This is a genomic window from Novosphingobium sp. BL-S-32 (assembly GCF_056857055.1).
The window spans coordinates 1,810,057-1,925,399 of sequence record NZ_CM166476.1; the positions used below are offsets into that span (position 1 = coordinate 1,810,057).

Below are 115,343 nucleotides of genomic sequence, written 5' to 3' on the forward strand. Positions count from 1 at the left end.
GACCGCGCCGTCACCGCCACCGTGCGCGCCGCGTTCGATGACGTGGCCGTGGAGCGCAGCGTGACCGTGCCCGCGCGCCAGTCGGTGGACGTGCGCTTCTCGCCCGAGACCGATGCCGCGCTGGCCGTGAACAACCCGAAGCTGTGGTGGCCCAATGGCTATGGCGACCCGGCCCTGCACACCGCCCACATTTCGACCGCGATCGACGGCCAGCAGTCGGACAGCAAGGACGTGCGCTTCGGCATGCGTCAGGTGACCTACGAAATCTCGCTGGTCGACCAGAGCGGCCATCTCGACCGCGTTGCGCTGGACATGGAAAAGGCGCGCAGCCTTGGCCAGCGGATCGTCGACCAGCGCCATGACGCGATCCGGCAAGTGCCGGGCGGCTGGGCCTATTCCTTCGCGCCAGGTGCCGAAAAGTCGCCCGCCGTCACCCCGATTGCCGGGGATCAGGGGCTTTCGCCCTTCCTCGTGATCCGCGTCAATGGCGTGCGCATCGCCGCGCGCGGTGGCTCAGTGGGCATGGACGACTTCATGAAGCGCGTGGATCGCGCGCATCTGGAGCCGTTCTTCAAGCTGCACCAGGACGCCCACGTCAATATCATCCGCAACTGGATGGGCCAGAACACGCAGGCGAGCTTCTTCGACCTTGCCGACGAATATGGCCTGATGGTCATGAGCGATTTCTGGGAATCGACACAGGACTACAACATCGAGTCACAGGACCCGACGCTGTTCCTCGACAATGCGAAGGACGTCGTTGCCCGCTTCCGCAACCATCCCTCGATCGTGGTGTGGTTCGGCCGCAACGAAGGCGTGCCTCAGCCGATCCTCAACGAAGGGCTGGAAAACCTGCTGCGCACGCAGGACGGCACGCGGCTCTACATGCCCTCTTCCAACCGCATCAACCTGCACGATTCCGGGCCCTACAACTGGCGTGAGCCGGAGAAGTACTTCACCGAATATTCGAAGGGCTTTGCGGTAGAGGTCGGCACCCCCTCGTTCCCGACGCTGGAATCGTGGGAGCGCGTGATCCCGGCCAGCGAGCGTTGGCCGGTCAGCGACACCTGGGCCTATCACGACTGGCACCAGAGCGGGAACGGCGCGGTGAAGAGCTTCACCGATGCCATGGACCGCGAATTCGGCAAGCCCACCAGCCTGCCCGATTTCGAACGCAAGGCGCAGATGCTGGAATACGAAAGCTACCGCGCGATCTTCGAAGGCATGAACGCGGGGCTCTGGACCGAGAATTCGGGCCGCATGCTGTGGATGACGCAGCCGGCATGGCCCAGCTCGGCCTGGCAGGTGTTCTCGTCCGACTATGACACCCACGGTGCGTTCTACGGCATGAAGAAGGCCTCCGAGCCGGTCCACGTGCAGATGAACCTGCCCGATCACAAGGTCATCCTCGTCAACAACCGCATGGCGGCGCTGCCCGGCGTGACGGTGCGGGCGACAGTGCAGGCGCTCGACGGGCGCACGCTTGCCACCCGCGATGCCAAGGTGGACGCGGTGGCCGGCAAGGTGAACGATGCCTTCACGCTCGAGCTTGCGCCGCTGATGGCCTCGGGTCCGGTGCTGGTGCGTCTGGAAGCGCTGGACAGCGCGGGCGCGCGGCTTTCGGACAACTTCTACTGGCAGGCCGCCAGCGACGAGGCGCTTCAGGGGCTGAGCGCCATGGCGCAAGTGCCGCTGACCGGCGCGGCCAAGGTCAGCACCGAAGGCAGCGATACCAGGATCGAAGTCACCCTGACCAATCCCGGCAAGACCGCCGCGATCCAGACCAAGCTCACGCTGTTCGATGCCAAGGGCAAGCAAGTGCTTCCCGCCTACTTCTCGGACAACTATGTCTCGCTGCTGCCGGGTGAGACCCGCACCGTGACGGTCACCGCGCCGAGCGCGCTCGCGGGTGGTTCACCGTCGGTCAAGCTGCGCGGCTGGAACGTCGCGGCCCAGACCATTGCCGTGAGGAATTGATCTTGAAGCGTAATCTTGCCTGCCTTGCCCTTTCCGCGATCCTGCTGCCGGCTTCGGCCATGGCGCAGCCGGCCACCACGGCCCCTGCCGCCGTCAATGCCGCCGCGCAGGACGCGGAAGCGCGGCTCCATACCGACTGGGCGTGGACCGCGCGCTACCGCGACGCCAATGCCGTGGACGCCGCCAAGGCGCCGCGTCCGCGCATCGTGCTGATGGGCGATTCGATCACGCAGGGCTGGTACGATCTTGACCGCGCCTTCTTCACGCCGGGCCGGATCGGGCGCGGCATCGGCGGGCAGACGACCTCGCAGATGCTGCTGCGCTTCCGGCAGGACGTGATCGACCTCAAGCCCGATGTCGTCCAGATCATGGCGGGCACCAACGACATCGCCAGCAACACCGGCCCGATGACGGACGACCAGATCCAGGGCAATTACCGCTCGATGGTGGAACTGGCGCAGGCACACGGCATCCGCGTGATCCTCGCCTCGATCCCGCCGGCGGACCAGTTCCCGTGGCGTCCGGGTCTGGATACCGGCATGCGCATCGTCCGGCTCAACACCTGGCTCAAGAGCTATGCCGCCAAGACCGGCTCGGTCTATGCCGATTACTGGACGGCGATGAAGGGCTCCGGCCTCGGCGCGCGCGATGGGCTGACGTCTGACCATGTGCACCCCACCGTCGCCGGCTATGAGGTGATGAACAAGGTGGCCGAAGCGGCATTCAAGGCGGCGCTGGCGAAGCCCGCGGCCCGGCCGATTCCCGCCGCGCTGATCCCGTGAGCGCTGCCCTCGCGGCGCTGCTGTTGGCGTCTTCGGCGCCCGCAGCCGGTGCGCCTCCGGTCGTCACTGTCGATACCGGGACGATCCGGGGCGAGACCGGCGCGGACGGCCGCGCGGTGTTCCGAGGCATCCCTTTTGCGGCGCCGCCGGTGGGCGACTTGCGCTGGCGCGCGCCGCAGCCGGTGAAGACCTGGCCGGGCATCCGCGAGACCGTCAGATCCGCGCCCGCCTGCCTCCAGATCGACTATGGCTGGAACCGCGAGGCGGCGGCGAACCAGTCGGAAGACTGCCTCTATCTCGATGTCGCCACGCCCGCGCTGCATCCGGCCAAGCCGCTGCCGGTGATGGTGTGGATCCACGGCGGCGGCAACCGCGCCGGAGGGGGCCTCGGCCCCGGAGATTCGCCGATCGTCGCGCGCGGCGTGGTGCTGGTGAGCGCGCAATATCGCCTTTCGGCGCTGGGCTTCCTGTCGCATCCGGCACTTGGCGCGCATTCAGGCAATTACGGGCTGATGGACCAGCAGGCGGCGCTGCGCTGGGTCCAGGCCAATGTGGCGCGCTTCGGCGGCGATCCTGCCAATGTCACGATCTTCGGCGAATCCGCCGGCGCGCAGGACGTGGGCCTGCAATTGCTGTCTCCGGGCGGCAGAGGCCTGTTCCGCAAGGCGATCGAGGAGAGCGGCACGCCCGGCTTCGGCCTTCCCCCGCGCTCGCTGGCGGACAACGAGGCGCTGGGCGAGATCATCGCCACGGCCGCCGGTGCCCCGCCCCATGCCAGCGCCGCGCAGCTGCGCGCGCTGCCGGGCAAGGCGCTGGTCGAAGCCAGCGAGCATGCCGATGTCCCGAACCTCGACGATGACAGCTTCATCTGGCTTCAGGCCGTGGTCGACGGGGTGGTGCTGGCCGAAACCCCGGCCGCCTCGCTGGCACGCGGCGTCGGCAGGGACGTGCCACTGATCCTTGGCAACAACTTCCACGAACTGGGCCTCTACGGCGCGCCCGAACGCGCCATCGCGCAGGGCTTCGGCAGCAATGCCAAGGCCGCACTGACAGCTTACGGCCTTGCGCCCGGAGGCACGCCGCCTGCCGACCTTGCCCTGCAGCTTGCCAACGACCTGACATTCCGCTGCCCCGCACTCCATGTCGCGGCCGAGCGCACGCGGGCAGGCGCGGCGACCTGGCACTATCAGTTCGATATCGATGGCCCCGGCGGCAAGCCGGTGACTCACGGTTCGGAAATCCGCTTCGTGCTGGGCGAGGACGGCGCCGCATCGGACGCCGCCGCACCGCTTGCAGCCTATTGGGTGAACTTCGCGCGAACCGGTGATCCGAACGGCGCCGGGCTGCCGGACTGGCCGCGTTTCGGGCCGCGCGGGACCAGTCTTGAACTGGCCGCCAGTGGGGCACGACAAGTGGAGGGGCTGGCCGCCCGGACCTGCGCCTTGCGCGCTGCGCCCTGACAGTCTCGGCGCGCCGCCAGGCTAGGGGCGTTTGTCAATTATTGGGATTCGCGCAAAGGCGCAAAGGCGCGAAGAGGTCGTTTTAGCGGCAAAGCCGCATCCTTCCATCTGACCGGGCCCGAAACGCCACGTCAGATGGAAAGGGATGCCTGCGGCGCCTCACGATCTCTTTGCGCCTTCGCGCCTTTGCGCGAAAATCCTCAAACTTCGGCCGCAGCCGCTTCCCCGACATCCCAGAGCAGCGCTGCGCCGCGCACGCCGGAGCTGTCACCCCAGCGGGCCTGCACCACGTCTCCGGACCATGCGCCCGAGAAGCTGAGCGCCCGGATAGCCTCGCCCAGCCCTTCATAGATCGGCGCGACGTTCGACATGCCGCCGCCCAGCACGATGGCATCGGGATCGAACAGGTTCGCAACCACGGCCAGCCCGCGCGCCAGACGGTCGCGGTAGCGTTCGAGCGCGGTCACGGCCGCTTCGTCGCCCGCCAGCGCCGCCTGCACGATGGCCGGCGAATCGAGATCGCGCCCGGTCTCCGCCACGAAAGCGCGCCGGAAGCCGGTGCCCGAAACCCAAGATTCGAAGCAGCCGCGCAGGCCGCACCAGCATTGCGGCGTGGGCAATTCGTCCGGTTCCGGATTGGGCAAGGGCATGTGGCCCACTTCGCCCGCCAGCCCGTGCGCGCCATTGACGACGCGGCGGTCGATCACCAGTCCGCCGCCGCACCCGGTGCCGATAATCAGCCCGAAGACTGAAGCCTTGCCGGCGGCGGCACCGTCGATCGCCTCGGACAGGGCGAAGCAATTGGCGTCATTGGCAAGCCGCACTTCGCGGCCGAGCGCCTGCCTCAGGTCCGCGCGGAAAGGTCTGCCGTTGAGGTAGACCGAGTTGGCGTTGCGCATCAGCCCGGTCGCCTGCACTTCCGAACCCGGCGCGCCGATGCCGACGCAGGCCCGGCGGCCGAGTTGGCCTTCCACCGAAGCGACAAGGTCGCGCAGCGTGGTCAACGCCTGTTCGTAATGCGCAGGCGTTTCGGTGCGCAGGCGGTGAACCACCTGCCCCTGCTCGTCCAGAGCGGCCGCCTCGATCTTGGTGCCGCCGAAATCGATGCCAATTCGCAGCGTCACAGTGCTGCCCGCGCGATGTGCGCCATGCGTTGCATAGACCCTCTCCAGTCGCGTCCGCGCTTCCCCCAAGGGGGCGCGGCGCCTGATCTTACCAGGATCGTATAATGGCAGGTCGATTGATTAAGACAAATTCTTTTTTTTAGATTTCGAGCGTGCGCCCCGCCTGCATGAGGATCGTATCGGAAGGCAGCAGCTGGTCGAGCAGCGGCAGGATTGCCGCGCCGATGGCCGGGGCATCGCTCGCCATCTGTGCGGGCTGGACCGGTACCCGGTTGGGCATCGGCACTTGCCCCAACGCCGCCTCGATCCGCGCGGAAAGGCGCTGGATCAGAGGCAGCGGCAGGCGCCCGCCGATCAGAATGGCATCGGGATCGAGCAGGCACGAAACCGCCACCAACGGCACCGTCAGCGCGCGCGTGGCATCGGCGATCCACTGGTCGATGGTGGTCGCCATCACCGGATCGAGCGCGAGGAGGTCTTCCAGCCGCTCCAGCTTGCGCCCGGCCAGTTCCAGACGCTCCTCGATGGCGGAGAGCGAGACAGTGTCCTGCACCAGCGCGCCCGGCTCCGCGCTGCCGGGATCGGGCAAGAGGCCGATCTCACCGCTGCGCAGGCGTGCGCCGCGATAATAGCTGCCGTCGATCACCGGGCCGCCGCCAAGACCCGCGCTGATCAGCAGGTAGAAGAAGCTTGGCCGGTCCTGCCCGCCAACGCCCTGCGCCTCGCCCAGCGCGGCCGCCGCCGCGTCGTTGTCGACATGGATCGGCCAGGGCAGCACGTCCTTCAAAAGATCGCAGAAATCGACCTTGCTCCAGCTCTCGTAGCCGGCCGGTTTGTGCGGCAGGGCAATGCCGCCAAGGTCGTCGGGACGTGCCACCCCGACGCCGAGAATGCGGTCCCGGTCCACGCCGCCGTCCGCCAGCAGTCCGTCGAGTTCGGCGGCGATGATCGTCACCACGTCGGCCGGCATCGCGAAGCGCACCTCGCGCGTGATCCGGCTGCGCACTTCCCCGGCCAGGTCGAGCGTGACCAGCGTGATATGGTCGCGGTCGACATTGAGGCCGATCGCGAAGGCGCCGTCGGGATTGATCGCCAGCCGCAGCGCCGGTTGACCGCGCCCCCCGTGCTTGCGCCCCACTTGCGCGACAAGGCCCATGTCCTCCAGCCGCGTGGTGATGTTGGCGATGGTCGGCGGGGTCAGCCCGGTCTGGTTGGCGAGCGCGATACGCGTGGTCTCCCCCGCGAGGCGGACCGCCTGGAGCACGATGCGCTGGTTGTAGTCGCTCGCCCGCGCCAGATTGGTGCCGGACAGCGAGACGGCCAGCCGCCGCCCCGGTTGAGGCCTGGCACCTTCTCCGGACGCCGCGTCGGCGATGCCGCCTTCCGCAGTGGTTTCAGCAGCAACCGGAGCGGCCTGTTTTCCGGCCTGCTTCGCGGTCTTTCGGGTGCGATCCTCTTTTTTCATGGTGTGTGATTACAACCACTCTGTCACGCAAACTAACAAAAAAGAAAAAATTTAAGTTGACGCATTTGAGGGTTTGGGCTGATGTTTAAATCAACACGAGTCACAAGAACCCTCGTGGGAAAAGCGGACGCGGTACGAAACAATCGACCGGCCCTTTTCCGAAGAATGGGAACCACGCCGACTGCGCGTGTGAGGAGAGGAGTTTTGGGGGTATGATTCAGCCTGGTTTTCTGAATCGTGGCGTTCTGCTGACAGCCACGTCCATCGTTGCACTGGGTGCGGCACACACCGCATTCGCGCAGGAAGCAGCGCCCGTCATCACCGGCGCAGCCACCCGTCTTGCCGTTGCCGATACCACGTCCGGCGCCCCTCAGGCCGCCTCGGCCAGCACGCCCAACGGCGGCGGTGACGAGATCGTCATCACCGGTATCCGCGGCTCGCAGGAGCGTTCCGTCGCCCTGAAGCGCGATGCCACCTCGGTGGTCGATTCGATCTCCGCGCAGGACATCGGCAAGCTGCCCGACGTCACCATCTCCGACTCGCTCCAGCGCATCCCCGGCGTGCAGATCCTGCGCAGCGCCGGCGAAGGCTCGACGATCAACATCCGCGGCCTGCCGCAGGTGACCACGCTGCTCAACGGCGAGACTTATCTCGGCGCGCAGTCGATCACCACGACGCAGCCGAACTTCGACGATATCCCCTCGCAGCTCTTCGCCGGCGCCGACGTCATCAAGTCGACCACCGCGAGCCTGCTGAACTCGGGTATCACCGGCACCGTCAACTTGCGCACGCGCCGTCCGTTCGACCTCAAGGAAGGCTTCACGTTCGCAGCCGCCGCCGAAGGTTCGTACGGCGACAAGACCAAGCACAAGTTCGACCCGAACTTCAACGGCCTGATCTCCTGGCACAACGACCGCTTCGGCGTGATGCTGTCGGCAGCCTATTCGGACGTGCGCCTGTTCAACTCGCACAACGGCATTCAGGAAGGCTACGGCGCCGCGCTTCATAACGAAGGCACTGCCGACGTCACCTCCAACGGCGGTTTCTCGCCCCCGTTCCGCCCGCGCGGTACGCCCGTGGCCGGCGGCGTGGACGTCAATGACAACGGCACCGCCACCGATGCCTTCATCGTTCCGCAGGGCTTCACCGGCTGGAACAAGATCAACGAGCGCCAGCGCCTGGGCATCAACGGTTCGTTCCAGTGGATGGTCAACGACGCCCTGACGCTGACTGGCGACGGCTTCTTCACCAAGCAGGACGAGCACGACCGCATCGCCGGCTTCCAGATGCAGAACGTCAACTGGCAGGCGGCAGAGTTCGTCCCCGGCCAGTCGCGCGATACCGGTGCGACCGTGGTGGGCAATGACGGCCACACCTACAACATCAACACCACGCAGATTTACAACTACGATCTGGGTAACTTCGATTCCTATTCCCAGAACGATCGCTTCCAGTCGCAGTCGCAGAACTACAACCTTGAGCTGAAGTTCGACAACGGCGGCCCGTTCAAGGCCACCCTGCGCGGCGTCTATGGCAAGGCGCACCAGTACTACGACCAGAGCTACCTGCAGTTCAGCATGTCCAACGGCCTGCAGTGGCAGCCGGGCGGCATCGGCCACTACCCGGCCTCGCTGGGCGGCGACCGCGCGTTCAACCCGAACGGCTACACGGTCAACACGATCGCCGGGCTCAACTCGCTGCCCGCCACGGTGGACTACACCGGCAACAAGCCGAACATCAGCCTGCCTTCATCGCTGGTGAGCGAACTGGGCGACATCGATAACTATGCGCTCAAGACCATGTCGTCCGAGGGCAACTACCGCCGCAACGGCGACCTCAAGGTCGTCCGCGCCGATGGCTCGTACGAAGCCTCGCCCGAACTCACGCTGAGCTTCGGCGCGCGCTATTCGGAGCGTTCGGTCTCCGACTACGAATTCGACCGCGCGGCACCGCTCTACGCCGGCAATGGCGCCAGCGATCCGAACGGCTGCCTCGTCAAGTGGAAGGCGTTCGACGTGCCGATGAGCGACAAGTCGTGCAGCGCGGGCGATGCCTCCGGTTACTTCACCGCCGGCCTGACCCGCCCCGCCAGCGACCCGACGCTGGTCGGCAACGTCAAGCTGTTCAACCCCGGTGTCGCCGGCGTGCCCAGCATGTACGTCCTCGATCCCAAGGCCATGGACAACGCGCTGGCCTTCCAGAACGGCTTCTATCCGGGCAATGTCGAGGTCATGAACCCCGGCGCGTCGTACTCGGTCGGCGTCAAGCAGATCTCGGGCTACTTCCAGATGGACTTCCACGGCGATCTGTTCGGCCTGCCGTTCAGCGGCAACGGCGGCGTCAAGGTCATCAACACCAAGCTGGACATCACCCAGTACGGCAGCGCCGGTCCGCAGCCTTACGGCATGGCCAACGCAGTGGGCGCCGCGATCGAGACCAAGCGCGACTTCACCGACATCCTGCCGGCCTTCAACGTCGCCTTCGATCTCCAGCAGAACCTCAAGCTGCGCTTTGCCTTCTCGCGCACGATGACGCTGCTCGATCTCAACCAGTGGGGCGGCGGTCTGACGCCGGGCTACGCGATCGACACCAGCATCCCCGGCACTCCGGTGTTCCGCGTGACCGGCGGCAACCAGAGCGGCAACCCGCTGCTCGACCCCTGGCGCGCGACCAACGTCGAAACCTCGCTTGAATACTACATCGGGCGCGGCAGCCTGCTGAGCCTCGGCGCATTCCACATCAACGTCGAGAGCTTCATCCAGAGCGGCAACATTGTCCGCAACGACCTGCCCGACAACGACGGCGTGGTGCGCAATCGCACGGTCTCGATCACCATTCCGGTACAGGGCGAGGGCGGCACGCTTCAGGGCATCGAAGCCGGCGCCAAGCTTTCGTTCCTGGATCTCGGGTTCATGCCCAACTTCCTGCGGAACTTCGGCGTCGATACCAACTTCACCTATTCGCCTTCAGACACCGGCCAGAAGGATCTTGCCGGCAACAAGGTGCCGTTCCAGGACAACTCGGAGATCCAGACCAACGTCGCCGTGTTCTACCAGGACTCGCGCTTCCAGGCCCGTGTCGCCTGGAACTACCGCTCGAAGCGCGCGGTGCAGTCCGACTTCGGCGGTATCTCCGGCCTCGAACTCTACCAGGCGCCGACCAACTACGTCGACGCTTCGGTCAGCTACGACGTCACGCCGAACGTGACCCTCTATGCGCAGGGTTCGAACCTGACCGGCGAGTACGAGAAGTACTACCTGACCTGGACCGACGAGAAGGCCTACAACAACATCTTCGAGCGTCGTTACACGGCTGGCGTTCGCGTCAAGTTCTAACCCGCTCCTCCCCCTTCCCCCCGCCCACTCCTCCTCCGGGCGGGGGGATCCCCTTTTCAGGCCGCTTGGGTCAGAGCATGTTCCATTCATACTGAATTGGATCATGCTCCTAATTTTATTCTTTGATTGCTGCATTTTCCGAGGCGTCAGGTGATCCCACCTGACTTGAAAATGCTCTAGCAAGCGCTCGGGGAGAAAAATCAATGGCAAACGAACCGATTCGTTCCATCCTGATCGTCGGTGGCGGCACCGCTGGATGGATGGCCGCCAACCTGCTGGCGACGCGGCTGCGCCGCCTTCCCATCGAAATCACCTTGGTCGAAAGCCCCGATATCCGCACTGTCGGCGTGGGCGAGGCGACCGTTCCCGCGATCCGCGATTACTTCAGGGCCATTGGCGTGACCGAGGCCGAAGTCATGCGCGCGTCGCAAGGCACCGTGAAGCTGGGCATCGAATTCCGCGACTGGCGCGCGCCGGGCACCAGCTTCTTCCACCCCTTCGGCCGCTACGGCGTGGACGCCTTCTCGGTGCCATTCCACCAGTATTGGCTCAAGCGCCGCATGGCGGGCGACGAGACGCCGCTTTCCGCCTATTGCCTGCCGACGCAGGCGGCGATGCGCAACCTGATGCTGCTGCCGCCCGAACAGCCCGCCAACGACCTTGGCGTGTTCGACTGGGCGATCCATTTCGACGCCGGCCTCTTCGCCCGCTTCCTGTCGCAGCGCGCGCAGGACGATCTGGGCGTGCGCCATGTCGAAGGCACGATCTCCGGCGCCAAACGGGACACCGAGAACGGCCGCATTGCATCGGTTTCGCTGAGCGACGGACGCACGCTGGAAGCCGATCTTTTCATCGACTGCTCGGGCTTCCGCAGCATCTTGCTGGGCCAGACGCTCGAAGTCCCTTACGAGGACTGGACGCATCTGCTGCCCTGCGACCGCGCGGTAGCCATGCCCTGCACACATGGCGACGAACTGACGCCCTATACCCGCAGCACCGCGCTTGCGGCGGGCTGGCAGTGGCGCATTCCGCTGCAGCATCGCGTCGGCAATGGCTACGTCTATTCCAGCCGCCACATCTCCGACGACGAGGCGACCGCCACGCTGATCGCCAACCTTGAGGGCGAGGCGCTGGCCGAGCCCAACATGCTGCGCTTCCGCACCGGGCACCGCACCAAGGTGTGGGAGAAGAACTGCGTCGCGCTCGGCCTTGCGGCGGGCTTCCTGGAGCCGCTGGAATCCACCTCGATCGTGCTGATCCAGAGCGGCATCGAACGCCTGCTCGCGCATTTCCCGGACGGCGATTTCGATCCCACGCTGGCGGACGAGTTCAACCGCATCACCGCGCTCGAATACGCCCGCATCCGCGACTTCCTTTTGCTGCACTATTGGGGCGGGCAACGGAACGAGCCGATGTGGCAGGCATGCCGCGCGCTCGACCTGCCGGAAACGCTGGCGCAGCGCATCCGCACCTTCCAGGGTTCGGGCAAGCTGCCGCGTTTCGAATGGGATTCGTTCCAGGCGCCCAGTTGGCTGTCGATGTTCGCCGGTTTCGATATTTTGCCGCGACGGTACGACCCGCTGGCCGATCAGTTTTCCAACGAGGAATTGGCCGGATCCTTCGAACAGATGCGCGACGCCATCGGCCGCGCGGTGGCGCTCGCCAGCCCTCACGCAGACTTCATTGCGGACACCTGCCCCGCCACCGTTTCGCCGCAGCCTGCGGCTCTGCCCGTCTAGAGCACGATCCGTTCATACTGAATCGGACTCTGCCCCATTTAACCTTTGTTTGCCGCATTTTCGGAATCGCCCGGTGATCCCACCCGACTTCAAAATGCTCTAGGAAGACCAGATGCGACTGACGCTTTCCTCCCTTCTCGCCCTGTCCTGCGCGGCCGTACCGATGGCCGCCGCGCTTGCGGACGCGCCGCTGCCGGCTGCCGCCACCGCGCACCCCGAACTCTGGCCGCAGGGCAAGAGCGTGGGCCTCGTCGATCCGGAGACCGAGGCGAAGATCACCAAGATGATGGCCGAAATGTCGGTGCGCGAGAAAGTCGGGCAGATGATTCAGCCCAGCATCGCCTCGATGAAGCCGGAAGAACTGCGCGAATATCCGGTCGGCTCGATCCTCGGCGGTGGCAACGATCCGCCGCTCTCGGGCAATGACCGTGGCCCCGTGGGCGACTGGATCGCCACGGCCGAAGCCTTCCGTCAGGTCTCGATCGAGAAGCGCCCCGGCCACGTGCCGATTCCGGTGATCTTCGGCATGGATTCGGTCCATGGCAATTCGAACGTCTTCGGCGCCACCATCTTCCCGCACAACGTCGGCCTCGGCGCCATGCGCGATCCGGCACTGATGGAGAAGATCGGCGAAGTGACCGCCGCCGAAAGCGCCGCCTCGGGCTTCGACTGGGCCTTCGGTCCCACTGTCACCGTGCCGCAGGATGATCGCTGGGGCCGCAGCTACGAAGGCTATTCGGAGCGCCCCGAGATCACCCGCGAATATTCCGCCGCGATGGTGCGCGGGCTTCAGGGCGTGCCGGGCAAGGCCCGCATCCAGAACGGCAATGTCGCCGCTTCGATCAAGCACTTCCTGGCCGATGGCGGGACCCATGGCGGCATCGATCAGGGCGATGCGCAGATCCCCGAAAAGGACCTGATCGCCATCCATTCGCCCGGCTATGTCAGCGGCATCGATGCCGGCGCGATGACGGTCATGGCCAGCTTCTCCTCGTGGAACGGCGTCAAGAACCACGGCAACAAGTCGCTGCTGACCGACGTGCTGAAGGGCCGCCTCGGCTTCGAGGGCTTCGTGGTGGGCGACTGGAACGCGCATGGCCAGATCCCCGGCTGCACCAACGGCAATTGCCCGCAGACCTTCAATGCCGGTCTCGACATGGCGATGGTGCCGGGTGACTGGAAGGACCTGTTCAACAACACCCTGAAGCAGGTTCAGGACGGCACGATCCCGATGGCCCGCGTGGACGACGCGGTGCGCCGCATCCTGCGCGTGAAGTTCAAGCTGAACCTGTTCGATCCCGCGCGCCCCTATGAACAGAAGCAGATGCTCGGCATTCCCGAGCACCGCGCCGTCGCGCGGCAGGCGGTTTCGGAATCGCTGGTGCTGCTCAAGAACAACGGCGCGCTGCTGCCGATCAAGCCGGGCCAGAAAGTGCTCGTCACCGGCACCCATGCCGATGACGTGGGCCTGCAATCGGGCGGCTGGACGCTCTCGTGGCAGGGCACCGGCAACACCAATGCCGACTTCCCCGGCGCCACCACGATCTGGGCCGGCCTGAAGTCCGCGATCGAGGCAGCCGGCGGCAGTGCCACGCTCAGCGCGGACGGCAAGGTCACCGGCCCCAAGCCCGACGTCGCCGTCGTCGTGTTCGGCGAGACGCCCTATGCCGAAATGGTGGGCGATATCTCCACGCTCGAATTCCAGCCGGGCGACAAGCAGGCCCTGGCACAGCTCAAGGCACTGAAGGCGCAGGGCATTCCGGTGGTCACCGTGTTCCTCTCCGGCCGCGCGCTCTGGGTGAATCCCGAGATCAACCAGTCCGACGCATTCGTCGCCGCCTTCCTGCCCGGCTCCGAAGGCGCCGGCATTGCCGACGTGCTCGTCGCGAAGAAGGACGGCACGCCCAACAAGGACTTCCGCGGCAAGCTCAGCTACTCGTGGCCGAAGAACGCGGGCCAGTTCGCCAACAATGTCGGCCAACCGGGCTACGACCCGCAGTTCGCCTATGGCTACGGCCTCACTTACAAGGACCACACCACGGTCCCGCAGCTGAGCGAAGTGGCCGGGCTCGACGCCTCGCTGTCGAACGTCTCGGTCTACTTCCTGCCCGGCCGCATCCTGCCGCCGTGGAAGCTCGCGACCGGCGGCGCCGTGGCGATGAAGAACGTGGATGGCGGCGGCACCCAGGAAGGCGCGCGCCAGCTTGCCTTCTCCGGCCCCGGCGAAGTGCGCATCGAAGGCCCGCAAGTGGACCTCAGCCGCCAGAGCAACGCCATGCTCAGCCTGCGCATCGATTATCGCATCGATGCCAAGGGCCCGAGTGCGCCGAAGCTCGGCATGGGCACCACGTTCGTGGTCGGCGGCAAGGTCTTCACCGCCGCGCCCGGCCAGTGGTCCAGCGTCAAGGTTTCGCTCTCGTGCTTCGCGGCGGCGGGCGCCAACATGAACGCCATCGCCCGTCCCTTCGTGCTGCAAGGCGATGCCGGGCTCACGCTGTCGATCGCCACGGTCAAGCTCGACGCCGATCCCACCGGCGCGATCTGCCCCAAGTAAGCGCGAAGAGAGAACGCCCACCATGTCGCGTTTCGCGAAATTCGTCGCGCTCGCCCTGAGCCTTGCTCCTCTGGCGCTCACCCGTCCGGCGCTGGCGGAGGAAGTGGACCAGAACCGCCTTCCCCCCTCGCAGGACCCGGCGCGCATAGCCAACGGCCTCGCGCAGACGCCGCCGATGGGGTGGAACAGCTGGAACAAGTTCGCCTGCAACATCTCGGAAAAGACGATCCGCGAAACGGCGGACGCCATCGTCTCCACCGGCATGCGGGATGCGGGATACAACTATCTCGTCATCGACGATTGCTGGCACGGCGAGCGTGACGCCAAGGGCTTCATCACCGCCAATGCCAAGGCCTTCCCCTCGGGCATCAAAGCACTGGCAGACTATGTCCATGCCAAGGGCCTGAAGTTCGGCATCTATTCAGACGCCGGCACCAAGACCTGCGGCGGCCGCCCGGGCAGCCAGGGCCACGAGTATCAGGACGCGATCACCTACGCCTCGTGGGGCGTCGATTACCTCAAGTACGACTGGTGCAGCACCGGCAGCCGCAATGCCGAGGAAGCCTATGCGCTGATGTCGGACGCCTTGAAGGCCAGCGGCCGTGACGTGCTGCTTTCGCTCTGCGAATGGGGCACCAACAAGCCGTGGCTCTGGGCCTCGAAGATCGGCAATATCTGGCGCACCACGGGCGACATTACCGACAAGTGGTCCGGCAAGCACGGCTATGCGCTGGGCATGCTCGATATCGTCGACCTCAACGAGCCGCTCTGGCCCTTCGCCGCGCCGGGGCACTGGAACGATCCCGACATGCTGGAAGTCGGCAACGGCGGTATGACGACGGCCGAATACCGCAGCCACTTCTCGCTCTGGGCGATGATGGCCTCGCCGCTGATCGCCGGCAACGACGTCTCCAACATGAGCGCCGACACCGCCTCGATCCTGCTCAACAAGGACGTCATCGCGGTCGATCAGGACAAGCTAGGCCGTCAGGGCCGCCGCGTCGCGAAGGACGGGAACGGCGAAGTCTGGGTCCGCACCCTCGCCGATGGTCGCCGCGCCGCACTGTTGTTCAATCGCGGAGAGACGCCGGTCTCGCTGACGGTGAACTGGGCGCAACTCGACTATCCGGCCAACCAGTCGCTCAAGCTGCGGGACCTTTGGGCCCACCGCGATCTCGGCGCGTTCAAGGGCTCGTATTCGGCGCAAGTCGAACCCCACGGCGTGGTCATGGTGACCCTGACGCCCTGACTGGCCCGGGCGCTCGCCCTGACTGGCCCGGGCGCTCGCCCTCACATATCGGAATCCACCCTTGCCCGGCTCAATCCCTTGAGCCGGGCTTTTTCTTTGGCCCCGTGTCGAGCCTGAGGATCAAATTGATGCGGCACGCCATATTGACGGACCGCCCGTCGCCGTGGCAATGGCTCGCCTCTGGCCAAGCGCCGGCGTGCGGGTGTAGCTCAATGGTAGAGCAGCAGCTTCCCAAGCTGAATACGAGGGTTCGATTCCCTTCACCCGCTCCACCGCAAAAATCCGAAATTCAAGCGGCCTCCAACGTAGGTCGCGTGGCGGACTCACGCGAAGAAAATGAGCCCGCCCAGTCCCAGCACCACGGCAAGGCTGATCAGCAGGAATTTCATATCGGAACGGATTTCGCGGTCGACTTCCGATCTCGCCCGACGCTGCTCAGTTGAGCTGGGGTTGCGGATCTCGTCGAGTTCGTCGTCGATGTGCGGTCTGGCCATGTCTCGTCCTACCGGCCCGGATGGTAACACTTCGGGCACGTGATGGCGAGGCCGAGAGCGATCAGCGCCGCGCTGCGAACCACTCCGCCATGCGTTCGATGGCCTGCTCGATAAGCGGCGTCGAAACCGCGAAGCTCATACGGAAATAGCGGTGGCCGTCGACGGGGTCGAAGTCGATCCCCGGCGCCGTCGCAACGCCGGTGTCGTTCAGGAGCTGGCGGCAGAACGCCAGGCTGTCGTTGGTCAGGTGGCCGATGTCCGCATAGATGTAGAAGGCCCCGTCGGGCGGGGCGATCTCGCTGAGGCCAAGGCGCGGCAGCGCGGCCAGCAGGCGTTCGCGGTTGCGCGCGTACGTGTGCAGGTGCCCTTCCAGCTCCTCCGTCTCGTCGAAGGCGATCAGGCCGGCGTGCTGCGCGAGCACCGACGGCGTCAGGAACAGGTTGTTCATCCGCGCCCGCGCCGGGGCCACCAGATCCGGCGGCACGACCAGCCACCCGAGCCGCCAGCCCGCCATCGAATAGTATTTCGAGAAGCTGTTGACGATCACCGCCTCGGGCAGATGCTGCAGTGTCGACTGCGCAGCATCGCCGTACGTCAGGCCGTGATAGATCTCGTCCGAAACCACGCGGATGTTCTTGCGGCGGCAGGCTTCGGCGATCGCGGCGAGTTCCCCGGGTGCGATCACGGTGCCGGTGGGATTGGCGGGGCTGGCAAGGATAAGCCCGTCCGGCACCGGATCGAGCGCGTCGAGCGCGGCGGCGGTGACCTGATAGCGCTCGGCCGGGCCGCAGGGCATCTCCACCGGTTCGAGGTAGAGCGTCTTCAGCGTGTTGCGATAGGCGACGTAGCCGGGCCGGGCCAGCGCCACCCGCGCGCCGGGCACGAACAGGCTGGAGAGCGCCAGCACGAAGGCCGGCGACGCGCCGCACGTGAGGATCACTTGTTCGCGGTCGACCGCGACGCCGTAAGCCTCTTCGTAATGGCGTGCGATGCGTTCGAGCAGCGCCGTGCTTTCCCAGTAGCCGCCCGGATCGCTGTCCAGCACCGCATGCGCGGCGGCTATCGCGGCGGCCGGCGCGCCGGTCGAGGGCTGGCCATATTCCATGTGAATGACGTCGCGGCCCTCGGCGGCAAGGTCGTAGGCAAGGCGGCCAATCGCCATGGCGTGAAAAGGATCGACTTCGGCGATCTGCTGCGGAACGGTCATGGTCGCGTGCTAGAGCATTTTCACATCCGGTGGAAACATCTGATGGCTTAGGCAATCCCGCTTGCCCTTGGCCGCAGGTGCGCGTCGGTGATGTGGCCGGGAGCAGAAGCACGCGGCACAAGGCCGATAAAGGAGACAACATTTGCCCACCCAGCTCGATCACTACCGCCTGCTCGGCCGCTCGGGGCTGCGTGTCTCGCCGCTCTGTCTTGGCACGATGACTTTCGGCGTGGGGCCGGGCGCATGGGGCTCCACCGACGAGGAAGCCGCGCGGATGCTCGACATCTATGTCGAGCGCGGCGGCAACTTCGTCGATACCGCCGATTTCTACGGCCAGATGGGCGGTTCCGAGCGACTGCTAGGCCAGATCGTCGGCGACCGGCGCGAACGGCTGGTGATCTCCACCAAGTATTCGATCACCACCAGCCCCGGCGATCCCAATGCGGCGGGCAATTCGCGGCGCAACATGGTGCGCTCGGTCGAAGCCTCGCTAAAGCGGATGAAGACCGACTGGATCGACCTGCTCTACCTGCACATGTGGGACTTCCGCACGCCGGTGGACGAGATCCTGCGCGCCTTCGATGACCTCGTGAGCGCGGGTAAAGTGCTCTACACCGGACTGTCGGACACCCCGGCATGGCAGGCGAGCCGGATGCAGGCCATTGCCGAAGTGCGCGGATGGACGCAGTTCTCCGCGCTTCAGATCCAGCACAACCTGATCGAGCGCACGGTCGAGCGCGAACTGATCCCGATGGCCCGCGAGATGGGCTTCGGTGTCTGCCCGTGGTCGCCGCTGGGCGGCGGCGTGCTGACCGGCAAGTACACCAGCGCCGACCTCTCCGCTTCCGCCGGCGAGATGATGAGTTCGCGCAAGGCGATCAACGTGGCGACCGGGCGGCTCACCGAACAGAACCTCGCCATCGCGCAAGTCACCGCCGATGTGGCGAAGGAGATCGGCTGCACGCCCGCGCAAGTCGCGCTCGCATGGCTGCTGGCGCATCCCGACGTCGATTCACCGGTGCTGGGCGCACGCACGCCGGCGCAGCTGGAGGATAACCTCGGCGCGCTGGAGGTGACGCTTTCCGACGATCATCTCGCCCTGCTCGATGCAGCCAGCGCGGTGCCCAAGGTCTTCCCGATGGACATGCTGAGCGGCGCGGCCGAGACCATCATGACCGGCGGCGTAACCGTGGAGAAGCGCGCCTGACGGCAGCGGCGCAGGCCCGATCTGCGTGAAATTGGGGGCGTGATCTTGCTCACGCTTTCCGCGCGCGCAAAGTGCCATAAGCTTGGGCATCCGGAACGGGCACTGTGAACCGTTCGTTCCGGGTGCTGCCCGAAGCGCTGGAGCCGACATCCGGCACCGCGCTCGGCCAGCCACTCGCGTTTTGATGGCGACGATGCATACGCGGACCGGGGCGGTTCGCGGCGGGGGTCGTCGTCTGGCCGGGCCACCGGCCATCCGGCACTGCCGGAACGTGGCGCCGACCCGCTCCGCCTCTGCGGATCCGCGACGAATACCGGGGGGGATTCGTCGCTCCAGAGGCCCTTTTCGCTTGGGGGGAAATTTGGCCGACGGGCCGAGTGAAAAGGTGGGTCGGCGCCGCGCTTAATCGCCCGCGCAAGCGGAGGGCAAGCTCAGCGCCGAATTGACGTTCAGCCGGGATTGGCGCTGGCAATGCCGGGGCGCTCAGCGCCCATGCCGGAAAAGCCGACGCAGTAGCCGCCGTCCACCGGCAGCACCACACCCGTCACGTAAGCCGCTTCGTCGCTGGCAAGGTAAAGCGCAGCCAGCGCGATATCCTTTGCCAGACCCCAACGGCCCATCGGAACCCCCGCCAGCACCGGGAAGTCCGCAGGCGGCTCGGCATGGGTGCGGGAGGCTTCGACAAGGCCGGTCCACATCGTGCCCGGGGCAATGGCGTTCACGCGGATGCCCTGGTCCGAATAGTCCAGCGCCGCGACCTTGGTCAGCTGGTTCACGCCCGCCTTGGCCGCGCCGTAGACGCCGTGATGCTTCCAGCCGATCACTGCCGAAGCCGAGCTGGTGTTGACGATCGCCCCACCGCCCGTCTTCAGCATGGAGGTGATCCCGTACTTCATGCCCAGGAACGCGCCGCGCAAGTTGGTGGCGTGGACCCGGTCCCAGGTCTCCAGCGACTGCGTGTGCAGCGGCGCCATCGGCCCGCCGAAACCGGCATTGTTGCACAGCACGTCCAGCCGTCCGAAGCGGTCTTCCGCAGTAGCAATCATCGCCTGCACTTGCGCCTCGTCCGAGACATCGCACTGTACACCCACGGCATTGCCGCCCAGCGCGGCGGCCACTTCGTCCTGCTTGCCCGAAATGTCCGCCAGCACGAGCTTCGCGCCTTCCGCGTGGAACAGTTCGGCCATTGCCCTGCCCATGCCCGACGCGGCGCCAGTGATGACACAGACTTTATCCTGAAGCCTTCCGGCCATGTTCTCTCTCCCTCTCAGACTCTGGTTTGGTCAGGCACCGGTTGGTCAGGCACTCGTGTCGATGGTCGGACGGATCGAAATTTCCGAGATATTGGTGCGGCGCGGCATGGCCAGGATGAAGACCAGAGCCTCGCCGATATCGCGCGGCTTCACAGCGCCTTCCTTGGTGACATGCGCCTTGATCGCGGTGCGCCACTGCGGGTCCGAAATCGAATCCGCCACTTCGGTCTCGGTCGCGCCCGGCATCAGCGTGGTGACGCGGATGTTCTTTCCGCCCAGTTCCTGGCGCATGCCGTCGGTCATCATGTTGACCGCGTGCTTGCTGGCCGAATAGGCGCTCGTCATCGGGCCGCCCTTGCGCCCCGCGAGCGAGGAGATGGTGATGATGTCACCCACGCCCTGCGCCAACATATGCGGCACGGCGGCGGCGCTGGTGTATACAGTGCCCATCAGGTTGATGTCGATCACACGGCGATAGATCGCGGTGTCGCAGTTCTCGATACCGCCCGCTTCCATGATCCCGGCCGAGTTGATGAGAATGTCGATCCGGCCGAAGGCATCGACCGTCTTCTCCACCGCGCCGCGCGCATCGTCTTCCACGGTCATGTCGCCGGGGATCGCCAGCGCCTTGCCGCCGGCCGCCTCGATCTGCGCGACCAGCCCGGCGAGGCGCTCCACGCGGCGGGCGCAGACCACTACGGTCGCCCCCGCTTCGGCAAGGCAGAGCGCCGCCGCTTCACCAATTCCCGACGACGCCCCGGTAATGAGCGCGACCTTACCTGCAAGCTGGCCCGACATGCCTTCTCCACTTTTCACGCGGCATCTTTGCTGCCGCTTTCGTATTCATTGGCTGGCCGGGGCCGAAGGCAAAGTCAACGAAAAATGCTGAACATATGTTCAAATCGCTCGCGCGGAATGAGGGAAATGTATCCATCGCGTAAAATCCTCCCCTGCAAGGGGAGGTGGCAGCCCGCAGGGCTGACGGAGGGGTGTCAGGCTTTCGAAGGAGCGCCACGTCGAGAGCGTTACACCCCTCCACCACCGCTTCGCGGTGGCCCCCCTCCCCTTGCAGGGGAGGATCCGGCTCACGCAATCGCCAACACACTGCGATGGATGAACCGCACAAGATCCGCCTGCCCCCGCGCCCCGGTCTTGGCGTAGATCCGCTTCGAATAGGTCCGCGCCGATTCCACCGTCAGCCCCACTTCCGGCCCGGCCTCGGCGATGGACAGCCCCCGGCTCAGCGCCAGCGCCAGCCGCGCCTCGCTGGCGGTCAGGTCGAACAGTTGCGCCAGTTGTCCGCAGCGATCGGCCGAGGACCAGTGGTCGGCATGGAGGTAGCAAAGGATCGCCGGCGCCGCGCGGGTGGTGCCCATGCGGCGGCCTGACGGAACAAGCAGCAGGTCCAGCCACGGTTCTCGGCTAAGCACCATCGCACGCGGACGGGCCTCGGGATCGCGGGCAAGTTCACCGATAGCCTCGCGCAACTGCCGCCGCAGCCCCGGATCGGCCGCGCTCAGCCTGCCATCGCGAGAGCGGGTGAGCCCGCCCGGCCCCTGCAACATCTGCGCGCCGAGGCGGTCGGCATCGAGCACCTTGCCCTCGCCGTCCAGCGTCACCCAGCCGTAGTTCATCCGCCGCACCGCCTCGCGCTCGATTTCGGCGCCCATGCGCTCGCGCTCCAGCGCTACGAAGCTGCCGAGCGCAGCCCGCAGGCACGGCGACAGGTCTTCCAGCAAACCGTCGACATCCGCCGCGAACTCGCCCACGCGCCGGGTGATCGTGATCCATCCGCTGACCCCGCCGGGCTCGGTGAAGCGGATCATCCGCATGTGGTTCATGCCCGAAGGCGCCAGCAGCTGGTCGAGATAGGCGTCATGGCGCGGATCGCCGAGCGTCAGCAGTTCACCGAGCGCATAAGTGCGCCCCTCCTGCATGGCATGATACGGCATGGGATCGCGCAGATAGAGGCTCTCGCGATAGAGCTGCGAGATCGGCGGCGGCGAAGGCTGGCCGGAATAGAGATGGATCACCCGCGCCTCTGGCGTGCCCATCGGCAGGGGCCGGAACACCAGGCTGGCATAGTCCGCAGCGACGCGCGTGCGCAGGGCATCGAGGAAGCGCCGCCAGGGCGGATCTTCCACCAGTCCCTCCATCAACGGCACCAGCAGCGCCGCGTCTTCGCCTTGCAGCATTTTCGCGATCCCCAAATGGGAATTTTCGTGAGCCAAGGGCTAACCCACAAGCGGGGGCAGAGACAACGAGCGGCGCCGAACCATCACCCCTGCGGTGAAGGGCGAACGCCGCCTGAGAGGATACCGCAATGCCAGAGGTGACCAAAGTGCAGCCCGCCGCCTTCCTGCGCACGACCCTGCCGCTCGGCATCGACATGGCGCAGGAATACGATTCGGGGCGCTATCACTCGATCTGGCTGCCCGACCACATGGTGAGCTTTTGGCCCGATTCGATCTGGACGCCCGAATTCACCGACCTTGCGAAAGCCTCGCCCAGCCCGCACCGCCATCTCGACGGTCTGGCCGTGGCCGCCGCGACGGCCGTGCTGACGAAGAATACCCCGCTGGCGACCACGGTGGTCGACACCGTGCGCCGCCATCCCTCGCTGCTGGCGCAGACCGCGCTGACGATCAGCCACTTGTCGAAAGGCCGCTTCATCCTTGGCCTCGGTTCGGGCGAGCTGGAGAACACGGTCCCTTACGGATTCGATTTCGACAAGCCGGTCGGCCGTCTGGAAGAGGCGATCAAAGTCATCAAGCTGCTCTGGCACACGGATGGGCCGGTCGATTTCGAGGGGCAGTTCTTCCACCTCCACCACGCGCGGATGGATACCGAGTTCTACGAGGGCAAGGCGCCGCCGATCTGGCTGGGCGCGGCTGGCCCGCGCATGCTGTCCATCACCGGACGCGAGGCGGATGGCTGGTGGCCGGCGGGATCGTGGACGCCGGAGGACTATGCAGCAAAGCTCAAGGTCATCCTCGACGCGGGCGATGCCGCCGGGCGCGACATGAGCCACTTCACTCCTGCCCTCACCCAGATCTGCCTGATCGGCGAGCCCGATGAGATCGACGAAATGCTGCGCGCGCCGATGGTGAAGTCGATCATCCTGATGATGACCGCCAAGGACCTTGCCCAGTTCGGTTACGAACACCCGATGGGCCCCGACTGGCGCGGCATCATGGACTTCGATCCCGTGCGCCTCAGCCGCGAGAAGATGCTGAAATTCTGCGACGAGATGAACCCGCAGGCGATCCGCGATGTGCTGCCCGTCGGCACGCCGAAGGAAGTCGCGCTCAAGATCAAGGGCTTCGCGGATGCCGGTATGCGCGTCTACAAGCTGATGGAATATGGCGCGATGGGCGGCATGAAGTTCTCCGCCACCAGCGCCGCCAAAGTCCGCGAGACCGAAGACGAAATCGCCCGTCTGGTGGAGGGCTGACATGAGCGATCTGAACGCACAGCAATTGCTGCAGGAAGCTCACCAGCGCACCGGCCTTTCCGACTGGGCCGATGACGGCTTCCCGGACCGCTTCGCCCTCGCAGTGGAGCACATCAACGGCATCGCCATAGACGCGGCCGGCCGCGCGGCAGCGGCGGAGAACATTCTCTGGCTGCTGACCGATCGCCTGCGCTTCTTCGAGGACCGCAAGCGCTATCCGCTGGCCGAGGAAGTGATCGACCGTCCGATGTTCGTCAGTGGCGAACCCCGCTCGGGCACCACGCTGATGCACGCCCTCCTCGCCGTCGATCCCGCAGCAAGGGCGCTGCGGTTCTGGGAGGTCATGCACCCCTCGCCCCCGCCGGGCACGGTTCAGGGCACCGATCCCCGCATCGCCGCCGCCGATGCCGAATGGCGCGAGATCAACGCGAAAATGCCGCGCTGGCTGCACTGCCACCCCTACAACGACATGCTGGGCGAAGGCCTGCCCGAGGACGAGCGCACCTGGGCCTTCGACTTCCGCGTGATGACGCCCACCGCGTGGTGGCGCGTGCCGATGCAGAACCTCTCGTTCGGCCTGCCCACCGATCCGCCCGCGCAATACCGCATCCACAAGGCCATGCTGCAAGCGCTGCAATTCGGCCGCCCGAACCGACACTGGGCGCTCAAGGGCTTCCACACGACCCGGCTCGACGCCTTCTTCGATACCTATCCGGATGCCTCGCTGGTCTGGCTGCATCGCGACCCGGTGATGGTCGCGGCCAGCTCGACGATGATGATGGCGGACATCATGGACGGCATCGTCGGCAAGATCGATCTGGTGAAGGAAGCCCGCGCCCATCTGGAGCGCGTGCGCTGGTCGATCGGCAATACGATGGCCCACCCGCTGGCGAACGATCCGCGCATCCATCACGTGCGTTACCGCGACTTCGTGGCCGATCCCATCGCCACCATCCGCGATTACTATGCCTTCGCCGGACGCCCCTTCACCCCCGAAGCGGAAAGCGCGATGCGCGGCTATCTGGCGGACAACAAGGGCGATCGCCACGGCAAGTTCCACTACTCGACGCAAGTGTTGGTCGATGCCGGATACGATATCGACGCGCTGAACGAGGAGTTCGCCCCCTTCCGCGAACGCTTCGGCGTCGAGATCGAGAAGCGCCACTGATGCACCCTCGCGTCAGCCTGCACCAGGTGGCGATGGTGGACCGGGAAACCGGCCCCTTCCTCGACTTTTGCAGCGAGATCGGGGTGCAGCATGCCACGCTCGTGTCGCCGCGCCTGCTTCATGCGAGCGAGCTTCATGCTGCACGCGACGCCGTGCAGCATGGCAGGGTGCGTATCGGCTGCATCAACCACCCCTTCGCGCTCCAGCCGGACCTCGAACGCCACGCGGAAAGCGCCACCGGCGACCTGATCCGTGTGATCGACATGGCCGCCGATCTCGGCGCATCCTCGATCTACCTGATTACCGGCGGACGCGGTGCGCTATTATGGGAGCAGGCCGCCGAGCGGTTCGCCGAACTGCTCGCACCCTGCCGCGACCACGCCGCCGTCCGTAACGTCGCGCTGCTGGTGGAGAACGCCTCGCCGCTGACGGTGGACATCCACATCGCCCATACCCTGCCCGATGCGCTGCGGCTCGCCCGGCTCGCCGCGATCGGCCTCTGCGTCGACCTCCACGCTTGCTGGGTCGAGGCGGACTTGCGCGAAAAGCTGGCCGAGGCTCTTCCCCTCGCTGGCCTCGTCCAAGTAAGCGACCACGTCCCCGGAGACCGCACCACGCCCTGCCGCGCGGTCCCCGGAGACGGCGCCGTGCCGCTCGAAACAATCCTGCGCGACGTGCTGGACCTTGGCTACACCGGCCTGTTCGACCTCGAACTGGTCGGGCCGCGCATAGAAGCGGAAGGTCCCGCCGAAGCCTGCACCCGCGCGGCGCACGCGCTTTCCAACATTCTCACCCGGCTAGGAGCCTGACACGATGGCATTCGGCGATGGAACCGACGACGCAGCGCTCAAAACGGCTTGGGACAGCTTCTGCGAGCACTTGAAGCAGGCGGGCCAATACGCCTTCAAGGACGCCAATCCCACCAACCCGCTCCAGCGCGCGGACGCCTTCCGGTTCCTGACGCAAAACCTCGGCCAAGCCTTCGACCTCGCGCTGGAAACGCGCGATCCGGCTTTCCCGCAGATCCACCCCTTCACCACGCCGACGATGAAGCTGGGCGGCGATCTGGCGGACTTCACGTACCGGCAGGCATGGATTTCGGGCGATCACGTCTACCGCCTCTCGGGCCGACGCGGCACCGCGCGCTGGCTCAACGTCACGGTGCAAGGCCCGCGCCCGGACAAGATCCCCGGCACCGACTGGCCCAGCCTGCACGAACCCTTCGGCGACATTCCCGAGGCCAACCTGTTCGGCCACCAGATCGAAGCCGACGCCGAAGGCCGCTTCGAAGTGACCATCGGCGGCCCGGCTCAGGAAAAGAACTGGCTCCCCACCACGCCGGGCACGCGCAAGCTGTTCATCCGCGAAGCCTTCGACGCTTTCGGTGAAACGCCGACCACGCTCACTATCGAAAGAATCGGCATGGTCACGCCCCGCCCGCTGCCCTCGCCCGCGCAGATGACCGAAGCGATGGACTGGGCCGGCCAGTTCGTCACCGGCCTGATGCATGACTGGCCCGAGCACGCGTGGCTCACCTCGCGCGGGGTCTGCGATCCGGCCAGCCGCAACGCCTTCCCGGCGGACAAGGCCGCCAACGACGCCAGCGACGCCAAGCGCGGACGCATGGCCGCCCACATGGTCTGGCGCCTTCAGCCTGGCGAAGCGCTGATCGTCGAAATGGACTGGCACGAAGGCTTCTGGCTGTTCGGCATGGGCGGCGCCATGATGGGCTCGATGGATTTCCTCCATCGCCCGGTCAGCTACACCCCGGCGCGCGCGAAAGTGGATGGCGACGGCGTCGTGCGCCTGATTCTCGCGCATCAGGACCCGGGCCTCCACAACTGGCTCGACACGCAGGGCTTCAGCGACGGCAACCTTACCTACCGCAACCTGATGAGCCAGCAGCCCGCCACGTTCCGCACGCGCCTCGTCAAAGCAGCGGACCTGTCGCAGCATCTCCCGCCGGACACCGCGCGAACCACCGCCGAACAGCGCGCCGAAATGCTCCGCGAACGCTACCGCGCCATCAAACTGCGCTACGGAATCTAGTTTCGCGCACGGGCGCCGCGCCGTCTTGCAGCGCCCCGATCGGGAATGAAAAACGGACCACGGCCCGGGGATTTACGGCCTGCGCAAATCAGATCGCGATATGGACAAGAAAGCCCCTTGCACGAGTCCCCACTCCCCGGTAAAGGCGCCCCCTGTCCTGCAGCCCGGCTTACCGGTCCGCATCAGACATGCCGCTTTAGCTCAGTTGGTAGAGCACATCATTCGTAATGATGGGGTCACGTGTTCGAGTCACGTAAGCGGCACCATTACACCCCTTTGTCAAGCGTTTTTTCGCTCCGAAAAACCCCGGAAATCAGGTATAATACGACATCGGCTTTCCGGTGGCGTCCCCCTCTGTCCACCTCCATCCAGGTGAATTGGGGGCCCCGAATCGGGGGCCTTTTCGATCCTCTCGATTCGGGGCCCCCAGATGCTGACCACAACCCAGATCAACGCCCTCAAACCCCGCGAAAAAGCTTACAAAGTCGCGGATAGCAAAGGGCTTTACGTCCTCGTCAATCCCAACGGCTCGCTGCTCTGGCGGGTCAAATTCCGGTTCCACGGGATCGAAAAGAAGATGGCGCTTGGACGCTATCCGGATGTCGGCCTCAAGGAAGCCCGGGAAAAGCGAGATGAAGCCCGCGAGCAACTCGAAAGTGGCGTCGACCCTGTCGCGGCCCGGACGCAGGCTAGGGTGGAAGCGGAGATCGCCGCTCGCACCACATTCCGTCTGGTCGCCGACGAACTTATCGAAAAGATGGAGTTGGAGGGTAAGGCCGCCTCGACACTCAAGAAGGCCCGGTGGTTCGTGGATGTGCTGGGACCGGCCATTGGCAACCGCCCAATCGCCGACATAACTGCACATGAGCTACTCAAGGCTCTCCAGAAGCTCGAACGAAAGGGGCATCATGAATCGGCTATTCGCGCCCGATCGTTCGCTGGACGCATTTTCCGATATGCAGTCGCGACCCTACGAGCTCAGCACAATCCGGCAGACATCCTGCGCGGGGCTCTGATTAACCCCAAGGTAAAGCATCACGCCGCGATTCTGGAGCCGGCTCAGTTTGGCGAGCTCTTGCGCGCAATTGATGGGTATGGCGGAAAGATCGAGACCAAGCTGGCACTACAGTTGCTGCCACATGTCTACCTTCGGCCGGGGGAACTCAGGAAGGCTGAGTGGCCGGAGATCGATTTTGAAGCTGCGGTGTGGCGTGTGCCTGCCGAGAGGACGAAGATGCGCAAGCTGCACACCGTGCCGCTCTCAACTCAGGCTCTCGCCCTCCTGAGACAGCTTAGGGCTTTCGGGAATTCCGGCAGCTTTCTATTCCCTGCGAACAAGACCTTTTTGAAGCCTATCTGCGAAAATACCCTCAATGTTGCACTCCGTCGGTTGGGGTACACCGGCGACCAGATGACCTCACACGGTTTTCGCGCGACTGCGAGCACATTGCTCAATGAATGTGGTCTCTGGCACCCGGATGCAATCGAGCGGTCCCTTGCACACCGTGAACGCGATCAGGTGCGCGGTGCATATCACCGCGGTGCTCATTGGGAGGAGCGAGTCCGCATGGCGCAATGGTGGTCCGACCATCTCGTGGAGCTCAGGGACGGCGCCGAGGTTCTGCACCTCAAGTTCGGTACGTGATCGCAAGCTTGCTGGTCAGCGAGCGAAGATCCTTCATTGATGCCTGATGCGCTTCGGTGGGGTATTACTGCAGCGGCTTTTTCTTTGCGCATCGCTGGCTAGGATGGGCAGCGATCAGCAGCAGGAAACCCTGGATGGCCCGTACCTACTCTCGGCGTGAGTTCTACGATCTCGTCTGGTCCAAGCCCATCACCCACATCGCGAAGGATTTCGCGCTTTCGGATGTTGCGATCCACAAGATCTGTCGCAAGCACGAGATACCGACACCGCCACCCGGCTACTGGGCCAAGAGAAACGCAGGGAAGAGCGTCGTGCAAGCCAAATTGACGAAGGCGTCGCGAACTACGTCCGACAACGTCACGATCGCCGCCCCCGAGTTGCGCGGTGAAACAGCTGCGGTAGCAGCGGCCCGCGAAGCGGCTCGCGTGCGCGCCAGCGATGAGCCTGTCGGCGCAGTATCGCACCCCATTATTGAGAGAACCCTTGCGGGACTTCGTGCCGCTTCGCCCTCGTACAGGGGCCTCGTGAGCGTTGAAGGCCCTGACGTCATTCATTGCGAGATTTCTCCAGCCTCGATTGATCGCCTGGGTGAGATCCTCAAGCGGATCATCGCGGCGGTGGAGCAGCAGGACTTTCATCTCGAAGTTGGCGAGCGGCGTGCTCGCTTCCATGGAGATGGCGAGACGATCGGGCTGTCGGTCACCGAAACCTTCAAGCGCGAAAAGCATAAGTGGACGGCAGAGGAGGAGGCAGCGGAAGCGGCCTGGAGGCGAAAGACAGAGCGCCGGCAGGGAAACCCTTGGGACTGGGAGCACGTGCCATACCCCACTGTTCCCGAGTGGGATTACATCTGCACCGGGCAGCTCGGCATCGAAATGGAAGGCACCTATGTCGCCAGCGGTCAGGAGCCCCGCAAGACCTTTCGAGACGGTAAGGTCCAGAAACTGGAGACCCTTGCAAGCGACATTGCCGTCGCTCTTGCAGTCCTTGCCGTAGTAAAGCGTGAAGCACGCGAGCGCCGTGCCGAAGAGGAGCTGGCTCGGCGGGCAGCCCAGCGAGAGCGAGAGCGGCCCTTGCGCGAGGAGTTCATGAACGAGCGGCGACGCACGTGTCTCGACGGTCTGCTTGAAGATATGGCACGGCTGGAGAGGCTGCGATCGCTGGAACAGAGCCTGTCACGAATGGAGGCAAAGCCGGAACACGGTCGCGTCTCCACTTTCGTGCCGTGGGTTCGCGCCGAGTTATTGCGGCGAGAAGCCATGCTTTCGCTCGACGGCATGGAGGCACGTTTCCAAGCCGAGCGCATCTTCGGTGAGGATGACGACCACGGTTTTCAGTCCAACTCATGGCGGAGCCAATGGTCGGTTTCGGACGTCGGCTGAAGGCGCGACCGTAAACTTTTCAATGAGGTAAAGCTCCCCGCACAAAGTCCGATGGGTTCGGGATCCCCACCATTGCGGCGACTGGCACCGCGCGGCGTTTGGTCACGAGCACTTCTCCGGCTGCGGATTGTAAAGTCATGAATAGAATTTGGCGGTCATCGCACCCAGAGCACCGAGGCAAGCACCCGCACCAATCGTGTAGACCACAAGGTAGCTAAGCACCTCCCGATCAGTCCGAAAACCCGGCCCATCCCTCGGCTAAAGGCCATCAGGTTCATTGCTGTAAGTCCCAGAGTTTGCCCATGCCCAGACACCTCGCACAATCCGAGAGCTCGATAAGGCTACGCCCCTGCCGTCTCGGCCCGTTCGGTCATTTCCTTGATGGCCTTGTCTCGCCCGGCAATCACGTCATCGATTGATTCCGTGAATTCGAGTTTAACGATGTGCAGCTTCGGGAAATGCTTTTGCATGGTTTCCTGATACTTCAGACAAAGCTCAGTAGTCGCAATTGCATTATCGACCGCCATCTTACGGGCCATCTTGAGCAACCCAGCTGCGGGTAACAGCTTGGGCATCATGGCCAGTTCCTCTTCCTTGGAGAGCCTTAAACCTCCCACCCATCCAGAGACGCTCTTGGGAGGTGGCATCGTCGCCATCAATTCCTCACGCCGACGCCCGTAATCATGAAATGCCCCACGAATGCTCTCGTTAAATCCGAAGCACTCACTATACTGCATGAGGAAATCGTTTTCCTTGATCTTCATCAGAAGGTTTTGTTCGGGGTCTGATAGTTCTCTCGCTTGGCTGGAATCGTATCCGACGGCAACACCTTGTTGAGATACAAGTTGCTTTGGCTCTTGCCATTGGAGTATTTCATCCCAAGGAACGCCGTGTGGATTAAGTTCCTTTATCGCGTGCCTAGCTTCGTTGGATAGCGTCGATAGCTTATAGGCAATCTGATAGAGCAGCCCTTGTGTTACTTCGTCCTGCTCCTGCCGCCGCTGCCGCTCGACAAGGAAATAGCCCAGAAGTGCGGCGACGACCGCGAGGAACGAACCAATACCGGATACCCAATCCGCGATGGTTCCGCTCTCCCATCTGTCCGTAGAAGTTCTAGCTGAGAACCAGTCACAACGCGGCGAAACGGGCTCGCGAGAAATCTGGACATTAATTCTAACGGACGAGCCAGCAAAGTACCGACATACCCGAGCCGAACCGGCACCACCCCTTACATCACCATGCCCAGGCACATGCATATGGTAACCGGGAGGGATAAGCGTCGAAGAGATCAACAGCCGGTTGTTAGACCACATTAGCCCAATATCGAGCAGCGCGACTACCGATACGACGACAGCAGCCCAGAACGACTTACGACGATGCAGCTTAACGGACATGCGCCCCCCCCCCAAACTTCCATTTAAGGAACAGCAGATTGGCGGGCAATTGGAAACGGTGAACCGTATGGAGCCAGTCGGGGAAAATGAGAGGGGCGGCCTGAAAAATCTGAACATGAGTCTGCTGTGTGGGCTGCCATCGACCCTTGTTTGCCATTCAACTGCCGATTTCAGCTTCTGAGAAGCGGTCGGTCCGCCTTCCCTTTCTGGGCGGCCAAGGCGGGCCGGTAGGAGGCTATGAGCTTATTGACGAGTAAGCGCCCGTCGGAGCAAATGCGAGGGCACAAGATATTGGTGACCGAGACAACTCGACATTGGAGGACATTTCTGCCCGAGTGGAGGGGAATTCGATTTCGCTATAATCGTTTCATCCGATGGAGACGGCTCGGGGTGTTCAACAAGATTTTCTCCGCCCTTTCGGCGCAAGGCGGCAAGACAGACCAGTTGACGATCGACGCGACGCATCTGAAGGCACACCGGACAGCCGCAAGTCTGTAAAAAACGGGCTATTCTCAGACGTATCGGACGCACCAAAGGCGACCTGAACTCGAAGCTCCAAGCCGTGTGCGACGGCTTCGGCCGCCTACCATTAAGATGGCAGAATCTTCACGAGGCAGACCAGCCGGACCCGCGCCTGGATGCCGGTGTTTACGGCTCCAGACCCAGCCGCAGATTTGTGACCTCAGCAGGACTCTTGCCGGGGCATCGTCGCAGTCTCATACTGGATGGGATGACGCAGCAGACAGAAAATTCATTAGGAGCCATCCCGTCGCCACGCGAAATGATGCGGGAAAAGAGGCCATATCTGTTCTCTGACAGTGACGTTGATCACTCTGTCGCCCTCCCGAAAACAAACTTTGAGTATCATCTGGATACGCTCACCGCTCGAAAACAAGAGTATGAGTTCGAAGATTTCTGTCGAAAACTGGCTGAAAAGGAGCTTTGTCCCAATCTGACAATCCAAACCGGCCCTACTGGTGGCGGGGATGGCAAGACTGATGCAGAAACCTATCCTGTTGCCGCTGAAATTGCGGAACGATGGTGGATGGGGACTCCGTCCGCAGGAAGTGAGCGGTGGGCGTTCGCATTTAGTGCGAAGAAAGATTGGAAACCAAAGTTAAAGTCAGACGTGAAAAAGATATCGGAGACAGGAAGATCATACGATGTTGTTTATTTTATAACTAATCAATTCGCAGCGGATAGGGATAAGGCAAAATTACAGGATGAATTGAGTAAGCAATATTCCTTCCGTGCGCATATTTTAGACAGATCGTGGATTGTTGAAAAAGTTTATGAAAATGGCCATTTGGCTATGGCAATCGACACCCTTGCTATCGAAGGCGCGCAGTCTGAAATAATTCAGAAATTTGGACCAAATGATGCCGCCCGCGTAGCGGAGCTTGCTGAACTCGATAAACAAATCGCCGACCCAAACCGGTACATCGACACGCGATTTCAACTGGCTTCGGATTGCTACCGTTCTGCCATCCTCGCAAGGGGACTGGAAAGGCCAAGGACGGAGGTGGAGGCGCGCTTCGAGCAAGCCATGCGGATCGCTGACGAACTTGGCGAAACGCAACAGGCGATGCGCATACGATATAATTATGCCTGGACGCAATTTTGGTGGTTTGAAGATTTAAAGAAATTCGTGTCGCTTTACGATGACGTAGAGAAACGAATAACGGGAACAACCCATAGTTCCGATGTCAAGCATCTACATACCTTATGGTCGCTTGCTACTTCTTGCATTCGCAATGGTAGATTAAAAGCTGACGATATTGATATTGCGCAGAAGCGAAACACCCTTGCTGCCATCCTAGACCCGTTGGCCGCCGATACGGCTAGGCCCAACAACGCTTTAGAAGACAAGACATATCTCACGCTCATGCGACTGCACGAGACGATGAGTGATGCAACGCAAGAGGGGCTGAACGATTGCTGGAAAAGTCTGGGCGAAATTCTTGAAGCTTCAAAACCTCTCGGAAGCTACCCGGTAGAGTTGCTGGAAAGCATTCTTGGCGAATTGGGCGCTGTTGTTGATAGCCCAGAGTTCGACGAAGTTTATACCAAGCTGACCGAGGTGATCGCGCAAAGGCGGAGTGATGGTTCGGCTGGACAAGCTCATATCAAGAGAGCTTTCCAAAAGCTCGAACTTGAAAATCCGTATGAAGCGATCCGATGGCTTGGCCGAGCTGAGGAGCTTCTGCTCAAGCGTGAGTACAGGGATGAACTGACACAGGCACTCCTTGGCAGCAGCGGAGCGTACAGCGTTGTAGGTTTGCGATGGGCGGCGAGGAATAGGGCGTTGGCGGCTCTAGACCACACAATGCAGGAGTTTAGGGAAAGCGGAGAGGTTGAATGGGCTGCATGGATAGCAGCAAAGCAACTTGTCTGGTCGGAACTTCGATTGGGACGTGTCCCCCAAGCCCTTGCTGCGATGATCTTAGCCAAGATGTTGCTGGCAGCCTCCAATCCCTCCGACGAGCTAATGGAGGAGGCCAAGGAAGATTTTATATCAATTGAAGTGGCATTTGGTTTGCTACTATTGAACCTAAAACCCGATCAGCTTGATGCTGTCGCTAGATTGCATGATAGTTTTGAGGAATATGATCTTGTCATTCCCGGAATGGCGATGCTGTTCTCCTTGGGTCAGCGGCAGGCGCTTCGGGATGAAGGATATTGCCCAACCGAACAAACAGACCAAGATATTGAAGATTTTCTTGCTGGTTGGATCAGCGTACCCGGTGCGGATCAGATGCCAGATCGCGCGATCTTACTGGATCAGGCGACGGTTGAATTTCGTTCTGTCGTCCTCGGCTGCTCGATATTGCTGACCAGCAACACGGACCCAGTTTCGGTCGGAATAGCGGAGTCGCTCCTTGGCGGCCTCGAGAGCTTCATGGCGACGAGTGACGAACGTACGCATCCGTTGAGGGTCGCCTTGTTCGGATGGTGATGGATCGCTCTTAAGGACGCTCTTGAGAGCGGTCGTAGGAGCGGTTGTTGTGGGTCAAATCACGGTTTTCGGTGGGCCTGAGCGTCGGCGGCGTTGGCGTGAGGACGAGCGCGCGAAGATTTTGGCCGAGGCCTTTTCTCCGGGTGCCTGCGTGGCGCGTGTAGCTCGCCAGTATGACGTGTCGACGGGGCTGATTTACACTTGGCGCCGCAAGGCTTGCTTTGGGGCTGGCGCGGCAGGCTCTTCAGCGGCGGTGGAGGTCGGCTTCGTCGAAGCCGTCGTGCTGGATGACGGATGTAGCAAACAGTTAGCGTCGCCGCCCGCTGTTGTGGTGGATCTGCCTGGCGGGCGGCGCGTGAACATCTACGCATCGGCACCGCCGGGCGTGGCCGCGGCGGTTCTGAAGGCGCTGATCCGATGATCCCTGTCCCGAACGGAAGCAAGGTCTGGCTCGCGTTAGGTCATACTGACATGCGCCGCGGAATGCGGTCGCTCGCCTTGCAAGTTCAGGAGGCCTTGAAAAAGGACGTCCACGCCGGCGACCTGTACGTCTTCCGGGGCCGGAGCGGATCGCTGTGCAAGATATTGTGGCATGACGGCCTCGGGATGTCGTTATATGCAAAACGTTTGGAAAAGGGGCGTTTTGTGTGGCCCGCCGCAAAGGACGGGACGGTCGCGATCTCGGCTTCGGCAATGGCCTGCCTGCTCGAGGGTATAGACTGGCGCAACCCCCAGGAGACCTGGCGTCCGACGCAGGTTGGCTGATGGCCAGCGTCAATCAGGGTGAGACAAAACTCGCGCCTGGTCGAGCACCGGATCGAGGGCAAAATCTGCGGAAAAGTGGCTAAAAGTCTGGGGTTTGTGGGCTTCTGATGCTATAAGTGGGCATGGCCTCGAGCGACGCATCCGACGAGCTTCTCCAGTTACGCGCCGAGCTCGCCGTCGTTCGTGAACAGGCAGAACAAGCCCAGGTCAAAGCACTCGTGGCCGAGGCGCAGGTCGCCAAAGTTTGGGCTATCAATGCCGACCTGCTGGCTCGCAACGCGCACCTTGAGCTGATGAACGAGAAGATGCGCCGCGATAAATACGGCGCGAGCTCCGAGCGCAGCCGGCATCTGCTCAATCAGCTCGAACTGACCTTCGAGGAACTCGCGGCCAACGCGAGCGAAGCCGAACTGCTTGGGCAAATTGCGGCCGCCAAGACCACTACGGTTGCAGCGTTTACCCGCAAGCGATCCACTCGCCGCGACTTCCCGGCCGACGTGCCGCGCGAGAAGATCATTATCCCGGCGCCAGAGCTGTGTCCGTGCTGCGGCTCGGACGATCTGAGCCATCTCCCCGCGGTGATCACCGAGACGCTCGAGAGAGTGCCCGCTCGCCACAAGGTGATCCAGACGGTCCGGGAGAAAGTCTCCTGCCGTAAGTGCGAGAAGATCAGCCAGCCCCCGGCGCCCTTCCACGTCACGCCGCGCGGAATGTTCGGGCCGCACTTCCTGGCGAACCTGGCCTTCCAGAAGTACGGTCTGCACCAGCCCCTTAACAGCCAGCGCGATCGGCTCGAGGCCGAAGGCATCCCCTTGAGCCTCTCGACGCTCGCGGATCAGATCGGCGCGATCTGCGTGGTGGTGAAACCGCTGTTCTTGCTGCTGGAGGCCCATGGGCTCGCCGCTGACCGCCTGCATGCCGACGACACCACCGTTCCGCTTTTAGCAAAACGGAAGACCGAAGTGGCGCGGATCTGGGACTATGTGCGCGACGATCGCCCGTTCGGCGGGCCGGCGCCTCCAGTGGCGCTGTGCTACTACTCGAGCGATCGCAGGGGCGAGCATCCTCGCGCCCACCTGGCCGGCTATACGGGTATTCTCCAGGTCGACAGGTATGCCGGCTTCAATGCCCTGTTCGAGGAAGGCTGGGCGGATAAGCCCATGACGCGCGCTAATTGCTGGGCTCATGGGCGCCGGGAATTCTTCAAGCTCGTCGACCTCAGGCAGCAGCTCAAGCGTAAGAAGAAGGGCGCCACGCCACTCATCTCGCCGCTGGCGACCGAGGCGCTTGAGATCATCGATCGGCTCTTTGCCATCGAGCGCGACATCAACGGCAAGCCTGCTGCCGAGCGCCTCGCCGTTCGTCAGGAGCGGTCCGCTCCGATCGTGGCCGAGTTGGAAACCTGGATGCACGAGACCCGCAGCAAGCTCTCTCGTCACGATGCCGTGGCCAAGGCCATCGCCTACCTTCAGAACGACTGGGCGGGCTTCACCACCTTCCTCGCCGATGGCCGGATATGTCTCTCAAACAACGCCGCGGAGCGTCAGCTGCGCAGCGTTGCTCGAGGAAGAAAAGCCTGGTTGTTCGTGGGCTCGGACCGCGGCGGCCAGCGCGCGGCGATGATGTTCAGCCTCTTCGGCACGGCTCGGCTCAACGAAGTCGATCCGCTCGCCTGGTTCACCGACGTCCTCGACCGGATCGCTGACATTCCACAGAACCGCCTTCATGAACTCCTCCCGTGGCACTGGAAGGCCGCTCAGCAGCAGGCCGCCGAGGAACTCGTCGCCTGAACCTCCGTCAACGCGACAACCTCGCGGCGGCTATCGAATGCGTACTGACGAACGCGATGTGATGCCTCACCGGGAGACGCTTCGGATCGTCATGCGGTCAAACGAGGGTGACGAGGATGCAATTCCGCAGCATCGGATTGTTGAAGAAACCGGGGCGTCATTTTTTGAAGTGAGCTACTCCCTGAATTTTCGGCAAGTTAGTGCCGAGAAAATCCAGAGCTACCGTGACTGGCTACAGGTGGTTCTTATTGAAATCACCTGCCATTTCGCAATCGTGCGCCATGTTGAGAAATGGCTTGAGAAGATTGCCGATGGAGAGCGAGGCTTTACCCGTGCCTTGGTGTTCAGCGATATGTTGACCGCCAACTGTAACGTATTTGGAGATAAGCCGCCAATTCACATTGCAGATCATCTGAAATCTGATGCCCGCGAATTTGCCCCGCTGCGAACGACGCCGCTTATCGTAAGAGAGGCGAAGAAGCGGGAGGTCGAGAATGATCCCAAGTTTGGAAAGGGCGCTCCACCGGATCAATTCGCCAAGCCGGAGGATATGAAACATACAGACCGGACAGTTCTGTCCCCTATCCAGTTGGATTTGTGGAACAAGGCTGGCTGGCATGGAACTGCTTTCATGGTTCACCCGCAGTTACCCGGCCCGCTCCTCGCGTTGCATTTTCGGGATGCCGGTGCCGCAAGGCGAATTTTTGAAGATTGGCATGAACGCTGGGGTCGAGAAGGAAGCGACGAAAATGTGCGCATTTCTATCATCACAGGCGTCGATCAAAAGGAGCCGTTTGCATATTCTATGCAGGTCGCACCGGTCTTTCGTACTGGCCTCGTTCAAGGCGGAAAGACATTCCTATCCCTTTCTCGCCACATGCGGCTCAACGCGACCACGCCGGATAATTTGAACAATTTCTTGGTCGCCTATCATAAGGCGGGTGAGTTTGGATTGGTGCCTGCCATCACACCGCCTGGGCAAGCGTTCCCGGAACCAATGTATGATCTCATTCAGCCGAGGCGAATGCTGGAGGTTCGCCCTGCATGGACCATCGAGGAACACGACCCAGACCTGTCCGTACTGCAGGATGACGACGATCCAATTATTCCCGAAGACCAAGCTGATCCACCAGTTCGCCGTGCTATGGCGCAACTAATGGCATTTCGCGGATCAGGCCGCCCGCAAGTCGATTGAAAAACGCGTAGTTCAAAATCATTGTCGATAAATATATCCTTTGAGAGTTCAGAATGTTTGAAGAAAAATCGAATAATAATGCCCGATCTTATTCATTCAGCCTATTTTCTGCGCTGCCTGCTACTGTTCGGGCTTTCCTGAACCTCTTTCTGATCGTTCTCGTCGCGCTCATGGTCTTCGGGGTTGTAGAGCGCGTATGGGACATTCCAGCGTTCCAGAAAGTTGTCGAAGTTCTCACTGATGGTCTCAAGCTCATCATTGGAGCCATCTTGGGCGCTCTTTCGGCCGAAGGCGCGAAACACCTTAAGCGGCAGGATGCCGAGGGGGCTGATGACTAACGGACCGAGAGTGGTGAACATCAATCCACCCCATCTGAAGAAAAAGTAGTAGCCGATATCTGGGTGCGAGAATGGCTTCAGATCTGCGCCGTTTCGACGATTGAGCCAGTCTCTGAAGAGATTTACGCCAGTGAAAGCACCGATCACTGCAGCAAACGTGCTGAAAATGGGCAGCCTTGTGAAAGCGTATGTCAAAAGATCCATCAGAGTTGCAATGACCGCGAGGTCTGCCCAAAATTTTACACGAAACCTGTCCGGGTATCTGCCAATAACTATGCCAATGGCGATAAGCACAAGTTGAATCTTGGGCGACAGGGGGCCCTCGCCGGGCAGTTCCTTTTCCGAAGCGTACCTTTCGACAAACTTGTCAAAGTCTGGCTTATCGCGTGGAGGATTCTCGGGAGGTGCGAGCCGGACGGGAAGAATGCGAGTATGCTTTCCAAAGGCACTGATGGAGTGAACCTTGAAGCCCGAGAGCGTGATATGAGCGACACGACCATCGCCAGCGTACATCGCTACGTGGTCTACTGGCGAGGACGTGAAATACATCATCGCCCATGACAGCCGAGAATCTAACCGTTGGGTGAAAATCGCATCGCCGGGCCAAAGCTGCTCAACAACCTCATTTGGCACCTTCCCTAGAAAGGCCATAGCCATCCCGCCGTCTCTTTGGTCGGGACCGAACCGGCCTGTCCGCCGCCGATAATTTAGATAATCCCAAAGCGCGAAAAGCATTTGATTTGGATATCATAATGTACAGCTTTGGCGCCAGTCCACACCTAAAGCCCTCCCACAGCCACACTGAAGCAAGCTGTTAAACGCGCGTTACGGAAGGAGCAGTGAGGCGTCCCCGTAAGAGTAGAACCGGTAGTCATTTTCAATGGCATGGCGGTAAGCCGCCTTCATCCGCTCCAGCCCCATCAGCGCACGCGTGGAACGTCCGCTCTCCTTTTCCGGGCGCTCAAGACCAGACAGAGCACAATGTCCCACGACGCGGCGTTCCTCTGCTGACGGCACACGACCCTTGCCGGTCGTTCAGCAGCCAATTTCACGCTCCCAGGTGCGGACCGGCAGCTTCCCCATTCTGGATGGCCCGGACGGGCCGTATGCTGACTAAGCCCTCATGGGCGCGCGAGGCGGAAAGCAGCTGATCATCAGGCCCCACTGTAGCTCGGTTTTGCCCCTCTCACTGGTAGAAGTTGCAAGCAGCGAGCTAAGCCCCCATGCCATTTTCGGTGCGTTATATAACAAGTTAGCTCTTGAACGCGACCTTGTGTGCCGGATATGTTCCGTCAAGAACTGGGAGGGTTGAGCGGATGCCGTCACGTTTTCCTTGGAAAGGTAACTATCAGAAAGTCCCGCCGAATGTCCGAGCATTGGTCGATGCCATCGACGGTGATTTGATCGCGGTTGCAGCGACGAAGAAAATATCCCGGGATGATATCGCCGCAGGCCTGTATGCTCATGTTGGCTTGCGGATTGAGAACGGCGAAGTTGCTACATCTGGCACGGTTTCGCCTCCCGCTGACGCCGGTAAATGGTCGGAACGAAACGCCTTAGGTTGGGATCGCAAGCGCCAAGACTGGCCTATGGTTCAAAAGACATGGACTTTTGAGTCACCGAATTTTGGTGATGGCTCACGCAATGGGTGGACGATGCGTTCTTGGACAAAGGACGTTTATCAACACCAGATTTTTGAACCGCAGGGAATGACAGTGGAGTCAAGCGTTCTTGAAGATCGCGGCGGCGACGCGGTCGTGGTGAAGTTCGCTCTGTCTCCGATGCTGGAACGGGGAATGCCCGAGTTCGACCTGATGCTACTTTGGTCGATCAACGTGCTCCAAGAAAACACCGGGGTCACCGGCGCTTTCGCGAGCGACGCGAGCAGAGATGAATACGCTGCCACAGTCACACTCGACTGGCAGATATTCCCGCCGGGTACGGCTGATGAGGTTGTGGCGCGGCTAGTGGGATCGGCGCGCCCAGCGAACGTACCAGATTTCGAGAAGCACGTGCGAGAGCGGGTACGACTGTTCGAGGAGTTCCGGCCGAAGGCTTACATCCGCGGACAAGGTGGATTCGGGTCTTACTTCGGAGCTCAGTTTGCCGACGATTTAGTCGTGTTCGAGAACTTGAAGTATGGCAACGCCGTTTATCTGCTCTACCAGGATTGGAGCGAGATATCTCAACGATCGCGTCTTGACCTTCTCCGCAACCAAGACGCTCACTTCGACCGGGTCATGCATACGGAGGGATGGCAAGCACGACTGACTGCTCTGCTTCACGATAAGCTGTTCGAGCGCGGATTGCGAAGGCGACGGAACGGCTATCGGCCAAAGCGTCGCGGCCGATAATGATTAGAAGCACCGATCTGGATGCAAATCCATATCGGACGGTTACACGGATCAGCGACAACGCTATTCGTTCGATGTTTGCTAGTCTGCCCCCCCCCCCCCCCCGGGGCGCTAGACCAAGTCAGACTTGTCGCCGAGCTATCGACCGATCACGGCTGCACGGTCTGGCGCCGCCAACTCTCGACAGCCTTGGTTAAATCGCTGGCACAGGTCGCGCCTGCCCAGCAGTCCCAGAAATCGATCGTTCCGGACAGCGGTTCGTTGCGCGGCATGGCGATCCTTATCCTAGTTGGCAGTAGAATGGCGTCACCCACGACGAGGGCTTCGCCCGTATCGAGGATGGGAAGCAGATCGCTGAACCCGCCCAAGCTGTCGGGCAGGAGTCGGCGGACTACGGCCTGGTCGTCGCCGTTGGTGAGCCGCATGGCGATGAGGTTGCTGCACTGGCTGACGACGGTGCGGCTGACTTCAGAGGGGCGCTGGCTGATGACGACAAGGCCAACGCCGTATTTTCGGCCTTCCTTGGCAATCCGTTCGAAAACTGCGATGGCATTCTCCATCGCGCCGCCGTCATGATGCTCGGGAATGTAGAGGTGCGCCTCGTCGCAAAACAGGGCAATCGGGTGGCGGCTCCCGCTCGGAATCCATTGCTGCACTGAAAAAGCGAGACGGGCGACCATACCGACGATTAGGGGCAGGACATCGGACGGGACTTCGGAGAAATCGATGATCTTTACGCCGCCTTTGGCGCTTTTCGCGGACCGGCCGCCGAGCAGGACCGCGACAATGCGGTCGAGCCAGGCATAGTCCAGTGTCGCACCGGTGGCTGGGAAAAGGAAGCCCAAGCGCCGGTCGCCTCGTTTGTTATCGAGGCGCTGGATCAGCCTGGAGAGCTTGCCGTTGAACTCGCCCATCTTCTCGGTGCCGGCCTTAGCGCCCGGAACCATTTCCTGATTGAGATCACTCAGGTTGCCGAGAACTCGCTCAATGTCGAACGGCACAGGGCTGTCGATCGTGAAATTGGCGAGCACGGCGCCGTGACCGCCATCGCTCAGAAACGCCCTTTTCGCCTCGGTGATCGCGCGCGACATGATCATTGCCTGGTTCGGGGCATTGGTGTCGGACCGGTCTACGAACATCGAGACTAGGGCTTCGTATGCCATCAGCCAGTAGGGCAGATGGAGGACGCCATCTTCTAAGCCGCGCCCAGCTTCTATGTCGGCGGGCCCGGCAACTCGAAAATGCTCGAAGCCATCGCCCTCCATTGAGCGATACTCACCGTGAATGTCGAAGACGATGGCATTGCCGCTCTCGAGCTCGGCGATCTGCTCGAGCAGGCGCGCCGTGGTCCACGACTTGCCCGAGCCTGTGCTGCCGACCACGAGTGCATGCCTCTGGAAAAGCTTGTTGCCGTTGACGTAGGCTTCGGCAGCTGTGTCGAGTGTGTAGTTGCCGAGCGAGAGATGCTGGCCGTCACCCGAGACCGCGGAGATCACGCGCATAAATTTGGTCAGCCGCTCGCCTTCAAGCGTGAAGCAGTTGGCGTCGATCTCCGGGACGGTTTCGAGGGTGCGCCTAAAGACGTTGTCGCGCTGGCCAAGGCGAGCGATCATTGTGCCGATCAGTGCGATGCGCACGAGGTTGACCTCGGGGAACGCCTGCTCGGCAAGGCCTTCTCCCTCCGCATGGCTGCGGGCTTCGACCGCGGTGCGGGTGATTTTCTGGATGATGCCGATGAGGTGCTGGCCGGCCCGACTGCTTTGCAGGGCGACGAGGCGATTGACCTGCAATGCGCGCATCGATTCGATGTTGGCCACCTTCACGACAACAGTCGCGGTGTCGACCGACTGGACCTGCCCCAGTGCATCGGTGTCGTCATAGTCGAGAAAGCTCACGCAGCAGCCCCCAATGTCAAATCGAGAAAGTCAGGAAGGGTCCAGACGGGTTTGGCGGCAAGCGCCACGCCGCCGGGCGCATCGTGGGTAAAGGCCCGCGCACCGCCAGCGCCGTCATCCTCGATGGCAAGATACTTGCGGCAGCGCCCGCCGCCCAGGAACGCCTTGGCGGTATCGGACAAGGACTTAGTGATGACGACGATGGGAGTAGCATCACGATCGCAGCGCTCGACGAGCTTTTCCTGCACGTGGGGATCGTTGAACCCGTAGCCGACGCAGAAGTAGGAGCGCGCCGTCTCGAGCGCGGCGTCACTACAGCTGAAGATCGTGCGGAACGGTTCGGTATGGGTGAGACGATACTTGTCGATGCCCGGTGTGATCATAAGCGGCGAGAAGCCCGGGGGCGTGTCGCGGCCCACTCGCACGCCGACGATCTGACCCTGGCCGTTGTGGAACCAGTCGAGCGAGCCGTGCACTTTCCAGACCCGCACGACGCGTGACGGATCGCCTGGCGCCGCTGCTCCTCTCGTGCCGCTGCTCTTCGGCTTCGACTGCAGGTATCCCGGGGTGAAGCCGGTATGATGAAGGAAATCCCCGGCGTCGGCGGCATATTCGGCGAGGCGGTCGTAATTGGGCGTAACGACATCGATCGTGTGGTGGATGCTCGCGAAGAGGTGACGAAATAGCCGGGTCAGCGGTAGCGCGCGGCGGTCGTTCAGCACGTCCAGGAAGACGCGCTCGTCGTGCGGAAGAAGCAGGGCACGGGTAGCTTCGGCGACATGCGCCGTCTGTCGGTCGGTCATGCGCACCGCTTGGAGCGCGGTCTCGAGATCGGTGCCGGCAGCTAGGGCATCGACGAACCGCTGCCATTCGGCACTTTCTTCGGCTTGCCATTCGGTCGGAACGGCAAGGCCGCGCAAATGGTCGGCGAGCGGCCACATGCCCGGTAATCCTTGCGCCGCGGAAGCCCCACTTCCAAGGATGATCACTGGCGTTAAAGCGAGAGCAGCTTGCGCAAATTCAGTAATCTTATCGAAATCGGATATCGTCGGCACCAACTCTCTCTTTCGAGCCCTTAGTCTATTACAAACGTTGGCGAATTTTGAGCACCTACTCAAGAGCTAAAGGGAGATTTACACAAGAACAACGTGGCACTGAATCCAACCCAAGACCAAAGGCTTGACAAATTGTGCACCTGAACAAAGGGCAGGTTTTCGAGGTTGCGGGGTGAAATTCGGTCAGTCGCCATCCTCCAATTGGCAAGCCGCAGACCCGGGCTTGCGCAGCAGCGGAGTGAGCGTCGGCTTACCTTGGCCAGCCGCTCCAAAGGCGACTGTCGGCTAGGTCCCAATCACGGTCGCTCGATCAGCCGCCGCAGGGTTCGCATTGGCACGAGAGTGATCGCTCCGACCTTAATCCTCTCGATAGAGCCGTCGGCAATCATCTGGTAGAGCTTCGAGCGGCCGATGCCAGTCAAACGGCACGCCTCAGGAATACGAACAGCCAAGGGCTCGGTCGGCGACTGATTGATGTGTTTCTTTCCCCTCGCCGTGGTCAGATCGTCATCCATCATTTCACTCCTTTGCCTGCGTTCGAATTCCCAACTGCCCTTTCGCCACCCCCTCTTGCTGCCTGCTCCGCAACCAGGCGAATGAAGGCGTCATAGCGAGCCTGTCCGAGCTTTCGCGTCGCCGCATCGAAAGCCGGATGGTGAGCCGTCAGCGTCAGTTGATGCCGCACGAACAGCCCGACAACCTCAGTGAGGTAATCAAGCCTGCGCTCCATGCGCTCAACCGCCCTCGCCTGCCGCTCCAGCTTCTTCCCGAACTGCTGCTCAGCCTCGACATCTTCGCGGCGCTCAAACCAGGCGCCGAGCGCCTCGGTCATGATTGCGGTCTTGGAATTGTTCGGCGTGGCCGCCAACGCATCGAGCCGCGCCGACAGATGGTCTGGCAGATAGAGCTGATGGCGGGTCTTGCGCGTCTGCATGCGCGCCAGAATGCCCGCAGAAAAATACCGGTGATAGACATCGACGGATGCACCGAGGATACTTTTCAATGCACCTCGTGACCGTCATCAGAGTTCCGGGCCGCCGCGATCAATCCCGCGCCGCCATGTGATCCCCGCTCCCCGCACAAGGCCGGACACCTGCTGGTTGAGGTGCTTCTCCAGTTCGGGTCGCCAAGGCACAAGCGTGAACTCCCGGGACTTCTCGATTAGGGCGTACTTCTCGCCGCCGATCTGGACAGCCCGGAGATAGGTCCCCTCGACATGGGCATGCCTATTTTCAGCGAACGGCAGCCCCAGTTCTTCGGAGAGTTGGCCGGCCACACGGCGAAGCTCACGCTGCTGCAGGTTGGCAAGCAGGTTTGCCCTGAAACGAACTGTGCTGCCTTCCTGCTCGGCGAAGCCCTGTTCGATGAGCCATTGCCGGCGCTGCTGAAGAGCGCCGCGAACTTCGCCGCCCATTCGCCCCTGAAGCGGCTCGGGATCCTGGGCGATGCACTGCCTGTCCAGCCAGGTCGGTCCGTCATGCTGAACCAACTGCTCCAAAGGGCGCTCGGCCAGAACCTCCACCTTGACCGGACGGTTTTGCGCCAGGCGGTATTCGTACTGTTCGACCCGGTTGAGATGGTCTTCCGGGATCTTCCAGCTCCCGTCGAGTTGGCGCTCCACCCCGCCCTGAGCCCGCCGAATAGCTTCAAGGCGACGCACGTGGGTTTCGGCAAATTCCCGCCTGGCGGTGCGATCGTGGACCAAGTGCTTGTTGACGCTGTAGATCCCGCCATTGGCAGCGGCGATCTCGGCGACGTTGCGGTCCGCAATGCGGGTGCCGAACCGCGCCTGCTCGACCCTGACAAGCCGCCCCTGCATGGCGCCGTCGGCCAAGTCGTGTCCGAGGTCGACGTAATGCGTCCGGCCATCGGTCGCCTCGACGATCATGTAGTGGCGATCCTGGTGTTCGTCGGACAGGCCGCGCGCTTGCACTCGGCCGACGATTGCGCGGTCCTTGCCGGGCTCGAAGATCGTATAGTCATGCGGCACCAGTTCGGGCCGCGCTTTCAGGCGTTCATGCATGGTGGCGATAATGTCGCCGCGCTTGCGCATTGTTCGCAGAACACCCTCAAGATCAGGATCGAGGCGGTAGCGCCCCTTCTCTTCCTCGACAGCGAGCCCCATCCGCGCGAGCGTAGCAAGCCGCGCTGCACGCACGCTTTGTTCGAACGGGTCGCGATGCCAGGCCGGTGCCAGCCCCTGCTCATCGAACGAGGTCAGCAGAGTCCGGTCGATCTGAGTGAAGCGCTCGGCAGAAATTTCGGAGCGCCGCGCTTCCTGAATTTCCAACTCGGTGCGCGGTCCGAGATCGAGACTGACGATATCCGAAGCGCGGGCGGCGATGCCGCGGCTAATGTAATCGCGGGCGATGACCAGATCCTTGCCCCGGTCATCGACGCCGCGCACGATAATGTGGGTATGGGGATGGCCGGTGTTGTAGTGGTCGACCGCCACCCATTCGAGGCGGGTATCGAGGTCCTTTTCGGCGTCCTGCATCAGACGGCGCGTCAGAGATTTCAGGTCCTCGTAATGCTGGCCGTCTTCGGGCGAGACAATGAAGCGGAACTGGTGGCGATCGCCGGCTCCGCGCTCGAGGAACGCCTTGCCATCCGCAACATCGGCTTCGGGGCCGTAGAGCGTGCCCCGCTCGCCTTCGCGGGTAGTGCCGTCGCGCTGAAGATAGCGCAGATGAGCAAGGGCAGCCTTGGCGCCTTTTCCGGCCAGCTTCACGTAGCGAGCCTTGACGATCACCCGGCGCGCGCGGGACGCGCCAAAGCCGTCACGATTTGCCAGCACCCGTCCTGGAGCAGCGCCGCGGCCGATCCGGCTTCCAACGAAGCGGGCCTTTCCGCTTCCAGAAGTGCGTCGACCTCCCCCGGCCTGATTGACCGCCCGCCGCAGAGCATTTCGGAAGGAACGCTCCTTGCCGATGTGGCCAAGCCATACCAGGAAGTTGTCATCCATCGCGCTTACCTCGCTTGCAAAGCCCTCGATGAGGGATCGCGCACGCGCGGCTTCAAGGGCCTCCATCGCCAGAGAGCTCCAAAGCCGCAGGACTCTGCCATTTCTAAGGCCAAAAATCCGGCGATGGAGGCATGGCAAGGCCAGGAACCCGCCGAAGTCTCGCAAAAAATGATGTGCAGGCAAGGGGTTGTGTCGCAGCGCGAGACTACTCCTTTTAACTTGCCCTCCCCTTTCTCACCCTCCCATGCCTTCCACACTCTCTCCTCCGCCAAGTTCGCCGAAATTAGCGAGGCCGCCTCGCTCGGCACGCGCGCACCAAAATCAAGCCCCCTACTCGATGCCACTTTCATAGGCCTGCGGAGTTATTCTCCAGCGGTTTCGAAAAGGTTCTGCTGGGTGGTATCGGGTCGATGCTCCCCGATTTGGCCATGCCTGCAGGTGCCAGCGTGGCCCCAAATCCAGGCGAAAGCAGCTCGGCAATGGGATCGATCCACGTAGCAAACTGATTAGATCACGCCGGTTAGCCGTAAGGGAAACCGGACAGAAAAAGGGCGTCGCCGGTCACGGCGACGCCCGGTATTTGGCGCTCGATTTTATGGGAACAAACTTGCCTAGGTGCGGCGTCCGCTCTTCCCAAGGTGGGCCTCGCAGACCTCCTTGGTAATATCCTGGAGCATCTTCGCCCGATCACCCAACCATTCCAGTTCGACATCCCTGACGTTGTAGTGCGGTGAGTAGCGGGCCTTCACATAAGCCTGCTGAAGAAGTTCGAAGCAGCGTCGGGCAAACTTTGTATCTCGCGGCCAGACCGGTATCAGATCACGAGCGATATCCTCAGCCTTGTTCCGTAAGAACTCAAGGTTGTGCGACTTCGGACTGTAGAGGGTCAGGGTTAGCAAATTGCAGTGATACAGTTGCTCCACTGCCTGGTGCAGTTCGAACACAGCCTTATTTCGCCAGTAGACATCATCCCCCTGACTCCGTTGGAGGCGGAAAGTGGAAAGTGACCGATCCGCCATGGAGAACCAACGCGTGTAGTTTTGCTCGGCCTCAACAAAAGCCACCGCCGTATCCAGCGGCTTGGGCATCTCGAAGTGCTGCTCCTCGAGCGAATAGAGGACGACGCCCTCGCGCACGACATCCATGAAAAAGGGACGGCTGCGCGACAGCTGACCGTTCACATCGGCCATGCTGTGGACGACCATGCCGACCGGGGCCGAGATGCGCTTGGCGATGCTCCACTCGCGCATCAGGTGATCCTGAGCGCGGTGCCAGTATTCGGGATCGGCCAGCCGCTCGTCGTTCACGATGACGAGGATATCGTAATCGGAATAGTACCCGCCCCGGTGATCCTCGATCCAGTTTCCCCGGGCGTAGGAGCCGTAGAGGATGATCTGCGCAATCCGCCCCTCGCGCTTCCACTTCTGCGTGGAAAGCGCGCGTGCATCCTCGAATTCCGAAAAGATGATCTGCACCACGCGTTCGAGATCGTGGCGCTTGCGGTCGGGGAGATGGTCGAGATCGGTCTTCATGGGCTTGGCTCGACTGTGGTCATAAGGGGCGGCAGGCGCAAGGAAAAGACGGCAGGCTCATGGGCCGCCGCCTTCTTCCAATATGCGCGTGATCACGCCGATGGACCTGCTCATCCGCTTCTCGATGTCCTTCACCGAACGGCCGGTTCGGCGGGCAATTTCAACGTAGCTCATGTTATCGATGCGCGCGGCGAGGAACACTTCACGGTCCACGGCAGGTAGCGCCGCCATGGCCGCTTCCAGCCGCTCCAGCAGTCCGGGCGGTGGTTCCCCCAGTGCCTCCAAGTCGACATTCTGCGGCACCGTGGGCTGCGAAGATGGAGCTTGATGGGCAGCCCACCCCCTGCGCCACCAAAGCGAAAACCGCAGCCCCTTCATGCTGCGTCCTCCCCGAATGCGAGGAGGAATTCGGCCGCCTTGCTGGCCGCACTGGCCGCCCGAAAGATCGCCTTTTCATCGGCGCGCAGAACCTCGAGCCAGGAGCCAATGTAGTCGCTGTGCCGCACCGTCGGATGGATCCCAAGCGAGGCGCAGGCAAAAGCCGCCGTCATCTCCGCGACCAATTCTTCCTTGGCGTAGGAAGCCGAACCGAACCGTCCAGAATGATCGCGGTTCAAACGGCTGGTGTGCCCGCTCCAATGCCCAAGTTCATGCAGCGCCGTGCGAAACCAGTTCACCGGCTCATGAAAGGCAGCCTGCGGCGGAACCTGCACATAGTCGTGCTTGGGAGAGTAATAGGCCTCGTCCCCGCCAATCCGAAAGTCCGCGCCCGAAGCAGCAATCAGCCGGTCGACCTCGGCAATCGCCATGACCGGATCGGGTGCCTGCTCGACCTCTTCAAAGCGCTCCGGCAGCCCCTCGATCTGATCCAGATTGAAGACGACAAACCGCTTCAGAAAGGCGATCGTGCGCGCCTCACGGTCCTCGCCCCTCGCCTTCTCGGCCTCGTCCTTGGGCGTGAACCGATCGGCGTAACAGATGACCGTGCCCTTCTCTCCCCGCCGGACATGCCCACCTGCCGCTTCGGCCTGCCGGTAGGTCAGCCAGCGCTGCGAAGCGAACTCACGTTCCACCGCCTCGCACCACAGGATGAGCACATTTATTCCGGAATAGACCCGCCCGGAAACGGCATTGCTCGGCATCATGCAAGGACACCGCGTGCTGTCCCACGGGCGCACCCAGGGGAGCCGCCCCTCTTCAAGCTCGGCGATGATGCGGGAAGTGACCTCTTCATACAGGCCAAGACGCTGAATCTGGGTCATTACCCTACTCCTTTCCTCAACCGCCATTGACCGGCGCCGGGGTGGCGGGGGGCGGCAGGAACGGACCAGGAGCCTCGCCGAGATGGCGGGGGGCACCCGAAGGGCCGAAATGAAATGGAGGACCTGGGCCCTGCCCAGGTTGCGGCTCGCCATGGCGGGGCTATGGGTCCGTGACGCCCCCCGTCACCCTGGAGCCGAGGCACACGCCGCCGGGCCGAAGGCGCGGCGACAACATCCGGCCCGACGGGCCGCCCCTGCCAGGGATCGTTACCCATCAGGGACGAGACGCCGTAAGGCGGCTCGGTTGAGCGCAGCGAAATAGAGCCCGGCCGCGCAGCGCGCGGGACAGCCGGACTTCAATCTGCATTATCCACTCAATACAAATTCAGGCCCCTGCCTACGAAGGACGACCATGTCGCGCTACTATCCCGCATGGAACGGCATCCAGGTTCTTCCCGAAGACCTCATCAAGTTTGCCTGGTCTGAACCCATGCGCGACCTTGGCGCCAAGATCGGCATGTCCGACGTGGGTCTCAGAAAACTCTTCATCTCGATGGACATCGTTGCCCGGCCCAAGGGCTAACGGCTGTCAACACCAAGGCGGTGCTTCGAGTGCCCTGAAGCATGCAAAAACAAGGTATGAAATTCTGCTCCAGGACTCGAACTTCTGCCAATTTGTACAGAAATTTTTTTGGGGCCTATCAGGGGGCCTACTAGGCTATACTGTAATAAAAATCATTTTAATACAGAATGTTAGACATGAATTTCGAGTCACGTAAGCGCACCACCCTTCCTCAAATCGTTGAAAAACAACCGTTTAAGGGGCCGTCACGCCTCAACTGTAGCACACGACTGCCGCACAGCAGGGTTCGCGAGATGGGGCTAAGTTCCTTGAATCATACAAGAATTCTTGGTTCTCAGTGTAGCACAGCGGTGTCGCACAGGCGGCCCTTGGGGCTATGGCGGCGATTAATGTGCTGATCCTGTGGTGCGAGGCAGTTGAGCGCCGGTTCGCTTCGCAGCGCTGGCTGACTTACAAGCAGGCTCTGGCGGCGGGCGGTCACGTCCGGCGCGGCGAGAAGGGCACGGTCATCTGCTATGCGGATCGCTTCACCTCGAAGGGCGAGACCGAGCAGGCGCGGTGCGAGGATCGCGAGGCGCGGACGATTGCTTTTCTGAAGCGCTTTGTCGTCTTCAACATCGATCGGATCGAAGGGCTACCAGCGCAGTATGCGGAGGAGCCGCAGGTTCCCGATCCGGTCTTGGCGATTGCCGAGGTGGACCGGCTGATTGCCGCTACCGGCGCAGACTTCCGGATCGGCGGCGACGAGGCGTTCTATGCCCCCAAGCAGGACTATGTGCAGGTGCCTCCACAGGCAGCCTTTCATGAGCCGGTGAACTGGTTCCGGACGGCCCTGCATGAGCTCGGTCGCTGGAGTGGCGGAAAGGCGCGGCTGAATCGCGATCAGACCGGCAAGTACGGCTCGGCATCGTATGCAAAGGAAGAGCTGATCGACGAGATGACTTCGGCCTTTGCCTGCGCGTCGCTGGGTATCCAGCCCACGGTACGGCACAGCGATTACATAGGCTCATGGCTTGAAGTGCTCCGCGCCGACGAGAAGGCGATCTTCCGGGCGGCCAGCGCTGCCAGCAAGGCGGCCGATTACGCGCTTCGACCTTTCGAGGAGAATCGCGCGTGGCACTTACCCAAATCCAAATTCGCCAGCTTGAGCCTGACACCAAGCCCTACCAGTGCAGTGACGGTCGAGGTCCCTTCCTGGAGATCCACTCCAATGGGTCGAAGCTGTGGCGATTCAAATATCGTTTTCTTGGCAAACAGAAGCGCCTCGCGCTCGGCCGCTATCCCGATGTTGGCTTGGAAGGCGCCCGCAGGAAGCTCGATGAAGCGCGACAGGTCCTCGCCGGCGGCGAAGACCCGCTAGCGGCACGAAACGCAGCGGCTGAGGCGCGCTGGCGCCCCAAAGTCAGGCAGCCCGGCTGATCGCGATGACATCACGCGGGGCAGCCGGTTCACTTCCCCAGGATTAGATAATTCGCCTTATTATTCTGAGAGATAGATTCGCGGGCGGGCAACGAACAGCGCTTTTGGCTCCAGTTTGGAGGCAAGCCTGCCAATGTCGCGTAGTGCGCAGATGGCCGAAAAGGCAGCATTTCCGCCGCGCGAGGGGCATTGCGGAACCGATTTTCCCGGACCGCGCACGGCCGCGTTTTCATCGGCAGGGAAAGACTTTGCCGGTGAAGCCCGAGCCGCCCGCTTCCCACACCCCGCAACCGCGCGGTAATCCGCGGTTCGGCAAGCAATCCGGCAAAACACTCCGATTCGGACCGAACTCTCCCGCCGAGCCCAGCCCGAGCCCGTCACATCGTCAATGACGCGGACAGGAAGATCGTGGTCGGCCCTTGCGGCGTATATTGCGCCATCGTGCGATAGCGCAGGGCATTGCCGAAGGCGAAGACGTTGCCCTTGTCGCCCAGCAGGTTCTGCGCGGTAAGCGCCACTTGCCATGGCCCGTGCGCCACATGAAGCTCGAAATTGCTCTCGATATAGTCGCCCATGTCGCGGTCGAGCGCGGGGTCGAAGCTCATGCGCGCGGGCCCCACGTAGCGCCCGCCAAGCTGCGCCCAGACGGCAAGCGCGCCCAGCGTGAAGTCATGCCGCAGCGCCAGCCGCGCGGTATATTCGGGCACTACCGGCAGGCGGCTGTCCTCCAGCCGATAGCCCAGCGCATTGCGGGTGAGGCGCGCATCGGTGTAGTTCGCCCCCGCCTGCGCCCGCCATCCGCGCAGGATCGGCAGGTCCAGACTGCCCTCCACGCCCAGGATGCGGGCATCGCCGGCGGTGGTGGTGGTGATGAGGCCATTGTCCTCCAGCACGTCGGACTGGACATCGTCCCAGTGCGAATACCACCCGCCCAGATCCAGTTGCCCGCCGCCCCCCAGCGTCTCACGCCAGCCCGCCTCGACCGAGGACAGCTCGTCGCCCTTGAGCGTCTGGACCGTGCCGTCCTGCCCGATCATCGTCCCGCCCTGCCGGAATGCCGACCCGTAGCGCACATAGATCAGCCGCCCGTCATGGGGCTGCCACGCCAGCGCGAGGCTGGGCGTCACGCCCGACTTGTCCTGCTCCTCGGTGACTTTCCCGCTGTCGAGCTGGCGCGTGTCCCGGATCGAGGAGACGAACAGCCGCGCCCCGCCATCGAGCGAAAGATGCGTCAGAAGCGGCACGGTTACATCGAAATAGGCGGCGGTATCGTGGCTGTCGCGATGATCCGCGTCCACCACCAGCGACTCCCCGGCCATGCCTTGCAGCGTGGTATCGAGCGATTGCCGGGCATCGAGGTGCGAAAGCCCCGCCAGCCAGCCGATCCCGCCGAGATGGCCGCGCAGGCGCAGTTCGCTGTCCCAGGTGCGATAGTCCCGCTTGTCGATCAGCAGCTTGGGATCGGAAATGCCGAAATCGTCGGCACCGATCGTCGCGTCCAGCGTATCGCCCACGTCGTGCCAGGTCATGGCGGTGGCGAGCATTACGTCGATATCGCCTAGCTTGCCGGTCAGGCGCCCGGCCAGATGGGTAAGGTCGTTGTCGTGCGGCTCGGGAAGCTGGGCGGGGCGGGAATAGCTGTGCTCATCATAGACATAGCGGCTGTCGCGTGAGGCGATCCACTGGCCCAGCCCGGTCACGTCGATCCGCCAGCCCGAAACCGGCTCGATCCCCAGCAGCCCCCGCAAGCCGGTGACTTGCGTGGTATTGCCGTTCGTGCGCGTGCCGGTATCGACCCAGCCCGGCTCCTGCGCCATGTAGCCCACCAGCCGCAACCCGGCGGTTCCCGGCAGGAGCGGCACATTCGCCACGGCCGAGCCCGAATAGCCGTTCTCGCCATGCGCGGCCATGCTGCCGCCGCCGGTCAGCGTCAGGCTGCTCTCGTCAAGGTCCGCCTGGTGCGAGACCATGTGGTAGATCCCGCCCAGCGCGCCGGTGCCGTAGAGCGAGCCCTGCGGCCCCTTGAGCACTTCCACCCGCTGGATATCGACCAGCCGCAAGTCCGGATCGGGCGCAGCATAGGTCAGGCGCGCTTCATCCAGCACCACCGCGACGGTCGACTGGCTCTCGCCGCCGAATGCGCTGTCCGCCACGCCGCGCAGGAACATGCGGTTGCGGCCGGGCCCGAGCGCAGTAAGCGCCAGCCCGTCCACCTGCCCCGCCACTGCCGCGCTGGAGCGGCGTGGATCGTCGTGCCCGATGCCGAAGGCCGAAACCACCGAGACCGCCGCCGGCAGCACCGACAATTCGAGCGGTTGCTTGGTGGCGGTGACGATGATCGGCGGGCCGAATGCAGTCTCGGGCGGCGCCACGTGTTCCACCGGACGCAGCTCGGAGGGGACCGGCGCTTGCGGCTCAGGCACATGCTCGATCCGCCACGCCGTCTCGCCCACTTGCCGCGCCCGATAGCCGCTGCCTGCAAGCAGCCGCGCCAGCGCATCGCCAACGGTCAGGACACCGTGCAGCGGACGGGTGGGGATCGACGGCAGCGGGCCGTCCGTACCGATCGAGACATGCGCCTCACGCGAAAGTTCGGCAATGGCGTCGGGCAACCGGGTCGCGGTAACGTCTATATGTGCGCCCGCAGCCTCGCGGGCACAGGCCTCAGGGCTGCTCCAGACGCCAAGCGCCAGCGTGGCCACTGAGGCGCAGGCCCATGAGCTGGACCAGATCGCGCAACGCCGCATCGCCATTGTCGACAATCAGGGTCCCCGAAAACCGTCGGTCCCGCAAAGCGGGGGGTACGTCTACCGTAATCCCCGCATAGCGATGCAGATCGCTCGCGACCAGTGCCAGCCGCGCATTGTCGTACGTGAGCCGTCCATCTTTCCACGACCCGACATCCTGCGTATTGACCGCGGCAACCGTGGCCGTGCCCGCCCGGCTGTCGAACGCCAGCCCCTTGCCCGCCGGCACTTGCACCGGGCCGGACATCGCCTGCGCGCTGACTTGCACCTGACCTTCCACCACTGCGACGCGCACGGCATCGTCCTGCGCCTGCACATCGAAGCGCGTGCCGATATCGTTGATCGAGACATCGCCCGCGGTGATCTTCAATTGCCGGTCGGGATCGTGGCGAATGTCGAACCACGCGCCGCCGGTCAGCCCGATGTGGTCCTGCCCTCGCCCGTCCACCGTGAGCTTGCTGCGCGGCGCCAGCAGAATGGTCGAGCCATCGGCCAGCGCGATCCGCTCCGGCGCGCCTTCGGTGGCATAGACTTCGGAGGCGGTATCCATGAACTGCGGCACCGCAATCGCCGCCGCGAGCGAGGCGGCCACTGCCATGCCTGCCCACTGCCAGACGCGCCGGTGCAGAAGCGGGCGCACGGGCGCACGGCCGCCACCGGCCGCGAGGGCTTCAGTCTCAGCCTCCGCATCGTTTGCAGCGTGGTCGCTATCGCCCTGTTCGGCCAGTGCCGCGCGGATTTCGGGGCGATGCTCGGTCAGCAGGGCATCGGTCAGCGCCACTTCGTCGAACGCGCGGCGGTGGCGGGGATCGTGCTCCAGCCAGAGCGTGAAGGCGTCCCAGTCCATGGCGTCATCCTCGCTGGCAAGGTGCCAGCGCGCGGCCTCGAAAAGGATATCGTCCGGCAAGGCCCGTTCGGACAGGATAGGATCGATGTCGCGGTTCATTGTCCCTGTTCCCTTTGCGCCGATTCACTCCGCACTTCTGCCCCGTACAAGGAAGACGTCGCACCGCCGAAACATCCACAGTCCGCCAGTGCCTGACGCAGACGTTTCATCGCCAGCGCCAGATGTTTTTCCACGCCGCTCCGGCTGATTCCCATGACCCGCGCGATCTCGCTCTGGCCCAGCCCCTCGAAGCGGTAGAGCCGCAGCGCCTTGCCCGCGCCTTCCGGCAGAGCGGCAATGGCGCCGCGCAAGATCTCTGCCTCCTGCCGCCGGGCTATCGCCTCGTCGGCCGGTTCGCCGGGATCGGCGCGGTCCTCGGGCGCGGTGGCGGTGCCGCCGCTCTCGGTGTCCAGCCAGACCCGTTCGCGGCGCATCGCCCGCTGCTGGCCCCGCACCCGGTCGAGCACGAGGTTGTTGGCCATGCGGAACAGATAGGCGCGCGGGGATGCGACCGGCCCGGTCGCCTGCGCGCCCACTTTGATCCACAAGTCCTGCAACAGGTCCTGCGCCTCATCGACAGACCCGCAGCGGGCCGCCAGAAATTGCAGGAGCGCGCGGCGATTTTCCTCCAGTACGAGCGCGAGCCCTGAGGCACGCGGCGGCTGCGGCGAGGGCGTCATTTCTATCTCCGCCTGAACCATGCTCAGTACCAGCCCCGGACCGGCAGGCCTCTGGCCCAGCACATCGCCGCCACTTCATGCACTTCGACGCACTCCCTTGCAAATCCTGTCGGAGAAACGCGGCCCAGACGCCGGGGGGACGCCGGGCTTACCCCCTGCGAGCGTCGTGGATCAGGACTAGACGTCGCCGCGAGGAGGCATCCGCAGGTGCGGGGTGAAATAAATTTGGATTTCCCTTCCTCGCGCTTCGCGCTGCCACCTCCTCCTTGCAGGAGAGGTACAGACAGGAACGCGAAAAACAGTCGTCGTCGCCCCCGCGAAGGCGGGGGCCCCGCTTCCTTCTTTCTTGGGCGCAAGAGAAGCGGGATCCCCGCCTGCGCGGGGATGACGGCGGTTGGGGATTGAAGGTTGAGCCTTGAAGGCTTCAGCCTTGGCCGTCAGTCCTGACTCACCAGGCGATAGCCGATGCCCGGTTCATTGCGCAGCAGCGCCGGGTGAGCAGGATCGTCCTCCACCTTGCGGCGAATACCGCGCGCGGCGACGCGCAGGTATTCCACGTCGCTCTCATGCCCCGGCCCCCAGACCGCGCGCAGCAATTGCGCATGGGTAATCACCCTCCCCGGATTGCGCGCGAGTTCGGCAAGGAAGCCGTATTCCTTCGGCGTCAGGTGCACTTCCTGCCCGCCCTTGCGCACCAGCCGCGCGGCAAGGTCGATCTCGACATCGCCGCGCCGCACCGGGCGCTCGGCGGCTTCCGCCGGCAGGCGGTGGCGCAGCGCGGTACGGATGCGGGCGAGCACTTCCTCGCTGTCAAAGGGCTTGGCCACGTAATCGTCGGCCCCCAGATCGAGCGCGGCCACTTTCTGGTCGGTCGCCTCGCGCGCGGAGACGACGATGATCGCCGCCTGCGTGCGCATCAGCGGGATCAGTTCCAGCCCGTCACGGTCCGGCAAGCCCAGGTCAAGCAGCACGACTTCCGGCTTGTCGATATCGAGGGCGTTGAGCGCCTCGCGCGCGGTGCCGGCCTCCACCACGGCATAGCCGGCGCGGGCGAGCCCGGCGTGGAACAGGCGGCGGATGGCGGGCTCGTCGTCAACGACGAGGATGGTGATGCTTTGAGTCATGAATCGGGCCATTCCCTGAGGTGGGACGTGTCGAAATGGATCGCGAAGCGGGCGCCATGCCCGTCCTCGCGGTTGGCGGCGGTCACAGTGAGGCCCATGGCCGTGGCAAAACCCTTGACGATGGCAAGGCCAAGGCCGGTGCCGCCCTTGCGGTCAGACCCCTCGATCCGCGCGAAAGTCTCGAAAATTCGCTCTTCCTCGCCCGCCGGAATACCCGGGCCGCGATCGCTGACGGCAAGGACAAGCCCCGCCTCCCGGCGCACGGCGCTCACCACGATCGGCGCGTCGGGATCGCCGTACTTGGCGGCATTCTCGATCAGGTTGGTCAGGCAGTGGTGAAACAAGTGCGGGTCCACCAGCACCATCGGCACATCGGCATCGATCGCCGTTTCCACCGCATGGCCCGCGAGCAGCGCGCGCAATTCGTGGAGTGCCTCACCCACCGCCTCGTCAAGGTCGACAGGCTCGATCTTGCCGTGGAGCGCGCCCGCTTCGATCCGCGCCATGTCCAGCAGGTTGGTGACGAAGCGGTGCAGCCGCTCTGCCTCCCCCCGCGCGGCGGCAATGGGGGCGGCCTGCCGCGGCTCGCTCGCCTCGATCTCCGCCAGCGTGCCCATGATCGTGGTCAGCGGCGTGCGCAGATCGTGGCTGACCGAGGACAACAGCGCATGGCGCAGTCGGTCCCGCTCGCGCGCTTGCGACAGTTCCACCATCTGCCCTTCCAGCGCCATGCGCTCCAGCGCCAGCCCCGCCTGATCGAGCAGGCTGAGCAGCAGCGGCAACTGGTCCGGCCGCACCGGCGCGCGGGCATCGCTGCGCGCCAGCCCGAACACGCCCATGACCGTGCCGCGCGCCGCCAGCGGATGGAACAGCCATTCCGAGGCGGTCAGCGTGTCGGACCCGCGCCCGGCCGGGGCATTGTTCTCGAAAGCCCAGTTGGCGGCGGCAAGGTCCAGCGTTTCGAGGCGCGGCTCCTTCGGCCAGCTCCAGCGCCGCGACAGGCCCTCGTCCCCCGGCATCAGCAGCACCGTATTGCCGTCGAGCAGTCCGCCGACTTCCCCGCAGACCACCTGCGCCAGCTCGTCGATCGTGCTGATCCCGGTAAGCTGGCGCGCGAAACCGGCCAGCGCGCTGTTCTGCGTGGCGCTCGCCTGCGCCAGCAGCGCCTGTTCGCGCACCCGCGCGGCCATCTGGCTGCTGACGATGGCAACCGCCAGCAGCACCAGCACCGTGATGATGTTACGCGGGTCCTCGATGGTCAGCGTATGCGTGGGCGGCAGGAAGAAGAAATTGTACCCGAGCGAGGAGGCCAGCCCCGCCGCGATGCCCGTCCGCAAGCCGTAGCGCGTCGCCGCGAACATGACCGGCAGCAGGTAGAGCAGGCCAAGATCGGTGATATTGCCGCTGGACAGGATGCCGGTGCCGATCAGCGTAACCGCCGCCGTCAGCACCAGCGCGACAAGGTAGCCCGACAGCGAGCCCCATTGCCCCGCCGGTCGGCGCTCGCCCCGGTCGGCAATCGGCGTCGTCGGCAGGACCTGGATGGCAAGGCCCGGCATCTCGCGCACCAGCCGGTCCACCACCGAGCCGTGCCGCAGTTCGAACCAGCGCGAGCGCAGCGATTTGCCGACGATCAATTGCGTGGCGCGGGCCTGTACGGTGAAGCTCTTGAGCCCGTCGAACACGGTTTCGGCAGGCAGTGTCGCCACTTGCCCGCCCAGCTGCGTGGCCAGATGGAGCGCATCGGCCAGCCGGGTGTTCTCGCCGTCGCTGAACGTGGCCGCGCGCGGCGTTTCGATATGCACCGCCGTCCACGAGGCGCGCAGGGCGTCGGCCAGGCGCTTGGCCGCGCGCACCAGTTCGAGCGATCCCGCCTGCTCGCTCACCGCGACGACAAGCCGGTCGCTCGCCGCCCAGTTGCCCTCCATCGCATGGGCCCGGACATATTCGAGCATCTGCGCGTCGACCGCCTGCGCCGCGAAGCGCAGGGCCAGTTCGCGCAAGGCGGAAAGGTTGGACTTGGAAAAGAAGTTGCCGAGCGCGCGCGTCGCCTCGTCCGGCACATAGACTTTGCCCTGCCGCAGCCGCTCGATCAGCTCGTCGGGCGGGATATCGACGACCTCGATCTCGGCGTCTTCCAGCACTTTGTCCGGCAGCGTCTCGCGCACGCGGACCTTGGTGAAGGAGGCGACGACGTCGTTCAGGCTCTCGATATGCTGGATATTGAGCGTGGAGCACACGTCGATCCCGGCATCGAGCAGTTCCTCGACATCCTGCCAGCGCTTGTCGTGGCGGCTGCCGGGGGCATTGGTGTGCGCCAGTTCGTCCACCAGCACCAGCGCCGGGCGGCGTTCGAGAATGGCGTCGATGTCCATCTCGTCCAGCACGTGGCCCTGATAGGTCACATGGTGGCGCGGCACCGTTTCCAGCCCGCGCAGCTTCGCCGCCGTCTCCTCGCGCCCGTGGGTCTCGGCAACGCCCACCACCACGTCCACCCCGGCATCGCGGCGCGCGGCGCCCTCGCCCAGCATTTCATAAGTCTTGCCAACGCCCGGAGCCGCCCCAAGGAAAACCTTGAGGCGGCCGCGACGCTCCCGCGCGGCGGCGCGGAGCAGGGCTTCGGGATCGGGACGCGGCTCGTTCACGGATGCGCTTGTGCGCCGCCGCCCGCCATGCTGTCGAGAGCCAGATTGAGTGCGAGCACGTTGACACGCGGCTCGCCCAGGAAGCCCAGCAGGGGCCGCTCGGTATTGTCGATCACCAGTGTCTTGACCCGCGCGACGTCCAGCCCGCGTGCCCGGGCGACGCGCTCCGCCTGGAAAAGAGCCGCCTCGGGGCTGAGATGAGGGTCAAGCCCCGAGGCGGAAGTGGTCACCAGGTCGACAGGAACAGGGGAACCTGGGGATTTCCGGAGAACGGCAACGTCGGTCTTCACGCGGTCGGCAAGGGGGCGGCTGGTCGGGCCGAAGTTGGAGCCCGATGACGCCATGGCGTCGTATCCCTTCCCGGCGGCCGAAGGGCGGCCGTGGAAGTAACGGTCCTGCGTGAACATCTGGCCGATCAGGGCCGAGCCGATCACGTGGCCGTCCCGCTCGATCAGGCTGCCGTTGGCCTGGCGGGGGAACACGATCTGGGCGATCCCGGTGAGCGCGAGCGGATAGGCCAGCCCCAGCAGCAGCGCGAACAGCAGGGTAAGCACGAGCGCGGGGCGCGCGGCGGTGGAAAGGTCCTTGAGCATGGAACAGGTCCTCAGACGAGGTGGAGCCCGGCGACCGCAAGGTCGATGAGCTTGATGCCGGCGAAAGGCGCGATCAGGCCGCCAAGGCCGTAGACCGCAAGGTTGCGGGCCAGCAGCGGGCCTGCCGCCATCGGCCGGTAGGTCACGCCCTTGAGCGCGAGCGGGACGAGCGCGGGAATGATCAGCGCGTTGAACACGATGGCCGAAAGGATCGCGCTTTGCGGCGAGGCCAGCCGCATCACGTTGAGCACGCCAAGGCCCGGATAGAGCACCACGAACATGGCCGGGATGATCGCGAAGTACTTGGCGACATCGTTGGCGACCGAGAACGTAGTCAGCGCGCCGCGCGTCATCAGCAATTGCTTGCCGAGGCCGACGATCTCGATGAGCTTGGTGGGGTCACTGTCGAGGTCGACCATGTTGCCCGCCTCGCGCGCGGCCTGGGTGCCGGTGTTCATGGCCACGCCCACGTCCGCCTGCGCCAGTGCCGGGGCATCGTTGGTGCCGTCTCCGCACATGGCGACCAGCTTGCCGCCCTGCTGTTCCTTGCGGATCAGCGCCAGCTTGTCCTCCGGCGTGGCTTCGGCAAGGAAGTCGTCCACGCCCGCCTCGGCGGCGATGGCGGCGGCGGTGAGCGGGTTGTCGCCGGTGATCATCACCGTGCGGATGCCCATGCGGCGCAGTTCGGCGAAGCGTTCGCGCACCCCGGCCTTGATCACGTCCTTGAGCGCGATCACGCCGAGCAGGCGGCCGTCGCGCGCCACTGCCAGCGGGGTCTGGCCGGAGCGGGCGATCTCTTCCGAAATGCGGCGCAGTTCGGCGGCCTGCGGGCTGTTCACCGCCTCCGGATTGGCGCGCAGGATCGCATCGACGGCGCCCTTCTGGACCAGCCCGGTCTCGCTTTTCAGGCCGGAAATGCGGGTCTGGGCCGTGAACGGGATCACTTCGGCACCCACCGGCAAGGCGCCGAGGGCAAGGCCGTGATGCTCGCGCGCCAGGACCACGATCGAGCGGCCTTCGGGCGTTTCGTCCGCAAGGCTGGCCAGCAGCGCGGCTTCGGCAAGCAGGCGCGCGTCCGTGCCGGAGACCGGGCGGAATTCGGCGGCCTGACGGTCTCCCACGGTGATAGTGCCGGTCTTGTCGAGCAGCAGCACGTCGATATCGCCCGCCGCCTCGACCGCGCGGCCCGACTTGGCGAGCACGTTGAAGCGCACGAGGCGGTCCATCCCGGCGATGCCGATAGCCGAAAGCAGCGCGGCGATGGTGGTCGGGATCAGGGTTATGAGCAGCGCCGCCAGCACCGCGACCGGGATCGCGCCGCCCGCATAGTGGGCAAAGGCGGGAATGGTGGAAACGGCGATCAGGAAGATGATCGTCAGGCCCACCAGCAGGATGGTCAGGGCGATCTCATTCGGTGTCTTCTGCCGCTCGGCGCCTTCGACAAGGGCGATCATGCGGTCGAGGAAGCCCTGCCCCGGCTCCTGCGTGACGCGGACGCGGATCTGGTCGGAGATGACGCGGGTGCCGGCCGTCACTGCCGAACGGTCGCCGCCCGCCTCGCGGATCACCGGCGCGCTCTCGCCGGTGATGGCGGCTTCGTTGACCGAGGCGACGCCTTCGATCACTTCGCCGTCGGCCGGGATCAGGTCTCCGGTCATGACCACCACCACGCTGCCCTTCTTGAGCTGCGAGGCGGGAACCACGCGCCCGTCGGGCAGGCGCGCGGTCAGGTCGGACTTGGCAGCGCGCAGCGAGGCGGCCTGCGCCCGGCCGCGCCCTTCGGCCAGCGCCTCTGCAAAAGTGCCGAACAGCACGGTCAGCCAGAGCCAGCCGATCAGCTGGATCTGGAAGCCCACCGGCATCGGCTCACCGCCGACGGCCAGCAACACGGTGAGCAGGAGCGCGACCACGGCGGTCGTGAAGAGCACGGGGTTCTTCACCAGCTCCCGCGGGTTCAGCTTGCGGAAGGCATCGCCGATCGCGGGAACGACCAGTCTGGCCGAGAACATTGAGGTGGGTGTCGTCATGGAAGTGTGTGACGTCATGACTGGCGCTTTCAAAACAGCTGGCCCGAGATCATCGCAAGATGATCGGCGATGGGCCCGAGGGCGAGGCTCGGCAGGAACGTGAGACCGCCGACGATCAGGATCACGGCGATCAGCAGGCCGATCCACAGCGGTCCGGTGGTGGGGAATGAGCCTGCGGTCTCCGGCGTGTGCTTCTTGGCGGCAAGGTTTCCGGCCACGGCCAGCACCGGCACGATGATAAAGAAGCGACCGACCCACATCGCGACCGAGAGCAGCCCGTTGTAGAACGGCGTCCCGGCGCTCAGGCCCGCGAAGGCGGAGCCGTTGTTGCCGGTGCCCGAGGCGAAGGCGTAGAGGATTTCGGTAAAGCCGTGCGGGCCCTTGTTGAGCGGCCCGGCAAGGCCGTCCGGCAGGACCGCCGAAAGCGCGGTGAGGCCAAGGATGGAGAGCGGCAGCACGGCAATGGCCAGAACCGCCAGCTTGACCTCACGCGCCTCGATCTTCTTGCCGAGGTACTCGGGCGTGCGGCCGACCATCAGGCCCGCCACGAAGACCGCGAGCAAGGCGAACAGCAGGAACCCGTAGATCCCCGCGCCGACACCGCCGACGACCACTTCGCCAAGCTGCATGTTGATGAGCGGCACCATGCCGCCCAGCGCGGTGAAGCTGTCATGCATGGCATTGACCGCGCCGCACGAAGCCGCCGTCGTCACCACCGAGAACAGGGCGCTGGCGGCAATGCCGAAGCGGACTTCCTTGCCCTCCATGTTGCCGCCGATGGCGCCGAGGTGGTGGAGCACCGGATTGCCCGCCGCTTCCTGCCAGTAAGTCACGCCCGCGCCGATCAGGAACAGCGTCAGCATCGCGGTCAGGATCGCCCAGCCCTGCCGGGTATTGCCCACGGCCTTGCCGAAGCACCAGGTCAGCCCCGCGCCGATGGCGAAGATCGAAAGCATTTGCGCAAGGTTGGTCTGCGCCGTCGGGTTCTCGAACGGATGCGCGGAGTTGGCATTGAAGAAGCCGCCGCCATTGGTGCCGAGCATCTTGATCGCCTCTTGCGAGGCGACGGGGCCGAGCGCGATGGACTGGCGCAGCCCCTCCAGAGAGGTGGTGTCGACTAGGCTCGACAGCGTCTGCGGCACGCCGCTGGCGATGAGGAACAGCGCGTAGACCACGCAGATAGGCAGCAGCAGGTAGAGCGTGACGCGCGTGCAGTCCGCCCAGAAATTGCCCACCGTCTTTGCCTCGCGCCGCGCGAAACCGCGAAACAGCGCGAAAGCCACGGCGATACCGGTGGCGGCGGAGAGGAAGTTATGGATGGTGAGGCCCAGCATCTGGCTGAGGTTCGAAACCGCGGCCTCGCCCGCATACCACTGCCAGTTGGTGTTGGTGGTGAAGCTCACCGCCGTATTCATCGCCCCGTCCGCGCCCATCGCGGCAAGCCCGCGCGGGTTCAGCGGCAGCACGTCCTGAAGCCGCAGCACCGCGTAAGTGAACAGCAGCAGGACAAGATTGAACACCAGCATGTGCAGCGCGTAGCGGCGCCAGCCCTGCTCCGCCTCGGGATCGATCCCGGAGAGGCGGTAGAAGCCGTTCTCGACGGGGCCGAGTACGCGGTGGAGCGGCGTGCGCCGCCCTTCGTACAATGCGAAAAGCCACACCCCGACGGGCTTGGCCAAGGCCGCGACAAGCGCGGTGAAAAAGAGGATCAGGGTCCAGCCCTGGAAGGTCATTCCCGTGGTCATGGCATGCCCTTCGTCAGAAACGTTCGGGCCGCAGCAGCGCGGCAACGAGATAGATCAGCAGGCCAAGCGCGGTCAGCCCGGCGAGTACCAGCGGAAGAGTGTGCATGTCGGTCATGGCGGTGCCTCCTCAGGCCTTTTCGCAAAGCCGCGCGAAGGCGAGCGTCAGGAGGAAGAGGCCCGCGAGTACCGCGAGCCAGGCAAAGTCGGTCATTGTCTTGGGTCCGTTGCCAGAGTCAGAAATTGCGTGAAATCGCGTCAAAAGTGGCCGGGCAGCTCGATCGTGCGAAACAGCCGCGGCCCCCACAGGCTCAGCGTCAGGCCAAGGCTGAGCAGCACGATGAAGACGGCGCAGAGCGCAAGGTCGGTCACGGTCGGCGCATGGAGGACCGGGGTGATCGCCATCCGGCGCTCGGCCAGGATCACGCGCTCGGCCACGAACAGGCTCAGCAGCCCGGCGGCGCGCATCGCGATTTCGGCAGGCCACCAGCGCACGCCGGCATGCAGCGCGGCCAGCCTTTCGGCCGAAACGTATCGGGCGGGTGAAGGAAATCGGGACATGGCACGAGGGCTCCCGTCAATGGGTGACGGAATGCGAGATGGCCCCGGGAGCCGTTAAGGTTCCACGGGGAATTGCCCGTTACGCATAAAGATCGCATAAAGCCCGTGGCGCTTTCGCGCGCGCGAGACTAGGCGCCGAAATTATGAGCGAGTCTTCCGGGCACCACGCCCCCAATGAAAGCCTTACGGCGCTGGCAGTCGGCGCAATCGGGGTCGTTTTCGGCGATATCGGCACATCGCCGCTCTATGCCCTCAAGGAAAGCTTCATCGGCCACCACCCGCTGGTGGTGGACCGCATGCACATCTTCGGGGTGATCTCGCTGATGTTCTGGACGATGATGCTGATCGTCACCGTCAAGTACGTCTTCATCATCTTGCGGGCAGACAACAACGGCGAAGGCGGCAGCCTGGCGCTGCTGGCGCTGATCGGGCGCAAGCTGGGCAAGTCGCGCTGGACCGGGCTGATCGCGATGCTGGGCGTTATCGCCACCGCACTGTTCTACGGCGATGCCATCATCACCCCGGCCGTCTCGGTCCTCTCGGCGGTCGAGGGGCTGACCGTGGTGAACGAGGGCTTTGCCGAATTCGTGCTGCCGATTGCAGTGGTGATCCTGATCGGGCTGTTCTCGATCCAGTCCCACGGCACCGCGACGATGGGCAAGCTGTTCGGGCCGGTGATGATCGTCTATTTCCTGGTCTTGGCCGGGCTCGGGCTGTCCTCGATCGTCAAGGCGCCCGAAGTGGTCTGGGCGCTCAGCCCGTACCATGCGATCGAATTCTTCGTCATCAATCCCAAGCTGGCGTTTCTGGCGCTGGGCTCGGTAGTGCTGGCGGTGACCGGCGCGGAAGCACTCTATGCCGACATGGGCCACTTCGGCCGCAAGGCGATCACGATCTCGTGGCTCTACATCGCCTTCCCCTGCCTGCTGCTCAACTATCTGGGCCAGGCTTCGCTGGTGCTGCGCAATCCCGACGCGATCCAGAACCCGTTCTTCTTCATGGCGCCCGACTGGGCCCGCCTGCCGCTGGTCCTGCTGGCGACGCTGGCAACGATCATCGCCAGCCAGGCGGTGATCTCCGGCGCCTTCTCGGTATCGCAGCAGGCCGTGCAGCTCGGCTTCCTGCCGCGCCTCAAGATCATGCACACCAGCGCGACGGCGGCGGGCCAGATCTATGTCCCGCTGGTCAACTGGGGCCTGCTGGTCATGGTCGTGCTGCTGGTGTTCGGCTTCCGCACCTCGGGCAATCTGGCCGCGGCTTACGGTATCGCCGTGACCGGCACGATGCTGATCACCGCCTGCCTGCTGGGCGTGCTGACCTATGCCGTGTGGAAATGGCACCCGGTGGTCTCGATCGGCGTCACGGCGGGCTTCCTGTTCATCGACGGGCTCTACTTCGCGTCGAACGTCACCAAGATACCTGACGGCGGCTGGTTCCCGCTGCTGGTGGCGGCGGTGGTGTTCACCCTACTGACCACCTGGGCGAACGGACGCCGCCTGATGCGCGAGCGCCTGCGCGAGGATTCGATCCCCTTCGCCACCTTCATCCGCTCGGTCGGTGAGCGCGTGCGCCGCGTTCAGGGCACCTCAATCTTCCTCGCCTCCTCGAACGACGGTGTGCCGCCGGGGCTGCTGCACAACCTCAAGCACAACCACATCCTCCACGAACGCGTGGTGATCCTGACCGTGGCCGGACAGGGCGTACCGCACGTCGCCCCCGAAAACCGCGCCGAAGTGGAAGCGCTGGGCCAGGGCTTCTACCGCGTGGTGCTGCGCTACGGCTTCATGGACGATATCGACATCCCGGCCGCGCTTGCCGACGAAGACCGCGCCGGCGGCCCGTTCAAGCCGGTGGAGACCAGCTACTTCCTCTCCCGCCAGACGCTGATCCCGTCGAGCCGTCCGGGCATGGCGATCTGGCGCGAAAAGCTCTTCGCGATCATGGTCCGCAACGCCCAGAGCGCGATGGAGTTCTTCAAGCTCCCCACCAACCGCGTGATCGAACTGGGCAGCCAGTTGGAGATCTAAGGCGGGAGGTCCTTTCAGGTGGACACACCTTAGCCCCAACCTCACGCCGCCCTCTCGCGATACTCTTCGTCGCCCCCGCGCAGGCGGGGGCCCGCTTCTTGGCCACCTCTCGTGTTGGGCAAGAGAAGCGGGATCCCCGCCTTCGCGGGGATGACGGGATTGGGAGCGCGAGGTGTTCTCATCTCACCTCAACTCAGTTCAGCTCACCCCCTCCAGCCCGACCTCCCATCCCGCTCAGGCTGAGCTTGTCGAAGCCCCGCAGGCGTGGCGCAAGGCCTCCATCCTTCGACAGGCTCAGGATGAGCGGAGTGGAATAGGCGGGAGTGGAGGAGGCTAACCTACTCGGCCGCCACCGGATCCCCCTCGGCCTCGGCCTGCGCGGCCATCCGGCGCGCCAGCACCGCACAGACCATCAACTGGATCTGATGGAAGAACATCAGCGGCAGGATGATCGCTCCCACCTGAGCAGGCGGAAACAGTACCCCTGCCAACGGCACGCCGGTCGCCAGACTCTTCTTCGAACCGCAGAACAGGATCACGATCCGGTCCGCGTGGTTGAAGCCCAGCACCCGCCCGAGCACATTGCCCACCACCATCACGACCGCAAGAATCCCCAGCGACAGCGCCGCGATCAGCCCGAGTTCGGCCAAAGTCACCTTCTGCCACAGCCCTTCGAGCACGGCCGCACCGAACGCCGTGTAGACCACCAGCAGGATCGAACCGCGATCGGTATAGCCCACCAGCTTTTTGTGCTTCTGCACGAAGCCGCCGATCCACGGCCGCAGCAGATGCCCGGCGACGAACGGCAGCAGCAACTGGACGGCGATGGCGATGATCGGATCGGTCGAGAAGCCCTGCGTCTTGCCGGTGATGAACACCGCCGTCAGCACCGGGGTCACGAAAATCCCAGCAAGGTTGGAGAACGAGGCACTGCACACTGCCGCTGCCACATTGCCCCCGGCAATCGCGGTGAAGGCAATCGATGACTGCACCGTCGAAGGCAGCAGCGTCAGGTAGAGCACGCCCATCGCCAGCGAGGGCTCCAGCCCCGGTATCGCGCTGACGCCCAACCCGATCAGCGGGAAGATCCCGAAGGTCAGGCTCGCCACGGTCAGGTGCAGCTTCCACGCCCGCGCCCCGTCGAGGATCGCCTGGCGCGAGAGCTTGGCGCCGTGAAGGAAGAACAGCAGCGCGATGCCTGCGTCCGCCGCGCCGCCCGCGATCCCCGCCCACATGCCGCGCGCCGGAAGCACCGAGGCAAGACCCACGGTCGAGATCAGCAGCAAGAGATAGGGATCGATGTTCAGGCGGGCGAGAAGGCGAAGCATGGGCAGTCCTGATCGAATGGGGAAACGAAGGTAAAATCAGTCGGGAACGGGGCCGGACCCTGCACCGGAATCGCGAATGGCGGCAGCGATCCCGGCGCGGTCGTCGTCGGTGAGCACAAGGTTCGCCCCTGCCACCCAGCCGTCGACTTGCGCCGGGCTGCGCGCGCCGACAATGGCCCCGGTCACGCCCGGCACCGCCAGCACCCAGGCCACCGCGACCGCCGCCTGCGAAACGCCGTGGCTCTCGGCCACCGGCTTCATCGCCGCCGCCACGGCCAGATTGCGCGTCAGGTTCTCGCCGGTAAAATCGGCATGGCGCGAGCGCCAGTCGTCGGCGGCAAGCCCCGCCGCCCGCTCGGCCGAGAACGCGCCGGAGAGCAGGCCCGACTGCATCGGGCTGTAGACGATCACGCCGGTATCATGCGCCAGACACCATGGCAGCTCGCGCGCGATGGCATCCCGCTTCAGCGCCGAAAGCGGCGGTTGCAGCGTATCGACATGCCCCAAGGCCTCGGCCGCCGAAAGTTGATCGGCATTGTGGTTGGACAGCCCCACCGCGCGCACTTTGCCCGCCGCTTTCAGATCGAGCAGCGCGCCCCAATATTCGTCGAGCGCGGTGCCGTCCTCGGCGGGCCAATGCATCTGCAAGAGGTCGATCCGCTCGACCCGCAGGCGGCGCAGCGAATCCTCGCACTCGGCCACGATCGATTCCCGCCGCCCGACGCGCAGCTTCGACTGGCGATCGTTCGGGTCCCAGACCTGCCCGCACTTGGTGAAGACGTAGGGCCGCCCGGCCTCCGGCATTTCGGCCAGAGCCTTGGCGACCACTTCCTCGGAATGGCCGAGGCCGTAGATCGCGGCGGTGTCGATCCAGTTCACCCCGCGTTCGACCGCATGGTGGATCGCCCGGATCGAATCGGCATCGTCCTGCGCGCCCCAGCCGACGGCCCAGTCCGGCCCGCCGATGGCCCAGGCACCGAAGCCGACGCGGCTGATCGCCATGCCGGTCTGGCCCAGCGGGCGGGTTGCAGGCGGTACGTTCAGGACGGTGGCAGTCATGACAGGGCATCCTTTTCGGGGCCGGTTGCCCCTCCCCTGCCCCATGGCAGGCGCGGGCGGCACGGTCTTGTCGCTGAGACCGCCATCGGCTTGACGCGAGACGCCATGGACCAGTGATGAACGGCGGCGAGCGCTGCAACGCAAAAAACGCAAGCCAGTTCCCGATTACCCGAACCCACCCCAAAACGGCGCATTTGCGCGCATCCCGTTCCTCTCGCCGGAAGGGTCCGGGTTGCAGCGGTCAACTACTTATTCGCAACTGCACAAGACCGCACTGTCATCGAACCGCCAAGTTCCCCCTCAAGCGGCCAACCCAGCAGCAAGCATGAGCCGCAGCCCGGGAATCGAATGACGACCTGTTCGGGGAGCTGACATGAGAACCAAGTCCACTTTCGCCTACGCCCTGGCATCGGGCATCTCTTTGCTTGCATTTACCTCGGCCGCGCACGCCGCCGAAACCGCTCCGGCCGCCGCTGCTGCCGAGCCCGCACCCGATCCATCCGGTGACGGCCAGTCGGGCCTGACCGATATCGTCGTGACTGCAGAACGCCGCAATGTGAGCCTCCAGCAGGCCCCGCTTTCGGTGAGCGCGATCACGTCCGACACGCTCCGTGCGGGCAATGTGACCGACATCACCGGGCTCAACGGCACTGTCCCCGGCCTCGTCATCGCCAAGAGCGGCGGCGGCGAGCGGGTCATCTCGATCCGCGGCATCGGTTCGGAAACGCCGGAAAACACCAACACCCAGCCGGGCGTGTCCTACCACATCGACGGCGTCTACATCTTCAACTCGATCGCCGCGAGCGCGGCCTTCATCGACGTGGCGCAAGTCGAAGTGTTGCGCGGCCCGCAAGGCACGCTGTTCGGTCAGGGATCGACCGGCGGCACCATCAACGTCGTCTCGATCGAGCCCAGCACCGATGCGCTGAAGGGCAACGTCAACGCCGGCTTCGGCAACTACAACTACATGGAAGGCTCCGCCGCGCTGAACGTGCCGGTAACCGACACGCTCGCCATTCGCGGCGCCTTCCAGTTCACCAAGCATGACGGCTATGCCCACGCCACCGAAGTACCCGGCTTCAAGAAGTACGATCTCGACGATCAGGACGAGACCGGCTGGCGCCTCGGCGCCAAGTGGCAGCCGCTGTCAAACCTGTCGATCACGCTGAACACGATCCAGTTCAGTTCGAACACCAATGGCCCGGCCCAGAAGAACATCCTCGACCCCGAGCCCGATCCGCGCATCCTGACGCAGGATTTCCCCGGCCGCTCGGTGGTGAAGACCCAGCTCTATACCGGCGTAATCAAGTGGGACACCGCGTTCGCCACGATCAAGTCGATCACCGGCTACCAGAAGCTCCATTCCGAGCAGGCCTGGGATGCCGACGGCCTCGACACCGCGCTGTTCTACCAGAACACCTACAACCCGGTCAGCTACACCGGCGTCAGCTACGACCACGTCCCGCTCTGGGCCTCGGACACCAAGAGCTGGAGCCAGGAACTGAACCTCACCTCGAACGGCAACGGCCCGTTCCAGTGGGTGCTCGGCGGCGTCTACCTGCATTCGGAAAACAGCCAGTACGTCAACGAATACCGCAGCGACGACGACAACTTCCTGCAGCAGGCCCTGCCGGAAGACACCGCGTGGAACGATCCGCTGGTCGGCAACCTGACCTATGCCGAACTCTCCTCGATCAAGCGTGAGCTTTACGCGGTCTTCGCGCAGGGCACTTATGCGCTGACCGACAGCCTGAAGCTGACCGCCGGCGCCCGCTACAACCATGACAAGTCATCGGGGATGTACGATTCGATGTCGGGCGGCGTGTCCGACCAGACCTCGGGCGCCTATCTCCAGCCCGCCTCCACCGGATCGCGCAGCGACCACGCCTGGACCGGCAAAGTCGCGCTCGATTACCAGATCACGCCCAGCAACATGGTCTACATAAGCTACACGCGCGGCTTCAAGCCGGGCGGCATCAACAGCGCCTCGTCCGCTTGCGGCGGCGCCTACTGCATCTTCGGCTGGGAAGATTCGATCAAGCCCACCTACAAGAAGGAAACCGTCGATTCCTTCGAGATCGGCAGCAAGAACCGCTTCCTCGACGACACGCTGCAAGTGAATGCCTCGGCCTTCCTGTACAATTACAAGAACATGCAGTTCCTTGAGGAAGACCCCGTTCTCTATGGCGAGGGCATCAGCAACGCACCCAAGGCGCGGGTCTACGGCCTGGAACTGGAAAGCACGTACGCGCCGACGGACCATCTGCGCTTCGACGCCTCGATGTCGTGGCTGGAGGGTGAGTTCACCTCGCACTACTACGCGCTGGACCCGAACAATGCCGCCAGTGCCCAGAACGCCGCCGGTTTCCCGGACTATCTGTTCTGGACCAACTTCTACGCCGCCTCCCTCGCCCGCGATGCCGCGCGCGAGGATATCAAGGGCAACCGCATTCCCAAGCTGCCGCGCTGGCAGGGCAATATCGCGGCCACCTGGAACGGCGAAGTCGGCCCGGGCAAGCTGACCGCCCGTGCCCAGCTGATCTATCGCGGCAAGTACCAGTACCGCCTGTTCAACGAAGGCGCGGTGGATCTCACGCCCTCGTACACGCAGGTCAACACGATGCTGAAGTACGAGCCCGAAGGCACCAATGCCGATATCACCCTGCGCGTGATCAACCTGTTCGACAAGAACGGCATCAACTCGCGCTTCTCGGACCCTTACGGTTCGGCGCAGGTGATGGACACCTATATCCCGCCGCGTCAGCTTATCCTCTCGGTGGGGTACAAGTTCTAAGAGGGAGCCAATCGGGTCGCACCATTGGTTTTTGGGGGGAACGCGTCGGTTGCAAGGCCGGCGCGTTCTTCTGTTTACGATGGCGAAGGCAGCGAGTCCGTCCAAAACTCCCCGTCGCCCCCGCGAAGGCGGGGGCCCCGCCTTTCTTGGCAACCTCCCGCCCCGCGCAAAAGAAGAAGCGGGATCCCCGCCTTCGCGGGGATGACGAAGAGAAAGCGACTGAATTTTTCTCCCCCACCCCCTCTCATCCTGAGCCTCCCACCCCGCTCATCCTGAGCTTGTCGAAGGATGTTGGATCAGCGCTACGCCGCAAGGGGCTTCGACAGGCTCAGCCTGAGCGGACTTGAATGGCCGGATTCAGGAAGATGGAAAACTTCCTCGTCCCCCTCCTCCACGTCATCCTGAACTTGTTTCAGGACGACGATTTGCGGATAACTACCGTTTCTCCATCGTCATTTCGGCTTCCGCAATGTCGAAGAGAACGGAAAGGCGGCTTTCGGCGCGCAACCAACATCCCCATCCCCCAATCAACTATTGAGTCGCACACCATCAAGAGTGTGCAGGTGCAGCATGTAAGCCTGCAGGGCATGATGGTCCGGCGATTCCGCGGACCGTGAGCCCGCAGGAGTTGTCATGTCGCCCGGACTGTCCGCGCCCAAAAGCATATCGCGCAGCGCCTTGGTCATGTTCGCCGCCTCGCTCGGCTTCTTCTTCGTGACCGCCACCACCTTCACCTCGCTCGGCTACGTGCTCTATACGATGGTGGCCGAACTCGGCTGGTCGAAGGCCGCTGCCGGACTCAGCTTCTCGCTGCTCGGCATGGCCTGCGGCATGGCCAGCCCGCTGCCGCCGATGCTGATGAAGGCGATCGGCACGCGGCTGACGGTCTTCGCGGGCTGTCTGGTGCTGGCCATCGGCTTCCTGATCGCCTCGCAGATCCATCACCTCGAACTGTTCTTCGTGGCGACGACGCTGATGGGCGTGGGCTTCTCGCTCGTGGCGCCCTCGCCCGCCGTCTATCTGCTGGCGACGTGGTTCCCGCGTACCTCTTCGCGGATGATCGGCTTCTACTTCATGACCGGCGCGGCGGGCGGCATTGCCGGGCCGCTGATCGTCGGCACCATCGTCGGCCTTACCGGCAACTGGCGCCTGCACTGGATGGTCATGGCCGCCAGCGCGCTGGTGCTGGGCGTGATCTCGCTCGTCTGCATCCGCGACGCGGTGAAAGTGGAGAGCGTCGATCAGGTCAAGGGCGCGGGCCACGAAAGCGACGGTCCCGCCGCCAGCCCGTGGACGGTGAAGCAGGCACTGATGACGCCCAGCTTCATTATCCTCGCCCTTGCCATGACCGTGGTGCAGACCGTGGTCACCACCACCCACTCGATCCTTGTCGCGCATATCGCCAATCTCGGCCAGGGCGCGGCGCCGGGCGCCATCGCGATGAGCCTGCTGGCTTTCGCCGGCACCGGCGCCAAAGGCGTGACCGGCACCTTGTGCGAGCGCGTCGATCCGCGCCGCATCTTCATCGCCGGGCTGGCCGTGCAGGCACTGGCCATGGCGCTGCTGTGGACGGCCAGCCACGTGCTGGTGGCAACGGTCGCCGCCGCGCTGTTCGGCATGGGCTGGGGCATGGCCTGGCTTTCCGCGCATATCCTGCTGCTGCGCTACTTCGGCGCGGGCATCGCCGGAGACATGACCGCGATGGCCACCACCGTCACCACGCTTGCCGTGTTCGGCCCGATCGGCGCCGGCCGCATTGCCGACGTGACCGGCGGCTACGGCCCGGCGCTGCTGGTCCTCGCGCTGATGCTGGCAGGCGCGACGGCCATGTCGATGCTGTTCCTGCGGGCCCCCGCTTCGGGGCCGCGCCGCGCCGGGGAACCGGAACTGGCGGAAGCGACCGAACTGGTCCCGGCCGAATAGGGACTCGCCAAAAGTCCCTGCGCCCACCGCCAAGAACCTCCGGCCAAGGTCCGCTAGCGTCCTTCAGGCGCAAGGGGCCAACATACGGAAATGCCAGCAATGACCATTCTCACCGACAAGTTCATCGACAGCCTGGAAAGCTCGACGCTCGACACGCTGGAAGCCGAGACGCTGCCGGCGGAATGCTATGTCGACGAGGAATTCTACCGCTTCGAGAAGGCCGCGCTGTTCGAGCATGAATGGCTCTGCGTCGGCCGCGCCGAATGGCTGGAGAACCCGGGCGACTTCTTCACCGTCACCCGCGCCGACGAGCCGATGGTGATCTGCAAGACGCGCGACGGTTCGATCAAGGCGCTGTCCTCGGTCTGCCAGCACCGCGCGATGCTGGTCGCCGAAGGCCACGGCAATGCCCGCGCCTTCGTGTGCCCCTATCACCACTGGACTTACGACCTCGACGGCACGCTGGTCGGCGCGCCGGCGATGAACCGCACCTGCAATTTCGACAGGAAGGCCGCCAGCCTGCCCGTCATCCGGCATGAGATCTGGCACGGCTTCATCTTCGTCAACTTCGATGCCGATGCCGCCCCGCTGACCCCGCGCCTTGCCGGGCTGGAAGAGGTCGTCGCCAACTACGATTTCGCCAACCTGCGCGGCCCCCGTCCCGAGGAACCGACCGTGTTCCCTTGGAACTGGAAGGTCATGCTGGAGAATAACAACGACGGCTATCACGCCAGCCGCCTCCACGCCGGGCCGCTGCACGACTTCATTCCCAGCGGCCTTGCCAGCTTCCCCGAAGTGCCCGCCGAATCCGCCGGCTATTACCGGCTGAACGGCACGCTCCACAAGAACGCGGCCTTCAACGCGACGCAGAAGGCGGTCTTCCCGGTGTTCCCCAAGCTGACCGAGGAAGAGCAGAACCGCCTGCTCTTCGTGAACCTGCCGCCCAGCCTCTCGCTGGTGGTGCTGAACGACACCGTGCTCTACCTCATCATGGACCCGCGCGGGCCGGAGAGCCACGCGTTGACCATCGGTACGCTGATGGTGCCCGAGGCGATGGACGATCCGCTCTATGAGCTGAAGATGAAGATGAACGACACCGCGGTCGAGGAGATCGTGGGTCAGGATTTCCACGTCGACGAACTGGTACAGCAGGGCCTGCGCTCCAAGTTCGCGCCGCGTGGTCGTTATTCCTGGCAAGAGGGCGCCCAGCGGCTGCTCAACGTCTGGCTGGTGGACCGCTACCGCGCCGAGTGGGATCGCCGTCGCGGTCCTTCTGCTCCGGTCACGCGGATACGCGCCTGATTTCGCAAGTTCCGTCACTCATTCCCGACGGCTGCGGCGTCCGACCCAAGTCGGGCGCCGCCTTTTTTATGTGTGTGCGGTTAGGTGCCGTTCGGGTGCGTTTAGGTGCACTTGTGGAGGGACGCTGGAAATCAAGGATTTGTGCGCCTCGTGCCGCGCATGCAAACTCCCGCCAGCTACGCCTTGGTCAACCACCAAGGGAGCCTTTCGCAATGACCAACACGCTCATCTTCGTCGATTTCGCGACCGACGATCCTGCCAGAGCCGGCGAATTCTACGCCGAAGTCTTCGGCTGGGAGAACGATGCGCGCCCGCACGGGATCTACCACCGCATGGTTCCCGGCGGCTTCTTCCAGAACAAGGACGGCACCGACAGCCAGATCGGCAACCTCCACTTCGGCGTGTTCGACGCGAACAATGCGCGTCCTCATCCGAACCCCGAAGGCGTCGAACCGCGCACGCTGGCGACCGAAGGCCGCAAGGCCCGCATCTGGGTGCTCGTGTCGGACAACGACAGCCACGAACGCATCCTCTCCACCGCCGAAAAGCTGGGCGGCAAGGTGCTCTGGCGCGATCACTACTGGAAGGAGTTCAACGGCTACAACCACGCCTTCGCCGATCCGTGGGGCAATGAGATCCTCCTGTGGGGCAAGGCTGGCGAGAATCCCGAGATTCCGGCGAGCTACACCAAGGAATAAATCGGCTTTCCGGGGCTGCCGAACCCACGACGCCCCGGAAACCGCAAACGTATCACCACCAAACCTCGTCGTCCCCGCGCAGGCGGGGACCCCGCTTTTCTTGAGATGTAGCAAAAGGGAGCGGGGCCCCCGCCTTCGCGGGGGCGACGGAGTGTTTTGAGGCAGGCGAAGCGCGCCCCACCAACAAGTTCTTGTGCGCTTTCCCGCAAGACCATCCGCCCCCGCTCTCCCTAGCCTTGGGCCTCAGAGCAACGGAGCAATACGCGAATGAGCCGTCTTCCGATCGTCTTCTACGGTCACGGCAGCCCGATGGTGGCGCTGGAAAAGAGCGACGTGACCAAAAGCTGGAACGCGATCGCCGGCCGCATCGGCAAGCCGCGCGCGATCCTGTGCATCTCCGCCCACTGGCAGACGCCCGGCACCGCCGTCACCGCCATGGCCCAGCCGCGCACGATCCATGACTTCGGCGCATTCCCGCAGGCCCTGTTCGACGTGCAGTACCCCGCCCCCGGCGACCCGGAACTGGCCGAGCGCGTGCGCGAATTGCTGGAACCGATGCCGGTGAAGCTGGATGCCGACTGGGGGCTGGACCACGGCACGTGGTCGGTGCTGGTCCACGCCTACCCCGAGGCCGACGTGCCGGTAATCCAGCTTGGCATGGATCTGGGCAAGAGCCCCGCCGAACACTGGCTGGTCGGCCGGATGCTGCGCCCGCTGCGCGATGAGGGCGTGCTGATCATGGGTACCGGCAACATCGTCCACAACCTGCCGGCGATGGACTGGGCGAACCCGCTCGCCACGCCCTATCCCTGGGCCGAGCACTTCAATTCCACGATGTGCAAGGCCATCGCCGAGGACGATCCCAAAGTGGTGATCGATTACGCGGCGCTGGGCGATGCCGCGCGGCTTTCGGTTCCCAGCGAGGACCATTTCCTGCCGCTGCTCTACGTGCTGGGCGCGCGCCATGAGGGCGAGCCGGCCGAATTCGCGCCCCACTTCATCCAGCACAAGTCGCTCAGCATGACGAGCGTGCTCATCGGCGCCGAATAAGCGCGCCTTTTCCCCGATTTCCCTGCGTAACAGGAGTTTCGATGGCACTGATCAGCCTTAAGCCCGCGCTTGAAAAGGACACCGTCCAACCCGGCGCGCTGCACCACTTGAGGGCCACGCCCGAGACGGTGCACTGGGGCTATTTCTCGCCCGAAATTAAGCCGGCGCTCACCGTGAAGAGCGGCGATCTGATCATGGCGCAGGCGGTCACCCACCACGCGGGCGACGATCCGGACCTGATGTTCGACGACGAGATCCGCCGCATCTTTACCGAGATCGATCCGGCCACCCGCGCGCCGGGCTGCCATATCATGACCGGGCCGATCTATGTCGAAGGCGCCGAGCCGGGCGACATGCTGGAAGTGCGCTATTTCCAGATGAAGCCGCGCTTCAACTACGGCTCCAACCTCGCGGCCAACTGGGGCCATCTCTACGAGGAATTCGGCCAGACCGAGCGGGTGACGATCTACAAGCTGGATCCCACCGCCAACACCGCCGCCGCGCTCTATGCCTATGACGTGGACGAAAAGTACGTCGTTCCCGGCCGCCTCACGCACTGCCCGGAATGCGACCGCTCCACCGCGCTGCCCGGCATCACCATCCCGGCGCGCCCGCACCTCGGCACCGCTGGCGTGGCGCCCGCCGTCAACGAACCGGTGAGCACGATCCCCCCCGGCCTTCATGGGGGCAATATCGACAACTGGCGCATCGGTGCAGGCGCGACGATGTATTACCCGGTGCAGGTCAAGGGCGGCCTGTTCTCGATCGGCGATCCCCATGTCAGCCAGGGCGACGGCGAGATCAGCGGCACCGCGATCGAAGCCTCGCTGGACGTGCTGTTCCAGATCGTGCTGCGCAAGGATTTCTCGTTCCCCTCGCCGCTGCTGGAAACGCCGGATTGCTGGATCGTCCACGGCTTCGGCGAGAATCTGGACAAGGCGATGAAGTCCGCATCGATGGACATGCTGCACCTCCTGACCGAGCATCAGGGCCTGTCGCGCAACGACGGCTATTCGCTGATGAGCGTCGCCGCCGACTTCGGCGTGACGCAAGTGGTGGACGGCACGCAGGGCATCCACTGCCGGATCGAGCGCCGCATCTTCCCGCACAAGGGCAGCGTGGCCGATCCGGTCGCGAAAGACTGAACAAGATGTTCGTGCCGGGCAGGTCCGTCCGGCACGAACCATATGAAGCGTTACACTGGAGCCGCCGGAAATGGCCTATGAACTGATCGACGTGCGCCCGATGACCAAGCGCATCGGCGCGGAAATCTTCGGGGTGGACCTGACCAAGCCGCTGGGCAATCAGGCCTTTGCCGAGATTCACGACGCGCTGATGAAGCATCAGGTGGTGTTCTTCCGCGACCAGCCCATGGACCATGACGCGCACAAGGCCCTCGGCCGAGCATTTGGCCAACTGGCCATCCATTCGGGCGTCGCGGGCCTGCCCGATCATCCCGAGATCGTGGCCATCCATGCCGATGAAAAGTCCAGGTTCGTTGCGGGCGAGAACTGGCATTCGGACCTTTCCGCCGATGCCGAGCCGCCGATGGGATCGATCCTGACGCTGCACACCCTGCCCGAAGACGGCGGCGATACGCTGTTCGCCAGCATGTACGCGGCTTACGACGCGCTTTCGCCGGCGATGAAGGCCTTCCTCGATCCGCTGACCGCCGTTCATGACGCCAATCCCGTCTACAAGGCGATCTTCCCGGATTCGACCAAGACCTATCCCTGCAATTCGCACCCGGTGATCCGCACCCATCCGGTGACCGGGCGCAAGTTGCTGTTCGTGAACTCGTCCTACACGACGAAAATCAACGGACTGTCCAGCCCCGAAAGCAAGGCCGTGCTCGATTTCCTGTTCGACCATGTGAAGGATGCGAACTTCCACGTCCGCTTCCGCTGGGAAAAGCACTCGGTGGCGTTCTGGGACAATCGCTGCACCCAGCACTTCGCGGTGTGGGACTACTTCCCCGAAGTGCGATCCGGTTTCCGTGTCACCGTTGCGGGCGACAAGCCCTATTGATGCGCCCGTCTTCCAATTGCCGCCACGGTGCTTGCCCTCACGAGCCCGGCGGCGGCAACCGCGCCTGTGTCGCCCCCCAGCAAGGCGGCACAGGCGCTCCAGCCCGAAGCGGGCATCATGGTTCGCCAATCTTCTTCGCAAATGCAAAAACGTCCTTGGCGCGTCATCTGGCGATCCGATAGAGCCGAGCCATGACCATGCCCCGCATCCCGCGCGTCACGCCGCTTGTCGCCTCCCTTCTCGTTTCCGCCTGCGCCACGCCTCAGGCCCACCATCAGGCTGTCGCGCCCACGCCCAAGGGCCCGATCGAGATCGGCGTGATCGCCATCAACGACTTCCACGGCGCGCTCGAACCGCCGAAGCAGACGGTCGAGGCGCCCGATGCCAAGGGCAATCAGGTTTCGGTTCCCGCAGGCGGCGCGGCATGGCTCGCCTCGGCAGTGGACGCGCTCAAGGCCGAGCATCCGGAGAACGTGGTGGTCGCGGCTGGTGACCTTACCAGCGCCTCTCAGCTTGCGTCCTCGCTCTATCTGGACGAGCCTTCGGTCGGCGTGATGAACCGCATCGGGCTGGAATTCAACGCAGTGGGCAACCACGAGTTCGACCGGGGGTGGCAGGAACTGCTCCGCCTGCAAAACGGCGGCTGCGCGAAGAACACCCGCCTCCAACCCTGCCAGCTCGAACAGTTCGAGGGCGCGCATTACAAGTACCTCGCCGCCAGCACGGTAATGCCGGACGGTACGACGCTGTTCCCCGGCACCGGGCTCAAGACCTTCGGCAGCGGCGACCGCAAGATCACCATCGGCTTCATCGGCCTGTCGCTGCATTCGATTCCCACGCTCGTCGCGCCGGACCGGGTGGCCGGCCTCAGGTTCGAGGACGAGGCCGATACCATCAACCGCGCCGTGCCCGCGCTGAAGGCGGCCGGCGCCGATGCCGTGGTCGTGCTGATCCATCAGGGCCTGCGCACCACGGGCACGCCCGATCCCAACGGCTGCAACGAGGCCGCGGGCGATATCCAGCCGATCCTCGACCGGCTGAAGCCCGGTGTGGACGTGGTGGTCTCGGGCCACACCCACTGGGCCTATATCTGCAACTACACCGCCAACGCGGCCGCCGGCTCGATCCTGCTGACCAGCGCGGGCGTCTACGGCAAGCTCGTTACCGACATCACGCTCGATTTCGATCCCGCCACGCATAAGCTGATGAACCGGCAGGCCCACAACGTGATCGTCCAGTCCGAAGCCTATACCTCGGGCAAGGGACCCGTGCCGACCACCGTGGCATTCCCCCAGTTCCAGCCGCGCGCGGACATCTCCGCCTATGTGAAGCGCTACAAGGACGCCTCCCTGCAACTGGTCGAGCGGCCGGTCGGCCATGTCTCCGGCCCGATGGAGAAGGAGAGCGAAGGCGGTGTCGGCATCGGCGGTGCGCTGGGCGCAATGATCGCCGATTCCCAGCTTGCCGCCACGCGCAGATCGGACGCGCAGATCGCTTTCGTCAATCCCTTCGGCATCCGCACCTCGCTGATTCCGGGCGCCGACGGCACGGTGACCTTTGGCCAGCTTTACGCCGTCACGCCGTTCAACAACCAGGTGGTGACGATGACGCTGACCGGCGCGCAGATCCGCGCCACTCTCGAACAGGGGCTGGACGATACCGGCGACAAGCAGATCCTCTCGCCCAGCCAGGGCATGCGGATCATGTTCGACATGCGCCGCCCCTCCGGCGCGCGCGTCACCGCGATCACGCTTGACGGCAAGCCGCTCGATCCGGCGACGCGCTACCGCGTTTCGGTGGTGAACTTCCTCGCCGAGGGTGGCGACGGCTTTGCCGGCTTCAAGGACGGCACCGACCGCGTCAACGGCCCGATCGATATCGAAGCGTTCGAGGATTGGATCTCGGCCGTGCCGGTGCGTCAGGTCCCCGCCGAGGACCGGACGCCGCAGGCGAAATAAACGATGTCCTGATGGTCCGGGCGGCGCTCAGGCCCCGAACAGCCAGTGCCCGAGCAGTCGCCCGAAGGGGAACGTGAAGAACCCTGCCACCAGCAGCGCACCGATAATCAGCCCACGCACGGTACGGCGGTGGCGGCCGACGCGGTGATTGCGCGCGGCCAGCACCAGCACCGGCACCATGACGAGCACGAAGACCGACAGCACGTGGATCACGCTGAAGTGGCCGTTGTTGCCGCGAATGAACAGGCTGTCGATCGCGGTCGCCATCATCGCGGCGCTCCAGACATAGCCCAGCATCCGGTGCCGCGCGTCGCCCCGCCGCCGCCAGAGCAGCACCGGCGTCAACGCCAGCGCGGTCAGCATCGTGGCAAGGTGGAACCACACGATGGCGGGGATCCGCGCCCATTCCTCCCTGCCGCGGAAAACGGCGGTGACGATCACCGCCAGCATCACCAGCGAGAGAAAGCCCAGCGTCTGTTCAAGCCGGTCCGGCCCCTTCAGATCCTGCGCGGTTACGCCCTTAACCTTGTCGTGCACGATACCCCCTGTAGCCGTTCGTCAGAACCCGGCGCCTTCAGGCCAGCCGGGGCCGGCAAGGCCCATCACCTTGAACAGACTGCCCATCTGTTCGTCGGAGACCAGCCGGTCCAACGCCGCCTTGATAGCATCGCCTTGCTGCGGTGCGGAAGAGGCAAGACGCTCGGCCCGCATCTCGATGCCGAGCGTGCGCAGAAACGCACCCTGGGTGATCGTGCCCAGCCATGTGGCGCCGCTCGCCTGCGCCACTTCGGCGGCGGTGGCGAAATCGACGAGACAGGTGAGATCGGCCTCGCCCGGCGCGGCGAAAGGATCGACCTTGCGGTGCTCACGCAAGGCCTGAAGCGTCGATCCGGTCTGCTTTTGGGCGAAACCATAATCGATCAGCAGCGCCGTGCCGCCTTGCGCCGCAAGGCGGTGGCCGATCTCCTGCACGACCGCAGCGGCTCCCGGGCAGGCTTCGAGGATCGTGCTTTCGGCCGCATCCTTCCACTCGTCCGGCACAGCGGCGTCCATCGGCCTGTCCCCGGCGACCGGGCGGAAGCGATCCTCGGCCCAATCGACCATGCGTTCGCGCCAGCCGCTTTCGGTCTTCACCAGTTGGCGCACCGGCAGCGCATCGAGGAACTCGTTACCCACCACCAACAGCGGCGCGTCGGCGGGCAGCGTGGCGAGATCGTCGTGGAACTGCACCTGCGGCACCGCCTCGCGCTGCAAGGCGCGCAGGGCCGTGGAGCCTTCGACGAAATGGACTTCGGGCGAGAGACCGAACCGGGCCATCGTCCGCAGCGCGTCGCGCGCCAGAGTGCCCCGCCCGGGGCCGAGTTCGACGTAGTGGACTTTCGGGCTGCCCGCCCGGCTCCACATGTCGGCCAGCCAGAGGCCGATCATCTCGCCGAACATCTGGCTGATTTCGGGCGCGGTGATGAAGTCCCCCGCGCTGCCGAGCGGGTCCTTGCCCGCATAGTAGCGCGCGTTGGACTCGCCCATGTAGTGCAGCAGGGAAATCGGGCCGTAACTTTGAATCAGCCGCTTGAAAATCTCGGTCAGCGGCTCGGAACGGCCTTCGGTCATGGGTGGATCACGCCGGAACGGGACGGCCGCTGGCCAGCGCCGGACGCGCCAGCGAGCGGGCGATCAGGATCAGGCCCAGCACGATCAGCGGAATCGTAAGCCACTGGCCCATCGACAGGCCGGTGCGCATCGCGAAATCCTGAAGCTGCGCGTCGGGCTCGCGGAAGAATTCGACCGTGAAACGCGCACAGGCGATGCCGGTGGTGAACACGCCGACCAGCATGCCCGGACGGAAGCGCGCGCGGGTCTTCCAGAACAGCGTGAGCATGATGACGATCATCAGCAGCCCCTCAAGACCGGCTTCGTAAAGCTGGCTGGGATGGCGCGGCAGCGGGCCGGCATCGGGGAAGACCATCGCCCAGGGCAGGTTCGGGTTCGTCACCACGCGGCCCCACAGCTCTCCGTTCACGAAGTTGGCAAGGCGGCCGAACATCATGCCGAACGGCACGCAGACCGCGATGTAGTCCGCCACCCTCAGGAAATCGAGCTTGCCCCGCCACGAGACCCAGCCCATCGCCAGCAGCACGCCGATCAGGCCGCCGTGGAAGCTCATGCCGCCGTGCCAGAGCGACAGCAGCGCCTTGGGATCGGACCAGAGGCTGGGAATGCCGGTATCGCCGCCCGTGTAGAACGTGGCGTAGCCCAGCCGCCCGCCCAGAATGATGCCCAGCGTGCAATAGAAGAACAGATCGTCGGCATGGCGCTGCGCCAGCGGCGCGCCGGGTGCCTTGATCATGCGCGAGAGGTGCCAGTAGCCCAGCATGATGCCGGCCAGATACGCCAGCGAGTACCAGCGCAGCTCGAAACTGCCGATCCGGAACAGATAGTTCTTGAGCCCGAGATTGGCCCAGTAGATCGGCTCATGCGCCTGTACGACGGCGCTTGCGGCAAGTGCGGTGAGGGACAAGTGGTTCGACCTCGTATCCATGGGATCCGTGCCGGAGCGGCGCGGCAAATGTGTTTTGCGGCCTTCTGGCATAGCCTTGGGAGCGATGGTAGGCTCGTTTTAGGAACTTGCAGGCAAAATCAACGCAGGCACAGTCTCCGCGCGCCTTTCCCTACCCTCTGCGAAGGATTAGATACCGCCTGACATGAGCGTGATCCGCATCCCTTCGCCCCGTTCCGTGATCGACCGCCGCGCGCTGGTCGAGGCCATCGAAGCCGTTGTCGCCCGCGAAAGCGCCGCCAAGGGCCGCAAGCAGATCGTCGACCTGCTGCGCGCCGCGCTGGAGGACGGCCGGGCGGAAATCGCCCGCCGACTGGTCGCCAAGCCTTCGGCCGGGCACGAAGTGGCAGAAGCGCAGGCCTATCTGGTCGATCAGCTTGTGCGGGTGATTCACGATCACGTTTCCACCCATGTCTATCCGGCGATGAACCGTTCCACCGGGGAACGACTGACGATCATTGCCGTCGGCGGCTACGGACGCGGCGAAATGGCGCCGCATTCGGACGTGGACATCGCTTTCGTCACCCCGATCAAGCAGACCGCCTGGTGCGAACAGGTGATCGAGGCGATGCTCTATTTCCTCTGGGATCTGAGCCTCAAGATCGGCCATTCCAGCCGCTCGGTGGATGACATGGTGCGCATGAGCCGGTCGGACCTCACCATCCGCACCGCCATGCTCGAAGGCCGCTACGTCTGGGGCGACCAGCACCTTTACGAGGACGTGCGCGCGCGCTTCTGGAAGGATGTCGTCGCCGGGACCGAGCGGCAGTTCGTGGTCGAAAAACTCGCCGAGCGCGAGGAACGCCACAAGCGCATGGGCGACAGCCGCTATGTGGTCGAGCCGAACGTAAAAGAGGGCAAGGGCGGGTTGCGCGACCTGCACACGCTCTACTGGATCGGCAAGTACATCCACAAAGTGCGCGATCCCAGCGAACTGGTGGACGTGGGCCTGCTCACCCAGAAGGAATACCGCGCATTCCGCCGGGCGGAGAACTTCTTCTGGGCGGTGCGCTGCCACCTCCACACGATCACCCGCCGCGCCGAGGACCGGCTGACCTTCGACCTGCAACGCGAAGTGGCGATGCGAATGAACTATGCGGATCGCCCCGGCAAAAGCGCGGTCGAGCGGTTCATGCAGATGTTCTTCCTGCAGGCGAAGATGGTCGGCACCCTGACCGGCGTGTTCCTCGCCCAGCTGGACGACCAGATCGCCAAGAAGCAGCCGCGCGGGCTGCTGGCGGGCTTCCGCGCCCGTTCGCGCATGGTCAAGGGTTACAAGGTGTTCGGCGGCCGCATCATGGCCCCGTCCGACAACTGGTTCGAGGCCGATCCGGTACGCCTGATCGAAATCTTCGTGCTGGCGGACCGCGAGGGGCTGGAAATCCACCCCGAAACCATGCGCCTGGTCTCCCGCGATTCGGCGCTGATCCGCGAGGACGTGCGCCGCGATCCGCGCGCCAACGAGCTGTTCATGGAACTGCTGACCAGCCGCAATAACCCGGAAACGGCGCTGCGCTCGTTCAACGAAGCCGGCGTGTTTGGCCGTTTCGTCACCGAATTCGGCCGCGTCAACGCGCAGATGCAGTTCGACATGTACCACCACTACACGGTGGACGAGCACACGATCCGCGCCATCGGCCTGCTGGCGCGCATCGAGAAGGGCGAACTGAAGCAGGACCATCCGCTCAGCCACGAGATCATCCACAAGGTCCGCTCGCGCCGCGCGCTCTATACCGCGGTGCTGCTGCACGACATCGCCAAGGGCCGCGGCGGCGACCATTCGGAACTGGGCGCGGAGATCGCGCTGCGGCTCTGCCCGCGCTTCGGGCTGGACGAGGAGGAGACCGAGCTGGTCTCCTGGCTGGTGCTCCAGCACCTGCTGCTCTCGGCCACCGCATTCAAGCGCGACTTGTCGGATGCCAAGACGATCACCGATTTCGTCGCCGTGGTGCAGTCGGTCGATCGCCTGCGCCAGCTGACGATCCTCACCATCGTCGATATCCGCGCGGTGGGGCCGGGCACGTGGAACTCATGGAAGCGCCAGCTCATCAGCGAGCTTTACGGCGCCGCCGAGGAACGCCTGCGGCTGGGCCACGTCGAATACGGGCGCGAGAAGCGCGTCGCCGCCAAGAAAAAAGCGGTCATCGCGCACGATCCCGGCAACGAAGCGCTGGTCGAGGAACTGGGCGGCCAGTTCGCCGATGCCTACTGGATCGCCGAGCCGGACGACGTCATCGGCAAGAATCTGGCGCAATTCCACGCCTCGCGCGATGAGCCGCTGTCGATCCTCAGCGAATATTACCCGGCACGCGGGGCCACGCTGGTCACGGTGATCGCCTCGGACCACCCGGGCCTGTTTTACCGCATCGCTGGCGGCATCCATCTTGCGGGCGGCAACATCATCGACGCGCGCATCCACACCACCCGCACCGGCCGCGCGGTCGACAATTTCCTGATTCAGGATCCGCTGGGACGCCCGTTCCGCGAGGAATCGCAGCTCGCCCGGCTCAGTGCCTCGATCGAGAACGCGCTGGCCAACCGCATCAAGATCCTCCCCCAGCTCGTCGCCCGGCCCGATGCCCGGCCCCGCGCCGACGCTTTCGAAGTGCGCCCGCGCGTGCTGGTGGACAACAAGGCCTCCAACCGGCTCACCGTGGTCGAAGTCAATGCGCGTGACCGTCCGGCGCTGCTCAACCGGCTGGCCCACGCCCTGTTCGAATCGAAGCTGATGGTTCATTCCGCCCATATCGACACGTATGGCGAGCGCGCAGCCGACACGTTCTACGTGACCGACCTGCTGGGCGAGAAGCTGACGTCCGCCACCCGCATCAAGGCGCTGGAACGCCGCCTTCTGGAAGCGGCGAGCGAAGGGAGCCTGACCGAAGCGGTCGCCTGAACGCGCGGAAGAATTTTCAGCTTGAAAGGAACCGCGCAGGCGCCCACTTGTTGCACCGCAACATCCCCATGCGCAGGACCCTGCCCATGAACGCCCGCAAAGCTGCAAGTTCTTCTGACGATCTCGGCCGCCATCAGTCGGTGCTCGTGCTACAGGGCGGAGGGGCGCTGGGCGCCTATCAGGCCGGGGTTTACGAGGCGCTGGCGGATGCGGGCCACGCGCCCGACTGGATCGCCGGGATCTCGATCGGTGCGATCAATGCCGCGATCATCGCGGGCAACCCGCCCGAAGCCCGGATCCGGCAGCTCCGCGCCTTCTGGAACGGCGTAAGCCACGAGCTTCTCTACAAGCTCGATGTCGGCAACGGCTTCGCGCGGCGCGCTTTCAACGAGACGTCCGCAGGCTGGGCCGCCGCCTTCGGCATCCCCGGTTTCTTCGCCCCGCGCCTGCCCACGCCCCTGCCCGAGTGGCCCAGCGATATCGGGCGGCTCAGCTACTATGACACCACGCCCTTGCGACAGACGCTGCTCGATCTGGTCGATTTCGAGCGCATCAATCACGGCGAAACGCGCTTCGCGGTGGGCGCGGTCAATGTGCTGACGGGCAATTTCGCCTATTTCGACAATGCCAGCGACCGCACGATCGGCCCCGAACACGTGATGGCCAGCGGCGCCCTGCCCCCAGGTTTCCCCCCGGTGGAGATCGACGGCGAGTGGTATTGGGACGGCGGCCTCGTCTCCAACACCCCGCTGCAATACGTGCTCGACAACCGGTCCCCCTGCGAGATGACGGTGTTTCAGGTGGACCTTTTCCCCTCACGCGGGGTCGTGCCCAAGACCATGGCCGACATCGCCCAGCGCGAGAAGGACATCCGCTACTCCAGCCGCACACGCATGAACACGGACTTGTCCAAGCAGCTCCAGAAGATGCGCGCCGCCGCGCAGCGCCTTGCCCACAAGCTGCCCGAGGAACTGCGCGACGATCCGGACCTGCACCACCTGCTCGGCTGCCGCCCGGCGGGAGCGGTGGCCATCATGCACCTCATCAACCGCCCGCGCGGCTATGAGACGATGTCCAAGGACTACGAATTCTCGCGCATGACGGTGACCGAGCACTGGGAGGCCGGCAAGGCCGACGCACTCTGGTCGCTGGAAAAGGCAGACTGGACCGGGCGCAACCTGAAGCCCGACGAGATCATGACGTTCGACCTCGCGGCCGACCGTCCCCTTAACGGACACTGATAGCCCATTCCCAGGAGAGACGTTCCATGAAGCTGAAGGACAAGTCCTGCATCGTCACCGGCGCCGCCAGCGGCATCGGCAATGCCATCGCGCACAAATACGCCTCCGAAGGCGGCAAGGTCGCGATTGCCGATCTCAACCTCGAAGCCTCGCAGAAAGCCGCTGACGAGATCAAGGCCAAGTACGGCACCGACGCCCTGGCCGTCGCCATGGACGTGACCAGCGAGGATCAGGTCAATGCCGGCGTCGCCAAGGTGGTCGAGGCCTGGGGCACGGTGGACGTGCTGGTTTCCAATGCGGGTATCCAGATCGTCAACCCGGTGGACCAGTTCGCCTTTTCCGACTGGAAGAAGATGCTGGCGATCCACCTCGACGGCGCCTTCCTCACCTCCAAGGCCGTGCTGCCGCACATGTATGCGCAGAATTCCGGTTCGATCATCTTCATGGGCTCGGTCCATTCGAAGGAGGCGAGCCCGCTCAAGAGCGCCTATGTCACCGCCAAGCACGGCCTTCTCGGCCTTGCCCGCGTGATCGCCAAGGAGGGCGGCAAGAAGGGCGTACGCTCGAACGTGATCTGCCCCGGCTTCGTCCGCACCCCGCTGGTGGACAAGCAGATCCCCGAACAGGCCAAGGAACTGGGCATTTCCGAAGCGGACGTGGTGAGCAAGGTCATGCTCGGCCAGACCGTGGACGGCGAGTTCACCACCGTGGAAGATATCGCCGAAGTCGCGCTGTTCTTCGCGGGCTTCCAGACCAATGCGCTGACCGGGCAGTCGCTGGTGGCGAGCCACGGCTGGTTCATGGAGTAACGCCCCAGCCGTCGGTTTTTCGAAACCCAAACTGTTCCGTCGCCCCCGCGCAGGCGGGGGCCCCGCTTTTCTTTTGCGAGGTTAGCAAAGAAGCGGGATCCCCGCCTTCGCGGGGATGACGGGGTTTGTTTTGGCTAGGTTAGGTCAGGCTGGATTGGATTTGGTCAGGCTGCCGCGCGCAACCGCTCCAGCGCCGCATCCTTGCCAATCAACGGCAGCAGAGCGCCCATATCCGGCCCATGCTCCATCGCCGTCAGCGCCAGACGCAGCGGCAGGAACAGCGCCTTGCCCTTGCGCCCCGTCGCATCCTTCAGAGCCCCGGTCAGCGCCTTCCACACAGCCTGATCCCATTCGAGCCCGACCAGCACATCGGCGGCCTGCGCAAGATAGGCGCGGTCCTCGTCGCCCAGTTCCGGCACCGCGACCGGCCCGGTGACGACGCTCCACCAGTCCGCCGCCTCGTGAACATGCGTAAGATTCGGGCGCACCGCGTCCCAGCCCGCCGCATCCATGCCCTCTGGCAGGCGCGCGGCAACCAACTCGAACGGCAGCGCGTGAACAACGGCCGCATTGACGCGCTCCAGTTCCGCCTCGTCGAAACGGGCCGGCGCGCGGCCGAAGTGGGAGAGATCGAACGCCGCCGCCAGCGCCTCGGCATCGAGCGAGGGATCGACCGGATCGCTCGTCCCCAGCCGTCCCAGCAGCGCCACAACTGCCTGCGGTTCGATGCCGATCTCGCGGAAATGCGCAACGCCCAGCGAGCCCAGTCGCTTGGACAGCTTGCCCTCGGTCCCCACCAACAGCGCTTCATGCGCGAATGCCGGGACCGGCGCGCCGAGCGCGGTGAACATCTGCACTTGCGCGGCAGTGTTGGACACATGGTCCTCACCGCGCAGGATCTGCGTCACGCCCATGTCCACATCGTCGATGGCCGAAGGCAGCATGTAGAGCCACGAGCCATCGGCGCGGCGGATCACCGGATCGCTGATCTGCGCGGGATCGAACTTCTGGGGCCCGCGAATGCCGTCTTCCCAAGTGATCGGCTCGTCATGGTCGAGCAGGAAGCGCCAGTGCGGCAGGTCTCCGGCGGCGATCTTCGCGGCCTTCTCATCCTCGGTCAGGTTGAGAAGGCCGCGATCGTAGATCGGCGGCAGCCCGCGCCCGAGCAGCACCTTGCGCTTGAGGTCCAGTTCCTGCGGCGTCTCCCAGCAGGGATAGACGCGCCCGGCGGCCTTCAGCCGCTCGAATTCGCGCTCATAGAGGGCGAAGCGGGCCGACTGGCGTTCCTCGCCCGCCCATTCGATGCCGAGCCACGAAAGGTCAGCGCGGATGCCGTCGACATATTCCTCTTGCGAGCGCGCCGCGTCGGTATCGTCGATGCGCAGCAGGAAGCGTCCGCCTGCCTGTTTCGCAAGCAGCCAGTTGTGCAGCGCCGTGCGGATATTGCCGACGTGGAGGTGCCCGGTGGGCGACGGAGCGAAACGCGTGACGGTCATGCCCGCGCGATTACGGTGCGCGCGGCAAGAGGTCAATTTCCCGGCGACAGGCAGCGGGGCTGGATGTCACAGTTGTATAACATATCCTCTTGCCCGACAGGACTGATGCATTACCAATGCATGCCGGTTCGCACCCGCCAAAATCAAAGGATTACCCAATGCGGCTTCCCGCAAAGCTGGCCTTCGCCTCGCTTCTCTCCCTCGCTTTCGCCCAGCCCGTTTTCGCCCAGAAGGCCGACGCGCCCGATGCGGAAAAGCAGCACGCCGCCAAGACCGCCGAAGCCGTTGCCGCCGGTTGGGCCAGCGCACCTGTCGATGAAGCGGTCAAGACTTCGAACGGTTCGGTCACGGTCGACGGCAAATCGACTTCCTATACCGCCACGGCCGGCACGCTGACGATTCGCGACGCGCAGGGCAAGCCGACCGCGAGCGTGTTCTACACCGCCTATACCGCGCCGGGTAAGCATCGCCCGCTGACGTTCTTCTACAATGGCGGCCCCGGCTCCGCGAGCCTGTGGCTGCGCATGGGCAGCTTCGGCCCCGAGCGCGTGCGCACCACCGATCCCACCGCCGTCGCCCCCGCGCCCTTCGATGTGGGCCCCAATCCGGACAGCCTGATCGGCAGCACCGACATGGTCTTCATCGATGCGGTCGGCGCCGGTTACTCGCGCCCGCTGGGCGATGCCAAGCCCGCCGATTTCTACGGCGTCGACCAGGACGTGGACGCCTTTGCCAAGGCGATCTTCCGCTACGTTTCGAAGAACGGTCGCTGGGGCGATCCCAAGTACATCTTCGGCGAAAGCTACGGCACCACCCGCTCGGGCGCGCTGGCCTATCAGCTGGAAGAGCGCGGCATGGCGCTCAACGGCGTGGTCCTGCTGTCCTCGATCATGAACTACGGCGTGCGCCAGTCGGGCTACGATCAGGTCTATGTCGGCTACCTGCCGACCTATGCCGCCGTCGCCTGGTACCACAACCGCGTGGCCGACCGCCCGGCCACGGTTGCCGAATTCGTCGAGCAGGCGCGCCAGTTCGCCAATGGTCCCTATGCCAGCGCGCTGGCCAAGGGGCAGGACATCGCTCCGGCCGAAGCCGATGCAGTGGCCCAGCAGATCAGCCGCTTCACCGGCATTTCTGTGGACTACATCAAGCAGGCCAACTTGCGGATCGACCTCAACCGCTTTCGCAAGGAACTGCTGCGCGGCGAGCGGGAGACGATCGGCCGCTTCGACGGGCGCTACCTTGGCGTCGATGCCGATTCCGCGGGCGAAGGGCCCGAGTACGACGCTTCGGACACGGCGATCAGCGGCCTCTACATTGCCAGCTTTCTCGACGTTCTGGGCAACAAGCTGGGTTATAAGACGGACCTCGACTACCGCCTCAGCGCCAGCGAGGGCGGCCCGTTCAAGTGGGACTGGTCGCACGATGCGCCGGGCAACGGTTATGGCCGCCACCAGAACGTCGCCGACGTGACCGTGGACCTGTCGAGCGCGATGCGCACCAACCCGCATCTGCGCGTACTCTCGCTCAACGGCTATTTCGACATGGCGACGCCGTTCTTCTCGACCGAGCGGGACCTCAAGCACATGATGCTGCCCGCCCCGCTCCAGCAGAACCTGCAGTTCCACTACTATCCGGCGGGCCACATGGTCTACCTGAACCCCGAAGCGCTTCACCAGATGCGCCTCGACATGCAGCGCTTCTATGCCGAGGGCGCGCACTGAAAATAACCGGGCCAAGTGTGGGGGCGGTGCGATTGCGCCGCCCTTTTCCTCATCCGCTGCGGAACGCGTGGGTGATCGGATAGCGACGGTCGCGCCCGAAATTGCGCGCCGTCAGCTTCACGCCGGGCGAGGCTTGCCGGCGCTTGTATTCGGCCAGATGCAGCAATCGCTCCACGTGCTGGACGGTCGCACGCTCGAACCCCTCGTTGACCAGCTGCTCGACGCTCTTGTCGTTCTCGACAAGGCCGAGGAGGATCGGATCGAGCACATCGTAAGGCGGCAGCGTATCCGAATCGCGCTGGTCGTCCCGCAGTTCGGCGCTGGGATCGCGCAGCAGGGTCGATTCGGGAATCACCAAGCCGGAAGGGCCGAGCCCGATTCGCGGGACATGGCGGTTGCGCCAGCTGGCAATGGCGAAAACGGTCGACTTGTAGGCGTCCTTCAGCGGATTGTAGCCGCCCGCCATGTCGCCATAGATCGTCGCGTAGCCGACGCTCATCTCGCTCTTGTTGCCGGTGGTCATCAGCATCGGCCCGAACTTGTTGGACAGCGCCATCAGCGCGGTGCCGCGAATCCGCGATTGCAGGTTTTCCTCGGCAATATCGCGGTTGGTGCCCTCGAAACTCTCGCCCAGCATCGAATCGAGCCCGTCCACCGCGGCGCCGATCGGCATGACCGAATAGCGAATCCCCAACGCCTCGGCACAGGCGGCGGCATCATCGAGACTCTGCCGGCTGGTGAAGCGCGAGGGCATCATCACCCCCCAGACCCGCTCTGGCCCTAGTGCGTCCACGGCAAGGGCTGCGCAGGTTGCCGAATCGATCCCGCCCGACAATCCGAGCACGACTCCGGGAAAACCGTTGCGATTCACATAGTCGCGCAGCGCCAGAACCATCGCGCAGTAGATATCTTCGGGGTGCGTCGCCAGCGATTCGAGCTTGCCGCGATCGCAGCGCCAGCCTTGCGCGGTCTTGGTCCAGCGCGTCTCGACGACCTGTTCCCGCCAATCCGCAAGCTGGACGGCGAGCCCGCCATCGCCGTTGACCACGAAGCTGGCGCCGTCGAACACCAGTTCGTCCTGCCCGCCGACGCGGTTGAGATAGACCAGCGGAAGCCCGGTATCGACCGCGCGGCGCTTGGCCACGCCTTCGATACGCAGCGCGTCCTTGTTGATCTCGTAGGGACTGCCGTTGACGCAGATCAGGATTTCGGCGCCGAAATCGGCAAGGTGGCGGCAGACTTCGGGACGCCAGATATCCTCGCAGATGGGCACGCCGATCAAGGTGCCGCGCAGAATCACCGGTTCGGGCAAAGGACCGGGCTGAAACAGGCGCATTTCGTCGAACGTGCCATAGTTCGGCAGCTCATGCTTGAGCCGCACCGCCATGACTTTGCCCTGGTCGAGCAGGGCCACTCCGTTGTGCAGCGCACCATCGAGCACGAAGGCGGAGCCCACCAGCATGGCCGGACCGTTCGACGCGCTCGCCTCGGCCAGCGTTTGCAACCGCGCGGCGGCGCGCTCGATTAGTGCGGGTTTGAGAATCAGGTCTTCGGGTGGGTAGCCGACCAGATGCAGCTCGGGAAAGACGACGAGATCCGCGTCTTTCGCCTTTGCGCGGGCGGCCAGCACGCTTTCGGCATTGCCGTCGAGATCGCCAACGGATTGGTTGAGCTGCGCCAGCGTGATCTTGAGCGTATCCGGCATCAAGGGCTTGATGCCCCGGCACCGGGCTTGCTGCAACAGGAGATGCCTGTAGCGCAGGCAATAAAAAACCCTCCCGGTAAGGAGGGCTTTTCCCGTCTGTAGACGGACTTTCCACTGATTCCTTCGACACTTGGCAGTCTTGCGACTGATTCGGGTCTGGGGTGGGAAAGTACTGGGGGCCGGCACTTCACCTGACGATTGAACGTCGGGCGATTGTCGTGCCCCCGGCCGAATTACTCGGCAGCCGCGGTAGCAGCGTCGGTCGCACCGTCGGTGGTAGCGGCCATGGTCTCTTCGGGAACGGTCTCAACCGATTCCGAAGTGGCGTCAGCGGCGGGCTTGGTGCCACCGCAAGCAGCGAGCGACAGAGCGGCAGCCGACGCGAACGCGGCAAAAGCAATCTTCTTCATGCGAATCCCCTTGCATTGTTTGGCGCACAGGCCAACGCTTGCAGGCAAGCCTGCGGTGCCATTCTTTAGACGAGACGTTTGTGCAACGCAAATGGGAAGTAAGGGGGCCAAAACTGGCGGAATCCCTCGGGCTTGCACACATATAAAGATATCTTTATATGCGGTCTCATGAAAATCGACCCCCTCCTGAGGGCTCTTTCCGAGCCGACGCGGCTGCGCATCATGCGTCTGCTGGCGCACATGGAACTGGCGGTCGGAGAGCTCGCCCAGGTACTCGGGCAGAGCCAGCCGCGCGTCTCCCGCCACATCCGAATCCTGTGCGAAGCGGGTCTGGCAACGCGCCGCAAGGAAGGCAGCTGGGTGTTCCTGGGGAGCGCTGTAAAGGAAAACGGCGAGCCGCCGATGGGGGCTGCTGCCGCCCGCCTTCTGGCCATTGCCGAGCGTGACGATCCCACGTTTTCCGCGCGCTGCGCCGAGGATCGCCGCCAGCTTGCGGCCATTCGCGACGCGCGCGAGGCAAGCGCGCAGGCCTACTTCGCGCGCCACGCGGAAGAGTGGGACACGCTGCGCCAGCTCCATGGTGCCGACGGTCCGGTCGAGACGGCCCTGCTCACCGCACTGGGACGCGGCAAGCTGGGTGCGCTGCTCGATGTCGGCACCGGCACCGGCCGCATGGCCGAGCTGCTGGCAGGCAAGTCGAGTCACGTCACCGCGCTCGACAAGAGTCCGGACATGTTGCGTATTGCGCGGGCACGCTTGCAATCTTTGCCACCCGAGCGGCTTTCGCTGGTGCAAGGCGACTTCCTCGGCCTGCCTTTTGCCGAGGGCGATTTCGACACCGTACTGTTCCACCAGGTGCTTCATTATGCACAGGAACCTGGCGCGGTGCTGGCCGAAGCCGCGCGCGTCACCCGCAAGGACGGGCGAATCGCCGTGGTCGATCTTGCCGCGCACGAGCGGGAAGACTTGCGTGAACGCCATGCTCACGCGCGCCTCGGCTTCGCAGACGAGCAGATGGCGAGCCTGCTGAAGGACGCGGGCTTCGCACCCGATGCTCCGGTCACGCTGCCCGGCGATCCGCTCACCGTGAAGATCTGGACCGCGCGGCGGCTCGACCAGTCGCCGCCCGCCGCGTCCCTCGCCCAAGACACCGAATCCAACGACAGAAAGACCGCGACCTCATGACGTCCGTTCAACGACCGGCAGGCCAACGGCCCAACCTCGCCCCCGCCTTCGGGTGCCTGCCGGGCGACATTTCCGTCTCGTTCGAATTCTTCCCGCCCAAGACCGAGAAGATGGACGAACAGCTGTGGGATTCGATCACCCAGCTTGCCCCGCTGACGCCCAGCTTCGTCTCGGTGACGTACGGCGCCGGCGGCTCCACGCGTGAGCGCACCCATGCCACTGTCGCCCGTCTCGTGCGCGAAACCAGCCTCGTGCCCGCCGCGCACCTGACCTGCGTAGGCGCCAGCAAGGGCGAGATCGACGAGATCGCCGATCAGTACTGGGAAGCCGGCGTGCGCCACATCGTCGCCCTGCGCGGCGATCCGCCGCCGAGCCAAGGCGGCGTGTTCACCCCGCACCCCGAAGGCTATGCCAGCGCCGCCGACCTGGTGGCCGGCCTCAAGGCGCGCCACGATTTCGACATCTCGGTGGCCGCCTATCCCGAAGTCCATCCCGAGGCGACAAGCGCCCAAAGCGATCTCGACAACCTGAAGCGCAAGATCGATGCCGGTGCGAACCGCGCGATCACGCAGTTCTTCTTCTCGGCCGATGCCTATTTCCGCTTCCTGGACAAGACGCAGGCTGCCGGAATCGATGCGCCGATCCTGCCCGGCATCATGCCGGTGACCAGCTTCGCCGCGATCCGCCGCATGTCCGGCAACACCGAGATTCCGGTCTGGCTGGAAGCGATGTTCGAAGGCCTTGACGAGCGCCCCGGTCCGCGCGCACTGGTCGCCGCCGTCGCCGCCGCAGACTTGTGCCGCGGCCTTTACGAAGGCGGCGTCCGCGATTTCCATTTCTACACCCTCAACCGCGCCGAGCAGACTTACGCCATCTGCCAGTTGCTCGGCCTGAGGCCCCAGTCCTAAGAGTTAGGGAGTGCGCATGATGAGCGCCCGTGACAAATTTCTCGCCGAAGCTGCCAAGCGCATCCTCGTCACCGATGGTGCTTTCGGCACCGAGATCCAGAACTGGAAGCTCGCGGAAGCCGACTATGCCGGCAACCTTGGCCTCAGCCATGAGCAGAAGGGCAACAACGACATTCTCGCGCTGACCAAGCCCGAGGTGCCGGAAGCGATCCACCGCGCCTATTTCGAGGCCGGTGCGGACATTGCCGAGACCAACACGTTCTCGGCCAACCGCATCAGCCAGGCCGACTATGGCGCCGAGCACCTCGTGCGCGAGATCAATGTCGAATCGGCCAAGCTTGCCCGCCGTCTGGCGGATGAGTTCGAAGCGAAGGATGGGCGCCCCCGCTTCGTCGCCGGCGCCATCGGGCCGACCAACAAGACGCTCTCGCTCAGCCCCGACGTCAACGATCCCGGCTACCGCGAGATCGACTGGGACACGCTGGTCGACGTCTACAAGGAGCAGGCCGCTGCCCTCGTCGAAGGCGGCGCCGACTTCATCCTGATCGAGACGGTGTTCGACACGCTCAACGCCAAGGCCGGGATCATGGCCGTGCGCAAGCTTGAAGACGAGCTGGGCCGCGAAGTGCCGATCATGCTGTCGATGACGCTGACCGACCTTTCCGGCCGCAACCTCTCGGGCCACACGGTCGAGGCGTTCTGGTATGCCGTGCGCCACGCGCGGCCGCTGACCATCGGCCTCAACTGCTCGTTCGGCGCGACCCAGCTGCGTCCTCATGTGAAGTCGCTGTCGGAAATCGCCGACACGCTGATCATGATCTATCCCAACGCCGGGCTCCCCAACGAACTCGGCGAATATGACGAGATGCCCGACACCACCGCGGGCTTCGTCGGCGAATGGGCCGTGGCGGGACAGGTCAACGCGCTGGGCGGCTGCTGCGGTTCGACGCCCGCGCATATCGCTGCCATCGCGCGGAAGATTACCGGCATGACCCCGCGCGCGATCCCGGCGCTGAAGCCGGAAACGCGGCTGGCCGGTCTCGAACCTTTCGCGATCGCGGCTGAGTGAGGCGAGACGGCAGGTCATGAACGATATCCCCCTCTGGCGCATCCGTCAGGCCGGTCCCGACGATGCCGATGCGCTCGCGCTGGTCGGCGCAGCGACGTTTCTCGAAGCCTTTGCCGGTGCCGTCGATGGCGCCGGCATCATCGAGCATTGCCGCGTCGCCCACTCGGCCGAGACTTACCGCGCCTACTTCGCCAAGGGCGCCAAGGCGTGGCTGGCCGAAGTGAAGCCGGGCGATGCGCCGGTGGGATATGCAATGATCTGCGCGCCCGAACTCGAACAGGCCGAGGAAGGCGATATCGAGCTGAAGCGCATCTACCTGCTCTCGCGCTTTCAGGGCTCGCTGATGAGCGGCACCCTGATGCGCACGGTGGTCGAGGCGGCGGAGGGGCACAAGCGCCTGCTGCTCGGCGTCAAGGACGACAATCTGCGCGCCCTCGCCTTCTACGCCAAGCACGGCTTCGAACAGATCGGCACCCGCCGCTTCGATGTCGGCGGCAAGACTTATGACGACCTTGTACTGGCACGCCCGCTCGTGTCCGTGCAGGCCCACTGATCCAACGGGAACCTCCATGACCTCCACACCTTCCGGCGCCCGTTTCGTCAATATCGGCGAGCGCACCAATGTCACCGGCTCGGCCAAGTTCAAGAAGCTGATCATGGCCGGCGACTATCCCGCCGCAGTCGAAGTCGCCCGCCAGCAGGTGGAGAACGGCGCGCAAGTGATCGACGTCAACATGGACGAAGGCCTGCTCGACGCGGTCGAGGCCATGACCACCTTCCTCAAGCTGATCGCCGCCGAGCCCGATATCGCGCGCGTGCCGGTCATGGTCGATTCCTCGAAGTGGGACGTGATCGAGGCGGGCCTCAAGTGCGTGTCGGGCAAGCCCATCGTCAATTCGATCTCGATGAAGGAAGGCGTCGAGCCGTTCCTCGCGCAGGCGAAGAAGTGCATGGACTATGGTGCCGCCGTGGTCGTCATGGCCTTCGACGAGACCGGGCAGGCAGACACCAAGGAGCGCAAGATCGAGATCTGCGCGCGCGCCTACGACCTGCTGACCGGCATCGGCTTCCCGCCCGAGGACATCATCTTCGACCCCAACGTCTTCGCGGTTGCCACCGGCATCGAGGAGCATGACCGCTACGGGCTGGACTTCATCGAGGCGGTGGCGGAAATCCGCCAGCGCTGCCCGCATGTCCACTTCTCCGGCGGCCTGTCAAACCTCTCGTTCTCGTTCCGCGGCAACGAGACGGTGCGCCGCGCGATGCACTCGATCTTCCTCTATCACGCGATCCCCGCCGGGCTCGACATGGCGATCGTCAACGCCGGCCAGCTCGACGTCTACGACCAGATCGACCCCGCCCTGCGCGAGGCTTGCGAAGACGTCATCATGATGCGCCGCCCGGGCGTGGGCGAGGATGGCAAGACTTCCACCGAACGCCTGATCGACCTTGCCGAAAGCTTCAAGGGCAAGGACGCGGTTGCCGAGAAGGCGGCCGAGGAATGGCGCGGCTGGGACGTGGTCAAGCGGCTGGAACACGCGCTGGTCAAAGGCATCGACGCCTATGTCGTCGAGGATACCGAGGAAGCCCGCGCCGCGATCTTCGCGCGCGGCGGACGCCCCATCGAAGTGATCGAAGGGCCGCTGATGGGCGGCATGAACGTGGTGGGTGACCTGTTCGGCAGCGGCAAGATGTTCCTGCCGCAAGTCGTGAAGTCCGCGCGCGTGATGAAGAAGGCCGTGGCCCACCTGATCCCCTTCATCGAGGCGGAAAAGGAAGCCGGCGCCAAGGCCAAGGGCCGCATCATCATGGCCACCGTCAAGGGCGACGTCCATGACATCGGCAAGAACATCGTCGGCGTCGTGCTTCAGTGCAATGGCTACGAGGTGATCGACCTTGGCGTCATGGTGCCGTGGTCGAAGATCCTCGAATCTGCCAACGAGAACGATGCCGACATCATCGGCCTCTCCGGCCTCATCACCCCCTCGCTGGACGAGATGGTGACCGTGGCCGAGGAAATGCAGCGCGCGGAGATGACCATCCCGCTGCTGATCGGCGGCGCCACGACCTCCAAGGTCCATACCGCGCTGCGCATCGATCCGGCCTACAAGGGCCCGGTGATCCACGTGCTCGACGCCAGCCGCGCGGTCGGCGTCGCCTCGCAGCTATTGTCCGATACGCAGGCCGAGGGCTTCGTCACCACTGTCGCCGACGAATACGAGAAAGTCCGCGTCGCCCGCGCCGGCAAGGGGCAGAGCGAACTGCTCCCCATCGCCGATGCCCGCGCCAATGGCTTCAGGCCGGATTTCGCGCTCAAGCCCGGTGCGCCGGTGCAGCCGGGTCTCCACACGTTCGAGGAATGGGACCTTGCCGACCTTGCTGCGACGTTCGACTGGACGCCGTTCTTCCGCGCCTGGGAACTGGCGGGCAACTATCCGGCGATCCTGAACGACGAAGTGGTGGGCGAAAGCGCCCGCAACCTCTTCGCCGATGCGCAGGCGATGCTCGCGAAGATCATCGACGAGAAGTGGCTGACCGCCAAGGGCGTCTGCGCTTTCTGGCCCGCCCACCGCGACGGTGACGACGTTCTTCTGGAAGACGGCACCCGCCTGCCGATGCTGCGCCAGCAAGTGAAGAAGTCGCGCGATCGCGCCAACTTCTGCCTTGCCGACTTCATCGACACGCAGGACGACTGGCTGGGCGGTTTCGCCGTGGGCATCCACGGCATCGAGCCGCATCTCGCCCGCTTCCAGGCCGCGCATGACGACTATTCGGACATCCTGCTGAAGGCCCTTGCCGACCGCTTCGCCGAAGCCTTTGCCGAGCGCCTGCACCAGCACGTCCGCACCAAACTCTGGGGCTATGCGCCGGAGGAGCAGTTCACCAACGAAGCGCTGATCCGCGAGGAATATCGCGGCATCCGCCCCGCGCCCGGCTATCCGGCCTGCCCGGACCACTCGCTCAAGCCGATCCTGTTCGACCTGCTGAAGGCGCAGGACAATGCCGGGATCGTGCTGACTGAGAGCCAGGCCATGCTGCCCACGGCCGCCGTCTCGGGCTTCTACTTCGCCCACCCGGACAGCCAGTACTTCGGCGTCGCCCGCATCGGCCGCGACCAGCTGGAAGACTATGCCGAGCGGCGCGGGATCGACCTGCCGATCGCCGAGCGCTGGCTGCGCCCGAATCTCGACTGAATCCAAGCTCCGGTCAGTGCGCCTTGCGGCGTGCTGACCGGCCGTCGCGCCAGCGGGCATAATGGCGCAGACGAGCCTCATTGGCACCGATATCCTGCGCGCCCGCCAGCACGTCGAGCGCGGCTTCCAGCCCATGCCGGGCCAGCCGCTCGACCACCGCGCCCTCGTCCTGCCCCATCTCGCGCGCCAGCATCTTGAGCATGCGCGCGGTTTCGATAAATTCCAGTTCGCTCAACATCGCCGCGCGGCATTCGTTCGGGCTGGCGCCCAGCACGGCCTCGAGGCTTGCCGGCGCATCGTGCAGGTAACGTCCCATGGCTGTTCTTCCTTAGGCAGTGCGGACGTGAAATCGTTTGTGTCCGCTAGCTGCCTCCGGTTACCAGCCGCCGCCCCGCCCGGGCGCTAAGCCCATTCTGCGTAGAAATCCGCGGTTCGCAGTCACTTGCGGGACACGAATTGCCACCACCGCGGCACAGTGCATTGAAAGCCTTCCACAAGTCCCGCTCCGGACGCTTCTGCGGCCCATTGCGCGACTATCGCCCGCACGCCATGGATTGGCCCAAAGAACAAGGGGGACGATGGGCACAATGGGCCTGACTGAAATCTATCTGATTGCACTGACGGTAATACTGGGCGCGCCGTACCTGATCTGGCGGCTCTTCCGTACCGACCATTGGGCACCGCTGGTGGTCGTCCAGATCATTGGCGGTATCCTGCTCGGGCCGGGCGTGCTGGGCCGCATCGCGCCGGACTTCCACACATTCGTCTTCAACCCGCAAGTGATGACCGCGCTCAATGGCGTGGCATGGTGGGCGGTGATGATGTTCGTCTTCGTGGCGGGCGTGGAACTGGACCTGTCGGACGCGTGGAAGCATCGCGGCGAGACGACGCTGACCGCCGCTTGCGCCCTACTCACGCCGCTGCTGCTCGGCTCGGTCGCCGCCGCCCTGCTGCTCAAGACCCCCGGCTGGATCGGGCCCGAGGGCAGCTATCCGCAGGCGGTGCTGGGCATCGGCATGGCCTGCGCGGTTACCGCGCTGCCGATCCTGGTGCTGCTGATGGAAAAGCTGGGCATCTTCCGGGAGCCACTCGGCCAGCGCCTGCTGCGCTATGCCAGCCTCGACGATATTGCGATCTGGGGCGTGCTGGCCCTCATCCTCGTCGACTGGGAGCGCGTTGGCCGTCAGGGCCTGTTCCTCGTCGCCTTCGCCGTCGCCTCCCTCATCGTCCGCGCCCTGTTCAAGCGCATCCGCGAGGAAGACCGCTGGTATGTCTCGCTGATCTGGCTGGCCCTGGTGGGCTTCGCGGCAGACTGGTCCGGCCTGCACTTCATGGTCGGCGCGTTCCTGGCGGGCGTGGTGCTCGATGCCCACTGGTTCACGCGCGAGAAGCTCGATGGTTTCCGCGAGTTCCTGCTGCTCACCGTCATGCCCGTGTTCTTCCTCAGCACCGGCTTGCGCACGAACTGGGGCATGGGCGGCACCATGGTCATCGGCGCCGCACTGCTGTTCCTGATCGCCTCGGTCGCGGGCAAGCTGGCGGGCGTTCACCTTGCCGGAAAGCTGCTCGGCTGGAAGAAGGGTGAAGCCTCGATCATCGGCTGGATGCTCCAGACCAAGGCGCTAATCATGATCATCTTCGTCAACGTGCTGCTCGACAAGAAGATCATCACCGCGGAGACCTTCACCGCGCTGCTGCTGATGGCAGTGATGAGCACGATGCTGACCGTGCCGATCGTCAAGCCGCGCCTGGTGCGGCTCGGCTTGATAAAGGGCTGATAGAGAAAGGCCGGGACATCGAGCCCGGCCTTTTCAATTTTCAGACACCTTTTTGTTTTAGATTCCGGGCCTTCCCGCCAGCGCCTCTGCCGCCTGCCAGAATGCCTCGACAAAGGCCGGGTCTTCCACCAGCGGGTTCGGCTTGCGCGGGGCCCGCTCGTACCAATAGCCGCCGCTGGAACGGCCCGGCTCCTCGGCCGAAGCCAGCCAGATCACCGTATCCGCGCCCTGCTCGGACGAAAGCTTCGGCGCATCGCCGTAAGCGGCCTGCACGCTGTCCGGCGTGTGCGAGAAGAAGTTGCTCCCCACCGTGCCCGGATGAACCGAGTGGGCGACGATCCCATCATCCGCCAGGCGCGGTGCCAGCGCGCGGGCGTGGAGCACGTTGGCCAGCTTGCCGCTGCAATAGGCGGCGCCAGGGCTCCAGTTACCAAGGTTCTGGAGATCGCCAAGGTTGATGGCGGGGATCATCTCGCTGCCGTCGGACGCGGTGTTGACGATCCGCACGCTGCCTGCCGGCGCATCCGCCGCCGCCTTGCGCAGCAGCGGCAACAGCCTTGCCGTCAACGCATAGGGGCCCAGGAAATTGCTGGCATAATTGGCCTCGAAACCCTCCGACGTCGTGATCGGCTCGCGCGCCATGCCGCCGGCATTGTTCACCAGCACGTCAATGCGGTCGACCTTGGCCGCGATTTCGTCCGCCAGCCGGTCCGCTTCCGCCAGCAGCGACAGATCGCCGCGCAGCATCTCCACGCCCGAGCCCAGTTCCGCCTGCGCCGCCGCGCAGCGCCCGGCATCGCGCCCCACGCCGAGCACGCGAAAACCCTGTGCGGCCAGCGCCCGCGCCGTTTCCAGCCCAATGCCGGAACTTGCCCCGGTCACCACTGCCACTCGCTGCGCCATGTTTGCCTCTCCTACAATCTTGAAACTTGCCGTTTTGGAACTCGAACTCGACTACCCCCACGGCAAAATCGCAAGGGATTGAGGCGGAATCGGAGGAAATCATCGGCCAAGCGGTTTCAGCAGCCCCCTGCCTCTGCCATAAGCCCGGCCGTGCCTGACGCCGATCTTCTGCCCGATGCCCGTGACGCCCTTCACGCGACTTTCGGCTTTTCCGCCTTTCGCGGTGTGCAGGAAGATGTCGTCGCCCGTGTGCTCGAAGGCCGATCCACCCTCGCGGTGATGCCCACCGGCGCGGGCAAGTCGCTGACCTATCAATTGCCCGCCGTGATGCAGGAAGGGACCTGCGTGGTCGTCTCCCCGCTGATCGCGCTGATGCACGACCAGCTGCGCTCGGCCACCGCCAACGGCATCCGCGCCGCCACGCTGACCAGCGCCGACGCCGATCGCGGCCTCACCATGGACCGCTTCCGCGCGGGCGAGCTGGACTTGCTCTACGTCGCCCCGGAACGCGCCAGCCAGTCCTATTTCCGCGACCTGTTGGAGCAGGCGCGCGTCTCGCTGTTCGCCATCGACGAAGCGCATTGCGTTTCCGAATGGGGGCATGATTTCCGGCCCGACTACCGGCTGCTGAAGCCGCTGCTGGATGCCTTCCCCACCGTCCCGCGCCTCGCGCTGACGGCCACGGCGGACCATCACACCCGCTCCGACATCCTGGCCCAGCTCGGCATCCCGGCAGACGGGCTGATCGTCGCCGGGTTCGACCGCCCGAACATCCGCTACGCCATCCGCCCGCGCGAGAATGCGATGCGACAGATCAAGGCGGTGATCGACGAGAATCCGGGCCCCGGCATAGTCTATGCCCCGACCCGCGCCCGCGTGGAGCAGCTGGCCGAAACGCTCGCCGCCGCTACCGGACGGCGCGTGCTGCCCTATCACGCCGGGCTCGATCCCGAGGTGCGCGCGCGCAATCAGGCGGCCTTCGTCGCTTCCGAAGACATGGTGATGGTGGCCACCGTCGCCTTCGGCATGGGCATCGACAAGCCCGACGTGCGCTTCGTCGCCCATGCCGGGATCCCCAAGTCGATCGAGGCCTATTATCAGGAAACCGGCCGCGCCGGGCGTGACGGTGACCCTTCTGTCGCCGTGATGTTCTGGGGCGCGGACGACTTCGCACGCGCCCGTCAGCGCCTGTCCGAAATCGAGCCGCACCGCCTGCAAAGCGAGCGCCAGCGGCTGGACGCACTGGCGGGTCTTGTCGAGACCGCCGAATGCCGCCGCGCCGTGCTGCTGCGCCATTTTGGCGAGACGCCCGCGCAGACTTGCGGCAATTGCGACAACTGCCTTGAACCGGCGGGCGTGATCGACGTGACCGAACTGGCGCGCAAGCTGCTCTCGACGGTCTATCGCACCGGGCAGAGCTACGGCCTTGGCCATCTGGAAAAGGTGCTCTGCGGTATCAGCGACGACCGCGTGCTCCAGCGCGCGCATGACCAGCTTTCGGTGTTCGGCATCCTGACCGAGGATGAGAAACCGCTGCTGAAACCGCTCGCCCGCGCGCTTCAGGCCTGCGGCAGCCTGCTGCCGACCGAGCATGGCGGCCTTGCCCTTGGCGGCGACGCACGCGCGATCCTCAAGGGCGAAGTGCCCGTGGCCATCGTCGTGCCGCCCAAGCGCGAGCGCAAGCGGCGGGGTGGCGGCGATACCGGCGCCAACCCGGTCGGCAACCCGCTGTTCGAGGCTCTGCGCGCGCTCCGCCGCGACCTTGCCCAGCAGGCCGGCGTGCCGCCTTATGTCATCTTCCACGATGCCACCTTGCGTGAGATGGCCACCGTTCACCCCACCACGCTTTCCGAACTCGGCGCGATCGGCGGCGTGGGCGCGCGCAAGCTCGAAGCCTATGGCGAGGAATTCCTGAGCGTCATTCGCCAGCATTGAACGCTCGGCGCGGGGTGCGCGTAATGGCTGCTCCCTCTCTCTGCGCTCCCAACTCCCCTTCCCTCGTCTCCCGCACTCCGCTCATCCTGAGCTTGTCGAAGGATGTGAGCCGCACGCCACGCCCCAGGGGGCTTCGACAAGCTCAGCCTGAGCGGGATTGATCAGCCTGAGCCGGATCGAAGGGCAGCGAAAACGGGAAGAAGACCTCCGCCTCGCAAACCGTCATCCTGAACTTGTTTCAGGATCCATTCGTCCGCAAGCGCGGTGTTTGGCCTCCATGCGCAACCGCCGCGCATTCCTGCCGTATCCGAGCACGCCGCCCGATGGATCCTGAAACAAGTTCAGGATGACGTCGGTTCTTGGGAGATGAGCGGCCCACCAGACATCCATCGGCCTTCGCATTCAACCACACCATCCCGGATCGACGCGCCTATTCCACTTCCACCCTGATGCGGGTGATGCGCGTGGCCTTGATCTGCCAGGCTCCATCCACCCGCACATAGTCCTCGTGATAGAACCCATAGCCCGTCAGACGCGAAAACGCGCCGCCTGCCGGGAAGAACATGCGGTCCGTAAAACTCCAGATTCCCCGGGCGCTATCCGGCCCCGTCACCTCTATTTCCGACTGATGCCCCTGATGCACGCTAACGATGCCGAAGCGCGCCATGCCGTCCGGCACCCACGCATCCCGGCCGCGCAAGGTGAGGTTCATCGCGGGCAGATGGTCCACGCCCGATTGCGGATCGGTACAGCAGCCGTGATAATCCAGCTCGCAATCCTCGGCGAGAACCGAGCGGACCAGATCGCCGTCTCCCAGGTCGACACCGCGCCAGTAGCGCGCCTTGGCCTGCCGGATAGCCTCGATGGCGGCGAGGCGTTCGGTTTCGGTCATTCCCTTCTCCCCTTTGCGATATCTGTCGCAGGCCGACCGCCATCTGCAAAGCCGCGTCCATGCCCATTCGCCATTTGCCCGCCCCGGCGTTATGGAGCGGCATGATCCGCATATTGATCGATGCCGACGCCTGCCCGGTGAAGGACGAAACCTACAGAGTCGCCGCCCGGCACAAAGTGCCAGTGGTGGTCGTCAGCAACAGCCCCATCCGCGTTCCGCAGGATCCGCTGATCTCGCGCAAGGTGGTGAGCGATACCTTCGATGCCGCCGACGACTGGATCGTGGAGAACACGGTGCCCGGCACCGTGGTCATCACCGCCGATATCCTGCTGGCCGATCGCTGCCTCAAGCTTGGCGCCGAGGTGGTCGCGCCCAATGGCAAGCCGTTCACCCTCTCCTCGATCGGCAGCGCCATCGCCACGCGGGCGATCATGGCCGATCTGCGCGCCGGGGGCGACGTGATCGGCGGTCCGCCGCCGTTCAGCAAGACGGATCGTTCGCGATTCCTCTCCAGCCTTGACGAAGTGCTGGTGAAACTGCGGCGGCGCATGTGAAGGCGGCTTCCTAGCCCAGTCGATACGGGGTCGGGTCTCCGCGCTCCCGGATCAGCGTCTGGCGGGCTTCCTTGCGCAGGCGGTGACAAAGGGCATCGCGCGTCTCCCCGCCCAGCATTTCGGGAAAGCCGCGAAGGGCCGTTTCGAAGCCGTGCTCGATCAGGGCCTCCAGAATTGCCGCCTCGTCGGCCGCGAAGGCGCGCGCCATCAGTTTGAGCGTGCGAACGGTCTCGCGGAATTCGAAGTCGGTAAGGCGCCCCGATTCGAACTCTTCCTTGCGCAGCAAGGCCCGCCGCAAATCCCAGACCATCGTCGCACTCCTGCCAATGGGCAGGGAAGAATTAGCTCTCGCGCGTGTCGAAGGAAACCGGGACGGCCAGCCGGAACGGCAGGTCGGGAGAGGCGATGCGCGATTCGGTGCCGTTGTCGTGGATCAGCACCGCACGGCCGACGCCGGGGGTGGCGACCACGGCGACGACGCTGTCCACCCATTCGTGCAACAGCGCCTTGGCGCGGGCCAGTTCGGCCTCCGCGCGCGTGGTGGTGCCCGAGGCTTCGAGTTCGGCTTCGAGTTCGACGATCCGGGCGGTCGCCTCGCCAATGCGGTCGGTGTTCTCGCTCATGATCGGTATCCCTGGGCAGTCATCGTTCGCCTAGGTGGGCACCCGTGACGGGTGAGGCAAGCCCCGAATTCCGGCAATCGCCAGCGCGTTAAGGTTACGGCGGGTTGCTTCGCCAGTCACCGGCATTTCGTCATTGCGAGCATGGCGAGGGAAGTGGGACGGCGAGGAAGGGGCAGGCCCGGACTCATGCGAGCCCGGGCCTTGTCCCTTAAAGCGGGTTGTCCAGCTTGATGACTTCTTCCTCGCTCGCGCGCTGGGTGGTCTTGAGCTGGCGCGGGGCGGCGAAGCTGTCGAGCACCGGCTTGTCGCGGCCATAGATGTCGTTGAAGGCCGTAAGCTGGCCGTCGATCGCGCGCGCGAAAGTGAAATAGGCGACGTAGACCGGGAAGGTCCGGGTCATTTCCACCTTGGTATACTGGCCGGAGCGCGAGATTTCCGCCGCTTCGGTCGCGCTCTTCTGGGCGCCGAGGATGGCCATGGTCATGCCCAGCTCCACCGCGCGTTCGGTACGGATGCAGCCATGGCTGAAGGCGCGCACGTCGGCATTGAAGTACTGCTTAGACGGCGTGTCATGCAGGTAGATCGCGTGCGGGTTCGGCATGTCGATCTTCATCAGGCCCAGCGAATTGCTGGCGCCCGGCTGCTGGACGACCGTGATCGTGCCGTCCGCGCTCTTGGTGGCCTTGTAGCCGGCCGACTTCGCCCAAGCGGGGTTGTTCAGCACCTTGGCGCCCAGCCCCTCACCCTTCACGATCGACTGCGGCACCGTCCAGGTGGGGTTGAAGACCACCGCCGTCACCGTTTCAGCCAGCTGCGGCGTCGCGGTGCGGCCGGGCTTGCCGACCACGGTCTTGTAGGTGCGGATGATCTTGTTGCGGACCACGAGGCGGAGCTGGAACTCAGGCACGTTGGTCATCAGGTAAACGTCGCCAAGGTCGCGGGCGAACCAGCGCCAGCGGTCCATGTTGGCCTGAATCAGCGCGCGCTTGGCCTTGTTGGCGACCGGCGTGGCGTTGTACTCGGCCTTGAGCAGGGCGTAATCCGGATTGGTGGGCGCCAGCTTGTCGACGACGCCGGCCACGTCGTGGTCGGAAAGCGCCTGCGCCATGATCTGCGCGGTGGGCATCACGTCCTGATCGGGATCGACCGCGAACCACTGGACGCGCGCGGGCATCGGCGTGCGGCCGTCGCGCAGATCCTCGATCAGCCAGCCGAACACGTGGCTGGCCAGCGTGTCGAGATCGTCGCCCTCGCCCTTGGCAATTGCCGCCCTGAGCGCGGCGGGCTGGTAGTCCGCCGGGATCAGGCCTTCCTTGCCGATATACTCGATGGTCTGGAGCAGCGCCTTGGCGTCGGACAGCGACCACGACATCACCGGCTCGGCCAGCAAGGTATCGTGCTGGCCCGGCTGCGCCGTCGCGGCGGCAGCGGTGGGGGCGCCGGTCGGCGTTCCTGATGGCACCCCGGTCGGCGTCGCGGTCGGAACGCCCGAAGGCGTGGCCTTGGGCTGTGCCGTCGATGTCGGCACCGACTTCGGCGCCGCCGTGGATTGGGAAACCGGCAGGATCGACGTCGGCGTCGACAAAGCCTTGGGCTTTGGCGGTTTCACGGGCTTTGCGGCCTGCGTGCCATCAACCTTCTGGGCCAGCACCGGCTGTGCCACGAGCCCCGTTGCCGCGACAACCGCCAGCACGCTGCAACCGAACCGCATCAAACTCGCCATCTTGTCCTGAACCTGCCCGTCATCATGCACGGAAAAAACGCGGCGCGCAGAGCACGCACCGCCGGAATTCCGCTTTGCATCCATATAATGTCATGTTCAAGGATTTCGCCTGTCGCTGCGATGAATTGCTTGCGCGTTTCCTTGCGTAAAGCGAACTGGCCCTTGCGCAAAGCGCCGGCCGGGACGAGAGGCTGAGCATCATGTCCGCATCCGTCCCCGCCGTTTCCGACGCTCGCCCGTCCGCCATGCCGGTCATGGCCGTGACCGCCGGAATCGCGACGTTCAGCATGATGGATGCAACGATCAAAGGCGCTTCACTGGCCGTGGGCGTGTTTACCGCGCTGCTGTTGCGCAATCTCTTCGGCACATTGCTGACCCTGCCGCTGTGGCTGGCGGCGGGCCGTCCCAAACCCTCTCGCCATGTGCTGGTGGTCCACGCGCAGCGCGCAGCGATCACCTCGGCGATGGCCGCACTCTTTTTCTATGGCCTTGCACGAATTCCTATGGCCGAGGGAATCGCGCTTTCCTTCGTCTCACCGATCATCGCGCTCTACTTCGCGGCGCTGCTGCTGGGTGAGAAAATCCGGCCTCAGGCCGTGGTGGCATCGCTTTTCGGCGTGGCCGGCGTGGTGGTCATTCTGGCCGGACGGCTGGGCGCGGGCGCCTATTCGGACCGGGCGATCGAGGGGACCGTGGCGGTCCTGCTTTCCTCGGTGTTCTACGCGGTCAATCTGGTGCTCCAGCGCAAGCAGGCGCTGCTGGCCAAACCGGTGGAAGTCGCGATGTTCCAGAACCTTGGCGTAACGTTGATTTTCCTTGCTTTTTCGCCGTGGCTTACGGTCATCCCGGACCTCCGCAGCCTGGGCTTCATCCTGGCCGGTGCGGCATTGGCAACGGCTGCCCTGCTGTTTCTTTCATGGGGTTACGCGCGGGCGGAAACGCAAGTGCTGCTGCCGATCGAATATACCGGCTTCCTCTGGGCCGCACTGCTCGGCTGGCTGATGTTCGGCGAGCAACTGGGGCTTGCCACCATCGCCGGCACGGTGCTGATCGTCGCGGGCTGCTGGATAGGTGCAAGAAACGCAAACGCGTGATCGAGGTCGGCAGCCGCCCCCCCTTGACCTGAGGGCCGCAAGCGCGCATCGGCGGGGCCGCAGACTCCGCTTTGTCGCGATGCAGCACGGCGATCCTTTTCGGGACCTGGCCAGTTCGGTTCCGACGAGGGGGCCGCGCTTTTGGCGACAGGCTCCATACAGAAGGGGATAATACCCAAATGACCCAGGTCGGACAGGATACGCTCGGTACCCGCAGCACCATGACCGTCGGCGGCAAGCAGGTCGCCTACTACTCTCTCCAGAAAGCCTCCGAAACGATCGGCGACGTCAGCCGCCTGCCGTTCTCGATGAAAGTGCTGCTGGAAAACCTGCTGCGCTTCGAAGACGGCGGCTTCACCGTCTCGACCAAGGACATTCAGGCGATTGCCGACTGGCAGAAGAACCCGACCACGGGTGACGAAATCCAGTATCGCCCGGCCCGCGTTCTGCTTCAGGACTTCACCGGCGTTCCCTGCGTTGTCGACCTGGCCGCCATGCGCGATGCCATCGCCACGCTGGGCGGCGACACCAGCAAGATCAATCCGCTGGTCCCCGTGAACCTCGTCATCGACCACTCGGTGATGGTGGACGAATTCGGTCACCCCAAGGCGTTCGAAGAGAACGTGGAGATCGAATACCAGCGCAATATGGAGCGTTACGACTTCCTCAAGTGGGGTTCCAAGTCGCTCGCCAACTTCTACGCGGTTCCCCCGGGCACCGGCATCTGCCACCAGGTCAACCTTGAGAACATCGCCAAGACGGTGTGGTCGAGCGAAGACCAGAACGGCAATCTGGTCGCCTATCCCGACACCTGCGTCGGCACCGACAGCCACACCACCATGGTCAACGGCCTGGGCGTGCTGGGCTGGGGCGTCGGCGGCATCGAGGCGGAAGCCGCGATGCTTGGCCAGCCGGTCTCGATGCTCATCCCCGAAGTCGTCGGCTTCAAGCTGACCGGCGAACTGAAGGAAGGCGTCACCGCCACCGACCTCGTGCTCACCTGCACCGCCATGCTGCGCAAGCACGGCGTGGTCGGCCGCTTCGTCGAATACTTCGGCCCCGGCCTTGCCTCGCTGTCGCTGGCCGACCGCGCGACGCTGGCCAACATGGCTCCCGAATACGGCGCCACTTGCGGCTTCTTCGGCATCGACGACAAGACCATCGAATACCTGCGCCTCACCGGCCGCGAGGAAGAGCAGATCGCCCTCGTCGAAGCCTATGCCAAGGAACAGGGCTTCTGGATCGACCCGGCCGCTGCCGATCCGATCTTCTCCTCGACCCTCGAACTCGACATGTCGACCGTCGTGCCCTCGCTGGCCGGCCCGAAGCGTCCGCAGGACTGGGTCGCGCTTCCCGACGTGGACGACGTGTTCAACAAGGACATGGCCGACACCTACAAGAAGGCCGCACAGCGCGTTCCGGTCGAAGGCAAGGACTTCGACATCGGTGACGGCGACGTCATGATCGCGGCCATCACCAGCTGCACCAACACCTCGAACCCGAGCGTGCTGGTCGCCGCCGGTCTCGTCGCCAAGAAGGCCGACGAGCTGGGCCTGAAGCCCAAGCCCTGGGTCAAGACCTCGCTCGCACCCGGTTCGCAGGTCGTCACCGACTACCTCGAAAAGGCCGGTCTCCAGTCGCACCTCGACAACATCGGCTTCAACCTCGTCGGTTACGGCTGCACCACCTGCATCGGCAACTCGGGCCCGCTCGCAGAGCCGATCTCGAAGGCGATCAACGAGAACGGCCTGGTCGCCAGCGCCGTCATCTCGGGCAACCGCAACTTCGAAGGCCGCGTCTCGCCGGACGTGCGCGCGAACTTCCTGGCCTCGCCGCCGCTGGTCGTCGCCTACGCGCTGAAGGGCACCGTGGTGGAAGACTTCACCACCACCCCGATCGGCGTGAGCAAGGACGGCGTGGACGTCTACCTCAAGGACATCTGGCCGACCAACCTCGAAGTCAGCTCGACGATGAATGCCTGCGTTGACCGCGGCATGTTCCAGGCCCGCTATGCCGACGTCTACAAGGGCGACAAGCACTGGCAGGCGATCAACGTGGTCGGTTCGGACACGTACTCGTGGCGCGCCGGTTCGACCTATGTCGCCAACCCGCCGTACTTCGAGGGCATGGAAATGACCCCGGCGCCCGTGAACGACATCATCGAGGCGAAGCCGCTGCTGATCCTCGGCGATTCGATCACCACCGACCACATCTCGCCGGCCGGTTCGATCAAGGCCGACAGCCCGGCGGGCCAGTGGCTGATGGAGCACCAGGTCGCCAAGGCGGACTTCAACTCCTACGGTTCGCGCCGTGGCCACCACGAAGTCATGATGCGCGGCACTTTCGCCAACATCCGCATCCGCAACGAGATGGTTCCGGGCATCGAAGGCGGCATGAGCCGCTTCGGTGAAGAGGTTCTGCCGGTCTACGACGTCGCGCAGAAGTACAAGGAGCAGGGCACGCCGATGGTGGTCGTGGCCGGCAAGGAGTACGGCACGGGTTCGTCGCGTGACTGGGCCGCCAAGGGCACCAACCTGCTGGGCGTCCGCGCCGTGATCGTCGAGAGCTTCGAGCGTATCCACCGCTCGAACCTGGTCGGCATGGGCGTGTTGCCGCTTCAGTTCAAGGACGGCGATACCCGCCAGTCGCTGGGCCTGACCGGTGACGACGCCTTCACGATCAAGGGTGTTGCCAGCCTCAAGCCGCGCCAGGACGTGGAAGTCGAAGTGACCCGCACGGACGGCTCGACCTTCACCTTCACCGCGCTGTGCCGCATCGATACCGCCAACGAAGTGGAATACTTCAACAACGGCGGCATCCTGCAGTACGTGCTGCGCAAGCTGGCCGCCTAAGCGACAGCCCGCAGCCTTACCGGCTCAAGAAGAAGCCCCGTCCCGCCTTGTGCGGGGCGGGGTTTTTCTTTGGGTGGTGGAGTTGGAGGTGGAGCGGTGCAGAGCAGCGTCCGCCTCCTACCACCTCGTCATCCTGAACTTGTTTCAGGATCCATCGGGCCGCCGGCGCTGTGCCTTGATCGGTAAATCGCGATCGCCGCGCTCTTCGCGCGACTGTTCGGGATGGCTAAGAAATTGATCCTGAAACAAGTTCAGGATGACGGTACTCCCCAGCGAACCTAGCGCCGGGTCCAGAACCTGAACCATCGCCCTCCCCGCTTGTCGCCCCCGCGAAGGCGGGGGCCCCGCTTGTTCTTCCTCACAACACCAGACACGAAAAGGGGTGAGCGCCCCCCGACGCCCACCCCCCTCGCCAGGCATCCGCGGTGGCGCGGACCGCCCGGTCAGGCCGTTTTTCTACCCGCCAGCCGCTGGCGGCCGACAATGGCCGCCGCAGCGGCCCCGAACAGGATCAGCATCGGCGGCGCCGGGACGTCGTGCGGCGGCCGACCGCCGGATGACGAACTGGTGTGGCCACCGGACGACGAGGAACTGGTGCTCGACGAGGTCGACGAAGAGGTCGAACTGGACGAGGACGTAGAGGACGACGTCGAAGAGGACGACGAGGTACTCGACGAGACGTTACCCGAACTCGACGTGCTCGTGCTGGTGGAGACATTGCCCGAGCTTGACGTGGTCGACGTCACGCCGCCCGTGGAACTGGTGGTGGTCGAGGTCAGCCCGCCCGTCGATGTGGACGAGGAGGTAGAACCGCCGCTGGTGCTGGAACTGGAGCTGGACCCGCCCGAGGACGACGATGTCGATCCCCCGCTGGAGGTGGAACTGATCACGACGCTGCCGCCGCCCGAACTGCCGCCGCCGAAGAAACCGCCGAAGAAACCGCCGCCAAAGCCGCCGCTCGAACCGCCGCCGCCGACCACCACCGGCACGGCGCCGCCACCCCCGGCCACCATCGGCGCCGCCACGGGGGCGGGCGGAACGTAAACCGGCGGCATCGCGGTGGCCATGACAGGCTCGGTCGGCCGGGGAATCTCGCGGCGCGCATGGGCCGGGGCGCGGGGCGGAATGACGCGGCGGGCGGGCTTGGTCACTTTCGCGACTTTGGCCTGCTTCAGCTTGTGATACTCCACGCCGCTTGACTGCGTCTCCGCGACGTGGACCGCGCCCCCGCCGATGATAGCGCAGCCCGCCGCGCAGGCAGACAGTTTCGCCAAGGCCATCCGAACCGACATACCGTCTCTCTTTTCGCTCCTTCGGACCTCCGGGGCAGCGGCCACTGCCGCATGAGACCGACTTGTCACTAACAAGCGCAGAGACCGGTTAAAGGAACAATGCCATTAACCGGGATTCGAGGGCCCGAAGGCATTAAATCGGGTTAGTTTTGGCAGTTGACTGCAAGACTGTGCCGATGCGGGACTGTTGTGCCGTCCGAATGTAAATCCCGCCGACAGTTTTCCGGAAAAATCCCGCCCCGTTCTCAATCGACCTGCGAATCGAAAAGGCCGCCCTGCGGACCCTGTGGGTTTTGCGGGGGCGACATTCCCAGATGCGTCCAGCCGCGATCGTTCAGGCAACGCCCGCGTGCCGTGCGCGCGATGAGGCCCAACTGGATAAGGTAGGGCTCGATCACTTCCTCGATCGTGTCGCGCGGTTCGGACAGCCCCGCCGCCAGCGTCTCGACGCCGACCGGACCGCCCTTGTAGATATCCGCGATCATTCGGAGATATCGCCGGTCCTGCGCGTCGAGCCCGATCGAATCGACTTCGAGCCGCGTCAGCGCATCGTCGGCGATCTCAAGCGTGATCACGTCCGACCCGGCGACATGCGCGAAATCGCGCACGCGGCGCATCAGCCGTCCCGCCACGCGCGGCGTACCGCGCGCGCGCCGGGCGATCTCGGTCGCCCCGCCCTTGTCCATGCCGATCCCGAGCAGGCTGGCCCCGCGCGTGACGACTTTCTCCAGTTCCTCGACCGTATAGAACTGCAAGCGCACCGGGATGCCGAAACGGTCGCGCAGCGGGGTCTGGAGCAGGCCCTGCCGCGTCGTCGCGCCGACCAGCGTGAACGGCGGCAGATCGATCCGCACCGAGCGCGCCGACGGCCCCTCGCCAATGATAAGATCGAGCGCGCGGTCCTCCATCGCCGGGTAGAGCACTTCCTCGACCACGGGATTGAGGCGGTGGATCTCGTCGATGAACAGCACGTCGCCATGTTCGAGATTGGTCAGCAGAGCGGCAAGATCGCCCGCCTTGGCGATCACCGGGCCGCTGGTGGCGCGGAACCCCACGCCCAATTCGCGTGCGACGATCTGCGCCAGCGTCGTCTTGCCGAGCCCGGGCGGGCCGAAGAACAACGTATGGTCCATCGCCTCGCGCCGCGACTTGGCGCTTTCGATGAAGACGCGAAGATTGTCCTTCGCCGCCGCCTGACCGACGAATTCGGCAAGCGTCTTCGGCCTGAGCGCCGCGTCGGCGTCCTCGGGCTGGCGGGCGGAGGTGAGTATGGGGTTATCGGTCATGAACTCGGCGCCTGCCGCGAAATGGACCCTGAAACAAGTTCAGGATGACGGGGGACACGTATTTGGGCGGTGTGAGTGCCCGTCACCCCGCAGCCCTCTTCAGCGCGACCCGCACGAGGTCGTTCAGGCCCGCCTCCTCGCCCAGTTCCTCCACCGCCTTGCCGACGGCCATGCTGGCGATCGCAGGCTTGAAGCCAAGGTTCTGAAGCGCCGAGACCGCATCCGCGCTGGAATTGCCCGCAGGCGCCGCCACGGCCGAGAGGCCGGGCATGCCCGGCACCGTGGGCATCCCGCCCGCCTTGTCCTTCAACTCGTTGACGATGCGGCTGGCCAGCTTCGGCCCCACACCATTGGCGCGCGCGACCATGGCGGAATCCCCGCCCGCGCAGGCACGCTGCAATTCTTCGGTCGTCAGCGCCGACAGGATCGCCAGCGCCACTTTGGAGCCGACGCCCTGCACCGCCGTCAGCAGACGGAACCAGTTGCGCTCGGCCCCGCTGGTGAAGCCGATCAGGCGCTGGTCGGTCTCGGAAACCTGCATCTCGGTGTGGACGACAACCTTGTCCCCCCGGATGCCGAGATGGTCGAGCGTGCGCGCCGAACAATGGACGAGATAACCGACGCCGTTGACGTCGATGATCGCCCAGTCGGGGCCGGTGTCGTCGAGCAGACCTGTAAGCTTGGCGATCATGGTTTGTTCCTATGGCAGGAACGGAATCGCGAGGCTAGCCCCAATCCTCGACGGTCAGCCTCAATCGTTGGCCTGCCGGTCCTCGGGCACGTCGTCCCACGGACGATAATAGAGCGCCGCGCAGTCCGCCGCGAGCACGCCGGCGGTCAGGGTGAGATCGTCCTTCCAGGCGTCCGCAACGAAATCGAAGGTCGAAAGGTGCCGCGCCTCGAAATACATCGGGTGCACGTCCGCGCGGCCGGCGCCGTAGACGATGCGGCTCACGCCTGCCCAGACCGCCGCCATCGTGCACATGCCGCAAGGCTGG

91 protein-coding genes, 2 tRNA genes and 2 pseudogenes (2 of these 95 only partly in view) are annotated in these 115,343 nt (G+C 64.4%); 49 read left to right on the forward strand and 46 right to left on the reverse strand.

Going from position 1 to position 115,343, the window contains the following annotated elements; genetic code table 11:
- The 3 genes in view from AC1VVK_RS08340 to AC1VVK_RS08350 are tightly spaced (at most 2 nt apart) and all read left to right on the forward strand, a layout consistent with a single transcriptional unit that may run on beyond the window.
- Positions 1-1,977 carry the 3' portion of a glycosyl hydrolase 2 galactose-binding domain-containing protein gene (locus AC1VVK_RS08340; RefSeq protein ID WP_482902630.1) on the forward strand. The gene continues 1,428 nt to the left of window position 1, outside the view, so only the last 1,977 of its 3,405 coding nucleotides appear in the window; the start codon falls outside the window, past its left edge; its stop codon occupies positions 1,975-1,977.
- A 2-nt stretch (positions 1,978-1,979) separates the two neighbouring features.
- Complete coding sequence (locus AC1VVK_RS08345) at positions 1,980-2,759, forward strand: GDSL-type esterase/lipase family protein (RefSeq protein WP_482902631.1); 780 nt, start codon at positions 1,980-1,982, stop codon at positions 2,757-2,759.
- Positions 2,756-4,219 (forward strand): carboxylesterase/lipase family protein, encoded by a 1,464-nt coding sequence (locus AC1VVK_RS08350; RefSeq protein ID WP_482902632.1) that lies wholly within the window; start codon positions 2,756-2,758, stop codon positions 4,217-4,219. Before AC1VVK_RS08345 ends, AC1VVK_RS08350 begins: the two co-directional genes overlap by 4 nt.
- Before the next feature lie 200 nt (positions 4,220-4,419).
- Here the strand turns inward: AC1VVK_RS08350 and AC1VVK_RS08355 are convergent, their stop codons facing one another.
- Together AC1VVK_RS08355 and AC1VVK_RS08360 are read right to left on the reverse strand one after the other, a co-directional pair.
- Entirely contained in the window at positions 4,420-5,343 is a 924-nt protein-coding gene (locus tag AC1VVK_RS08355; protein WP_482902633.1) for an ROK family protein, read from the reverse strand.
- A gap of 139 nt (positions 5,344-5,482) precedes the next feature.
- Entirely contained in the window at positions 5,483-6,808 is a 1,326-nt protein-coding gene (locus AC1VVK_RS08360; protein ID WP_482902634.1) for an ROK family transcriptional regulator, read from the reverse strand.
- Positions 6,809-7,020: 212 nt separating this feature from the next.
- Here AC1VVK_RS08360 and AC1VVK_RS08365 point away from each other — a divergent pair, with 212 nt between their 5' ends.
- The 5 genes from AC1VVK_RS08365 to AC1VVK_RS08385 all read left to right on the forward strand — a co-directional run bounded on the left by AC1VVK_RS08365 (position 7,021) and on the right by AC1VVK_RS08385 (position 15,957).
- The gene (locus tag AC1VVK_RS08365; protein WP_482902635.1) at positions 7,021-10,143 is read left to right on the forward strand and encodes a TonB-dependent receptor; all 3,123 of its coding nucleotides are present in this window, start codon (positions 7,021-7,023) and stop codon (positions 10,141-10,143) included.
- Between the two features lie 203 nt (positions 10,144-10,346).
- Positions 10,347-11,882, forward strand: coding sequence for a tryptophan halogenase family protein (locus tag AC1VVK_RS08370; RefSeq protein WP_482902636.1), 1,536 nt, complete (start codon positions 10,347-10,349; stop codon positions 11,880-11,882).
- A 112-nt stretch (positions 11,883-11,994) separates the two neighbouring features.
- On the forward strand, positions 11,995-14,436 hold the full coding sequence (locus tag AC1VVK_RS08375) for a glycoside hydrolase family 3 protein (RefSeq protein ID WP_482902637.1): 2,442 nt from the start codon (positions 11,995-11,997) through the stop codon (positions 14,434-14,436).
- 22 nt (positions 14,437-14,458) lie between these two features.
- Positions 14,459-15,685, forward strand: a complete 1,227-nt coding sequence (locus tag AC1VVK_RS08380) for a glycoside hydrolase family 27 protein (protein WP_482902638.1) — start codon at positions 14,459-14,461, stop codon at positions 15,683-15,685.
- 198 nt (positions 15,686-15,883) lie between these two features.
- A tRNA-Gly gene (locus tag AC1VVK_RS08385) sits at positions 15,884-15,957 on the forward strand.
- Positions 15,958-16,008: 51 nt separating this feature from the next.
- Here the strand turns inward: AC1VVK_RS08385 and AC1VVK_RS08390 are convergent.
- On the reverse strand, positions 16,009-16,179 hold the full coding sequence (locus AC1VVK_RS08390) for a hypothetical protein (protein ID WP_482902639.1): 171 nt from the start codon (positions 16,177-16,179) through the stop codon (positions 16,009-16,011).
- Between the two features lie 61 nt (positions 16,180-16,240).
- Positions 16,241-17,386, reverse strand: a complete 1,146-nt coding sequence (locus tag AC1VVK_RS08395; protein WP_482902640.1) for an aminotransferase class I/II-fold pyridoxal phosphate-dependent enzyme — start codon at positions 17,384-17,386, stop codon at positions 16,241-16,243.
- Positions 17,387-17,528: 142 nt separating this feature from the next.
- Between AC1VVK_RS08395 and AC1VVK_RS08400 the strand changes: the two genes are divergently transcribed.
- A complete protein-coding gene (locus AC1VVK_RS08400; RefSeq protein ID WP_482902641.1) occupies positions 17,529-18,593 on the forward strand; it encodes an aldo/keto reductase in 1,065 nt (354 codons plus the stop codon).
- 449 nt (positions 18,594-19,042) lie between these two features.
- Here the strand turns inward: AC1VVK_RS08400 and AC1VVK_RS08405 are convergent, their stop codons facing one another.
- The 3 genes from AC1VVK_RS08405 to AC1VVK_RS08415 all read right to left on the reverse strand — a co-directional run bounded on the left by AC1VVK_RS08405 (position 19,043) and on the right by AC1VVK_RS08415 (position 22,041).
- Positions 19,043-19,846 carry an SDR family NAD(P)-dependent oxidoreductase gene (locus AC1VVK_RS08405; RefSeq protein ID WP_482902642.1) on the reverse strand — a complete coding sequence of 268 codons (804 nt, stop codon included), beginning with the start codon at positions 19,844-19,846 and terminating at the stop codon, positions 19,043-19,045.
- A gap of 45 nt (positions 19,847-19,891) precedes the next feature.
- The gene (locus AC1VVK_RS08410; protein WP_132389972.1) at positions 19,892-20,644 is read right to left on the reverse strand and encodes an SDR family oxidoreductase; all 753 of its coding nucleotides are present in this window, start codon (positions 20,642-20,644) and stop codon (positions 19,892-19,894) included.
- A 287-nt stretch (positions 20,645-20,931) separates the two neighbouring features.
- Positions 20,932-22,041 carry a helix-turn-helix transcriptional regulator gene (locus AC1VVK_RS08415; RefSeq protein WP_132389970.1) on the reverse strand — a complete coding sequence of 370 codons (1,110 nt, stop codon included), beginning with the start codon at positions 22,039-22,041 and terminating at the stop codon, positions 20,932-20,934.
- Between the two features lie 128 nt (positions 22,042-22,169).
- Here AC1VVK_RS08415 and AC1VVK_RS08420 point away from each other — a divergent pair, with 128 nt between their 5' ends.
- The 7 genes from AC1VVK_RS08420 (at position 22,170) to AC1VVK_RS08450 (ending at position 29,544) form a co-directional block, all read left to right on the forward strand.
- Entirely contained in the window at positions 22,170-23,300 is a 1,131-nt protein-coding gene (locus AC1VVK_RS08420; protein WP_482902643.1) for an LLM class flavin-dependent oxidoreductase, read from the forward strand.
- Between the two features lies 1 nt (position 23,301).
- A complete protein-coding gene (locus AC1VVK_RS08425) occupies positions 23,302-24,468 on the forward strand; it encodes a sulfotransferase family protein (protein ID WP_482902644.1) in 1,167 nt (388 codons plus the stop codon).
- Complete coding sequence (locus AC1VVK_RS08430; protein WP_482902645.1) at positions 24,468-25,277, forward strand: sugar phosphate isomerase/epimerase family protein; 810 nt, start codon at positions 24,468-24,470, stop codon at positions 25,275-25,277. The genes AC1VVK_RS08425 and AC1VVK_RS08430 overlap by 1 nt, the downstream gene beginning before the upstream one ends.
- Before the next feature lie 4 nt (positions 25,278-25,281).
- Positions 25,282-26,517, forward strand: coding sequence for a DUF1214 domain-containing protein (locus AC1VVK_RS08435; protein ID WP_482902646.1), 1,236 nt, complete (start codon positions 25,282-25,284; stop codon positions 26,515-26,517).
- Between the two features lie 190 nt (positions 26,518-26,707).
- Positions 26,708-26,783 (forward strand) — tRNA-Thr (locus AC1VVK_RS08440).
- A gap of 164 nt (positions 26,784-26,947) precedes the next feature.
- On the forward strand, positions 26,948-28,162 hold the full coding sequence (locus AC1VVK_RS08445) for a tyrosine-type recombinase/integrase (protein WP_482902647.1): 1,215 nt from the start codon (positions 26,948-26,950) through the stop codon (positions 28,160-28,162).
- A 134-nt stretch (positions 28,163-28,296) separates the two neighbouring features.
- The gene (locus AC1VVK_RS08450) at positions 28,297-29,544 is read left to right on the forward strand and encodes a hypothetical protein (protein WP_482902648.1); all 1,248 of its coding nucleotides are present in this window, start codon (positions 28,297-28,299) and stop codon (positions 29,542-29,544) included.
- Positions 29,545-29,885: 341 nt separating this feature from the next.
- Here AC1VVK_RS08450 and AC1VVK_RS08455 read toward each other — a convergent pair whose 3' ends face one another.
- Positions 29,886-30,938, reverse strand: a complete 1,053-nt coding sequence (locus AC1VVK_RS08455; protein WP_482902649.1) for a hypothetical protein — start codon at positions 30,936-30,938, stop codon at positions 29,886-29,888.
- A 730-nt stretch (positions 30,939-31,668) separates the two neighbouring features.
- Here AC1VVK_RS08455 and AC1VVK_RS08460 point away from each other — a divergent pair.
- The 5 genes from AC1VVK_RS08460 to AC1VVK_RS08480 all read left to right on the forward strand — a co-directional run bounded on the left by AC1VVK_RS08460 (position 31,669) and on the right by AC1VVK_RS08480 (position 37,644).
- The gene (locus AC1VVK_RS08460) at positions 31,669-33,894 is read left to right on the forward strand and encodes a hypothetical protein (RefSeq protein ID WP_482902650.1); all 2,226 of its coding nucleotides are present in this window, start codon (positions 31,669-31,671) and stop codon (positions 33,892-33,894) included.
- A gap of 49 nt (positions 33,895-33,943) precedes the next feature.
- Positions 33,944-34,315, forward strand: a complete 372-nt coding sequence (tnpA, locus tag AC1VVK_RS08465) for an IS66-like element accessory protein TnpA (protein ID WP_482902651.1) — start codon at positions 33,944-33,946, stop codon at positions 34,313-34,315.
- Positions 34,312-34,659, forward strand: a complete 348-nt coding sequence (tnpB, locus tag AC1VVK_RS08470) for an IS66 family insertion sequence element accessory protein TnpB (protein ID WP_482902652.1) — start codon at positions 34,312-34,314, stop codon at positions 34,657-34,659. Before tnpA ends, tnpB begins: the two co-directional genes overlap by 4 nt.
- A gap of 122 nt (positions 34,660-34,781) precedes the next feature.
- Positions 34,782-36,449, forward strand: a complete 1,668-nt coding sequence (gene tnpC, locus AC1VVK_RS08475; RefSeq protein WP_482902653.1) for an IS66 family transposase — start codon at positions 34,782-34,784, stop codon at positions 36,447-36,449.
- Positions 36,450-36,486: 37 nt separating this feature from the next.
- Positions 36,487-37,644: a hypothetical protein gene (locus tag AC1VVK_RS08480; protein ID WP_482902654.1), complete on the forward strand. Its 1,158-nt coding sequence runs from the start codon at positions 36,487-36,489 to the stop codon at positions 37,642-37,644.
- A 101-nt stretch (positions 37,645-37,745) separates the two neighbouring features.
- Here AC1VVK_RS08480 and AC1VVK_RS08485 read toward each other — a convergent pair whose 3' ends face one another.
- Both AC1VVK_RS08485 and AC1VVK_RS08490 read right to left on the reverse strand, forming a co-directional pair.
- Entirely contained in the window at positions 37,746-38,639 is an 894-nt protein-coding gene (locus AC1VVK_RS08485; RefSeq protein ID WP_482902655.1) for a hypothetical protein, read from the reverse strand.
- A 168-nt stretch (positions 38,640-38,807) separates the two neighbouring features.
- Positions 38,808-38,909, reverse strand: a pseudogene (locus AC1VVK_RS08490) (S-adenosylmethionine:tRNA ribosyltransferase-isomerase); the annotation flags it as partial.
- 389 nt (positions 38,910-39,298) lie between these two features.
- Between AC1VVK_RS08490 and AC1VVK_RS08495 the strand changes: the two are divergent.
- Entirely contained in the window at positions 39,299-40,336 is a 1,038-nt protein-coding gene (locus tag AC1VVK_RS08495) for a hypothetical protein (protein WP_482902656.1), read from the forward strand.
- A 149-nt stretch (positions 40,337-40,485) separates the two neighbouring features.
- Here the strand turns inward: AC1VVK_RS08495 and AC1VVK_RS08500 are convergent, their stop codons facing one another.
- From AC1VVK_RS08500 to AC1VVK_RS08535, 8 genes are all read right to left on the reverse strand, one after another.
- Positions 40,486-42,231 carry an ATP-binding protein gene (locus AC1VVK_RS08500; protein WP_482902657.1) on the reverse strand — a complete coding sequence of 582 codons (1,746 nt, stop codon included), beginning with the start codon at positions 42,229-42,231 and terminating at the stop codon, positions 40,486-40,488.
- Positions 42,228-43,286 carry an SIR2 family protein gene (locus tag AC1VVK_RS08505; RefSeq protein ID WP_482902658.1) on the reverse strand — a complete coding sequence of 353 codons (1,059 nt, stop codon included), beginning with the start codon at positions 43,284-43,286 and terminating at the stop codon, positions 42,228-42,230. The genes AC1VVK_RS08500 and AC1VVK_RS08505 overlap by 4 nt, the downstream gene beginning before the upstream one ends.
- 296 nt (positions 43,287-43,582) lie before the next feature.
- On the reverse strand, positions 43,583-43,801 hold the full coding sequence (locus AC1VVK_RS08510) for a helix-turn-helix domain-containing protein (RefSeq protein ID WP_482902659.1): 219 nt from the start codon (positions 43,799-43,801) through the stop codon (positions 43,583-43,585).
- Entirely contained in the window at positions 43,801-44,289 is a 489-nt protein-coding gene (locus AC1VVK_RS08515) for a CopG family transcriptional regulator (RefSeq protein ID WP_482902660.1), read from the reverse strand. The genes AC1VVK_RS08510 and AC1VVK_RS08515 overlap by 1 nt, the downstream gene beginning before the upstream one ends.
- Positions 44,290-44,307: 18 nt before the next feature.
- Positions 44,308-46,317 (reverse strand): relaxase/mobilization nuclease RlxS, encoded by a 2,010-nt coding sequence (rlxS, locus tag AC1VVK_RS08520; RefSeq protein ID WP_482902661.1) that lies wholly within the window; start codon positions 46,315-46,317, stop codon positions 44,308-44,310.
- A 545-nt stretch (positions 46,318-46,862) separates the two neighbouring features.
- The gene (locus AC1VVK_RS08525) at positions 46,863-47,783 is read right to left on the reverse strand and encodes a HEPN domain-containing protein (RefSeq protein WP_482902662.1); all 921 of its coding nucleotides are present in this window, start codon (positions 47,781-47,783) and stop codon (positions 46,863-46,865) included.
- Between the two features lie 57 nt (positions 47,784-47,840).
- Complete coding sequence (locus AC1VVK_RS08530; protein ID WP_482902663.1) at positions 47,841-48,161, reverse strand: RNA polymerase sigma factor; 321 nt, start codon at positions 48,159-48,161, stop codon at positions 47,841-47,843.
- Complete coding sequence (locus AC1VVK_RS08535; RefSeq protein WP_482902664.1) at positions 48,158-49,072, reverse strand: ArdC family protein; 915 nt, start codon at positions 49,070-49,072, stop codon at positions 48,158-48,160. The genes AC1VVK_RS08530 and AC1VVK_RS08535 overlap by 4 nt, the downstream gene beginning before the upstream one ends.
- 385 nt (positions 49,073-49,457) lie before the next feature.
- On the opposite strand from AC1VVK_RS08535, the gene AC1VVK_RS08540 reads away from it, so the two are divergent.
- The 3 genes and pseudogenes from AC1VVK_RS08540 to AC1VVK_RS08550 all read left to right on the forward strand — a co-directional run bounded on the left by AC1VVK_RS08540 (position 49,458) and on the right by AC1VVK_RS08550 (position 51,047).
- Positions 49,458-49,628 carry a hypothetical protein gene (locus AC1VVK_RS08540; protein ID WP_482902665.1) on the forward strand — a complete coding sequence of 57 codons (171 nt, stop codon included), beginning with the start codon at positions 49,458-49,460 and terminating at the stop codon, positions 49,626-49,628.
- Between the two features lie 376 nt (positions 49,629-50,004).
- A pseudogene (locus AC1VVK_RS08545) lies at positions 50,005-50,628 on the forward strand (ArdC family protein); the annotation flags it as partial.
- A gap of 113 nt (positions 50,629-50,741) precedes the next feature.
- Positions 50,742-51,047 carry an Arm DNA-binding domain-containing protein gene (locus AC1VVK_RS08550; protein ID WP_482902666.1) on the forward strand — a complete coding sequence of 102 codons (306 nt, stop codon included), beginning with the start codon at positions 50,742-50,744 and terminating at the stop codon, positions 51,045-51,047.
- A 377-nt stretch (positions 51,048-51,424) separates the two neighbouring features.
- Here the strand turns inward: AC1VVK_RS08550 and AC1VVK_RS08555 are convergent, their stop codons facing one another.
- The 10 genes from AC1VVK_RS08555 to AC1VVK_RS08600 all read right to left on the reverse strand — a co-directional run bounded on the left by AC1VVK_RS08555 (position 51,425) and on the right by AC1VVK_RS08600 (position 64,052).
- Entirely contained in the window at positions 51,425-53,800 is a 2,376-nt protein-coding gene (locus AC1VVK_RS08555; protein WP_482902667.1) for a TonB-dependent receptor, read from the reverse strand.
- A complete protein-coding gene (locus AC1VVK_RS08560; RefSeq protein WP_482902668.1) occupies positions 53,712-54,740 on the reverse strand; it encodes a FecR family protein in 1,029 nt (342 codons plus the stop codon). Before AC1VVK_RS08560 ends, AC1VVK_RS08555 begins: the two co-directional genes overlap by 89 nt.
- Positions 54,737-55,360: an RNA polymerase sigma factor gene (locus tag AC1VVK_RS08565; RefSeq protein WP_482902669.1), complete on the reverse strand. Its 624-nt coding sequence runs from the start codon at positions 55,358-55,360 to the stop codon at positions 54,737-54,739. Before AC1VVK_RS08565 ends, AC1VVK_RS08560 begins: the two co-directional genes overlap by 4 nt.
- 437 nt (positions 55,361-55,797) lie before the next feature.
- Complete coding sequence (locus tag AC1VVK_RS08570) at positions 55,798-56,484, reverse strand: response regulator (RefSeq protein ID WP_132389950.1); 687 nt, start codon at positions 56,482-56,484, stop codon at positions 55,798-55,800.
- A complete protein-coding gene (locus AC1VVK_RS08575) occupies positions 56,481-59,129 on the reverse strand; it encodes a DUF4118 domain-containing protein (protein WP_482902670.1) in 2,649 nt (882 codons plus the stop codon). The genes AC1VVK_RS08570 and AC1VVK_RS08575 overlap by 4 nt, the downstream gene beginning before the upstream one ends.
- Complete coding sequence (gene kdpC / locus AC1VVK_RS08580; protein WP_482902671.1) at positions 59,126-59,722, reverse strand: potassium-transporting ATPase subunit KdpC; 597 nt, start codon at positions 59,720-59,722, stop codon at positions 59,126-59,128. Before kdpC ends, AC1VVK_RS08575 begins: the two co-directional genes overlap by 4 nt.
- An 11-nt stretch (positions 59,723-59,733) precedes the next feature.
- Positions 59,734-61,749, reverse strand: coding sequence for a potassium-transporting ATPase subunit KdpB (gene kdpB / locus AC1VVK_RS08585; RefSeq protein ID WP_482902672.1), 2,016 nt, complete (start codon positions 61,747-61,749; stop codon positions 59,734-59,736).
- 29 nt (positions 61,750-61,778) lie between these two features.
- Positions 61,779-63,482 carry a potassium-transporting ATPase subunit KdpA gene (kdpA, locus tag AC1VVK_RS08590; protein ID WP_482905140.1) on the reverse strand — a complete coding sequence of 568 codons (1,704 nt, stop codon included), beginning with the start codon at positions 63,480-63,482 and terminating at the stop codon, positions 61,779-61,781.
- A 25-nt stretch (positions 63,483-63,507) separates the two neighbouring features.
- Positions 63,508-63,609: a K(+)-transporting ATPase subunit F gene (kdpF, locus tag AC1VVK_RS08595; protein ID WP_482902673.1), complete on the reverse strand. Its 102-nt coding sequence runs from the start codon at positions 63,607-63,609 to the stop codon at positions 63,508-63,510.
- Between the two features lie 140 nt (positions 63,610-63,749).
- On the reverse strand, positions 63,750-64,052 hold the full coding sequence (locus AC1VVK_RS08600) for a hypothetical protein (RefSeq protein ID WP_482902674.1): 303 nt from the start codon (positions 64,050-64,052) through the stop codon (positions 63,750-63,752).
- A 143-nt stretch (positions 64,053-64,195) separates the two neighbouring features.
- Here AC1VVK_RS08600 and AC1VVK_RS08605 point away from each other — a divergent pair, with 143 nt between their 5' ends.
- A complete protein-coding gene (locus tag AC1VVK_RS08605) occupies positions 64,196-66,079 on the forward strand; it encodes a potassium transporter Kup (protein WP_132389940.1) in 1,884 nt (627 codons plus the stop codon).
- A gap of 338 nt (positions 66,080-66,417) precedes the next feature.
- On the opposite strand, the gene AC1VVK_RS08610 is transcribed toward AC1VVK_RS08605, so the two are convergent.
- Both AC1VVK_RS08610 and AC1VVK_RS08615 read right to left on the reverse strand, forming a co-directional pair.
- On the reverse strand, positions 66,418-67,407 hold the full coding sequence (locus AC1VVK_RS08610) for a bile acid:sodium symporter family protein (protein ID WP_482902675.1): 990 nt from the start codon (positions 67,405-67,407) through the stop codon (positions 66,418-66,420).
- A gap of 36 nt (positions 67,408-67,443) precedes the next feature.
- The gene (locus AC1VVK_RS08615; protein ID WP_482902676.1) at positions 67,444-68,466 is read right to left on the reverse strand and encodes an aldo/keto reductase; all 1,023 of its coding nucleotides are present in this window, start codon (positions 68,464-68,466) and stop codon (positions 67,444-67,446) included.
- A 373-nt stretch (positions 68,467-68,839) separates the two neighbouring features.
- Between AC1VVK_RS08615 and AC1VVK_RS08620 the strand changes: the two genes are divergently transcribed.
- The 8 genes from AC1VVK_RS08620 to AC1VVK_RS08655 all read left to right on the forward strand — a co-directional run bounded on the left by AC1VVK_RS08620 (position 68,840) and on the right by AC1VVK_RS08655 (position 80,219).
- Positions 68,840-71,260: a TonB-dependent receptor gene (locus tag AC1VVK_RS08620; RefSeq protein WP_482902677.1), complete on the forward strand. Its 2,421-nt coding sequence runs from the start codon at positions 68,840-68,842 to the stop codon at positions 71,258-71,260.
- 633 nt (positions 71,261-71,893) lie between these two features.
- Complete coding sequence (locus AC1VVK_RS08625; protein WP_482902678.1) at positions 71,894-73,183, forward strand: MFS transporter; 1,290 nt, start codon at positions 71,894-71,896, stop codon at positions 73,181-73,183.
- Positions 73,184-73,282: 99 nt separating this feature from the next.
- Complete coding sequence (locus tag AC1VVK_RS08630; protein WP_482902679.1) at positions 73,283-74,485, forward strand: aromatic ring-hydroxylating oxygenase subunit alpha; 1,203 nt, start codon at positions 73,283-73,285, stop codon at positions 74,483-74,485.
- Between the two features lie 212 nt (positions 74,486-74,697).
- Positions 74,698-75,183 carry a VOC family protein gene (locus AC1VVK_RS08635; RefSeq protein ID WP_482902680.1) on the forward strand — a complete coding sequence of 162 codons (486 nt, stop codon included), beginning with the start codon at positions 74,698-74,700 and terminating at the stop codon, positions 75,181-75,183.
- 267 nt (positions 75,184-75,450) lie between these two features.
- On the forward strand, positions 75,451-76,233 hold the full coding sequence (ygiD, locus tag AC1VVK_RS08640) for a 4,5-DOPA-extradiol-dioxygenase (RefSeq protein WP_482902681.1): 783 nt from the start codon (positions 75,451-75,453) through the stop codon (positions 76,231-76,233).
- A gap of 41 nt (positions 76,234-76,274) precedes the next feature.
- Entirely contained in the window at positions 76,275-77,378 is a 1,104-nt protein-coding gene (locus AC1VVK_RS08645; RefSeq protein WP_482902682.1) for an acetamidase/formamidase family protein, read from the forward strand.
- A gap of 70 nt (positions 77,379-77,448) precedes the next feature.
- Positions 77,449-78,261, forward strand: a complete 813-nt coding sequence (locus AC1VVK_RS08650) for a TauD/TfdA dioxygenase family protein (protein WP_482902683.1) — start codon at positions 77,449-77,451, stop codon at positions 78,259-78,261.
- A gap of 197 nt (positions 78,262-78,458) precedes the next feature.
- On the forward strand, positions 78,459-80,219 hold the full coding sequence (locus AC1VVK_RS08655) for a bifunctional metallophosphatase/5'-nucleotidase (RefSeq protein WP_482905141.1): 1,761 nt from the start codon (positions 78,459-78,461) through the stop codon (positions 80,217-80,219).
- 27 nt (positions 80,220-80,246) lie between these two features.
- On the opposite strand, the gene AC1VVK_RS08660 is transcribed toward AC1VVK_RS08655, so the two are convergent.
- The 3 genes from AC1VVK_RS08660 to lgt are packed head-to-tail and all read right to left on the reverse strand — an operon-like array spanning position 80,247 to position 82,758.
- Entirely contained in the window at positions 80,247-80,756 is a 510-nt protein-coding gene (locus AC1VVK_RS08660; protein ID WP_482902684.1) for a DUF2306 domain-containing protein, read from the reverse strand.
- A gap of 21 nt (positions 80,757-80,777) precedes the next feature.
- The gene (locus AC1VVK_RS08665; protein ID WP_482902685.1) at positions 80,778-81,830 is read right to left on the reverse strand and encodes a class I SAM-dependent methyltransferase; all 1,053 of its coding nucleotides are present in this window, start codon (positions 81,828-81,830) and stop codon (positions 80,778-80,780) included.
- Positions 81,831-81,837: 7 nt separating this feature from the next.
- Positions 81,838-82,758 (reverse strand): prolipoprotein diacylglyceryl transferase, encoded by a 921-nt coding sequence (gene lgt, locus AC1VVK_RS08670; protein ID WP_482902686.1) that lies wholly within the window; start codon positions 82,756-82,758, stop codon positions 81,838-81,840.
- Between the two features lie 163 nt (positions 82,759-82,921).
- On the opposite strand from lgt, the gene AC1VVK_RS08675 reads away from it, so the two are divergent.
- From AC1VVK_RS08675 to AC1VVK_RS08685, 3 genes are all read left to right on the forward strand, one after another.
- Positions 82,922-85,672: a [protein-PII] uridylyltransferase gene (locus AC1VVK_RS08675; RefSeq protein ID WP_132389918.1), complete on the forward strand. Its 2,751-nt coding sequence runs from the start codon at positions 82,922-82,924 to the stop codon at positions 85,670-85,672.
- Positions 85,673-85,758: 86 nt separating this feature from the next.
- Positions 85,759-86,913, forward strand: a complete 1,155-nt coding sequence (locus AC1VVK_RS08680; protein WP_482902687.1) for a patatin-like phospholipase family protein — start codon at positions 85,759-85,761, stop codon at positions 86,911-86,913.
- A 26-nt stretch (positions 86,914-86,939) separates the two neighbouring features.
- Positions 86,940-87,722 (forward strand): 3-hydroxybutyrate dehydrogenase, encoded by a 783-nt coding sequence (locus AC1VVK_RS08685; protein ID WP_132389914.1) that lies wholly within the window; start codon positions 86,940-86,942, stop codon positions 87,720-87,722.
- A 164-nt stretch (positions 87,723-87,886) separates the two neighbouring features.
- Here the strand turns inward: AC1VVK_RS08685 and gltX are convergent, their stop codons facing one another.
- The gene (gene gltX / locus AC1VVK_RS08690) at positions 87,887-89,218 is read right to left on the reverse strand and encodes a glutamate--tRNA ligase (protein WP_482902688.1); all 1,332 of its coding nucleotides are present in this window, start codon (positions 89,216-89,218) and stop codon (positions 87,887-87,889) included.
- Positions 89,219-89,376: 158 nt separating this feature from the next.
- Between gltX and AC1VVK_RS08695 the strand changes: the two genes are divergently transcribed.
- Positions 89,377-90,942, forward strand: a complete 1,566-nt coding sequence (locus tag AC1VVK_RS08695; RefSeq protein WP_482902689.1) for a S10 family peptidase — start codon at positions 89,377-89,379, stop codon at positions 90,940-90,942.
- Positions 90,943-90,991: 49 nt separating this feature from the next.
- Here AC1VVK_RS08695 and AC1VVK_RS08700 read toward each other — a convergent pair whose 3' ends face one another.
- Together AC1VVK_RS08700 and AC1VVK_RS08705 are read right to left on the reverse strand one after the other, a co-directional pair.
- Positions 90,992-92,647 carry an NAD+ synthase gene (locus AC1VVK_RS08700; RefSeq protein ID WP_482902690.1) on the reverse strand — a complete coding sequence of 552 codons (1,656 nt, stop codon included), beginning with the start codon at positions 92,645-92,647 and terminating at the stop codon, positions 90,992-90,994.
- Between the two features lie 233 nt (positions 92,648-92,880).
- Positions 92,881-93,057, reverse strand: coding sequence for a hypothetical protein (locus AC1VVK_RS08705; RefSeq protein ID WP_165912237.1), 177 nt, complete (start codon positions 93,055-93,057; stop codon positions 92,881-92,883).
- A 168-nt stretch (positions 93,058-93,225) separates the two neighbouring features.
- Between AC1VVK_RS08705 and AC1VVK_RS08710 the strand changes: the two genes are divergently transcribed.
- The 5 genes from AC1VVK_RS08710 to metH are packed head-to-tail and all read left to right on the forward strand — an operon-like array spanning position 93,226 to position 99,413.
- Complete coding sequence (locus AC1VVK_RS08710; protein ID WP_132389908.1) at positions 93,226-94,242, forward strand: ArsR/SmtB family transcription factor; 1,017 nt, start codon at positions 93,226-93,228, stop codon at positions 94,240-94,242.
- Complete coding sequence (gene metF, locus AC1VVK_RS08715) at positions 94,239-95,150, forward strand: methylenetetrahydrofolate reductase [NAD(P)H] (protein ID WP_482902691.1); 912 nt, start codon at positions 94,239-94,241, stop codon at positions 95,148-95,150. Before AC1VVK_RS08710 ends, metF begins: the two co-directional genes overlap by 4 nt.
- A gap of 19 nt (positions 95,151-95,169) precedes the next feature.
- On the forward strand, positions 95,170-96,219 hold the full coding sequence (locus AC1VVK_RS08720) for a homocysteine S-methyltransferase family protein (protein ID WP_482905142.1): 1,050 nt from the start codon (positions 95,170-95,172) through the stop codon (positions 96,217-96,219).
- A 16-nt stretch (positions 96,220-96,235) separates the two neighbouring features.
- On the forward strand, positions 96,236-96,772 hold the full coding sequence (locus tag AC1VVK_RS08725; RefSeq protein ID WP_132389902.1) for a GNAT family N-acetyltransferase: 537 nt from the start codon (positions 96,236-96,238) through the stop codon (positions 96,770-96,772).
- Positions 96,773-96,788: 16 nt separating this feature from the next.
- A complete protein-coding gene (gene metH, locus AC1VVK_RS08730; RefSeq protein WP_482902692.1) occupies positions 96,789-99,413 on the forward strand; it encodes a methionine synthase in 2,625 nt (874 codons plus the stop codon).
- Between the two features lie 13 nt (positions 99,414-99,426).
- Here metH and AC1VVK_RS08735 read toward each other — a convergent pair whose 3' ends face one another.
- Positions 99,427-99,729, reverse strand: coding sequence for a hypothetical protein (locus AC1VVK_RS08735; protein WP_482902693.1), 303 nt, complete (start codon positions 99,727-99,729; stop codon positions 99,427-99,429).
- A gap of 271 nt (positions 99,730-100,000) precedes the next feature.
- On the opposite strand from AC1VVK_RS08735, the gene AC1VVK_RS08740 reads away from it, so the two are divergent.
- A complete protein-coding gene (locus AC1VVK_RS08740; protein ID WP_482902694.1) occupies positions 100,001-101,191 on the forward strand; it encodes a cation:proton antiporter in 1,191 nt (396 codons plus the stop codon).
- A 57-nt stretch (positions 101,192-101,248) separates the two neighbouring features.
- On the opposite strand, the gene AC1VVK_RS08745 is transcribed toward AC1VVK_RS08740, so the two are convergent.
- Complete coding sequence (locus tag AC1VVK_RS08745) at positions 101,249-102,094, reverse strand: SDR family NAD(P)-dependent oxidoreductase (RefSeq protein ID WP_482902695.1); 846 nt, start codon at positions 102,092-102,094, stop codon at positions 101,249-101,251.
- Between the two features lie 150 nt (positions 102,095-102,244).
- On the opposite strand from AC1VVK_RS08745, the gene recQ reads away from it, so the two are divergent.
- Complete coding sequence (recQ, locus tag AC1VVK_RS08750) at positions 102,245-104,029, forward strand: DNA helicase RecQ (protein WP_482902696.1); 1,785 nt, start codon at positions 102,245-102,247, stop codon at positions 104,027-104,029.
- Between the two features lie 430 nt (positions 104,030-104,459).
- Here recQ and AC1VVK_RS08755 read toward each other — a convergent pair whose 3' ends face one another.
- On the reverse strand, positions 104,460-104,921 hold the full coding sequence (locus AC1VVK_RS08755) for a nuclear transport factor 2 family protein (RefSeq protein ID WP_482902697.1): 462 nt from the start codon (positions 104,919-104,921) through the stop codon (positions 104,460-104,462).
- A 101-nt stretch (positions 104,922-105,022) separates the two neighbouring features.
- Here AC1VVK_RS08755 and AC1VVK_RS08760 point away from each other — a divergent pair, with 101 nt between their 5' ends.
- Complete coding sequence (locus AC1VVK_RS08760; RefSeq protein WP_482902698.1) at positions 105,023-105,475, forward strand: YaiI/YqxD family protein; 453 nt, start codon at positions 105,023-105,025, stop codon at positions 105,473-105,475.
- 10 nt (positions 105,476-105,485) lie between these two features.
- Here the strand turns inward: AC1VVK_RS08760 and AC1VVK_RS08765 are convergent, their stop codons facing one another.
- The 3 genes from AC1VVK_RS08765 to AC1VVK_RS08775 form a co-directional block, all read right to left on the reverse strand.
- Positions 105,486-105,785 (reverse strand): hypothetical protein, encoded by a 300-nt coding sequence (locus AC1VVK_RS08765; RefSeq protein ID WP_482902699.1) that lies wholly within the window; start codon positions 105,783-105,785, stop codon positions 105,486-105,488.
- A 31-nt stretch (positions 105,786-105,816) separates the two neighbouring features.
- On the reverse strand, positions 105,817-106,098 hold the full coding sequence (locus AC1VVK_RS08770) for a hypothetical protein (protein WP_482902700.1): 282 nt from the start codon (positions 106,096-106,098) through the stop codon (positions 105,817-105,819).
- Positions 106,099-106,306: 208 nt separating this feature from the next.
- Positions 106,307-107,821, reverse strand: coding sequence for a L,D-transpeptidase family protein (locus AC1VVK_RS08775; protein ID WP_482902701.1), 1,515 nt, complete (start codon positions 107,819-107,821; stop codon positions 106,307-106,309).
- Positions 107,822-108,021: 200 nt separating this feature from the next.
- On the opposite strand from AC1VVK_RS08775, the gene AC1VVK_RS08780 reads away from it, so the two are divergent.
- Together AC1VVK_RS08780 and acnA are read left to right on the forward strand one after the other, a co-directional pair.
- A complete protein-coding gene (locus AC1VVK_RS08780; protein ID WP_482902702.1) occupies positions 108,022-108,915 on the forward strand; it encodes a DMT family transporter in 894 nt (297 codons plus the stop codon).
- Positions 108,916-109,094: 179 nt separating this feature from the next.
- Positions 109,095-111,767, forward strand: coding sequence for an aconitate hydratase AcnA (gene acnA, locus AC1VVK_RS08785; protein WP_132389883.1), 2,673 nt, complete (start codon positions 109,095-109,097; stop codon positions 111,765-111,767).
- A 144-nt stretch (positions 111,768-111,911) separates the two neighbouring features.
- On the opposite strand, the gene AC1VVK_RS08790 is transcribed toward acnA, so the two are convergent.
- Positions 111,912-112,073 carry a hypothetical protein gene (locus AC1VVK_RS08790; protein WP_482902703.1) on the reverse strand — a complete coding sequence of 54 codons (162 nt, stop codon included), beginning with the start codon at positions 112,071-112,073 and terminating at the stop codon, positions 111,912-111,914.
- A gap of 177 nt (positions 112,074-112,250) precedes the next feature.
- On the opposite strand from AC1VVK_RS08790, the gene AC1VVK_RS08795 reads away from it, so the two are divergent.
- Positions 112,251-112,811, forward strand: a complete 561-nt coding sequence (locus tag AC1VVK_RS08795; protein WP_482902704.1) for a hypothetical protein — start codon at positions 112,251-112,253, stop codon at positions 112,809-112,811.
- A gap of 493 nt (positions 112,812-113,304) precedes the next feature.
- On the opposite strand, the gene ruvB is transcribed toward AC1VVK_RS08795, so the two are convergent.
- The 3 genes from ruvB to AC1VVK_RS08810 form a co-directional block, all read right to left on the reverse strand.
- The gene (gene ruvB / locus AC1VVK_RS08800; protein WP_482902705.1) at positions 113,305-114,345 is read right to left on the reverse strand and encodes a Holliday junction branch migration DNA helicase RuvB; all 1,041 of its coding nucleotides are present in this window, start codon (positions 114,343-114,345) and stop codon (positions 113,305-113,307) included.
- A gap of 82 nt (positions 114,346-114,427) precedes the next feature.
- Complete coding sequence (gene ruvA / locus AC1VVK_RS08805; protein WP_482902706.1) at positions 114,428-115,036, reverse strand: Holliday junction branch migration protein RuvA; 609 nt, start codon at positions 115,034-115,036, stop codon at positions 114,428-114,430.
- A 60-nt stretch (positions 115,037-115,096) separates the two neighbouring features.
- A protein-coding gene (locus AC1VVK_RS08810; RefSeq protein ID WP_482902707.1) for a nucleoside deaminase crosses the window boundary here: on the reverse strand, positions 115,097-115,343 show its 3' end. It continues 266 nt past the right edge of the window; 247 of the gene's 513 nt are visible here — the last part of the coding sequence; its start codon lies beyond the right edge, outside the window; it ends in the stop codon at positions 115,097-115,099.

What these genes read in the sequence shown, in the direction of transcription:
- AC1VVK_RS08360 (WP_482902634.1), bottom strand. Translation starts at nt 6,808, where the DNA reads ATGAAAAAAGAGGATCGCACCCGAAAGACCGCGAAGCAGGCCGGAAAA.
- AC1VVK_RS08365 (WP_482902635.1), top strand. Translation starts at nt 7,021, where the DNA reads ATGATTCAGCCTGGTTTTCTGAATCGTGGCGTTCTGCTGACAGCCACG.
- AC1VVK_RS08370 (WP_482902636.1), top strand. Translation starts at nt 10,347, where the DNA reads ATGGCAAACGAACCGATTCGTTCCATCCTGATCGTCGGTGGCGGCACC.
- AC1VVK_RS08375 (WP_482902637.1), top strand. Translation starts at nt 11,995, where the DNA reads ATGCGACTGACGCTTTCCTCCCTTCTCGCCCTGTCCTGCGCGGCCGTA.
- AC1VVK_RS08380 (WP_482902638.1), top strand. Translation starts at nt 14,459, where the DNA reads ATGTCGCGTTTCGCGAAATTCGTCGCGCTCGCCCTGAGCCTTGCTCCT.
- AC1VVK_RS08390 (WP_482902639.1), bottom strand. Translation starts at nt 16,179, where the DNA reads ATGGCCAGACCGCACATCGACGACGAACTCGACGAGATCCGCAACCCC.
- AC1VVK_RS08395 (WP_482902640.1), bottom strand. Translation starts at nt 17,386, where the DNA reads ATGACCGTTCCGCAGCAGATCGCCGAAGTCGATCCTTTTCACGCCATG.
- AC1VVK_RS08405 (WP_482902642.1), bottom strand. Translation starts at nt 19,846, where the DNA reads ATGGCCGGAAGGCTTCAGGATAAAGTCTGTGTCATCACTGGCGCCGCG.
- AC1VVK_RS08410 (WP_132389972.1), bottom strand. Translation starts at nt 20,644, where the DNA reads ATGTCGGGCCAGCTTGCAGGTAAGGTCGCGCTCATTACCGGGGCGTCG.
- AC1VVK_RS08415 (WP_132389970.1), bottom strand. Translation starts at nt 22,041, where the DNA reads ATGCTGCAAGGCGAAGACGCGGCGCTGCTGGTGCCGTTGATGGAGGGA.
- AC1VVK_RS08420 (WP_482902643.1), top strand. Translation starts at nt 22,170, where the DNA reads ATGCCAGAGGTGACCAAAGTGCAGCCCGCCGCCTTCCTGCGCACGACC.
- AC1VVK_RS08425 (WP_482902644.1), top strand. Translation starts at nt 23,302, where the DNA reads ATGAGCGATCTGAACGCACAGCAATTGCTGCAGGAAGCTCACCAGCGC.
- AC1VVK_RS08430 (WP_482902645.1), top strand. Translation starts at nt 24,468, where the DNA reads ATGCACCCTCGCGTCAGCCTGCACCAGGTGGCGATGGTGGACCGGGAA.
- AC1VVK_RS08435 (WP_482902646.1), top strand. Translation starts at nt 25,282, where the DNA reads ATGGCATTCGGCGATGGAACCGACGACGCAGCGCTCAAAACGGCTTGG.
- AC1VVK_RS08445 (WP_482902647.1), top strand. Translation starts at nt 26,948, where the DNA reads ATGCTGACCACAACCCAGATCAACGCCCTCAAACCCCGCGAAAAAGCT.
- AC1VVK_RS08450 (WP_482902648.1), top strand. Translation starts at nt 28,297, where the DNA reads ATGGCCCGTACCTACTCTCGGCGTGAGTTCTACGATCTCGTCTGGTCC.
- AC1VVK_RS08455 (WP_482902649.1), bottom strand. Translation starts at nt 30,938, where the DNA reads ATGTCCGTTAAGCTGCATCGTCGTAAGTCGTTCTGGGCTGCTGTCGTC.
- AC1VVK_RS08460 (WP_482902650.1), top strand. Translation starts at nt 31,669, where the DNA reads ATGACGCAGCAGACAGAAAATTCATTAGGAGCCATCCCGTCGCCACGC.
- tnpB (WP_482902652.1), top strand. Translation starts at nt 34,312, where the DNA reads ATGATCCCTGTCCCGAACGGAAGCAAGGTCTGGCTCGCGTTAGGTCAT.
- tnpC (WP_482902653.1), top strand. Translation starts at nt 34,782, where the DNA reads ATGGCCTCGAGCGACGCATCCGACGAGCTTCTCCAGTTACGCGCCGAG.
- AC1VVK_RS08480 (WP_482902654.1), top strand. Translation starts at nt 36,487, where the DNA reads ATGCGTACTGACGAACGCGATGTGATGCCTCACCGGGAGACGCTTCGG.
- AC1VVK_RS08485 (WP_482902655.1), bottom strand. Translation starts at nt 38,639, where the DNA reads ATGGCTATGGCCTTTCTAGGGAAGGTGCCAAATGAGGTTGTTGAGCAG.
- AC1VVK_RS08495 (WP_482902656.1), top strand. Translation starts at nt 39,299, where the DNA reads ATGCCGTCACGTTTTCCTTGGAAAGGTAACTATCAGAAAGTCCCGCCG.
- AC1VVK_RS08510 (WP_482902659.1), bottom strand. Translation starts at nt 43,801, where the DNA reads ATGGATGACGATCTGACCACGGCGAGGGGAAAGAAACACATCAATCAG.
- rlxS (WP_482902661.1), bottom strand. Translation starts at nt 46,317, where the DNA reads ATGGAGGCCCTTGAAGCCGCGCGTGCGCGATCCCTCATCGAGGGCTTT.
- AC1VVK_RS08525 (WP_482902662.1), bottom strand. Translation starts at nt 47,783, where the DNA reads ATGAAGACCGATCTCGACCATCTCCCCGACCGCAAGCGCCACGATCTC.
- AC1VVK_RS08530 (WP_482902663.1), bottom strand. Translation starts at nt 48,161, where the DNA reads ATGAAGGGGCTGCGGTTTTCGCTTTGGTGGCGCAGGGGGTGGGCTGCC.
- AC1VVK_RS08535 (WP_482902664.1), bottom strand. Translation starts at nt 49,072, where the DNA reads ATGGCGGTTGAGGAAAGGAGTAGGGTAATGACCCAGATTCAGCGTCTT.
- AC1VVK_RS08540 (WP_482902665.1), top strand. Translation starts at nt 49,458, where the DNA reads ATGTCGCGCTACTATCCCGCATGGAACGGCATCCAGGTTCTTCCCGAA.
- AC1VVK_RS08555 (WP_482902667.1), bottom strand. Translation starts at nt 53,800, where the DNA reads ATGGCGATGCGGCGTTGCGCGATCTGGTCCAGCTCATGGGCCTGCGCC.
- AC1VVK_RS08560 (WP_482902668.1), bottom strand. Translation starts at nt 54,740, where the DNA reads ATGAACCGCGACATCGATCCTATCCTGTCCGAACGGGCCTTGCCGGAC.
- AC1VVK_RS08565 (WP_482902669.1), bottom strand. Translation starts at nt 55,360, where the DNA reads ATGACGCCCTCGCCGCAGCCGCCGCGTGCCTCAGGGCTCGCGCTCGTA.
- AC1VVK_RS08570 (WP_132389950.1), bottom strand. Translation starts at nt 56,484, where the DNA reads ATGACTCAAAGCATCACCATCCTCGTCGTTGACGACGAGCCCGCCATC.
- kdpC (WP_482902671.1), bottom strand. Translation starts at nt 59,722, where the DNA reads ATGCTCAAGGACCTTTCCACCGCCGCGCGCCCCGCGCTCGTGCTTACC.
- kdpB (WP_482902672.1), bottom strand. Translation starts at nt 61,749, where the DNA reads ATGACGACACCCACCTCAATGTTCTCGGCCAGACTGGTCGTTCCCGCG.
- kdpA (WP_482905140.1), bottom strand. Translation starts at nt 63,482, where the DNA reads ATGACCTTCCAGGGCTGGACCCTGATCCTCTTTTTCACCGCGCTTGTC.
- kdpF (WP_482902673.1), bottom strand. Translation starts at nt 63,609, where the DNA reads ATGACCGACATGCACACTCTTCCGCTGGTACTCGCCGGGCTGACCGCG.
- AC1VVK_RS08600 (WP_482902674.1), bottom strand. Translation starts at nt 64,052, where the DNA reads ATGTCCCGATTTCCTTCACCCGCCCGATACGTTTCGGCCGAAAGGCTG.
- AC1VVK_RS08605 (WP_132389940.1), top strand. Translation starts at nt 64,196, where the DNA reads ATGAGCGAGTCTTCCGGGCACCACGCCCCCAATGAAAGCCTTACGGCG.
- AC1VVK_RS08610 (WP_482902675.1), bottom strand. Translation starts at nt 67,407, where the DNA reads ATGCTTCGCCTTCTCGCCCGCCTGAACATCGATCCCTATCTCTTGCTG.
- AC1VVK_RS08615 (WP_482902676.1), bottom strand. Translation starts at nt 68,466, where the DNA reads ATGACTGCCACCGTCCTGAACGTACCGCCTGCAACCCGCCCGCTGGGC.
- AC1VVK_RS08620 (WP_482902677.1), top strand. Translation starts at nt 68,840, where the DNA reads ATGAGAACCAAGTCCACTTTCGCCTACGCCCTGGCATCGGGCATCTCT.
- AC1VVK_RS08625 (WP_482902678.1), top strand. Translation starts at nt 71,894, where the DNA reads ATGTCGCCCGGACTGTCCGCGCCCAAAAGCATATCGCGCAGCGCCTTG.
- AC1VVK_RS08630 (WP_482902679.1), top strand. Translation starts at nt 73,283, where the DNA reads ATGACCATTCTCACCGACAAGTTCATCGACAGCCTGGAAAGCTCGACG.
- AC1VVK_RS08635 (WP_482902680.1), top strand. Translation starts at nt 74,698, where the DNA reads ATGACCAACACGCTCATCTTCGTCGATTTCGCGACCGACGATCCTGCC.
- ygiD (WP_482902681.1), top strand. Translation starts at nt 75,451, where the DNA reads ATGAGCCGTCTTCCGATCGTCTTCTACGGTCACGGCAGCCCGATGGTG.
- AC1VVK_RS08645 (WP_482902682.1), top strand. Translation starts at nt 76,275, where the DNA reads ATGGCACTGATCAGCCTTAAGCCCGCGCTTGAAAAGGACACCGTCCAA.
- AC1VVK_RS08650 (WP_482902683.1), top strand. Translation starts at nt 77,449, where the DNA reads ATGGCCTATGAACTGATCGACGTGCGCCCGATGACCAAGCGCATCGGC.
- AC1VVK_RS08655 (WP_482905141.1), top strand. Translation starts at nt 78,459, where the DNA reads ATGCCCCGCATCCCGCGCGTCACGCCGCTTGTCGCCTCCCTTCTCGTT.
- AC1VVK_RS08665 (WP_482902685.1), bottom strand. Translation starts at nt 81,830, where the DNA reads ATGACCGAAGGCCGTTCCGAGCCGCTGACCGAGATTTTCAAGCGGCTG.
- lgt (WP_482902686.1), bottom strand. Translation starts at nt 82,758, where the DNA reads ATGGATACGAGGTCGAACCACTTGTCCCTCACCGCACTTGCCGCAAGC.
- AC1VVK_RS08675 (WP_132389918.1), top strand. Translation starts at nt 82,922, where the DNA reads ATGAGCGTGATCCGCATCCCTTCGCCCCGTTCCGTGATCGACCGCCGC.
- AC1VVK_RS08680 (WP_482902687.1), top strand. Translation starts at nt 85,759, where the DNA reads ATGAACGCCCGCAAAGCTGCAAGTTCTTCTGACGATCTCGGCCGCCAT.
- AC1VVK_RS08685 (WP_132389914.1), top strand. Translation starts at nt 86,940, where the DNA reads ATGAAGCTGAAGGACAAGTCCTGCATCGTCACCGGCGCCGCCAGCGGC.
- gltX (WP_482902688.1), bottom strand. Translation starts at nt 89,218, where the DNA reads ATGACCGTCACGCGTTTCGCTCCGTCGCCCACCGGGCACCTCCACGTC.
- AC1VVK_RS08695 (WP_482902689.1), top strand. Translation starts at nt 89,377, where the DNA reads ATGCGGCTTCCCGCAAAGCTGGCCTTCGCCTCGCTTCTCTCCCTCGCT.
- AC1VVK_RS08700 (WP_482902690.1), bottom strand. Translation starts at nt 92,647, where the DNA reads ATGCCGGATACGCTCAAGATCACGCTGGCGCAGCTCAACCAATCCGTT.
- AC1VVK_RS08705 (WP_165912237.1), bottom strand. Translation starts at nt 93,057, where the DNA reads ATGAAGAAGATTGCTTTTGCCGCGTTCGCGTCGGCTGCCGCTCTGTCG.
- AC1VVK_RS08710 (WP_132389908.1), top strand. Translation starts at nt 93,226, where the DNA reads ATGAAAATCGACCCCCTCCTGAGGGCTCTTTCCGAGCCGACGCGGCTG.
- metF (WP_482902691.1), top strand. Translation starts at nt 94,239, where the DNA reads ATGACGTCCGTTCAACGACCGGCAGGCCAACGGCCCAACCTCGCCCCC.
- AC1VVK_RS08720 (WP_482905142.1), top strand. Translation starts at nt 95,170, where the DNA reads ATGAGCGCCCGTGACAAATTTCTCGCCGAAGCTGCCAAGCGCATCCTC.
- AC1VVK_RS08725 (WP_132389902.1), top strand. Translation starts at nt 96,236, where the DNA reads ATGAACGATATCCCCCTCTGGCGCATCCGTCAGGCCGGTCCCGACGAT.
- metH (WP_482902692.1), top strand. Translation starts at nt 96,789, where the DNA reads ATGACCTCCACACCTTCCGGCGCCCGTTTCGTCAATATCGGCGAGCGC.
- AC1VVK_RS08735 (WP_482902693.1), bottom strand. Translation starts at nt 99,729, where the DNA reads ATGGGACGTTACCTGCACGATGCGCCGGCAAGCCTCGAGGCCGTGCTG.
- AC1VVK_RS08740 (WP_482902694.1), top strand. Translation starts at nt 100,001, where the DNA reads ATGGGCCTGACTGAAATCTATCTGATTGCACTGACGGTAATACTGGGC.
- AC1VVK_RS08745 (WP_482902695.1), bottom strand. Translation starts at nt 102,094, where the DNA reads ATGGCGCAGCGAGTGGCAGTGGTGACCGGGGCAAGTTCCGGCATTGGG.
- AC1VVK_RS08755 (WP_482902697.1), bottom strand. Translation starts at nt 104,921, where the DNA reads ATGACCGAAACCGAACGCCTCGCCGCCATCGAGGCTATCCGGCAGGCC.
- AC1VVK_RS08760 (WP_482902698.1), top strand. Translation starts at nt 105,023, where the DNA reads ATGATCCGCATATTGATCGATGCCGACGCCTGCCCGGTGAAGGACGAA.
- AC1VVK_RS08765 (WP_482902699.1), bottom strand. Translation starts at nt 105,785, where the DNA reads ATGGTCTGGGATTTGCGGCGGGCCTTGCTGCGCAAGGAAGAGTTCGAA.
- AC1VVK_RS08770 (WP_482902700.1), bottom strand. Translation starts at nt 106,098, where the DNA reads ATGAGCGAGAACACCGACCGCATTGGCGAGGCGACCGCCCGGATCGTC.
- AC1VVK_RS08775 (WP_482902701.1), bottom strand. Translation starts at nt 107,821, where the DNA reads ATGGCGAGTTTGATGCGGTTCGGTTGCAGCGTGCTGGCGGTTGTCGCG.
- AC1VVK_RS08780 (WP_482902702.1), top strand. Translation starts at nt 108,022, where the DNA reads ATGTCCGCATCCGTCCCCGCCGTTTCCGACGCTCGCCCGTCCGCCATG.
- acnA (WP_132389883.1), top strand. Translation starts at nt 109,095, where the DNA reads ATGACCCAGGTCGGACAGGATACGCTCGGTACCCGCAGCACCATGACC.
- AC1VVK_RS08790 (WP_482902703.1), bottom strand. Translation starts at nt 112,073, where the DNA reads ATGGTTCAGGTTCTGGACCCGGCGCTAGGTTCGCTGGGGAGTACCGTC.
- AC1VVK_RS08795 (WP_482902704.1), top strand. Translation starts at nt 112,251, where the DNA reads ATGGCCGCCGCAGCGGCCCCGAACAGGATCAGCATCGGCGGCGCCGGG.
- ruvB (WP_482902705.1), bottom strand. Translation starts at nt 114,345, where the DNA reads ATGACCGATAACCCCATACTCACCTCCGCCCGCCAGCCCGAGGACGCC.
- ruvA (WP_482902706.1), bottom strand. Translation starts at nt 115,036, where the DNA reads ATGATCGCCAAGCTTACAGGTCTGCTCGACGACACCGGCCCCGACTGG.